Origin of the sequence: Mediterraneibacter catenae (genome assembly GCF_008691045.1) — a bacterium.
In the GTDB taxonomy this organism is placed as follows: domain Bacteria; phylum Bacillota; class Clostridia; order Lachnospirales; family Lachnospiraceae; genus Mediterraneibacter; species Mediterraneibacter ornithocaccae.
The window spans coordinates 1-115343 of record NZ_VMSO01000009.1; the positions used below are offsets into that span (position 1 = coordinate 1).

A 115343-nucleotide genomic window follows, 5' to 3' on the forward strand; every position below is an offset into this window, starting at 1 on the left:
AAGATGGATGATTGATTCTTTGTATGTAGTTTTGAAGGTATACTTCATTTAATTTAATATTCCTCCTTAGCTCAGTCGGTAGAGCATTCGGCTGTTAACCGAAGTGTCGTTGGTTCAAGTCCAACAGGGGGAGCTTGTAAAACCTCATGTTACATATGTGATATGGGGTTTTCTTTTTTATAAATCAGAAATAAATCACTAAATTTCTCTTATTGATCACAAGAGGAATTTGGGAGATTATTTCATGTTACTCGACAAACTGTTTCAAATTGGGAAAATGAGAAAAGCGATCCTGACCTGCAGGTACTGGACTTGTTATATCTTGTCTGTTTTCCCCCAATTCAATAATAAGAACGGTAATAATTTTTGTTGGACTTTTAATGATAGGCATTGGGTGGTATAAAAAATCAAAATGTGATAAAAAGGTATTTGAATATATGGAAGAGCACGACAAAGCTGTATTTTAAAAATTACACAAAATTGTTATAGTATTATTGTATAAAATAGAGAAAGTAAAAGAAGATTATGCGAAATATAAAAATACGCTGATATTGTGATATTATACTCATGTAATGTTCAATGGAGTATGTAATTAGAAGGGAATATTAATATGAAACGAAAACTATCAATTTTGTCAGCTGTAATATGTGTTTTGGGTTTGATGTTAACTGGATGTGCAAAGGAAACAGAGAAAGCGGATAATGGAACATCCGGATACTATAACAGTTCATTGCCGGAAACATTCTCTTATGACGTTACGATTGAACAAATAGGGGAAGACATTGATCAATACATAGATGAACATGATATGGGCATAAAACGGGATACTGAAGAATATGCAGAATTTTTAAATGAGTTTTGCTTTTCTGATTTTTCTGACTTAACAGATACTACAAAGCGTTTTTATGAAGCGTATGCTTCGGTTTACCTTTCAGATCCAACAGTTCAGTCGACGGATGATGCCTTTGCCGATAGAACAATAGGCGAAATAAGACAAGAAAATCAAGAGGCGTCAAACAAAATAATTGAAGCGGCGGAAGATAAATAATTATAATGGGCATTTAAGAGAAAATCCTCCGTTCTACTTGTAAAATATTGTGCAGTATGATAAAATTTATATAATTGAAAAGCGATAGCTGAGACGGGAGAGCAACGGGACAACAGAAATGTTGTTTTTCGTTTGCTCTCTTTTTATTGCAAAATTTATTGGTAAGTGAGGACTATAATGGATCAGAGATTTTATGACATGTTTGAAAGTAACCCGGTGATTGCAGCGGTTAAAGATCTGGATGGACTGGAAAAATGCTGTCACTTAGAAGACATTAAAGTTGTATTTATCCTTTTTGGCGACATCTGTACTATACCGGATATTGTCAGCAGGGTGAAATCGGCAGGACAGATGGCAGTTGTCCATGTCGATCTTATCGGCGGACTCAATTCCAGGGAGATTGCGGTCGACTTCATTAAAAATAACACAGAAGCTGACGGTATTATCTCAACAAAACCGGCTCTGATCAGGAGAGGCAGAGAGCTGTCTTTGTTTACCGTAATGAGATATTTTCTGATTGATTCTATGGCGCTGGAAAACGTGAGGTCACAGCAGAGCGGTGTAAGACCGGACGTGATAGAGATTCTTCCGGGTCTTATGCCCGAGATCATCAGAAAGATATCTCAGACTTCAAGAATACCGATTATTGCAGGCGGGCTGATCACAGATAAGAAATCCGTGATGGCAGCACTTTCGGCCGGTGCAATTTGTGTATCATCTACAAATCAGGATGTATGGGTGATGTGAAAAATATATGGTCTGTGTATGGAGCAGACGCTGATATATTAAAATGAGGCAAACGCGAAGGAGGAAGTTATTATGGCAAAGTATGTGATGGCTCTGGATGCAGGGACAACGAGCAACCGTTGTATCCTGTTCAATGAAAAGGGGGAAATGTGCAGCGTAGCTCAGCGGGAGTTCAAGCAGCATTTTCCGAAACCGGGCTGGGTAGAGCATGATGCCGACGAGATCTGGGCAAGTCAGCTCGGTGTGGCTGTGGAAGCTATGAACATGATTTCGGCTACTGCGGAAGATATCGCGGCGATCGGGATTACGAATCAGAGAGAAACAGCAATCGTATGGGATAAAAATACTGGCGAACCGGTCTACAACGCTATTGTCTGGCAGTGCCGCAGGACATCAGAATACTGCGACTCACTGATAGAAAAGGGGCTGACAGAAAAATTCAGGGCGAAAACAGGACTTGTGATCGACGCTTATTTTTCAGCTACAAAAATAAAATGGATCCTCGATAACGTGCCGGGCGCACGGGAAAAAGCAGAAAACGGAGATCTTCTGTTCGGAACAGTCGAGACATGGCTGATCTGGAAGCTTACCAAAGGTGAGGTACACGTAACAGACTATTCTAATGCTTCCAGAACCATGCTGTTTAATATTAATACACTGGAATGGGATGACGAGATCCTGAAGGAACTTAATATTCCGAAATGCATGCTGCCGGAGCCAAAACCGTCCAGCTGTATATACGGTGAAGCAGATCCTTCATTTCTGGGCGGACCAATCCCTATTGCCGGTGCGGCGGGAGATCAGCAGGCAGCACTTTTCGGACAGACATGTTTTATGCCGGGGGAGGCAAAGAATACATACGGTACGGGATGCTTCCTTCTTATGAACACAGGTGAAACGCCGGTATTCTCCAAGAACGGACTTGTCACTACCATTGCCTGGGGGCTGGACGGAAAAGTTAATTATGCACTGGAAGGGTCTATATTTGTGGCAGGCGCTGCCGTACAGTGGCTGCGGGATGAGATGAGGCTGATCGACTCGGCTGCAGATTCCGAGTATATGGCAAAGAAGGAAAAGGATACAAACGGATGTTATGTTGTCCCTGCGTTTACCGGACTTGGCGCTCCGCACTGGGATCAGTATGCGAGGGGAACAATAGTAGGAATCACAAGAGGCGTTAATAAATACCATATTATCCGTGCAACGCTTGAGTCTATAGCGTACCAGGTGAACGACGTTCTGGAAGCGATGAAAGCAGATTCGGGGATTAGGCTGTCATCACTTAAGGTTGACGGAGGAGCAAGTGCAAATGACTTCCTGATGCAGACACAGGCTGATATTATCAACGCGCCGGTGAACCGGCCTCAATGTGTTGAAACAACTGCAATGGGCGCTGCTTATCTGGCGGGACTTGCAGTGGGATACTGGGCGGATAAACAGGATGTGATCAGGAACTGGAAGATTGACCGGACATTCAGCCCGTCTATCAGTGAGGAAGAGAGACTGCGCAAGATCAAAGGATGGAACAAAGCGGTAAAATATGCTTACGGATGGGCAAAAGAGGACTGAAAACTGCTGTGAGAAGATAATGAAGGGAGAAATGACTGATATGTATGATGTGATCATAATCGGCGGAGGAGTATCCGGTGCTGCATCGGCCCGAGAACTGTCCCGATATAAAGTCAGGGCATGCGTACTGGAAAAAGAGGAGGATGTCTGCTGCGGAACATCCAAGGCAAACAGCGCGATCGCGCATGCAGGATATGATGCGGAACCGGGCTCCCTGATGGCAAAGCTCAATGTACGGGGCAATGAGATGATGGAACAGCTGTCCAAAGATCTGGATTTCCCATTTCAGAGGATCGGATCGCTTGTTATCTGTCTGAGCGAGGAGGAGATGCCGGGACTGCAGAAGCTCTATGACAAGGGGATCGCAAATGGCGTGAAAGGCCTGAAGATATTAAACAGGGAAGAAGTTCTGGAGATGGAGCCCAATATTACCGACAATGTGTATGCGGCACTGTATGCTCCGACTGCCGGAATTGTATGTCCATTTAACCTGAATATCGCACTGGCGGAAAATGCATATACAAACGGGATTGAATTCCGGTTTAACACTGAGGTTCAGAATATACGGAAAATCGACGGGGGATATGAGCTTTGTACAAATCAGGGAACCTTCCGCACAAAATATGTAGTTAATGCGGCCGGCGTCTATGCGGACAAATTTCACAATATGGTAAGCGAAAAGAAGATCCATATTACACCCAGAAGGGGGGATTACTGTCTGCTGGATAAAAGTGCGGGAACGCATGTCAGCAGAACTATCTTTTCTCTTCCTACAAAGTATGGAAAAGGTGTGCTGGTTACCCCTACTGTACACGGCAATCTTCTGGTCGGACCAACGGCTATTGATATTGAAAATAAAGAGGGGACAAATACGACCCGAGAGGGACTGGATGAAGTTATTACAAAGGCGGGACAGAATGTAAAAAATCTTCCCATGCGTCAGGTTATTACATCGTTTGCCGGACTGCGGGCCCATGAGGACGGTACGGAGTTTATCATTGGAGAGCCGGAGGATGCAAGAGGTTTTATCGACTGTGCAGGAATTGAATCGCCGGGACTTACAAGCTGTCCGGCGATCGGGGAGATGGTTGCCGGGATTTTACAGGAAAAGCTGGGGCTCGAGAAGAAAGATAATTTTATCGCAACAAGAAAAGGAATTCTTGATCCGGATACGCTGACCAGAGAAGAACGTGCTGAATTGATTCAACGGGAACCGGCCTATGGCAATATCATCTGCCGGTGCGAGATGATCACTGAGGGTGAAATTCTGGATGCAATACGCCGCCCGCTGGGCGCACGGTCTCTGGACGGGGTAAAACGGAGAACGAGGGCGGGAATGGGACGCTGCCAGTCGGGATTCTGTTCCCCGAGAACAATGGAAATCCTGGCCCGTGAGCTACATGTGAGTATGGCTGATATCACGAAATCCGGCGGAAAGTCCAGACTTGTTGTCGGCACTAATAAAGACACATTATAGAAAGGAAGGCTTCGGACATGAAAAACTATGATATTGTCATCATCGGAGGCGGTCCGGCAGGTCTTGCGGCTGCTGTCTCGGCGAAAAGGAACGGGATAGAGAGTATTCTGATACTGGAGAGAGACAAGGAACTGGGCGGGATTCTGAATCAGTGTATTCACAACGGGTTCGGACTTCATACTTTCAAAGAGGAACTGACCGGCCCGGAATACGCACAGAGATTTATTGATCAGGCAAAAGAACTTGAGATTGAATACAGATTAAATACAATGGTAATGGATATCAGCCGGAAGAAAGTAGTCACTGCCATGAACCGTGAGGAAGGACTTTTTGAAATCCGGGCAAAGGCTGTTATCCTTGCAATGGGATGCCGGGAGCGGTCCAGAGGCGCCCTGAATATTCCGGGGTACCGCCCGGCAGGTATCTATTCCGCGGGCACGGCCCAGAGACTAGTTAATATGGAAGGGCTTATGCCGGGACGGGAGGTTGTTATTCTGGGCTCCGGAGATATCGGACTGATCATGGCACGGCGAATGACACTGGAAGGAGCAAAGGTCAAGGTTGTCGCCGAGCTGATGCCATATTCCGGTGGATTGAAGAGGAATATCGTCCAGTGTCTGGACGATTATGGAATTCCGCTCAAGCTCAGCCATACTGTTGTGGATATCAAAGGAAAAGAACGGCTTGAGGGAGTGACTCTTGCCGAGGTTGATAAGACGGGAAAACCGATACCGGGAACCGAGGAGGAATATTCATGCGATACCCTGCTCCTCTCGGTAGGGCTTATTCCGGAAAATGAGCTTTCCAGAGGCATGGGAGTGGAGATGAGCGGGGTGACATCGGGACCGGTCGTGAATGAGAGCCTGGAAACAAATATTGAAGGCGTTTTTGCCTGCGGTAATGTATTACATGTACATGATCTGGTGGATTTCGTTTCCGAAGAGGCAGGAACAGCAGGAAAGAATGCGGTAGCGTATGTCAAGGGAGAACGGCAAACGGATGGCGGGCAGGAAATACGGCTGAATCCGGCGGACGGAGTACGCTACACTGTTCCGGTGTCGATCAACACCGCGCGAATGGATGAGAATCTGACCGTACGTTTCCGCGTTGGAGCAGTATTTAAAAACTGCTATGTGAGCGCTTATTTTGATGATGAGCGTGTTATTCACAGAAAACGTCAGATCGTGGCGCCGGGAGAGATGGAAGAGATTAAACTGACGAAGGAACAGCTTCTAAAATACCCTGATCTTAAGACGGTCACAGTGAAGATAGAGGAGGCATAAAGATGGAAATCAGAAATTTGACGTGTATCAGCTGCCCGATGGGATGTCAGATCACTGTGGAGATGGACGGGAGTGAAGTCTTGAGCGTGACAGGTAATACCTGCAAGAAGGGGGACGTATATGCCCGCAAGGAAGTGACAAATCCTACGAGAATCGTAACATCTACGGTAAAGGTGATCGGTGGAAAAGCTGATATGGTTTCAGTAAAGACGAGGGAGGATATTCCGAAAGAAAAGATATTTGACTGTATAAAATCATTGAAAGGCGTGGAAGTGGAAGCACCCGTACATATCGGAGATGTGATCTTACCGGACGCCGCCGGCACAGGCGTTGATATTGTTGCTACCAAGAATGTTGAGAGAAAATGAACGGATGAAGTCTCTTGCTTTTAAGAAACAGGATGATATATTGGAAAATTGTTTAAAGCTGTAAATGGAAAGGTTTGCAGCTTTAAACCGTTTAGAGAGTTATACTCAAGGATATACTTGTTTCATGCAAATAATGCTTGCAAAATAGCTGCTCTTATGCTATGATATAAAGCGCTGCTAGAAGTGGCAGCGTATTGTTTGATATATTTTGGCCCCGTGGTCAAGCGGTTAAGACATCGCCCTTTCACGGCGGTAACACGGGTTCGATTCCCGTCGGGGTCATTTGAGCAGATATGATTACAAATCAGCTGCTCGGTAAGTAAATATGCCGATGTGGCTCAATTCATTAAGATTGACCACGTCAATCGCAGGCAGAGCGCTGATTACAAATCAGCTGCTCGGTAAGTAAATATGCCGATGTGGCTCAATTGGCAGAGCAGCTGATTTGTAATCAGCAGGTTATCGGTTCGAGTCCGATCATCGGCTTTGTTCCTTCGGGAACAGATTATTTTTGGACCTTTAGCTCAGTTGGTTAGAGCAACCGGCTCATAACCGGTCGGTCCTGGGTTCGAGTCCCCGAAGGTCCATTTTATGGCCCAGTGGCTCAGTTGGTTAGAGCGCCGCCCTGTCACGGCGGAGGTCGAGAGTTCGAGTCTCTTCTGGGTCGTTTCTCTTATCGGAACAATATCTGTTAAGAGATGACAATTTTATAGCTGCCGCAGTGGCGGAATTGGCAGACGCCCGGGACTTAAAATCCCGTGGGTAGTAATACCCGTGCCGGTTCGACCCCGGCCTGCGGCATTGGAAAAAGACTGAAGCAATCTGTTTCGGTCTTTCCTTTTTTCTGGAAAATCGGGCTGATGGGAATAATTTCAATGGATAACTGACATGGAACAGAACACACGGAAATTGCTTTTTCTGTCTGTTTGGTATATGATGTAGCTGTGGGTAATTTAAGATACATATTTGTTTTGAAAGGAGACAGAAAAGATGAGTACAGGAATGATTTGTAATTGCAAGCAGGTATCTTATGCAGATGTGGAGAATGCACTGCATCAGATGGATAAATTCGATGATGTTCTCTCTGCGTTTGACGAAGTACAGAAAATCACACATTGTTCTACTGGATGCGGCGGATGTCATGACAAGATCATGGACGCTATTTCAGAGATCATGATGGGATAATCAGCCGGATATGAGTATCAGACATATATTATTTGATCTCGACGGGACCCTGCTACCTATGGTGCAGGATGAATTTGTAAAATATTATATGCCGCTGCTCGCCCAGTCCTATATAAACGAGGGCGTATCTGTCGATCCGAAGAAATTTATCGGCGCTGTGTGGGCTGGCTATGAGGCAATGGTGAAAAATGACGGGAGCCGGACGAACCGGGAAGCTTTCTGGAGTTATATGGAGCCGGAGCTGCCATTGTCGGCGGAAGAGTCGGAAAGTATTGCGCTGAAGTTTTATGAAAACGAGTTTAACAAGGCAGTGTGCACGACGAAGCCGACCCCCGTATCAGATCAGATTGTAAAAAGAGCGAAAGAGCGAGGATTCGAGACGTATCTTGCCACCAACCCGGTATTTCCGCGGTGTGCTACGCTCAATCGTATCCGGTGGGCAGGATTGGACGCACAGGATTTTAAAGTGATCACCACATATGAGACATGTACATACTGTAAGCCTAATCCTGAGTATTTCAGGAATATTCTCGAACAATTCCGGCTCGATCCGTCGGAGTGTCTGATGGTGGGCAATGATGTGGGAGAGGATCTTTCTGTCAGAACGCTCGGCGTCAAGACATATCTTGTGACCGATACGATGGAAAATAAAAAGAATCTTCCGATTGACTCGGAATACACAGGAACTCTGAATGAGCTGCTTGAATTTATCGAAACATTATAGAGTATGGAAAACGGGAAGCCTAATCAACAGGCTTTCCGTATTTTTTGCAGAGATCTATAAATGACTTCATATTATCTGTCAGAAATTTGCTCTTGTGATAGATGATGTTCAGATCACGCTCAATCGGCTGTTCAAGAGGAATCTGCCGGACAGTTCCTTCCTCGATGTCCTTTTTAACAAGCAGGCAGGGAAGAACTGCCACACCGAGCCCCTCAGCGACGGCTTTTACGATTGCCTGTGTGCTTGTGCTCTCCCACCTCGGACGGACAGAAATCTGGTGCAGGGAGAAGCCGGCATCGAGGAGTTCACGTCCGGCGCTGCCCTTTTCCCGCATAAGGAAAGGAAAACGGGCAAGTTCGGCGAGAGATACTGACTCTGAAGAGATGAGCGGGTGATCGGGCGGAACGATAGCGCACATGCTGTCTTTCATAAACGGAACGGCACGCAGATCCGGATGTGAAGGCTGTGTCTCAATCAGTCCAAGATCAATAGAGCTGTGAATGAGATCATCTTCTACCGAGGATGACTTGCTGACTTTGACTTCAATCGTGAGATTTTGGAATTTCTCCTGATATCTGTGGATCAGGACCGGCAGAATATGGGTGCCGATGGTTATGCTGGCGCCGACGCGGAGCGTGCCGAAAGCGTCCCAGTTGCGCATCTTTTTTTCTATCTCATCAAAGAGAGAGACGATGTGGACGGCATATTCATAGAATTCTTCTCCGCATTCCGTCGGGGCGATATGCCTGCCGATCCGGTCGAACAGGCGTATTCCGTAATATTCTTCCAGTTCCTTTATGGCAAGGCTGACCGAGGGCTGGGCAAGATGCAGTTCCTGCGCGGCTTTTGTAATGCTGTTTTTCTGAAATACGGATACAAAAATCCGCATGTGCCGGAGTGTCATAATGGATTTCCTTTCAATAAAACAAGGTGTTAAAAGTAAGTCGGAAACATAAATTTCAAGTTTATGATTATATATATTAAAAATATTATATATTTTATAGAATAATACTATTTTACATATGAATCAAGCGCGAATATACTTAAAAGCGGAGAGAAAACTTCTATAATAATATTTCGGATAAAATGTACTTAGGAAGTCCGGGAACAGAGACGAAGGAGAGAGTATGAGAAGCAAAAAAGAAGTCTTACTGAAATTGTTTGTGTCGACCTTGTATCTGAGCGCATTTACATTCGGCGGGGGATATGTGATTGTGACGCTGATGAAGAAAAAATTTGTGGATGAGTGTCACTGGATCGAAGAGGACGAGATGCTGGATCTGGTGGCCATCGCTCAGTCTTCTCCGGGGGCGATTGCGGTAAACGGTGCGATCGTGGTGGGATATAAACTTGCAGGGGTGATCGGCGCGCTTGTCGCTATTGTGGGGACGGTCATTCCGCCATTCCTTATTATCTCGCTGATCTCGGTGTTTTATAATGCATTCCGGGAAAATTACATTATCGCACAGCTCCTGGAAGGAATGCAGGCAGGTGTGGGAGCGGTCATTGCGGCGGTTGTTTTTGAGATGGGGGAAGGAATCGTAAAAGGGAAAAATACAGGTTCCATTATCATTATGATCGGAGCATTTATCGCATCCTGTATTTTAGGAATTAATGTTGTCTATATTGTAATCGTATGTCTGCTGATCGGCGTTGTGAGAACTTTGGTAAATGAGAGGAGGAGTAAATAATGATCTATCTGGAACTGTTCTGGAGTTTTTTGAAGATCGGACTTTTCAGCTTCGGGGGCGGATATGCGGCAATGCCGCTTATTCAGGAACAGGTAGTCTCCTCCCACAGCTGGCTGAGTATGGCGGAGTTTACGGATCTGATCACAATATCACAGATGACCCCGGGACCGATCGCAATCAATTCTGCAACATTTGTAGGAATTAAGATTGCGGGAATCCCGGGAGCGCTTGTGTCCACAGTGGGATGTATACTGCCTTCATGCATTATTGTTATGCTTATTGCCAAACTGTATCTCAAGTACCGCAATATGAGCATGCTGCAGGGGGTGCTCAATTCTCTTCGTCCCGCGGTAGTGGCAATGATCGCTTCGGCAGGAATTTCAGTGCTGATCACCGCGTTCTGGGGGAGTGCAGAGCTGATTTCACTTGCGGGGATAAACTGGACGCTGGTTATTATTTTCATTGTATGTGTTGTTCTGCTTCGAAAGTTCAAGATGAATCCTATCCTTGTCATGGTGCTTGCGGGCGTGGCAAAAGCGGGAGTATCTTTACTGCCGCTGTAAGCGCGCGGTACTGCTTATCGGCGGCAGTTAAGCCTGCTTTTCTGAGCGGGTTTGACTGCCGTTAATTGTTACGTATTTATTACGAAAATATATTGACAAATGATATCAGTGTGATATACTTTGAGAGTCAAAGTATTTAAGACTCAAAGTAAATTTGAGAGATTTGGAGAATAGAAATGGTTGGAAAAATATGTGGAACCGGCTCTTACGTACCTCCGCACGTGATGGACAATGACGATCTGTCTAAAATCGTGGATACGAACGACGAGTGGATACGGGAGAGAACCGGGATCGGAAAACGTCACATTATCGGCGAAGAGACAACCTCCTACATGGCGGGGCAGGCTGCGCTGCGTGCCGTGGAACAGAGCGGGATCGATCCGGAGGAGATTGATATGATCCTTGTAGCGACTTCATCATCTGAGACAGTTTTTCCATGTGCTGCATGTGAAGTGCAGAAGATGATCGGTGCATCGCGCGCGGTCGGATATGATCTGAACGCGGCATGTACGGGATTTGTCCTTGCTTTTAATACTGCACAGGCTTACATAAGCGCGGGACTGTGCCGGACGGTTATGGTGATCGGCGCGGACAGTATGAGCAATATGATCGACTGGACAGACAGAAGTACATGCATTCTGTTCGGCGACGGAGCAGGAGCAGCTCTTCTGAGAGCGGAAGAAGGAAGCCCGGTACATATGGCGGCGCATTCGGACGGTGTGAAAGGCCCGGCGCTGACAGGGTTAAGCAGACATCGGAAGAACTGGGAAAAAGAGCTGGAGCCCGGCGCAGTGAAAGAATCTTATATCCATATGGACGGTCAGGGCGTGTTTAAGTTCGCTGTCCGTAAAGTACCTGAAATTATAGAAGAGGTTCTGGAAGAATCGGGAAAGTCACTTGATGAGATTGATTATTTTGTTCTCCATCAGGCGAACCGAAGAATCATCGAGGCAGTCGCAAAGAGATTAAAGACAGATATATCGAAATTCCCGATGAATCTCGAGGAGTATGCAAATACATCGGCGGCGACTGTACCTATCCTCATCGATGAGATGAACCGAAAAGGAATGTTCAGAAAAGGCCAGAAGATTATGATGGCAGGATTCGGCGCAGGACTTACCTGGGCGGCCAGCCTGTTTGAGTGGTAATTTCCGGCAATGCCGGATTACAATACATTCTCTCCGCATGGCGGGGCGATACAATTTCCAAAGGGAAAAATATTTTCAAAAAAGAAAGGAAAAGAGAAACCATGTTAGAGAAGATCAAAGAAATCGTAGCAGAGTCATTAAATGCAGACGTTGACACACTTACAGAGGAGACATCTTTCAAAGATGATCTTGGAGCGGATTCCCTGGATCTGTTTGAAATGGTAATGGCATTCGAGGAAGAGTTCGAAGTTGAGATCCCGTCTGAGGATCTGGAGCAGATCAACACGATCGGCGATGTGGTAAAATATCTTGAGGCACACAAATAAGACTTAATTTTTTAGAGAAAGAAAGGTTGTAGAGTATGAAAACAAAAGTAACCGAATTATTAGGAATTGAATATCCGATCATTCAGGGAGGAATGGCCTGGGTTGCTGAGTATCATCTTGCAGCCGCCGTATCCGAAGCCGGCGGCTTGGGACTGATCGGTGCTGCGAGTGCGCCGGCTGACTGGGTGCGTGAACAGGTCAGAGAGGCGAAGAAACTCACTGACAAGCCATTTGGAGTGAACATCATGCTTATGAGTCCGTATGCGGACGATGTGGCAAAAGTTATCGTGGAGGAAGGCGTGAAAGTTGTTACGACAGGCGCGGGTTCTCCGGAGAAATACATGAAGATGTGGAAAGAAGCCGGAGTCAAGGTGATCCCGGTTATCGCATCTGTTGCGCTTGCAAAGCGTATGGAGAGATGCGGAGCCGACGCACTTGTTGCAGAGGGAACCGAGGCGGGCGGACACATCGGTGAGAATACGACAATGGTACTTGTACCGCAGGTCGTAGATGCAGTGAATATCCCGGTCATCGCAGCGGGCGGTATTGCCGACGGAAGAGGAATCGCGGCGGCATTTATGCTTGGCGCCCAGGGTGTACAGATGGGAACTCACTTCGTGGTTACGAATGAATCTCAGGTTCATGAAAATTATAAAGATATGATCATCAAGGCAAGAGATATCGACTCAAGAGTGACAGGACGTTCGACAGGACATCCGGTACGTGCCCTGAGAAACCAGATGACAAAAGAATACTTACAGAAAGAGCAGGAAGGCGCTTCATTTGAAGAGCTTGAGCATCTGACTCTCGGAGGCTTAAGACGTGCTGTCGTAGACGGTGATGTGAAGACGGGAAGCGTGATGGCAGGACAGATAGCAGGTATGGTCAAAGAGAAGATGTCATGTCATGACCTGATCCAGAAACTTGTAAAAGAGACAGATGACCTGATCGGAGGCAAAGGTTTCTATGAGTAAGATCGCATTTATGTTCCCGGGACAGGGAGCACAGAAAGCCGGAATGGGCAAAGATTTTTATGAACAGAGTGAAACAGCAAGGAAAGTCATCGATAAGGCGACGGAACTGCTGGATATAGATATGAAAGCATTATGCTTTGAAGAGAATGACAAACTGGACCAGACAGAGTATACCCAGGCGGCGCTCGTGACTGTCTGTATGGCAATGGAACACGTATTGAGAGAACGCGGACTGAAAGCTGACGTGACAGCAGGATTAAGCCTCGGCGAGTACTGCGCGATCGCATCTGCAGGAGGTATGAGCACAGAGGACGCCATCACCACAGTGAGAAAGCGAGGTATCCTTATGCAGAATGCAGTGCCGGGCGGAAAAGGTACGATGGCGGCAGTGCTGGGCATGAAAGGCGAGGATATCGAGAAAGTCGTTGATCCGATCGAAGGCGTTACGATCGCCAATTACAACTGCCCGGGACAGATCGTTATCACTGGATGGAAAGAGAGCGTTGAGAAGGCTTCGGAAGAGCTGAAAGCTGCCGGGGCAAAGCGGGTTATGCCGTTGAATGTAAGCGGACCGTTCCACTCTCCGATGCTGGAAGAAGCAGGAAGAGAACTGGGACAGGTGCTCGCAGGTGTACAGCTCTCCGAGCTTGAGATCCCTTATGTGACAAATGTAACGGCAGAGTATGTAACAGACATCTCTGAGACAAAAGCGCTTCTGGCAAAACAGGTGGCATCATCTGTGCGCTGGCAGCAAAGCGTGGAAAATATGATCGCTGACGGAGTGGATACATTCGTAGAGATCGGGCCGGGCAGAACACTGGCAGGATTTATGCGCAAGATCAGCCGTGACGTGAAAGTGTACAATGTCGGTACATGGGAAGATGTAGACAAGGTGGTAAGTGAATTATGTTAAATGGAAAAGTTGCTGTAGTAACAGGCGCTTCCAGAGGAATCGGAAGAGCAATCGCCATAAAACTTGCATCCGAGGGCGCTGCAGTTGTGATCAATTACAATGGATCGAAAGAGCGCGCTGAGGAAGTGAAAAAGGAGATTGAGGAGAACGGCGGAACGGCCGACATCAGACAGTGCAATGTGTCTGATTTTCATGCCTGCGAAGAAATGTTCAAAGAGATCATCGCAACATTCGGCAGAGTAGATATCCTCGTAAATAATGCAGGTATCACGAGAGACGGGCTGCTCATGAAGATGACGGAGGAAGATTATGACGCAGTTCTCGATACAAACCTGAAAGGAACATTCAACTGTATCCGTTTCGTAGCGCGCCAGATGATCAAACAGCGCGGCGGACGTATCATCAATATGGCGTCTGTATCCGGAGTGCTCGGAAATGCGGGACAGGCAAACTACTCTGCGTCAAAGGCGGGCGTGATCGGACTTACAAAGTCTGCGGCAAGAGAACTTGCAAGCCGCGGGATCACAGTAAACGCGATCGCACCGGGATTCATCAATACAGAGATGACAGAAGTGCTCTCCGATAAAGTAAAAGAGGGCGCTGTGGCACAGATTCCGCTGGGTAAATTCGGCGAGACAGAAGATATTGCAAATGCGGCAGCATTTCTGGCAGGCGACGGGGCACGGTATATAACAGGACAGGTGCTTAATGTAGACGGCGGAATGGCTATCTAAAACCAACTCCTTTTATCGACATATACGGTTACCTGCTAAACAGTCGAAAAAGGGAACTTGATTTTAGTTGAAGGTGATGCAGAAAGAGGCGCATGATTCTGAGAAAAGCAGGAGTGTGTCAAACAGTTTTGTATGGATGAGGCAGACACAGTGTTTGTCTCGGAAAGGGATAGATTTAGATATGGAGAAGAGAAGAGTTGTAGTGACTGGTCTGGGGGCTGTTACGCCGATCGGAAATACGGTGGATGAGTTTTGGGCCGGTATTAAGGAAGGCAGAGTCGGGATCGGACCGATCACGAAGTTTGATGCTTCTGAATTCAAGGTGCAGATTGCGGCTGAGGTGAAGGATTTCGTTGCGAAGGAGCGCATGGACTTTAAGGCTGCAAAGAGAATGGAACCTTTTTCCCAGTATGCGGTCGCAGCTGCAAAAGAGGCATTTGAGGATTCCGGCATTGATATGGAGAAGGAAGATCCGTACAGAGTGGGAGTGATCGTAGGCTCCGGTATCGGAAGTCTGCAGTGCGTAGAAACCAATTATGAAAAGATCATGACAAAAGGACCGAACAAAGTGAATCCGCTTATGGTTCCTCTTATGATTTCCAACATGGCGGCAGGTAACATTTCCATCCAGCTCGGACTGAAAGGAAAATGTACAAATGTTGTGACAGCGTGCGCGTCAGGTACACACTGCATCGGAGACGCACTCCGCGCGATCCAGTACGGGGATGCAGACGTGATGGTTGCAGGAGGCACAGAGGCTTCGGTGTGCCCGACAGGAATTGCCGGATTTACAGCGCTGACCGCACTGTCTACAACTAACGATCCGGAGCATGCGTCACGCCCGTTCGATAAAGACAGAGACGGATTTGTCCTTGGAGAGGGCTCCGGAATTGTAGTGCTGGAGGAACTGGAGCACGCAAAGGCAAGAGGAGCAAAGATCTACGCTGAGCTTGTCGGCTATGGTGCGACAGGCGACGCATATCACATCACTTCTCCGGCTGAGGACGGCGAAGGCGCGGGAATGGCAATGAAGCTTGCAATGCAGGAAGCAGGCGTGGCGCCGGAGCAGATTGACTACATCAACGCTCACGGAACAAGCACACATCATAACGACCTGTTTGAGACGAAAGCGATTAAATTCGCGCTCGGCGACGCTGCAAAAAATGTTTCCATCAACTCTACAAAATCTATGATCGGACATTTGCTCGGCGCGGCAGGCGGCGTAGAGTTCGTAGTCTGCGTAAAGAGTATTCTGGACGGATTTATTCATCAGACAGTGGGAACAGAAAATGTAGATCCGGAGTGTGATCTTGACTATACGGTAGGCGCTCCGGTAGAGAAAGATGTAAATTATGTGCTGACGAATTCACTCGGATTTGGAGGACATAACGCGACACTGCTGTTGAAAAAATATGAAGGGTAAGAGGTGCGTGTAATGAAAGTTGAACAGGTATTGGAATTAGTAAAAGCTGTTTCAGATTCTGAGCTTACAGAGTTTAAATACGAGGAAGACGGAGTGAAGCTTTCCCTTAAGAAAACGAGCGATAAGATTGTCCAGGTTCCGGCTCCGGCCGCACCGGTGGCAGCGCCGGTGATCGCGCCGGCAATGATGCCTCCGGCACCGGTACAGGCTGCAGCTCCGGCTGCTAATGTAACTGCACCGGCAGAGACTCCGGCAGTAGCACAGGAAACAGGAGAAAGCGTACCGGAAGGTAATGTGGTGAAATCACCTCTTGTAGGAACATTCTATGCGGCACCGGCAGAGGACGCAGAGCCTTATGTAAAAGTTGGCGACAGCGTAAAAGAAGGTCAGGTGCTCGCCATCGTAGAGGCGATGAAACTTATGAATGAGATTGAGAGCGATTTCACAGGAACTGTAAAAGAAATCCTTGTAGAAAACGGCCAGGGCGTAGAATTCGGCCAGCCGCTCTTTGTAATAAGCTAGTCCGCAATGCGCTATGAAATATTATTCTGCTGTGCAGGCTTGCCTGCAAAAAGCAGAATATATTTCATAGCATATGGCGGCAGCCATACAGCGAGAAGAAGCTGCGAAGCAGCGGAATCGAGCTGTAGCATGCGGACGAAAGAAGAGCCGCAATGCGTCGCGAGCGAAGCGCGCGGCATATGGCGATAGCCACACAGCGAGAAGAAGCTGCGGAGCGGCGGAATCGAGCTGTGGTATGCGAACGTAAGAAGAGGCGCAATGCGTCGCGAGCGAAGCGCGCGGCATATGGCGGCAGCCATATGGTATGCGAACGGAAGAAAGGAAGCAGATATTATGAACAGTTTAACAGTTGAACAGATCCAGGAGATTATCCCGCACAGACATCCGTTCCTCCTCCTTGACAGGATCGAGGATTATGAACCGGGACAATACGCGGTAGGATATAAAGCAGTAACATACAGAGAAGACTTTTTCCGCGGACATTTTCCGCAGAAAGCGGTAATGCCGGGAGTACTGATTCTTGAGGCGCTGGCTCAGACAGGAGCAGTCGCTATCTTAAGCATGCCGGAGAACCAGGGGAAGATTGCATTTTTCGGCGGGGTTCAGAAATGCCGTTTCAAGGGTATGGTAATGCCGGGAGATACACTGAAGCTTGAGACAAAGATCATAAAAAGCAAAGGACCTGTCGGAGTCGGACAGGCGACCGCTTATGTAAACGGAAAGGTAGTTGTCAGTGCGGAACTGACATTTATGGTAGGGGAGTAAATAAGAGATGATTGGAAAAGTATTGATCGCAAACCGCGGTGAGATCGCTGTGCGTATCATCCGCGCGTGCCGTGAGATGGGGATTGAGACAGTCGCCGTATACTCGGAGGCAGACCGCGACGCGCTGCATACACAGCTTGCCGATGAGGCGGTATGTATCGGGCCGGCCCCCTCTTCGGAGAGTTACCTGAATATGCAGAATATCATCAGCGCCACGGTGATCTCCGGGGCGGACGCCATTCATCCGGGATTCGGATTCCTCTCGGAGAACAGCAGGTTCGCAGAGCTGTGCGAACAGTGCAACATTACATTTATCGGGCCGAAATCCCAGGTTATTCAGAGTCTGGGAAATAAATCCGAGGCAAGGAATACGATGATAAACGCCGGTGTTCCGGTCATTCCGGGAAGTAAAGATCCAATCTATAACGCTGAAGAGGGCGCAAAGATCGCAGATGAGATCGGCTATCCGGTCATTGTAAAAGCGGCGCTTGGCGGCGGCGGAAAAGGCATGCGTGTGGCACAGACTCCGGAAGAGTTTGTAAGCAGCTTTAATACAGCCCAGAAGGAAGCCCAGATGGCATTCGGCGATAATACGATGTACATTGAACATTTTGTACAGCATCCTCGCCATATCGAATTTCAGATACTTGCCGATGAGCATGGAAATGTGATCCATCTCGGAGAACGTGACTGTTCGATTCAGAGAAATCATCAGAAGATGATCGAAGAATCACCGTCTATCGCTCTTACTCCGGAGCTTCGCGAGAAAATGGGAGATGCAGCGGTGAAAGCGGCAAAAGCTGCACATTATACAAATGCAGGAACGATTGAATTTCTGCTCGAGAAGAATAACAATTTCTACTTTATGGAGATGAACACAAGAATCCAGGTAGAACATCCTGTCACAGAGTGGGTGACGGGAATTGACCTGATCAAAGAGCAGATCCGCATCGCGGACGGAAGACCTCTGAGCTATAAACAGGAGGACGTGCATATTACGGGACATGCCATTGAATGCCGTATCAACGCGGAGAATCCGGCGAAGAACTTCCGCCCGTCACCGGGAACGATCACAGATATGTATCTGCCCGGAGGAAAGGGCGTACGTATTGACGCTGCCATTTACAGCGGCTATACTGTTCCGCCATATTATGATTCCATGCTGGCGAAGCTGATCGTACATGCCAAGAACAGAAATGAGGCAATCCGCAAGATGCGCAGCGCTCTCGGAGAAGTGATCATTGAGGGGATCGACACGAATGTAGATTATCAGTATGAGATACTGAATCACCCGGATTTTATATCAGGAAATATTGATATCGAGTTTATTGAGAATTTGGGATAACAGTTCAGCCATCTGATGTCAGTCAACGGATTTATGCTTGCATAAGAATCCGTCGACTGACAATCAGATGAGTTGAGCGCCAGTTCATGAGCAAAGAAGCGGCGCAGCCGCAGTAAGCACGTTAGTGCGGCTTTGCGAATGGCGCGGCTGAACTGCAACTATTTGTCAGAATATCAGGAGGTAATCTCAGATGAATCTGAAAGATATGTTTAAGAAAACAAGCGGCAGATCCCACTATATCTCCCTGCGCAATTCGCGTCCGGAAGTACCGACAGGCCTTCTGCGCAAATGTAATAAGTGCGGGGCGGCTATCATTGCCGAGGATGTGAAGAACGGATACTATATTTGTCCGAAATGCCACGGATATTTCCGGGTACACGCATACAGACGGATCGAGATGATCGCGGACGAGGGCTCTTTTGAAGAGTGGGATAAAGAGATGGATTTTGTCAATCCTCTGGACTTCAGAGGGTATGAGGAGAAAATCCATCATCTGAAGGAGCGTACGAATCTGAATGAGGCAGTCGTGACGGGAAAGGTGCTGATAAACGGAAATCCCGCAGTAGTGGGAGTATGCGACGGACGGTTTATGATGGCAAGCATGGGCTGGATCGTTGGCGAAAAAATCGCCCGGGCTGTAGAACGTGCGACACAGGAGAAGCTTCCGGTAATTATCTTTACATGTTCCGGAGGCGCGCGCATGCAGGAGGGAATCGTGTCTCTGATGCAGATGGCGAAGACGTCGGCGGCTCTTAAGAAACACAGTGATGCAGGACAGCTCTATGTCTCTGTGCTGACAGACCCTACGACAGGCGGTGTAACAGCAAGTTTTGCCATGCTGGGAGATATTATTCTGGCAGAACCGAAGGCACTGATCGGGTTCGCAGGCCCCCGTGTCATTGAGCAGACTATCGGCCAGAAACTGCCGAAAGGCTTTCAGCGTTCTGAGTTCCTTCTGGATCACGGTTTCGTAGACAGGATCGTGGAGAGAGAAGAATTAAAAGACGTACTGTCCCAGATCCTTGAGATGCACCATTCGGCTGGCGCGGCGGAAGTGAAAGCAGCTTTTAAGAAAGACGAAAAAACAGAAGATAAAAGTGACGCAATAACCGGATTTGAGAATAATGGTCAGGCAGAGAATATGGCAGAGCAGATCAAGGATTCATTGAGCGCATGGGACCGTGTACAGATTTCCAGAAAGAAAGACCGTCCGGTCGGAACAGACTATATTGATGCTCTGTTTACAGACTTTATGGAATTCCACGGAGACCGTTATTATAAGGACGATCATGCCATTGTAGGTGGAATCGCATATTTCCATGGTATTCCTGTAACTGTGATCGCACAGGCAAAAGGAAAGACCACGAAAGAGAATCTGGACCGCAATTTCTCTATGCCATCTCCGGACGGATACAGGAAGGCTCTGCGCCTTATGAAACAGGCTGAGAAGTTCGGACGCCCGGTCATCTGTTTTGTGGATACTCCGGGAGCGTTCTGCGGACTTGAGGCAGAGGAGAGAGGACAGGGCGAAGCAATCGCGAGAAATCTGTTTGAACTTTCCGGACTGAAAGTGCCGGTACTCTCGGTTGTGATCGGCGAGGGAGGAAGCGGCGGCGCGCTCGCTATGGCGGTTGCAGATGAGGTGTGGATGCTTGAAAATGCAGTTTATTCTGTACTTTCACCCGAAGGATTTGCAAGTATCCTCTGGAAAGACAGCAAGAGAGCAAGCGAAGCGGCAGAGGTTATGAAGCTGACGGCAGGAGACTTGAAACGTCTCGGGATCATAGAGCAGGTCATCAGCGAGCCGGAAGATTTTGATGCAGAAAACATGGAAGCCGTCTGTGAAGAGCTGGAGGGACGTATCAGTTCATTCCTGGCAGACTATACAGCGTACAGTTCAGAGGAACTGACAGCAAGGCGTTACGACAGATTCCGTAAGATGTGAGTAACAGTTCAGCCATCTGATGTCAGTCTCCGGATTTATGCTTGCATAATAATCCGGAGACTGACTATCAGATGAACTGAGCGCCAGTTCATGAGCAAAGAAGCGGTGTGGCCGCGGTAAGCACGTTAGTGCGGCTTTGCGAATGGCGCGGGCTGAACTGTCACAGATATGAAGCATAAGAGGTTTAATATGAAAAATCTGAAGATTGGCGACAAACTTACCCGGATACCTCTGATCCAGGGCGGCATGGGAGTAGGAATAAGCCTGGGAAGGCTGGCAGGATCAGTTGCAAAAGAAGGCGGTATCGGAATTATTTCAACTGCGCAGATCGGCTACCGGGAAGCGGATTTTGATGCAGATCCGGAGAAGGCAAATTTGAGAGCAATCGACAGCGAGATGAAGAAAGCCCGCGCAATCTCTCCGGACGGAATCATAGGTTATAATGTGATGACTGCGCTGAAAGAACATGCGGCCCATGTAAAAGCTGCCGTAAAAGCAGGGGCGGACATTATCATATCCGGGGCAGGACTTCCGACGGATCTCCCGGCGCTTACAGAGGGAAGTCGGACAAAGATCGCACCTATTGTGTCGACAGACAAATCGGCGAATGTAATCCTCAAGTACTGGGACAGAAAGTACAAGAGAACTGCGGATCTTGTCGTGATCGAGGGCCCGGAAGCCGGCGGACATCTGGGATTTAAGAAAGAGGAGATCTCCGAGTATACACCGGAGACCTACGGAGAGGAAATCCGGCGTATCATACAGACTGTAAAGAAATACGGAGAGAAATACGGTGTTGAGATTCCGGTTGTGGTCGCAGGCGGTATTTATGACAGCAGTGATGTAAAGCGCGTGCTGGATCTGGGAGCCGACGGCGTGCAGGTGGCGACGCGTTTTGTCACTACAGAAGAGTGTGACGCTGATATCAAATACAAAGAAGCATATATCAATGCGTCGCAGGAAGACATCCGGATTGTGAAAAGCCCTGTGGGAATGCCGGGGCGCGCAATCCTCAATCCGCTGATGAAGCGGGTGGCGGACGGTGTGAAAATTCCCCACACTCCCTGCCACAGATGTCTGGCGAAGTGCAGCCCGGCCGACATCCCGTACTGCATTACAGACGGCCTGATCAATGCGGTAAAAGGGAATGTTGAAGAAGGACTGTTGTTCTGCGGAGCAAAAGCATGGAAAGCGCAGAAAATCGATACTGTAAGAGAAGCGGTTCAGGAATTGTTTGCCTGACAGAAAGGAGTAACCCGATGAACCCGCATGATACCATTAATGATATCCTGGTAAATCTGTTCAATGAAATATTGAAGCTGGAAGAAGAGGCGATCATTACTGATGAATTCAAGGACATCACCAATAATGATATGCATATCATAGAGGCGGTCGGGCTCTCCGGTGAAAATACCATGTCTGTGGTGGCAAAGAAACTGGGAATCACTGCAGGTTCTCTGACAACTTCTGTCAACAGCCTTGTCAACAAGAAATATGTGATACGACAGAGGAGCGAAGAGGACAGGCGTGTCGTGTTTCTGAAACTGACAGAAAAAGGAAAACGTGCATATGAACATCATCGTGAATATCACCGTCAGATGACGGAGGCGGTGATCAGTCGTCTGGATGAAGCTGAAGTTCCGATTTTAATAAAGACGCTTACCGGATTGTCAGAATTTTTCAGAGGATATAACGATCAGATGAATAATTAACGTAAAAGAAACAAAAAAATTTGACCTTTTTCAAAAAATGATGTACAATCCCCTATGGAACTTGAGGATTGAGTTGACTATGAATGGACACGGCGGAAAACGCCGGAGTCGGAAATACTTGGTGTGTTATATTTAGGAGGGACAAGTATTATGGCAGTAAAGAAAACAACAGGGGCAGCGAAGACAACAACGAAAGCTGCAAAGGCTGAACCGGCTAAGACAGCTGCAAAAGCAGTGAAGGAAGAGCCTGTAAAAGCTGAATCTGCAAAGACAGCCGCTAAAGAAACAAAGGCTGAGGCAGCAAAAGCAATCGAGACTAAGAAAGATACGACAAAGAAGCTTGAGACAAAAGCGGCAGTTTTAGTAGATACACCGGCAGCAAAGGAAGAAGAGACAAAAGCAGCTGCAAAGACGACAGCAGCTAAGAAGACAACTGCGAAGAAGACTACAGCAGCAAAGAAAACAACAGCCAAGAAGGCTGCAACAACAAAGAAAGCAGCAGCTAAGAAAGCTGAGATCAAGACAGAGCTGTATCTGCAGTTTGCAGGAAAGGAATACTCTCAGGAAGAGATCCTTCAAAAAGTAAAAGATATCTGGACATATGATCTGAATCAGAATGTAGATGATATCAAAGACGTTCAGCTTTATCTGAAGCCTGAAGAGTCAGCTGCATACTATGTTGTAAACGGCGTAGAGAGTGGAAAGGTAGTGCTGTAATCGGGGCGTTTCCGACAGCGAAGTATTTAAAAATGTAAAAAAGGTAAAGAGCTGTTACAGGGGCAGGTATTTAAAGAAATATCAGCTGCTGTGGCCGCTCTTTTTTCTTATTGTGTGATTTTCTTTTTAATCGTGCTACAATAGAAGACAGATAAAGAGAATGGAGATGACCGGGATGGAAACAAAACAGAATGACGTACAAAAGGAGAGACTGGAACAGCAGATCAGATTTATCATTGAAGTGGATAAAGTGAAGAATATCTTCCGCCAGACATATCTGGCGGACGGGCAGCGCAAAGAGAATGACGCGGAGCATTCGTGGCATCTTGCACTGTCTGCCGTGCTCCTGAAAGAGCATATGAAGGAAGACGTGGATCTGGCAAAAGTGATGGTCATGGTGCTGATCCATGATCTTGTTGAGATTGATGCGGGGGATACTTATGCGTACGATACGGCAGGAGCAGCGACAAAGAGAGAGCGGGAAGTGAAAGCGGCCGACCGTATTTTCGGGCTTCTTCCCGAAGATCAGGGAACATATTTCCGCGGGCTGTGGGACGAGTTTGAGGAGTATGAGACTGCAGATGCGAAGTTTGCTCATCTGCTCGACAACTTCCAGCCGCTTCTTTTAAATGATGCATCGGACGGGAAAAGCTGGACAGAGCACGATGTACACAAGTCGCAGGTATGCAGGCGGAACCAAAGGATTCCGGAGACATCTGAGATCGTGTGGGAGAAAATGGTTGAGATCATGGACAAACATATTGAAAAAGGACATCTCAAGGCAGATTAAGGATGTCCGCTTTACGAAGGGAAGGATGAGTACACATGTACGAAAAAGAGATTGCACAGCTTCAGGCCATTATTGATGACAGCAGCAGGATTGTATTTTTCGGCGGTGCCGGAGTATCCACGGAGAGCGGTATCCCGGACTTCAGGAGCGCGGACGGCATTTACCATCAAAAGTATAAGTATTCACCGGAGCAGGTGGTAAGCCACAGTTTCTTTATGAAATATCCGGAAGCTTTTTATGATTTCTATAAGGAGAAAATGATGGCGCTGGATGCAGAGCCGAATCCGGCGCACAAAAAGCTGGCCGAACTGGAAAAATCCGGAAGGCTGACCGCGGTGGTGACTCAGAATATCGACGGGCTGCATCAGGCGGCGGGCAGCAGGACGGTCTATGAACTGCACGGGAGCATTCACCGGAATTACTGTATGGAATGCGGAAAATTTTATGATGCAAAATATGTGAAAGAATCGGACGGAATCCCCCGCTGTGAGTGCGGCGGGATCATCAAGCCGGATGTCGTCCTTTACGAGGAAGGCCTTGACCAGACCGTGATACAGGGAGCGGTAGAGGCGATCGCATCGGCTGACACGCTCATCATCGGCGGTACATCACTTGTGGTATATCCGGCAGCAGGGTTCATTGACTATTTCCACGGCAAACATCTGGTGGTTATCAACAAGTCGTCAACCGGAAGAGCTGTCCGGGCAGAACTTTCCATCGCTGCACCGATCGGAGAGATCATGAGCAGGATCAAGGTGAAATGAAGAGCAAAAAGATGATCAGACAGTAAGCAGTATAAGAAAACCCGGCGGGGGCATAAGCCCTTCGCCGGGGTGATTGCTAAAAGCAGTATGTATAAATGATATCAGCGATAAACAGGATCAGTAAGATCAGGCTGACAGTGTAAAGCATTTTGTCGGACATTTTGCCGGTCAGTTTCCTGAATAAGGGCTGAAGCAGATATAGGAAGACCATGCCGCCGATTCCGAAGCGGATGCTCGGATTCAGGGCGATCCGCCCCTCGAAATTGAAAGAAAACCGGGTATAGTCCCACAGCCATTCACCCTGAGTAAATTCCATGATATAGCTGGCGATAAGTTCCAGGACAGTAGTGATGACTACAATACCGATAAAAACAAGCACCGGTGTGATCAGTACTTTTCCCAGATAGATCCGTTTCTTCTGCAGTCCGCTCAGACATAAGATAAGGATGAGCGCTCCGGTTCCGTAGATAATACAGTACGGCCCGAAGAGAACGCCGCGGTTCGAAAATCCCCAGCGGTATACAACCACTTCAAGAAACACTTCGTAGATCCATCCAAGGATGGAGTACATCATAAAATAGAGATAGTATTCTGCGAATTTCTTACGTATATTTAGATTCATAATTCCCCCTTGCCATGATTCATGCCTGTCAGAACTATCAGCGCTCCCATCTTCCGGATGCACCACAGGGGAGCACCAGCCCAGATTCCGTGACGGGAAGACCGATTTCCTGTGACTCCACATGCCCGTTCCAGGCTTTTAATTCCGTGCCCAGCATATAAGTCAGCACTGCAGGAGCAAGCCCGGTCGTGTATGAGTTGACCAGGAAGAACAGCGCATCTTTTGACAGGATCTTTGTGCACAGTTTTATAAGCGGATGGATCATATCCTCGATCTTCCAGATCTCACCTTTCGGACCCCGTCCATAAGACGGCGGATCCATGATAACAGCATCGTATGTATTCCCCCGGCGTATCTCCCTTTCTACAAACTTTACACAGTCATCTACCAGCCAGCGGATAGGGGCGTCTTTCAGTCCGGAAGACACGGCATTCTCTTTGGCCCATGTTACCATTCCTTTAGAAGCATCCACATGTGTGACCTGTGCTCCGGCAGCCGCCGCGGCCAATGTAGCTCCGCCGGTGTATGCAAAGAGGTTCAGGACTTTGACCGGACGTCCGGCATGCCGGATCTTTTCGGAGAACCAGTCCCAGTTTGTCGCCTGCTCGGGAAACAGCCCCGTGTGTTTGAAACTGAACGGTTTCAGATTAAAAGTCAGAGAACCGTAGTGGATCTGCCACTGTTTCGGCAGACTGAAAAATTCCCACTCACCTCCGCCTTTTTTGCTGCGGTGATAATGTCCGTTCATATGTTTCCATCCCCGGTTATTTTTCGGAGTATCCCAGATAACCTGGGGATCAGGGCGTACAAGGATGTACTCTCCCCAGCGCTCCAGCTTTTCTCCTTTAGAGCAGTCTATAACTTCATAATCCTTCCAGTTATCAGCAATCCACATATAATGATTCCTTTCATAGCATTTCCCGCGTACGGGCACGGGAGATGTTTCTGTATATTATGTTACAGCATATGCATACTGTAACTCCCAGTGATTATAGCACAGGTGAGACAGAAAGGGCAATGGACGAGCCGAAAAGTGTGTGCTATACTTTCTAAAGAAGTATCGGAAAACGATGAGATTGTAAAATAATTAAGATAAAAGGAGCGTGACAATGATGATCACAGTAAATGCAATGGGCGATATATGTCCGATTCCGGTAGTAAAGACGAAGAAAGCTCTCGGTGAGCTGAACGGTCCGGGAGAGATCGAAGTCCTGGTGGACAATGAGACTGCGGTAAAGAACGTGACAAAGATGGCCAGAAGTTCAGGAGCTGAGGCTGAGTCAGAGCAGCTCGGGGATAAGCAGTACAGAGTGCTGATCACAGTGGGCGAGGACGCGGCAGAGAAGCTTAAGAGCGCCAAGAGCCCTGCTGTACAGCCGCAGGGACAGACTCAGCAGGAAGCGGCAGCAGGCTGCCGGACTTGTGTCGGCACGGTCGTGGCAGTCGGTTCAGACAGGATGGGAGAAGGCAGCGAAGAGCTGGGGCATATCCTCATAAAGAGTTTTATTTTCGCGCTGACACAGCTTGATGATCTTCCGGACAAAATACTTTTCTATAACGGCGGGGCGAAGCTGACAGTCGAGGGATCGGAGAGCCTGGAGGATCTCAGGACTCTTGAAGAGCAGGGCGTGGAGATCATGACATGCGGGACATGCCTGGATTATTACGGGATCAAGGATAAACTTGCAATCGGCGGTGTGACAAATATGTACAGCATCGTGGAGACGCTCCAGAGCGCCATGAGCGTGATTCGTCCATAATGAGGCAGGAAGCAGGAGGTGCAGGAATATGCAGGAAAAGATCCGTTTGACACAGTTTGCCAGGCATGGCGGGTGCGCGGCAAAGATCGGGCCGGATACACTCTCACGTGTGCTCGGACGCCTGCCGAAATTCAGTGATCCGGATCTGATCGTGGGATTTGAGACGTCAGACGATGCTGCGGTGTATAAGATCACTGACGATGTGGCTGTGATACAGACTCTTGATTTCTTTACACCGGTGGTAGATGATCCCTATACTTTCGGACAGGTGGCGGCGACTAATGCCCTGAGTGATGTATACGCTATGGGCGGAGAGCCGAAGATCGCACTGAATATCGTATGCTTTCCGGGGGATCTTGACCCGGATATATTAGGAGAGATCTTAAGAGGCGGAGCGGACAAGGTAAGAGAAGCAGGTGCCGTTCTTGTAGGAGGACACTCTATCCAGGATGACGTACCGAAATACGGCCTCTCTGTCGCCGGAATCGTCCATCCGGACCGGGTGTACAAGAATTTCGGATGTAAGAAAGGCGATGTACTGATCCTCACAAAACAGTTGGGCAGCGGTATTGTAAATACTGCGGTAAAGGCGCAGATGGCGTCAGCGGAGGCAGAGCAGGAAGTAATCCGCGTTATGACAACGCTGAACCGGAAAGCAAAAGAAGCAGCTGCAGATTTTACAGTCCATGCGTGTACCGATGTGACCGGATTCGGACTGTTGGGACACTGCTCGGAGATGGCGGACGCGAGCAGGGCAGTGATCGAGATCGGTGTAGAGGGCATTGCCTTTATGCATGGAGCAAAAGAATACGCAGAGATGGGGCTGATCCCGGGCGGGGCATACAGAAATCAGGAGCATGTAAGCGGACTCCTTGATGCCGGCGAAGTAGGAGAGGTGTATGTGGATCTGCTCAGCGATCCGCAGACTTCCGGAGGATTACTGTTTGCTGTTCCGGAGAACGAGGCGGCAGATATGCTCAGAGCTTTTGCCCGCGCAGATCTGGGAACAGAAGTCTCTGTTGTCGGGCGAGTGCTGGATGACAGCGCGGACAGACCGTGTATCCGGCTGCGGGATAAGGTGGAAGTGATATGAACCTGAAGCAGTTGGAAGCATTTGTGCGGGTGGCAGAGACTAAGAATTTTTCTACTGCCGCAAAGCAGCTTTATCTGACGCAGCCGACAGTCAGTGCGCATATTGCATCTCTGGAGCGGGAACTTGGGACATGCCTTCTGGTCAGGAGTACGAAAGGCGTTGCACTTTCGGAGTCGGGTAAAGAACTGTACGCTTATGCAGAGCAGATGCTGGAACTTGAACAGAAGATACGGGAAAGATTCGGACTTACGGGCAAACAGTCCGGCAGTGTACTGCGGATCGCGGCATCCACGATCCCTTCGCAGTATCTCCTTCCGGATATTATGGTGAAGTTCAGGAAAGAATATCCGGGAGAGCAGCTGAAACTTTTTGAGACTGACAGCGGAGGAGTCGTTGAGATGATCCTGTCGCATAAGGCGGATATAGGATTTACAGGAACGGTTCTCGAAAAAGGGAACTGTACGTATATTCCGTTCTATCAGGATGAGCTTGTGATCCTTACACCTGCGACAGAACGATTCAAAGCGCGAAAAGATGCAGATGTGTCATCGTGGATCCCGGAAGAACCGGTCATCCTAAGAGAAGAGGGATCAGGCACGAGGAAAGAAGCGCTCCGTCTGCTCTCCCAGATGGGAATTGATATTACAGAACTCAACGTAGCGGCGCTGATGGAGAATCAGGAGACGATCAAACGTTCAGTCGGGAGCGGCATGGGAGTGTGCATCCTCTCGAGACTGGCTGCCAGAGAAGAGATCGACAGCGGAAAGCTGCTGGCATTTCCACTTGGAGAGACGGGCGGAAAGAGAAATATTAATATGGTCTTTGATGCGGGATATCCAAGTCTTCCTGCGGCGGACAAATTTATAAAAACAGTAAAGCAGATGTATCTGCAGAAGTAAAGATTTCGGGGTCATTACATATAGATGCTTTCTATAAGTGATGACCTCTTATTTTTGTTTTCAATTAGACGTATTGTTGAAAGAAACCTATACTTAAAGTAAGCATCGCATAAAAAGGAGAGAAAACCTATGATTTATATGGACAATGCGGCTACCACATTACATAAACCGGATGTTGTCAAAGCGGCTGTCCTTGCTGCGTTTGATACTATGGGAAATGCAGGGAGAGGGGCGTCTGAACCGGCGCTGGATGCCTCACGGGTGATCTATGCGGCGAGGGAGAAGCTGGCGCATTTTTTTAATGCAGAATCGGCATCCAGGATCGTATTTACCGCAAACTCTACAGAAAGCCTTAACATTGCCATAAAAGGGCTGTTCTGTCCGGGAAATCATGTGATCACTACAGTGCTTGAACATAATTCGGTCTTAAGGCCCCTGTATGAATGTCAGGAGCAAGGTGTGGAGATTACAATCCTTGGATGCGATGAGAAGGGAAATATCTTATACGAAGAGATGGAGCGCGCGGTAAAGGACAATACGAAAGCTGTTGTCTGCACACATGCGTCGAATCTGACGGGAAATATGATCGATCTTAACAAGGTGGGAGAGATCACGAAAAGGCACGGGCTGCTGCTGGTCGTCGATGCCTCCCAGACTGCAGGCGTATGGCCTGTCGATGTGCAGGAACAGGGAATTGATGTGCTCTGTTTTACCGGGCACAAAGGGCTGCTGGGACCGCAGGGGACAGGCGGGATGTATGTGCGGACCGGCGTTGATATCCGTCCGTTACTCTCGGGCGGTAGTGGGATTGACACATATAATCCCCATCACCCGTCACAGATGCCTACGGCGCTGGAAGCCGGAACTCTGAACGGTCATGGGATCGCGGGGCTTGGGGCTGCTGTCACCTATCTTGAGGAGACAGGCCTGAATGTGATCCGCAAGAAAGAGCAGTCTCTGATGCGCCGCTTTTATGAAGGTATTTCCGCCATTCCCGGTATTAAAGTCTACGGAGATTTCAGCACGAATGACCGCGCTGCCATCGTATCATTTAATATCGGAGACTATGACTCTTCGGAAGTCAGTGACAAGCTGAACGTGGAATACGGGATCGTAACGCGTCCGGGAGCCCACTGTGCGCCGCTGATGCACAAGGCACTGGGAACGGTAGAGCAGGGAGCTGTAAGGTTCAGTTTTTCTCACTATAATACGGAAGAGGAAGTCGATACCGCCGTCCGGGCGGTGGAAGAACTGGCACGCGAGTGACAGCTGTGCCGGAAGATAAGCAGGAGGAAAAAGAAACATGAATTTATCTGATTCAAAGAAGAAACTTGCGCTGGCAGGTGTTGTATGCGGTTTGGTGGCGGCATGCCTGGCGTATTTCGGTAATCCGGCGAATATGGCGTTCTGTATCGCCTGTTTTATACGCGATACAGCAGGAGCTTTAGGTCTTCATTCTACAGAGACTGTCCAGTATGCAAGACCTGAGATAATCGGACTGGTACTGGGAGCGTTTATCATCTCTGTGGCGACAAAGGAATACCGCTCTACAGCGGGATCATCACCTGTGGTGCGTTTCGTGCTCGGCATGATCCTTGCCATCGGTTCACTTGTGTTCCTTGGATGCCCGCTGCGTATGATCATCCGTATGTCCGCCGGCGACCTGAATGCATGGGTGGCACTGATCGGATTTATCCTCGGAGTGGGAACAGGCGTTATTGCTCTGAAGAAAGGATTCAGCTTGGGACGGGCACATCTGACGAACCGGATGAGCGGCGGTGTGCTGCCGGTACTGATGCTGGGGATTCTTGTACTTGCCCTTGCGACGACGCTGTTAAAGAGCAGCGAGAGCGGACCGGGAAGCATGCATGCACCGATCATCCTTTCACTGATCGGAGGCCTGATATTCGGCGTATTTGCACAGAAGTCAAGAATGTGCTTTGCAGGCAGCATCCGTGACGTGATCCTGATGAAGAACTTCGATCTGCTGACGATCATCGGAAGTTTCTTCGTAGTCATGCTGATCTATAACATCGCGACAGGCAATTTCACTCTCGCATTTGATACTCCGGGGGTCATCGCGCATTCCGAACACCTGTGGAATATTCTCGGCATGTATGCGGTAGGATTTGCTGCAGTGCTTGCAGGAGGATGCCCGCTGCGACAGCTCATACTTGCGGGGCAGGGGGCATCGGATTCTGCCATGACAGTGATCGGCATGTTCGTCGGGGCGGCCCTTGCACATAACCTTGGTCTCGCAGCGAGCGCGACAGCATTGAACGCAGAGACACAGGAGGTTGTCGCCGGAAGCGTATCCCTGAACGGAAAAGTTGCAGTCATCATCTGTATTGTAGTATGCTTTATAGTAGGTTTTGCCAATAAGAGAACTGAAGGTAAATAATAAGAAGAAAGCAGAGGAAAAGTTATGAAAGAAGTAGATGCAAGAGGTCTTTCCTGCCCGGAGCCGATGATGCTCACAGAAGAGGCAGTCAAAAATGAGAAAGGTGCGATCAGAGTTCTTGTAACGGAACCGCATCAGAGAATGAATGTAGAGAAATGTGCGAGAGATCACGGGAGAAAATACACTTCGACGGAGATTGAGGATGGATTCGCCGTTGTGATTGAGTGACGGAAGAAGGATGCTATGAGGAAGAAAGAACTGAAACTTGTAGTTACATTTCACACCACAGCGGATGCGATGGCCATGGAGAAAACCTGCCGGGAACTGGAGGTTCCGGGCAGGCTGATTCCTGTACCACGGGAGATATCCGCAGGGTGCGGGCTTGCATGGTGCGCGCCGCTCACAGAGCGGGAGCACCTCGCTGCCGTGATGGCGGACCACGGGATCGAACAGGAAGACCTGCATGAATGTATGCTGTGACCATTTCTTTATCACATTTACAACACAAAACTTTCACACAAAGCTGTTACCCTTTTAACATGTTTAATAATGCGTTTAGGAGGGTAAGGCTTTGATCGAAGTGAGGAATCTGGTAAAAAAATACGGGACTCATCTGGCCGTAGACCACCTGGATTTTAAGATCGAATCCGGGCGGATCTACGGTTTTTTGGGTCCTAATGGAGCCGGTAAATCAACGACCATGAATATTATGACAGGATATCTCGGAGCCACGGAAGGCGAAGTGCTCATAGACGGGCAAGATATCCTGAAAGAACCGGAGGAGGCGAAGAAGCATATCGGTTATCTTCCGGAACAGCCGCCGCTTTATGTGGATATGACAGTGCGGGAGTATCTGGAATTCGTCGCGGAATTGAAAGGTATCGCGAGGGCGAAAAGAGAGGAAGAAATCACAGAGATAGAGAAGATGGTGAAGATCTGGGAAGTGGAGAACCGGCTCATCAAAAACCTTTCCAAAGGTTATCGGCAGCGTGTAGGACTTGCGCAGGCAATCCTCGGTTTTCCGGAGATCATCATACTGGATGAGCCCAGTGTGGGGCTCGATCCGAAACAGATCATCGAGATTCGTGACCTGATAAGGAAACTGGCAAAGAAACATACAGTGATCCTCAGCTCACATATTCTCGCGGAAGTAAGGGAAGTCTGCGATTACATCCTGATCATATCCAAAGGGAAACTGGTGGCGAGCGATACGCCGGAGAATCTGGAGAAGATGCTGGGTGAGAATAACGCCATAGAGATAGAGACAGGAGCTTCTCCGTCCGAGGTGCGTCTGATTCTGAAAAATGTGCCGGGAATCGAAGCAATCCAAACTCAGATAAACGGTGAAGGAATGACATGGGCAAAGATTACCGAGAAGAAAGGAGAAGACGCAAGAGAACGCGTATTTATGGCATTTGCTGCTGCGAAGACTCCGCTTCTGACATTGAAAACAACGGGAACGACTCTGGAAGATGTATTTATGGAACTGACCCAGAGCGATACTGTCCCGGAGGCATTTATCTCTAAAACAAAATGGGAGGAGGTCGGAAGAGATGCTGGCGATTTATAAGAGAGAGCTCAGATCATATTTCCAATCCATGGTAGGTCCTGTCTTTGTCGCATTCCTTATCGCGTTTACAGGCATCTATTTCATGGCTTACAATCTGGTGTCGGGATATCCGTATTTTTCTTATACACTGTCAGGGTCTCTGATCGTGTTTATCGTGGGAATCCCGCTGATCACAATGAGGAGTTTCTCAGAGGAGAGAAAAAATAAGACGGATCAGCTCCTGCTCACGGCGCCGGTCAGTCTCGGGAAAGTTGTGATGGGAAAATATCTTGCCATGGTAACGGTGATCGCGATCCCGAATGTGATCTTCTGCATTTTCCCGCTGATCATAAAATCACAGGGAACAGCGTATCTTACAGTGGACTATATCTCAATTGCGGTCTTCTTCTTGCTCGGCTGTGTCTATGCGGCGATCGGTATGTTCCTGTCATCTCTGACAGAGAGTCAGATCATTGCATTTATCAGTACATTCGGCGTCCTTCTCATTCTGTATCTGTGGGACGGGATCCTTTCTATGCTGCCTGGTTCCGCGATCAGCGGTCTTGTGGGAGTATTGATCATCGTAACGATCATAGCGTTCTATATCTGGCACATGACCGGAAATGCCGTGATATCCGGCGCGATAGAAGTGATCGGTGCGGCTGCGTCGATCATTGTATTTGTCGTAAAGCAGGAGCTTTATGAAAATCTGCTCACCAATCTGCTGGGCAGGCTGGCACTCGCAAATGTGTTCACGGATATCACGGAAAACAGCATTGTTGATGTGACCGGGATCGCACTGTATCTGTCGATCATAGCAGTATTCGTATTTCTGACGATACAGTCGATCCAGAAAAGACGCTGGAGTTAGGAGGGCCGGATGATGAATAAAATAAAATCATTGAAAAATATATTTCGAACGTCGGGCACAAAGCATGGCGCATACAGCGTGGGGATGACTGTGCTTGTACTTGCCGTTGTCATTGTGTTCAATCTGGTCGTGGGACAGATCCCGGAGGCCTACCGCAATCTGGACGTGAGCAGCACGAAGATTTATGACATCTCGGACACGACAACAGAACTGCTGGACAATCTGGACAGTGAAGTGGACATGAAAGTGCTGGCAGTAAAAGATGATACAGACGAGAGGATCACAACATTCCTCAGCAGGTATGCGTCCCTGTCAGATAAGATCAATGTAGAATGGATCGACCCGGTGCTCCATCCGTCTGCGCTGACGGATTATGACACGACGGAAAATACGATCGTTATATCCTGTGAAGATACCGGGAAGACAACGACGGTTTCCTTTAATGACATTCTTGTGATGGATCAGTATTCTTATTACTATTATGGAACGACATCGTATACGGAATTTGACGGAGAGGGACAGCTTACCGGAGCGGTGAATTACGTTACGAACGAAGCGGACCATACGATCTACCAGACTACCGGCCATGGAGAAAGCACCCTGTCCACCACGATCACAGACCTGATGGAGAAGAACAGTTATACGCTTTCAGAAGTAAACCTTCTGATGTCAACCTCGATCCCCGAGGATTGCGATCTGCTCCTGATGTATGCGCCGACAACGGATCTTTCTGAGGATGAGGCGCAGATGCTCCGGGATTATCTCGCAGGCGGCGGAAAAGCGATGATCCTGTTCGGAGACACCAGTTCTGCTGATCTTCCGAATCTTGCAGGAGTGCTGAGCGAGTACGGCATCGAGGCGGCAGACGGCTATATTGCAGACCCGACGAGATGCTATCAGGGAAATTATTACTATATCTTCCCAGAACTCTCTGTATCCGGAGATCTGGCAGACAATATCTCTTCGGAGATGGTACTGCTCACGAATGCACACGGCATGAACCTGACCGATCCGGAGCGGGATACGATCTCGACGACTTCATTTATGTCTTCATCGGATCAGGCGTATGCAGTAACAGAAGAAACACAGCAGCAGGGCAGTTATACACTCGGCGCAGTAGCGACAGAGACGATTGAGAGCACGGACGAAGAAGAGTCTGACAGCGGCGATGATGCAGAAACCGATACGGCTGAAGCAGAAGATACATCCGACAGTGCTGAGTCAGACAGCGAGGAAGCGATGGAGAGCCGGCTCACGGTGATCTCGGCGGGCAGTCTGATCGACCAGTCGATCACGGATACTTTCCCGCAGCTTGAGAACACGCAGATCTTTATGAATGCTGTGACAGCCAATTTCGAGGGCGTCCAGAATCTTTCTATCGAGGCAAAGAGCCTCGGTACAGAGTATAATACGATACAGCATACCGGAGTGCTCAGCCTGCTTGTAATATTCGGAATCCCGGCAGTGATACTGATCGGTGGATTTGTCGTATGGTTCAGGAGGAGAAGAGCATGAGAAAGAAAAACAGAGGCGTCCTGATCTTGGTCATTGTCCTTGTCCTGCTTCTTGCCGTGTACTTCGGCCTCAGGGCCTGGAACGCCAGCCAGGAAGAAAAAGCAGAGGCGGAGCAGGAAGCGGCCACCGTTCATGTGACAGATACAGCAGCCGAAGATATTGTATCCCTGAAGTTCAATGTGGGAAACGGAGACCTGGAGTTCAGCAAAGAAGATGACAAGTGGTATTACACACCGGATAAAGATTTCCCGCTTCAGCAGAGCTATCCGGAAGATATGGCTGAAGCAGCCGGCAGTATAACGGCGGACCGGGAACTTACGGACGGAGACTCGCTTGACGCATACGGCCTGGACGACCCGGCGTACACAGTAGAGTATACGGATGCGGAAGGCAATGTGACAGAACTCCTTTTCGGTGATATGACAGGGGACGACTATTATGTAATGATAAGCGGCAGCGATACCGTTTATACAGTGAGCAGCAGTGTGATAGATGCACTGAATTATTCGCTGGAGGATATGGCTCAGCTCGATGACTATCCGAGTATCGGCAGCGGAAATCTTGTAAAAGAAGTTATCACACAGAACGGAGAGACGACGACTTATGACAGTGAAGATGAAGATCAGGCGGAAGATATTGCGGCTGTGGCAGGCGGCCTGGGCGCAGTGACGCTTTCTGAAGCAGCGGATTATTCTGTGGAGGACGAGGATCTTGATATGTACGGACTGGATGAGGAGTCGAGGATCACAGTCGAGGCGACTTATACACAGGACGATGAAGAACAGCTTCTCACACTATATATCGGAAATGAAGACGGAAACGGAAATCGTTATGTGATGCTCAATGATTCGCGGATCGTGTATCTGATCTCAGATGAGATATGTGATAATATTCTAAATAATTGACAGTTCAGCCCGCGCCATTCGCAAAGCTGCACTGACGTGCTAATTGCGGCTGCGCCGCTTCTTTGCTCATTGACTGGCGCTCAGCACATCAGGAATGAGGCGGGATGATCCTTATACAAACATAAATCAATCCCGCCCATCCCTGATGGCTGAACTGTTATATAAAATTTATAGGATTTTAATTGACTTTGCCGGATAAACAGAGGAAAATATATTCCGTACCAGAATTCGGAAGCAGGCTGTTGTTCAGTCTGCTTCTGCTGAAACAGAATATATCCATTTAGATGAAAAAGGACGGGTGGAAATGAAAGAAAAAATTATACGTTTTATGCAGGGGAGATACGGAGTAGACCAGTTGTCGAAGTTCCTTCTTATTGTAGGACTGGTTGTTGTGCTTGTATCGGCATTTCTGGGGAATAACCCGATTGCATTGATCCTGTACCTTATAGGATGGATTTTTGTAATCTACTGCTATTTCAGAGTGTTTTCGAGAAATGTGAGTAAACGGTATTCAGAGAATCAGACATTTCTGGCGAAGACTTACGGAATCAGAAATTTCTTTCAGAAACAGAAAAATATATGGCAGCAGAGGAAGGTGTATCATATCTACACATGTCCGTCATGTAAACAGAAGATACGTATACCGAAAGGCAAGGGGAAAATCGAGGTGAGATGCCCCAAATGCGGCACCACATTCATTAAGAAAAGCTGATCGTGCGGTGGAGGAAGAGAAGAAATGACAGATCCATACAGCGTATTAGGTGTGGACAGAAATGCATCGGATGAAGAGATAAAAAAGGCATACCGCAGGCTGAGCCGGAAATATCATCCGGACGCCAATATCAATAACCCTCATAAGGATGAGGCTGAAGCGAAGTTCAAAGAAGTTCAGCAGGCTTATCAGCGGATCATGGATGAACGTGAGCGGGGATATACCTCCGGAGGATACGGGCAAAGCTGTTCCGGCAGCGGATACAGCGGCAATACTTACGGCGGAGGCTCGTACGATGATTATGACCCGTTCGGTGGTTTCGGCAATTTCGGCGGATACGGACCATTTGGCGGAGGAGATCCGTTTGGAAACTCCGGCTCATACGGCGGTGGGCAGCAGAATCGCAGTGAGAGTGAAGAGGATATCCATCTTCGCGCTGCTGCTAATTATATACGGAGCGGTCATTACAGAGAGGCGCTCAATGTGCTCGACGGGATAAAAGACAGAGGTGCGCTCTGGTATTTTTACAGCGCATCTGCAAATTCCGGACTGGGAAATAATGTGACAGCCCTGGAACAGGCAAAGGAAGCTGTCAGACTGGAGCCCGACAACGCTCAGTATCAGATGCTGCTCCAGAGGCTGCAGAACGGTGAGTCGTGGTATCAGCAGCGCCAGAGCCCGTTCAGCTATCCGGGGACATTTGATACGAGCTGCTGTGCAAAACTATGCGTGGCGAATCTGCTGTGCAATCTTTGCTGCGGCGGCAGCGGACTGTGCTGCGGAGGATATGGCGGCGGATATTATATTTAAGATGCAGATTTCCCTAAGCAGAAGAAATTGTTATTACTGGCGGAGATCTGCAATCTCTCCCATATCCGGCAGCCAGACTTCCGAGGCGTCTATCCTGTTTTCAGTATCTGCTTCCTGACCGGCAATAGTCGAAGGTATCGTTCCTTCCAACTGACCTCTTACACTTTCGGATCTGAGAAGACAGAATTTTGTAAATGTCTCCACACCGATCAGATAATCTTCATACGAACAGAACGCGGTGGGATCTTTTTCTACATACGGGGCGATCATTCTGGTCGTCTCGGCAACTTTTTTCTCGAAATATCCGTTTTCAAAGTATTTCTCCATGAAATAATTAAAATATTCGTGATACCGGGCAAAATACTCCTCTGTTTTCATCAGGTTATGATAGAGAGGCCGGTTTGTCATGATCTCTCCGGCAGCGGGGGTGTCTATCGGATAATTTACATAGAGTCCGGCATCGTTTACGGGATCCGGCATACCAAGAGAGTATGTGGCAAATGCCAGATTATAATCCCAGGGCAGAATGCTGATGACACCATCTTCTTCATAGAGAAAATAATTATGTCCGGTTTTTCCCAGATAGCTGTCCAGATTTACGACAAATACCTGAACTGTAAAATACCTGAGCACCTCGTCTACGTTAACGGCGGATTCGAGTTCTGTTCCTTGTCCTTCTGACAGGACCTTTAATGCCTGGATTAGACGCTGTTGGTCGGATTCTGTGCAGTCAAATTTTGCATGACGGAAGATATTATCGTATTCTTCAGGATTATCTGTAGTGTATTTCAGCGCGACATCATTATTAGCATCTTCAAGCGAACGGTAATCAGGCTTATACAGCATACCGTAATCCGCGCCGAAATTCCGGCGGGCAAATGCCTCCTCAGGCTCTTCCACAGCCAGAAATAATCCCCAGTCTTCTCCGTTTACTGTAACCCGGACATAGCTGCACAGAGGTGATGGGACGCCCATAAAACTCATCATGTCATAGGTCATATAATTTTTCAGATAAGAATTATCCTGAAAGGAAGAATCCAGAGACATTTTATCTAGTCCGTAGTATGTATTTCCTTCCTGAAAATGATCAAATTCTATTTTGAGGCTGTACCTGTCAAGGCCGTATTCTTCCACGAGCCTGCGTGAATTATTTCCCTTGGCTCTCAGCCCTATGGAAGTGAAAAGTTCGCCGTCGATCTCTACATCGCATTCGGTGTATTCTTCTTCCGGCGCCTCTTCAAGGAATTTGTCCCAGTCGTCGATCTGAATATCAATGTGGTGGACATAACTGTCGTCAAAAATTCTCACAGAATATTCGGGCACCGATGAAACCGGTGTGATTCCCAGCTTATCTCCTGACAGGAATAATGCAGCTATAATACATGCGGCGGCCGCGATGATTATGCAGATCCGGTCAGTATATTTGTGCTTCAGCATACCGGTCACCCCATATAGTCTCCGTTATATGAGACTAAGACTACATTACTGATCCCTTCGATCTGGGACAGCGCATTGACAAATTCTGACTCCCCTTCTTTAAAACGAATTTCATAGTTCAGCTCAATACATCCGGGAGAGACTGCCTTGCTCTTTAAGGAAATTGCTTTTACCTGTCCTTTAATATATTCTTCTGCCTCTTTTTCCTTTTCGGCTGTTTCACAGTGAACTACGAGAATATAGGGGCGTTCTATACTCTTCCTGCCGGAAAAAATCAGGAGGACAAGGCCGATAAATACACTTCCGAAGACTGCAAGCGGTATGAAGCCGGCAGCCAGGACAATGCCTGCTGCAATACTCCAGAAAAGAAACGCGATATCCATAGGTTCCTTGATCGCTGTTCTGAAACGGACGATAGAGAGTGCGCCGACCATACCGAGCGAGAGCACTACATTGCTTGTAACGGCAAGGATAAGGAGTGTGGTTATCAGTGTCAGTGCGACAAGCGTAGCTCCGAAAGATGCAGAGTACATCAGTCCGCAGTAACTCTTCTTATAGATATAGAAGATGAAGAGTCCCATAGCAAAGGAAAGAATGAGGGCGACCGCCATATCCAGAACAGAGATCGCATTTACATTTTCTAAAAATCCTGATTTAAAAATATCCTGAAATGTCATAGTGTCCACCTTTTCTTCATGTAATCCTGTGAAGCCTGTTATCTTTACGGCTTCCTGAAATTTACACTGCTGTCAGCCAAAACGCCTGCAGACAGCATATTTTGAAAACGCACCGGTTTTTCTGTCAGGCACCTGTACTGCCATCCTGACAATGTCCGGCAGAAACGCGTCGTATTTTACTTCCAGAACCGTATTTCCGGGTTCTGGCTCAAGAAAATTGGAAAGTGTATTTAAAAAAACTGCTGAAGAAGTACATGTACAGACTTTCCTGTCAAGAGTAATGCGTACATTACCCGGCGCGAATATAAATGCTTCACGCTCGTAGCTGACGATCGTCCGGGGCATCAGAAGTTCGCCCCTCATTTTACTGTAGAGTTCAATCATAAGCGGATCTTTGCTTTCGAGAAGGAAAGCAATATCGCCTTTTAACAGTTTTTCTGCCTGTTTGTAAGAAAGACGGGCGCTGCGTTTGGAGCAAAGCCCGCCTTTTTTTATTTTTTTCTCGAGTCGGAGGAAATCCGGAGATTCGCCGTAATATCGAAGCCGGAACTTCTCCCGTTTATCTACCCCGGAAATCTTCTGGAGAAGGGCCTTATCTTCCGGAGTGTCAAAATAAAGGCTGTTTACCTGATATACGCCGCCTGGTCCGGCATGGCTGTCCCGAGGGAACAGCCTGCCGAGTCTGTCTGATATGATCCGGTCTTCGCCGGGGGTGATCAGATGTTTAAGCTCGTGACGGAAAGAAACAGGCGTTTTATTAATCATCATAGCCGGAATCTCCGCCGTCGTAACCGGAATCACCGCTGTCATAACCGGAATCCCCACTGTCATAACCGGAATCCCCACTGTTGTCGTAACCGGAATCGCTGCTGCCGTAATTGGAATTGCCGCTGTCATAACCGGAGTCTCCATTGCCGGCAGATCCTGAGTTAGACGGTTTGGAAGGTGTAGTAGTTGACGGCTTGGATGTTGACGGTTTGGATGTTGATGGCTTTGTAGTTGTTGTCTGTCCTGAGCTGTAGCCGGAATCTCCGTCGTCATAGTTTGTTGCGCCGTCGCTGTTTGAACCGTAATCTGTGTTTCCGTAGTTAGTATTTCCGTAGTTCGTGTTTCCGTAATTTGAGTTCCCGCTGTTTCCTGTATTTTTATTGCTGTTTGTGTTGTTTGAAGTACCGGATGTAGATGCCGGTTTGTCATCATAGTCTGTCACTCCGTCGCTGGTCGTACCATAGTCGGTATCATCGTAGTCAGTTACTCCATCGTTGTCCGGGCCATAGTCTGTATCGCCGTAATTGGTCCAGCCATAAGTACTCTCACCGTTTACTGCAACCGGAGTGTTGATTTTCTCTGTGCTTGTATATTTCTGGATTTCTGCCACGATAGAATTTAAAAAGTTTTCTGTCGGGAGAATGGATCCCTCTTCTATTTCCAGAGTGATCTGATGAGCTTCGCCCTCTGTTTCCTCTACAAAATATCCGGCTTCATTGATCAGGGCGATCAGTTCGCCGATAACAACGCGGCACTCTTTTCCTTCAAAACCGGTATAATCGGTTATTACTTTTTTGCCGTCGTCATTGCGGCTCTCGATTTTTGTAACGGCTCCGTTTTCATCATAGAATACTGCGATTTCAGGATTTACTTTGAGGGAAATGACACCTCCCTGTTCTTCTGCCTGAGTCTCGACTGCAGTACCGGTCTGTGTTGTAGCTGGCTCTGCCGGCTGTCTGCTTCCGCATCCGATGAGTCCTCCGAAGAGAGAAAGTGATAATACAGTTGCAAGTGTTACCATTAATCTTTTCTTTGTCATAATTCATTTACTCCTTTTTCTTATGAATCTTGTTTTTGGTTTTGATGTAGTATACGAAAGTCAAATTTGAAAAACGGGGTCAGAGAAAATTTTTTTCAAGATTTTTTTGAGACTCGGCTATTGCTGTTTAACATTATAATGTAGGTTTTCTTGCATATGTTTGCATTTACGTACATTTTACAAACATCTAACATGAATTTTATATTCAAGGTCTATACTAAACGCGCGATTTTTAGACTCAGACCCCGAAAATAATTACTCAGCTTCGTATACTATTAATAGGAGGAAATTTCGATGAACGCTGGGCATGAACTTGTGGAGCAGGTATATGCGGCCAAAACAGATACTGAAGCGGCTGACAGTCTTATACGTCGGTATATGGGATTCATACGGGCTGAAACGGCAAAGTATATCCACCGTGCTCCTGTAGAAGGACAGGACGAAGAACTTAGTATAGTACTCCTGGCTTTTTATGAAGCAATTCTCGGATATGAGAAAAACCGGGGGGCGTTTCTTTCCTATGCTTCCAGGGGAATCCGCAGCCGGATCATTGATTATTACCGCAAAGAAAAGAAACATGCGAAAGTAACCTCGCTGCATGAACCTGTTCAGGACGATGACAATGAAACCTGGAAGATTAATCAGTTGGAGAATCCGGAAAACGAAATTGAAAAGAGTCATCATACAAGTGCGACAAGAGATGAAATCCAGGAATATGAGAAAAAACTTCAGGAATTTGGGATTTCTTTTTCAGATGTAGCGGATAATTGTCCCAGACAGGAGCGCACTCTACAGGCGTGCAGGCGGGTACTTTCTGCAGCAAGAGAGAATCCCGGGCTGTTGGACGAACTGCTCCGCACAAAAAAACTCCCGATGGCTGCACTGTCAGAAATATCAAAAACTGATAAAAAGACGATGGAACGGCATAGAAAGTATCTGGTAGCTGTTTTGCTGGCATTTACAAACGGATATGAGATCATACGGGGGCATCTGTACCATCTCACAGGAAACCGGGAAAACTCTGATACATAGTAGAAACGGAGTCGAAAATGGAAAAAGAGACAAATTATCTGGTATTAGAAGTGCATAATGCATATGCGGTTGTCCTGGATAACAGCGGACGATTTATAAAGGCGGCGAACTGCGGATATGAGGTCGGAGATACCGTTGACAGTATCATTCCCATGATTTATCCGCAGGATAAAAAGAAGCGTACAAATAATATTATCCGCCTGGCTGCAAGTCTGGCGGCCTGTATATGCCTGTGTGTATTTGGAATTTATGAATACCAGTTTATGTATACGGAATATGGAAGTGTCCATATGCAGATCAATCCTGAGGTAGAGATTACTCTGAGCCGTTCGGGACGTGTCCTGGATATCGAGGGAGAAAATGCAGACGGAAAAGAACTGGTGAAAGATTATGAATATAAAGGAAAAGATAAAGAAACCGTAGTAGACGAGCTTGCGGATCTGGCTATAGAACAGCAGTATCTTGCTGATGCCGGACGGATTTCTATCGAGGTGGATGCGCGCAGTGATGAATGGGCGAAGAAGATGGAAACAGAAATAACAGACGAACTTAACGACCATCTGCAGAGACAGGGCATGGCAATAGAAATAACCATCGGTCCTGTGGAAGACGGAAACGATACAGAAGACAAAGAGATACTGAAGGAATCACAGTCTGTTACCATCCCGATTCCCGGGACGGCAGATAAGACGGACGATTCTGCAGCAGAAAGTGATGATGACAGTGATGACGGAGTAACAGACTATTCTGTACCGTCCAGCCCCTCTTCTGCACAGTCCTCTTCCTCAGCGCCTTCTTCTGCACCTGCACAGAGCGACTCAGGCTATGACAGCAGCGGAAACAGCCCATATGACAGCAGTGGGAACAGTTCATATGACAGTAACGGAAGCAGCTCTTATAGTGACAGCTCCTACAGCAGTACGGAAAGCAGTTCGGATGATAATGACGACGATGACTGAGATGTACGGTAATGAGGCGGGTACGGATTTTATCTGTACCGTACCGCGCCGATGCCCAGACCGCCGGGGCCTACATGGGTTCCGATACTCATCGTGAGTGGGAAATAGACGAGTTCCAGATCAGGGAAGGCGTTCTGGAGCTCGTTTTTAAATTGCTCAAGTCTTTCTTCGTCCATCATCGTGTTTGCTAAGCCGATCTTAAGACGATTTTCTTCTCTTAAGTGAGAAAATCTGGAGGAGATATCTGTTTTCAGAGCATCCAGCATAACGCGGAAAGCAGATTTCATTCCACGTGCCTTTGCAAATGAATCGAGTTTTCCTCCCTGTATTGTCAGAACAGGTTTTATCTTGAGAATTGTTCCGAGGGCTGCGGCTGCAGCAGTAATTCGGCCTCCTTTTTTCAGGTATTCAAGGGTGTCTGCTGCAATATAGATCGTAGCATCCATAGCCTCTCTCTCAAGAATATCTTTAATCTCAGAGCCGGTATGTCCCTCATCAGCCAGCACTTTCGCATCTAGTACGGATAATGCCTGTGTAACGGAGATTCGATGGTTGTCCACTACAAAGACTCTGCCCTCATAGGGTTCTTCCCCGGCGAGAAGAAGGGCTGTCTGACATGTATTGCTTAAGCCGGAGGACATGGGAATAAATACAATCCCGTCATAAACTTTAAGGAGGCGGTCCCACATGTCGGTCACATCCCCCGGGGATGGCTGAGAAGTGGTGATGACAGAACCGGATAACTGCTTCCGGTAAAATTCTTCGGCGCTGATGTCAATTCCTTCAAAATATGTTTTCCCGTCAATGATAATCGGCATAGGAAGAACATGTATTCCGTAATGCGATTCTTTGGCGGGCATAATCCCGCAGTTGCTGTCTGTCATGATTGCAATCCCTGACATACTAACCCTCCTAAAAATTTCTATTATCAATATTCTTTCTTAATTGACCGTTATTATAACAGGTGTTAAGATTATAGCAAAACGCGTAATTAATAACAATGAACAATAAACAAAAAATGTTAGTTAATTATACAAACGGAGGAAAGTGTCTGAAAATGGAAGACAGACGTATTGTAAAAACAAAACGCAGCCTGAAATCAGCTTTGATCAGTATGCTGGCAAAGGAAGACTTTGAGCATATTTCCATTACTGAATTGTGCCGAAGGGCAGAAATCAGCAGAATTACATTTTATTCTCATTATAATGATAAATATGCTCTTCTTGATGATATTTTTAATGATATGCTTCAGGTCGGTACGGAAGATTACTATCGTCGGCAGAAAGAAAATAATCCGGCAGGTAAGCTGGCAGCGGGGTATGTGAATATGCTCGATGCGATCCTGAAAATTTATTATGACAGATTTGATTTCTTTCAGCATACAAATCCTGAAAAAAATCCGTATCTGGCATCCCGGCTGTACAGTATTGTGCTGGAGACGGTAGAAATGCATACAATGCACGTCAAGAAAAAACTGCCTCTTAAATATTCACCTAAGAAAATCGCAGGTTTTGTATGTTTTGGGATGTTTGGGTTTGTTAATGAAGCACATGAGGAGAATACGCCGCTGGATCAGATCCGTGAAGAAGCGAGAGTACTGCTCAAAGACGTGATCAAATCAGGAATACTGACTTCAGAACCGAATCATTTTCCCGCCCGCCCGACTGCATGAGATAGGCATCCGGAATGCCAAGAGCGTGTTGGATTGAGGCATTATAGTGCCGCAGATCATGGAAACGGAAGTGGGGGAGTCCGGCGTGTTTCGGGACCGTTTTGAAACGGTTTGTAATGTCGTTCGGTGTCAGCCCCACAGTATTTCCGGATGCTTGCCGGCGAAAGTAAATACTAAGCTATGAAATAGCCGTTCCTAAACTTTGACGAGAGCAGGACGGCTATTTTTTATCCAGCTGGGTGGAACTCCGGCATCTCTTTAAGACCGCTGGGGCGTGATAGCTGCCTGTTCTATTTTTGGATAAAAATAAAATGGGTGCTGCTATAATAGTGGTTACCACATAGGCAACTTATGCTAAAAACTAACGCACACTATTATAGGCTTATGCACCCATCTAATTACAGTTTATGTTTTCTGTGCGAATATGATACCATATGAGTGCAAAAAAAACAATATTTTTCTTGAATTTGAGAAAAAATCTTATTTTCCAAAGTTTTTATATGGAAATCTCAAAGCGTTACGTATTTTAAATTTGAAACGATCGTAATAAATTTTATCATTATATTCATACCAACCATATAATGCATTAGCCACATAGTCAGCTGCCTGAACAGGATAAGCATTTCGATCATCAGAATCCATGTATATAATATTTAATTTGATATCATAATCTTTCTCGTAAATCAAATGAAGTTTAATATATTCTTCAAATGAATTTCCAGATGCAATCTTTGTAGTATGATTATCGCAAATAATATTTAAAATAGTGCTATTATCGCTCTCAGAAACTAAGCTGTCTATTAATATTTTCATGAGATAGTTGTATAAAATATTTTTATCTTCCAGAAGTGCAGGTTTTATATATTTTAAATCCGCAACAATGTAAGAGATAGATAATTCCTTACGGGCTATAGTTTCGAGGATATGGTACTTTATGCAAGGGTATGCATCTTTCGCTTTAATCTCATTGGAATGAAGGCAAGCCAACTCCTGAAAGAGTTGCTTAGCAACGCCTAGTTTTTTCTTCATGACATTATGAAGCGATTTATAGTTGAAAGTATCTCACCTTCTTTATTTTGTGAATACCCCAGTGGCTCTGGTGTGATGGGGTGAGCGAACCGGGGCGTTTTTAATTATAAGTATCTTTTAGCAACTTCTATCAGGCGATTTTTGTATTTATAGATATCATTTAATGAATCTATGTATATTCTCTCAAATTTTTTACTCTCGTCGGGGATGAGGAGCTGTTTGTTTTTAGTATCGAGATTGATTCGGCAAATAGGTTTCCTGTTATTATCCTTATACAGAATTCCGAAATAGCTTTCTGTATCTCGATGGACGATATCCTCAACAGGAATAGTGCCGGCGAGCAATCCTCTAATAATGTAGAATGCCTCGATTTCGTCATCTGTGGTTACAATCTTTGAAACCGGAATTTCAGTAGACTCATCAGGAGCTTCCTCTTCCTCAGTATCCTTTGCGAGGGCAGATGAAATCTTGTCATTTACGATTTCATTTACAAATGAAGAAAAGGCTCGCTTAACAAGAGGAGTAAATTTATCTATAACACGCTGATTTTTCTGACCATCATATATAGTTGTTAGAATAAAGCGCACAAAATCTTCTCTTTATCAAAGTTTGCCTTGCAGAACTTTTTAAGCTCATTGATCGATGAGTCTTTAAGATTTAACATGTCAATTTCTAAAAATGGAACAAGATCCATTTTGTATGATTCTTCTAGATCGGTATAGAAACGATATACTATACCAAATCCGCGCAGTCGATCGGAAATGAATGGATATCACATTTCCGGAATACTTCAATGGTTGCAGTAACTATTTTGTTGTAATCCAAATAAATCAGTCCTCTGCTAATCTATTTCGGACAAAAGTTTGATTAACCTCATTTTTTGCTCTGTCGAGAAGTCCTTCCCATTACGAGCAATAAGCTGTTCTACATCCTCATATGAGGGGGCTATAGTTTTTATGCGAGGTACATCGTCAAAATCATCTAATGTACATCCTAAAACACGAGCAATCGCTTTTAAGGTTTCAAGTTTTGGGTCTTTTGTGACACCGGACAATATCTTATCCAGAGTACCCTTTGGAATACCGGATTTTTCCGCCAGCGCTGCTGTTGTCATTCCAAGACGCCTCTTGTATTCCTCTATTTTCTCCAGGCCCATATTCTATTTCTCCTTATGAAATGAATATAGCACCGTTAATCGTTAAAGGAAAAGAAAGGAGTGGTTCAGAGCGCTTTGGGGAGAAATGGTTAAGGCTGATATTAGTATTCACGATTTGGCTTTAAAAATCGGAATCACTGAAAGAAGCCTTCGGAACAAGATTAACGGTGTAACCTCATTTACTTGGAACGAAGTGCTTGAAATAAGAGGAATAGTTTCTCCCACAATGTCTCTTGAGGAACTTTTTAAAGCAGCACAAACAAAACGTTTGTTCGATAAAATTACTATAGCATTTCCGCAAAGGGAAATCAACTGGTAATTATCGTAATGCAGAATAGGTGTCCTATAAAAATGACAGGGAGGTGTGCGCCAGTTCGGCGCCAGATATATAGTGGTGGGAATCCAGTCTGGTAAGGCCTAGCAAGTCGCCAATACCGAGTCTTTGGAGCGCCAAAGGCTAACAATGGTGTTTAAGCGTAGGACAGGGAACAGGAACGTCGTAATGCGAAAGCGTGAAGTGATTGAGCTTCGTTAGAGTTATCGATTGTGTGGGGGCTGGCACCTCCTTGGGTCACCAATAAGGAGTAGTCGTTAAAGCGAGACTATGAAAACGCACCGGAGTCCTAGAGCACGGCATACCTGATATCGTTATATCTAGCGTACCTGGGAGACCCGGATGGTTCTGGACATGAGCCAGTAGTGAGTATCGGCCAAGGCAATGGTGAGTACGAGCGAAGACCATCGAGGAGTCGGATTCGCCCATAGTACCGATGAAGGAAGTAATGTCTCTGGAGGAAAGGGGCGGACAATAAGTTGCTTTTGCTGACAAAATATAGAAAGCACAGGAAAACAGTCTGCAGAATTCAAACAGGGCAATATGGCCGCATTCATGTACGGCGGAAGCAGGCGGAAATATAAGAAACGGGTGAAAGGGAAATGAAGAATGGAGCAAGCAGATATGATGCGCAGTATGCCAGAATGGGAGAAAAGCCGGACATCAGGCGAGCCCTGCGGGTCTTCAATGTAATGTCGGATTATATGGTTTTCCATACAGTTCGCCATTAGATTATCCAGCGGCAGGGATAATCTTCTATGCCGATATACAGAAATGGCAAAACCTGTATGCTGCATTGCTTGTTAAAAGAATGAATCAGCAAAAATGCAGGCTATATGTCAAATCCGGATGGTGATGGGAGCGAGCCAAAAAGAAAGTAACGAAAGAATTGTGGGAGAAGTCGATCCTGTTCAAGAAGATTAACGAATCAGCCAATCAGGCTGCATAATAATTTACCCCGGAGCCATCAACTCCGGGGGGGAATATTGTATCATCTTCTGTTTTCGTGTTGCATATCATTCTAAAATGCAACACAGATTCTAATATTTCAGAATATTTCTAAAATAACTAACATCCCGCAAACCGCGTATTTACGCGGAAAAATCAAAAATCCCGTAACCACTTGGGTTACGGGATCTATGCGGAAGAAGAGACTTGAACTCTCACAGGATTAACTCCCACTAGAACCTGAATCTAGCGCGTCTGCCATTCCGCCACTTCCGCTCGACAAATGATATTCTATCATAACAAATCGCCTTTGTAAACCCCTATTTTTATTTTTTTGTAATAGTTCGTTCATTTCGGATGGCCGGGCAGTAAAAGGTATATTGACATATATCGATAACCTATATATAATGTTAACGTAATATATAGATTGCCGATATAAGGAGGGATTTAAATGAACGTTGATAAAAGTTTAATATCAGGGAGTACAACAATGCTTGTGCTGAAGCTGCTTGCAGAAAAGGACATGTACGGTTATGAGATGATCGAGTCGCTGCGCGAGCGCTCGGAGAATGTATTTGAACTCAAGGCGGGTACGCTTTATCCGCTTCTGCACAGTCTGGAAGCGAAAGGGCTGCTCAATGTATATGAGAAAGAAGCGGGAAACAAAGTGCGCAAGTATTACAGCATCACAAAGCACGGCAGGAAGATACTGGATGAAAAGAAAAATGAGTGGGAGATTTATTCCAGAGCTGTTGCAAATGTGCTCGGATTTAATCCGGCATAGGAAGGGAGGGAGAGTATGAATAAGGAAGAGTATATAAAGACACTGACGGACCAGATACGGTGTAAAATGGCGCGTCCGGAAGTGGCTCGGGAGATTGAGGACCATATTGAGGATCAGACAAGAGCTTTTATGAGTGAGGGGATGAACAGACAGGAAGCCGAGAGTGCTGCATTAAAGGACATGGGAAATCCAGTTGATGCAGGAGTGGAGCTGGACAAAGTGCATCGGCCGGCAATGCCATGGGGAATGATCGCGCTGATCATCGTTTTAAGTGTTGCAGGATATGTGTTTCAGTATATCCTGAATAGTAGAAACATAGAGGCTGGCGGAGATGGATTTTTCGTGTCTCAAAGACAGATCTGGTTCACGGTGTTTGGAATTCTGGTGATGATCGCTGTATGTTTTGCAGATTATACAAGGATTGCGGCACGGGCAAGAGAACTCATGATCGGGATAACTGTGCTAATTGTATTGGGCGGCCAGTTCTTCAGCCTTAACATTAATGGGTCGAGACAATGGATCGGTATTCCGGGAGGCTGGGTTGTAACTATACCGCTTGTACTGATGCTGACAGTTTACCGCAGATGGTATCGTTTGAGAAGAAAGGCGGTGCTCGCGGGAATCGGCGCTTTTGTTGTGGGGCTGCCATTAGTGACGGCATGCTATTACTGGTTTTTCGGTGCGGATTATCAGAGGGAACGGCTTCTCTTTTATCTCTCTCCGGCTGTCGGATGGGATAAACAGCCGCAAGAAGTGGTATCTAACGGGATAGAGTATGTCAGGGCAATACTTGGAAACAGCAGTCTGATCGGCCGGGGAAACGGCGTGCCGGACATTGCGGACATGCCGGAACTGTCTGAATATCTCCTTGCCGGCGTGGCAGGATACTACGGGATACTTGCGGCAGTACTCCTTGCAGGGCTTCTCCTGTTCCTGCTGTTCCGTTTCCTGAGGATATCCCTCAGACAGAGAAATCAGCTCGGAATGCTGATGGGAGCAGGGTGTTCGGCAGCATTTCTGATTGAGGTGGGAGGATATCTCCTGAATAATTTCGGGATTATGTATATGGGGAATTACTGTCCGTTCCTGACATACGGGGGAACCGGGACGATGGTGACTTACGTACTGATGGGAATCATGCTCAGTATATGCAGGTATCAAAATACCGCTCCAGAGCGAAGAACCACCGGATCCCTGTTCGGAATCCGGCGGCCGGCTGAGAAAATGAAAGATTAAAAATGAAATTTAATCCCGATATACGACGTCCCCTCTGCAGACGGTCATTTTGATTTTCCCGTACAGATCCCATCCCGTGAATGGGGAATTTGAGGAGAGGGAAGCGTAATCCTGCGGGATCCAGTGTTCTTCCGGAGCGAAGATCACGAGGTCAGCGGCAGCGCCTTTCTCGATCCTTCCTGCTGGAAGGTGGTACAGATCCGCCGGATTTACTGTCATCTTTTCAAGAAGCTGCATCAGCGTCAGGTGACCGGGGCGGACGAGGGAAGTGATCCCGAGTGCGAGAGAAGTCTCAAGCCCGATGATGCCGCTTGGAGCCGCGGTGATGGTGCGTTCTTTCTCTTCTCTGCTGTGCGGAGCGTGATCTGTCGCGATGAGATCGATCGTGCCATCCGCGAGCCCTCTGATAATCGCAAGCCGGTCTTCTTCTTTCCTGAGCGGCGGATTCATTTTGGCAAGTGTGCCGTATTTGAGCACTGCTTCATCCGTCAGGGTGAAATGATGGGGCGTTGCCTCAGCGTGGAGATTCGCGCCCAGGGCTTTGAACATGCGCACCAGTTCCACGGAACGTCCGGAGCTGATATGCTGGATCACAGTGTGTGCTCCGGAGCGCAGGGCGAGCAGGCAGTCACGCGCTACAAGAGATTCCTCCGCGATTGAAGGAGAACCATATATTCCGAGCTGTTCTGAGACAGTTCCATGATTGATCCCGTTGTTCTTAATGAATGCGGGATCTTCTTCGTGCAGGCTGATCGGAACATCCAGAGCTTTTGCAGTCTCCATCGCTTCGTATAGGAAAGCCGCATTTTTAAGCGGGATGCCGTCGTCTGTAAAACCGCAGGCGCCGGCTTCCTTCAGTGCGGTCATGTCTGTCATTTCTTCGCCTTTTAATGAGCGTGAGACGCTTGCGGCCTGATAGATCCGTATTGACTCGGATCTTGAGCGGGAAAGGATATCTTCGAGCACATCCGTATTATCCACAACAGGTGAAGTGTTAGCCATGCAGATAACGGAAGTAAAGCCGCCTTTCGCCGCGGCGAGAGAGCCTGTGTGAAGCGTTTCCTTGTAAGTGAAGCCGGGATCGCGGAAATGGACATGTGTATCGATCAGTCCGGGAGCAATGGTGAGCCCGCGGGCGTCTACTATGTTTTCATCATCAGTGGGACAGATATTCTCTGAAATTTCTTCAATCACACCGTCATTGATGCGAATGTCGGACACATACGATTCGCCGGAAGCGGGGTTTATGATAAAACCATTTTTAATAAGCATAAGACTCCTCCTTGAAGTAGTATTGATGTATTTATGATACAAGTATAGCTTAAGTGTAAAGGAGATTGCAAGACGGGCTTTTGTTCGCTGCCCGCGGAATGCAACAGTTCAGTCCGCGTCATTCGCAAAACCGCACTGCGTGCTTATTGAGGCTGTTTATGCAGAAATAAAAACCGGGAGAGCGTGCCTGCCTTTATGCAGGTGCTCTCCCGGATACATCCGGACGCTTGCAGTATCTTCTGCTTATTATAACTGACGGTAAAGATGACGCGGTATACCGTCTACCATTACAGGAGATACGTCGCCCTGGATGAGCGGGCGTACATAGTTGACGAATTCGTCGGTCACGTAGGAACCGTCCTCGGTTACCCACTCACGCGGAACGAGCTTTTCGTCATTTGCAATCTTGTGAACATCTTTTACTTCTGTGCCGCTCTGGTACGGATCGTCGGACAGACGCTGGAGAACAACCATTTTGCCGGAATCCCCTTCATCTGCAGCCTTGACGGCAGCACCGCCTACCTGATAAGCTTCCAGGATATCCACGCGGGATGCACAATGGGAAGCAGAGCGCTGAAGCGAACTCAGCTCAATTGCACGGGTCTTGCAGCCGATCTCGCCTGCAATATAACTTGCAAGATAATTTGCCGTTCCGGAGAGCTGTTTGTGTCCGAAAGCGTCTACGAAATCGATACTCTGGCCCAGCTCACATACATAACGTCCGTCAGCAAGGCGTATTCCCTCGGAAATCGCTACTACAACAGAAGATTTTTTAGAAAGAAGTTCTTTTACTTTGTTTCCGAATGCTTCGATGTCAAATGGCAGCTCAGGCAGATAGATCAGATCCGGGCCTGCGCAGTCCTCGCCTTTGGCAAGTGCAGCTGCACCGGTCAGCCAGCCGGCATTTCGTCCCATAATTTCAATGATAGAAACGAGGCCCTTTTCATATTCCAGACAGAAACTGTCGCGGATAATTTCTTTTACAGATGTACCGATGTATTTAGCAGCGCTTCCATATCCCGGTGTATGGTCTGTGAGTGCCAGGTCATTGTCGATCGTCTTAGGGCATCCGATGAAGCGTGTCGGGTGTCCGGTTATGATCGCATAGTCGGACAGCTTTTTAATCGTGTCCATGGAATCATTTCCGCCGATGTAAATAAATGCCTCGATGTTCAGCTTGTTGAGGATATCAAAGATTTTATCATATACTTCTCTGTCTTCGTGGATTTCCGGCAGCTTGTAGCGGCAGGATCCTAAAAATGCAGCAGGTGTCCTTTTGAGAAGCTCTGCATCCAGTTCATTTGTGATATATTCAGACAGATCGATATAGCGTTCCTGAAGAAGTCCCTGAATTCCGTGGAGCATTCCGTATACTTTAGCAGCACCGCGGTCCTTTGCGGTACGGTATACTCCGGCGAGACTTGAGTTGATCGCAGCAGTTGGGCCGCCTGATTGTCCGACAATTACATTTCCTTTCATTGTATGTTACCTCCGTTTTGCAAATTGTCATATTGAAAGTCATGCTTTCAAAGCACCTATATTACAGTTTAGTGCATAATTACCAATTTGTAAATGAAAAAATATAAAAAATAGACAAAATAACGAAAAAAGTTCACGCGCAGAGAAACAAAGAAGAAAAAATGTTATACTGATAAAAATACACAAAAACAGATGCTGCATACGTCCGTGAATATAATGGCGGACCGGCAGCAGAGCATAGGAGAGGTGACAGATGAAAAAATATGATTATCTGATCGTAGGAGCCGGGCTGTATGGTGCAGTTATGGCATATGAACTTGGAAAGAAAGGCAAAAGATGTCTTGTGATCGACCGCAGGGATCACATTGCAGGTAATATTTACTGTGAGGATATCGAAGGCATCCACGTGCACAAATACGGCGCACATATTTTCCATACATCAGATAAAAAGATATGGGATTATGTGAATCAGTTCGCAGAATTTAACAACTATATTAACTCGCCGGTAGCTGTCTACAAAGACGAACTCTATAATCTGCCGTTCAATATGAATACCTTCAGTAAGATGTGGGGAATCAGGACTCCCCGGGAGGCAAAGGATATTATAGAAAGACAGAGAAAAGAGACGGGGATTACCGAACCGGAGAATCTGGAGGAGCAGGCGCTGTGCCTTGTCGGAAAAGACATTTATGAGAAGCTGGTCAAGGGTTATACTGAGAAGCAGTGGGGCAGAAAGTGTACTGAGCTTCCGGCATTTATTATAAAGAGACTTCCGTGCCGCTTTATTTATGACAACAACTATTTCAATGACAGATATCAGGGAATCCCGATCGGTGGATATACGCCGATCATAGAGAAAATGCTCGCGGGTGCAGAAGTGTGCACAGGCGTTGATTTTTTTGAATTCAGAAAAGAGAATCCGGATATTGCGGAGAAGATAATTTTTACAGGCATGATCGATGAATACTTCGGTTATCAGCTCGGAGCTCTTGAGTACCGTTCTGTCCGGTTTGAAACAGAAGTGCTTGACTGTGAAAACTATCAGGGGAACGCAGTGGTCAACTACACAGAACGCGATGTGCCGTATACCAGAGTAATCGAGCACAAGCATTTCGAGTTTGGAACGCAGGAAAAAACAGTTATTTCCCGGGAATATTCTTCCGAGTGGAGCGTAGGAATGGAACCGTACTATCCGGTCAATGATGAGAAAAACAATGCTCTGTTCCGCCAGTATAAAGAACTGGCAGAAAAAGAGGAAAATGTTATCTTCGGCGGCAGGCTCGGGGATTATAAATATTATGACATGGACAAGGTGATCGCCGCGGCGCTCGACCGGCTGGCAGAGCTTGAGTGATAAAAAAACTGCTTGCATTTTCACTATGCATCAAGTATGATACTTATATTCGGATCGATCTGTTCCGATTCAAAGAATCTTTTTCATTATCAGTATCTGATAGGTTTCAACAGGAAAAAGGTTGTGTTGCGCCGGTGAGGCAGTTGGGGGACTGCCGCACCGGTGAATATATATACGGCCGGGAAAAATTGTATATGGAAAAAATGTATGAAGTTCTTAAGTTTATCGAACACGGTACACGCTGCAGGCAGAGTATGGATTGTGTACAGGGGACCATTTTGCTCAATTATCTGAAAAAAAATCCTCAGATAGAAAAGGTGAAGGTCCTGGGGTGGTTCCGGGATCTGGCAGTCTGTGTTGATCAATACCACAGAAGCCATGGAAGACAGGATTTTCGCTACCTGAACCCGTGCAGTATTGTCATCTCAGCAGAGGAGAAGATTTTCCTGCTGGATATGGATGCGCCGGATAACGCAGATGTCATGAAACATATGCAGAAGAGGGCTGTAAGGAGTCATTTTGTAAAACCGGTATATGAAATCGGTATTGGAAAAAATAATGAGGCTGATCTGTTTGCGTACGGTAAAACGATTCAATTTATTCTTGCGTATACAGACATCATCCCGTCCCTGAACCATCGGGAAGAAAGCAGGCTATTCAGACTGATCAGCCGGTGTACCGGAGAATCCAGAAAGAAATATGAGGATCTGAGTCAGGTGCTGAAAGATCTTCCTGCTGTTCCCAGGTGCGCAGAAGATGTATCAGAGGAAAAGAGGCGCACAGGACGGGGGCGGAAAGTAGTATTTTCCGCAGCGGCTGTGTGTCTGGTGATTTGTGTGCTGAGTGCTGCGGGCAGAGAAAAAGAAACTTATAGTTATGAGATACAGGAGAATAATGATATAGAAAGGAAGCAAACATATATCCAGGAAGCTGAAACAGAGATCGAAGAAGTGGATACGTCTGCAGTGAAGGAAGTGACAGAGAAGATAACAGCGGCAGGGGCAGATTTGTCGGAATCTTTTGAGAGACAGCGATTATTGGAGGAGACGATAAACGCATATGGAAGGCTGATGGAAGTAGAAGAGGATTCGGAGAGGATCAAGGCGGCGGGTTTGAGAAAGATGAAACTTGAGATGAAAAAAGGGAATTATGCCCGGGCACTGAAAACAGCAGAGCAAGTGACTGAAAAAACTGGCGTATCGAAGGAAGTAATAGCGCTGTCTGCAGAATGTGAAGGTGCAGAAGAGTAAAATACGTAAAAAAGCAGGCACCGAATTTATGGCGGTACCGGCATATATCCTGAAAAAAGGGAGGATGCCGGGCAACCGATCGGCTCGGTCCCCGGCATGTATTATGAAAAAGTTTATTCAAAATAACTTGTCAGCGTCTTATTTATGTGTTTTCTCTTTCGATGGTTTTAGTATATGGGAGAGAAATGAAGAAAACATGATGATATAATGAAAGATTTTTAAATGATAAATGAACAAAATATGAACGCGATAAACAGTAAAAGACCGATGGGGGAGCCATCGGTCTTTTGAGGGGAGTATAAATAATTAATAAGGGGTTGTAGAAAGCAACCTTTCTACATTGAACAGTATAATATACGAAATTGGAAAAAGCAAGAAAAAGTTTTGGAAAGTGAATAAAAAAGCATTAAGGACACATACTAATACCGAATTAAATAAACAGGAGGGATTACTCATGGCAAAGAACTATAGTAATACAAACAATTCAAACAAAAACGCAAAGAACAGCTCTTCTTCCTATGGAAATACACAGAGCAAGAACAAAAACTCAAATAAGAATACCAGCAATTCCTATTCAAACACTTCTGACAGCAGAAACTGCGGCAGAGATGCAGATGCTTATGACGAGTCTGACCGTTACTAAAGTCCTATAGAAACAATCAGAAAATGAAGGGCGGGGCAGGGAAAGTTCAACTTTACTCTGCCCCTGATTTATAGTAATATGTATACAGACAAAATATAAGGACGGAGAACTTAATGGATAAAATGGAATGGATCGCGCCTTGTCACTTTGGTCTCGAATCAGTTCTAAAACGTGAAATTCAGAATCTGGGATATGACATACTACAGGTCGAAGATGGCAGAGTCACTTTCAGCGGAGGAATGGATGCTGTGTGCAGGGCGAATATATTTCTGCGTACTGCAGAGCGTATTCTACTGAAAGTTGCGAGCTTTCGGGCGGAGACGTTTGATGAATTGTTTGAGAAGACAAAAGAAATCCGCTGGGAAGATTACATACCTGAAGACGGAAAGTTCTGGGTAACTAAAGCGGCATCGGTTAAGAGCAGGCTTTTCAGCCCGTCAGATATTCAGTCTATTATGAAAAAAGCGATGGTCGAAAGGCTGAAAGCGCGTTATCGTGTTCAGTGGTTTCCCGAAACGGGGGCCTCTTATCCGGTTCGTGTCTTTCTTATGAAAGATACCGTTACAGTAGGGCTTGACACCACCGGAACATCTCTCCATAAGCGGGGATACCGGCCGGTGGCGGGGAAAGCTCCGATTGCTGAGAATCTGGCTGCAGCTCTTATTATGCTGACGCCCTGGAAGAAGGACCGTATACTGGTGGATCCGTTTTGCGGCAGCGGTACATTTCCCATTGAGGCTGCGATGATGGCTGCCAATATTGCTCCGGGTATGAATCGATCTTTTACGGCTGAAACGTGGACGAATCTGATCGCTAAGAAAAGCTGGTATGAGGCTGTAAATGAAGCTCAGGATTTAATAGATGACGGGATTGATACAGATATACAGGGATATGATGTGGATGCAGAAGTACTGCGGACTGCCAGGAAAAATGCAGAGGAGGCAGGAGTTGCCCATCTGATTCATTTCCAGCAAAGGGAAGTAAAAGATTTAAGTCATCCGAAAAAATATGGATTTATCATTACTAATCCCCCTTACGGCGAAAGACTGGAAGAAAAAGTGACGCTGCCGCGTATCTACAGGGAGTTTGGTGAAGCGTTCCGCAGACTTGACAGCTGGTCTGCCTATATGATCACCAGCTATGAGGATGCGCAGCGGTATTTTGGCAGAAAGGCAGATAAGAACAGAAAAATATATAATGGGATGATACGGACTTATTTTTATCAGTTTTCGGGTCCGCGGCCGCCCAGACAGAAGAATTAGAAGGTACATAAAAAGATGAAGAAAAGAATTATATTTGCTACGGGCAATGAGAATAAGATGAAAGAAATACGCATGATCCTGAAAGATGTAGGCCTGGAGATACTTTCTATGAAAGAGGCAGGCGTTGACATTGATATCGTGGAGGATGGAATGAGTTTTGAGGAGAATGCGGAGATCAAGGCGCGTTCCGTTGCAAGAATCCTGACAAGTGATATAGTGCTGGCAGATGACTCGGGACTAGAGATTGATTATCTGGACAAAGCACCGGGAATTTATTCTGCAAGATTTGCCGGTGAGGATACATCTTATGATATCAAAAACCGGATTCTGCTGGACAGACTTGAGGGAGTGCCGGATGAAGAGCGGACCGGGCGTTTTGTATGCGCTGTAGCGGCAGTGTTTCCGGATGGGACTGTATCCACTGTAAGAAAGACAATAGAAGGAAGAATCGCTCATGAATCCGCCGGAAGCAATGGATTCGGGTATGATCCGATCTTCTATGTACCTGAGTACGGATGTACGACGGCAGAGATGAGTCCGGAACAGAAGAATCAATTGAGCCATAGAGGCAAGGCGCTGCGTGCAATGAGAGATATTTTAAAAGAGAAGATTAGTGAGGACATATGATGAGGGTATTGATTGTCAGTGATACACATGGCAGACACGGAAATTTTGACCGGGCGCTGGAAGAAGCAGGACAAATTGATGTGTTTATCCATCTCGGTGATGTTGAGGGCGGCGAGGACTATATGGATGCAGTGATTGACTGTGAGAAACATATGGTGCGCGGCAACAATGATTTCTTCTCTGACCTGCCGCGGGAAGAGGAGTTTTATCTGGGGAAGTATAAGGTATTTATTACCCATGGACATGCTTATTATGTGTCGCTTGATCCGGAATATATTTTTGAAGAAGGACAGGCAAGAAAAGCTGACATCGTAATGTACGGACATACGCACAGACCGTTTTTTGAGCAGAAAGACGGGATTACCGTGCTTAATCCGGGGAGCCTCTCGTTTCCACGTCAGGAAGGACGGAAAGGCAGCTATATGATCATGGAGATAGAGGCGGACGGTACGGCTACGTATGATCAGAGATATCTCGGATAAAGGCAGATCAGGCTGTTTATCCCGCGTATTTCAGAGGATTATCCGAATGTCTGAAATAAAAATAAAAAAAGTTGTTGACAATGGGGAAAGCTTATAATATAATAGTCAATGCGCTACGGGAAGACAGGAAACGTAGTAAAAAATACCGGGGTGTGGCTCAGCTTGGCTAGAGCGCCTGGTTTGGGACCAGGAGGTCGCAGGTTCGAATCCTGTCACCCCGATATGTGCGGGTGTAGTTCAATGGTAGAACACCAGCCTTCCAAGCTGGATACGTGAGTTCGATTCTCATCACCCGCTTTTCCTGTGAAACATCAGGAAAAGGCAAATGAATATTTGCATCAGAGTCTGTAGCTCAGCTGGATAGAGCAACGGCCTTCTAAGCCGTAGGTCGTGGGTTCGAATCCCCCCAGGCTCGTTATGGTGGGTATGGTGCAGTTGGTTAGCGCGCCAGATTGTGGTTCTGGATATCGTGGGTTCGAGTCCCACTACCCACCCTCTTTCTTTTATATTCATACTGGCATGCAGTGTCAGACATAAGTCTTTAATGGGCTATCGCCAAGCGGTAAGGCACAGGACTTTGACTCCTGCATTCGCTGGTTCGAATCCAGCTAGCCCAGTCAGCTTTACTTACGGGTGAGCGGGAAAGAAAATAAGGGCGTGTAGCTCAGGTGGTAGAGCACTTGACTTTTAATCAAGTTGTCCGGGGTTCGAATCCCCGCACGCTCACTGGAATAAGAAAGCGGAAACCATTAAAAGTTTCCGCTGTTTTTATTCTGTAATGCGGATATGGCGGAATTGGCAGACGCGCCAGATTTAGGATCTGGTGTCTACGACGTGCAGGTTCAAGTCCTGTTATCCGCACCAGACCATGATAATCCGAACCCGGTTCCAATCGGGGACGGATTCGGATTTTTAGTATATCTATGCTAAAGCAAAAGCGGCGGTATCATAACGATACCGCCGCTTTTGTTATACGCTTTTATGTTGTTCTGCTTCCTTTGCCCTCTGTGCTTTCCATTCTTCAAATTCTTTCTGCCCCTCCGGGCTGGCAAAGAATTTCTGAATTTCGGGAAGCAAGCACCGGGCAAGGGCATTTATCTCATGCTGTGGGGTTTTGTCCGAGTGCTTTTCTGCCATAGCTCGCCTTTCTTTATTCAGTTGTCAAGGTACAATGCCGCATAGGGGCGGCGTAAAAATCTGCTTATAATCAATCACCTTTCCTTTGTGTGTCGCTGTTGCCGTTTCAATTCCGCCAGCACTTCCGGCGGGATACGGTCAACAAATTTTTGAATGTTCTGTAGTTCACTTTCCAGCTTTGCCCGTTCCATACGGTCTTTCATCTTGCCGCTTTCACTGGCTCTGGCTCGTTCTTCCAGCTTTTCATTTTCAGCTAACAGGTCATTGATCGTGACCTTGTATTTTTTGAGCTGCCGGTCGAAATTCTCCATCTGGGGAAACCACTTTTTCAGTAGGGAGAGGGCTTCCTCTTTCTTCTTCCCTGCATTGAACGGGGTAATGCCGTCCAGCGTGGCTTCAATAGTTCTTGCCTGTTTGGAGAGATTGACCGCCTGTTTGAACAGCCGGGTAGGGATATGCTTCCTGCCTGTCTTGCTGGCACTTTCTCCACGCTCCAAGTCGGGATATTTCTCCACCATATAGGCGTGAAAATCGTCCTGCCACTTTGTGAGGTTGGCTCTGTTTCCGATAATCTCCTTTGCACACAGCCGGTTGTCCTGCGTCAGCGGAACAAAGACCAAATGCAGATGGGGTGTTTTTTCGTCCATGTGTACCACCGCAGACACAATATTTTCTTTCCCTACCCGCCCGATTAAGAAATCAGCCGCCCTCTGGAAAAATGCCTGTATCTCCTTTGGGGGCTTGCCCTTGAAAAACTCCGGGCTGGCGGTAATCAGCGTGTCCACAAACCGGGTGCTGTCCTTACGGGTACGGCAGCCAGCCTGTTCAATGCGGTTTTGAATGAAATGGTAGTATCTGCCCTCTGGCTTGACAATGTGGAAGTTGTACTTGCTCCTGCTGGTGTCAATGTCGGGATTGCTGGCGTACTGTTCCTTTTGCCGTTCGTGATGGGCTTCCAGCGGTTTTGCCGGATTGCCCTTGTGCTTTTCAAATCGTAAAATTGCGTGTTGTGCCATAAACTCCTTTCCTCGTTCCTTTCCCTTCCGTTCCGGGGTTTTCCACAGGGAAAATCCCCCTGAAAATAGCTCTGATAGGATTGGAATGGAATCGATATAAATAAATCATTTTAATCTCTGTATTTCTATATACCGTCCGATTTCGGTACTCCAAGAGGGCTGATTTTCGTACTCGTCAAGTACGGTTTTCAGCCCTCCGGCGTACCAAAACGGAAATTCAAGAAGTCAGGGATTGGAACTGCCCTCATAGGATTTTGGGTAAATGCGGTTGGGTTTTCCACAGCCTTGTTTCTTGATGTCGATCAGCTCTGCATACTGTAATTCCCGCAGGGTGTTGACCGCCTTTTGCCGCCCACAGTGAAGCAGCCCTACCACCTCGCAGATGGGATAGTACAGGTAAATCCGCCCGTACTCGTCCGCCCATCCGTTTTTGCGGGATAGGTCTGCCCGGCGCAGGATAAAGGCATACAGCAGCTTTGCTTCATTGGACAGCGGCTGATAGGTTGGTGCTTCAAACAGGAAATTGGGAAGCTGGGTGAAGCTCTGTGCCCGTTCCTGTTGGTAGTGATAGATAAACTTTGTCATAGTGTCTTATGGACAATTAGAAGCCCTGTTTTGAGGGTTAGCGATAAAGAATACCACCTGCCCCGGTTTGGTGTTCGGAAAGCCCCATAAATACAGGCTTTTTCGCCCCTAATTGTCCACGCTCGCCCTCCTTTTCCGTTCACTTTCTGCTTTCTGCCGCCTGTGAACGCTGGCGGCGCAGTCGGGACAGTATTTCGCCCGATTAGAGCCGGGAACAAAAGCTTTCCGACAGACAATACACCGTTTTGCGTCCTTATCCCGGAAAATCTCTGCTTCCAGCGTCCGATCCAGCGGCAGGACAGCCCAGCGGAAATGCTTGCAGCAGACCGAGAAAGAAATCGTCTGCGGACAGATACAGGTATCGCCATCATCCAGCACAATGCAGTTGCCGCTATCATAGCTGCAACATTCCCGGCGAATCAAGGCGTTTGCCCGTTTCCGCTGTGCTGGGGTCATGCGGTGCAGAGAGCCGTCCGGCTTGCGCTCCAACGGCGGCAGCTTTTTGAGATTGTTTTCCATGTGTGTCCTCCGCTTTGTCTGATTGCCGTTTTCCCCGAAAAGGTTTCCTGCCCCATTTCTGCGGCGTGTGTTCTCCGTTGGTACGCAAATGCGATACTTCGCCGGGAGAAATATTCCTTTTCGGACGGTCATTCTGTTTTCAAGGTGCAGCTCATCGATGAACTACCCTAAGTCTACACGAAAAAAATGCAATCCTCGGAATTTTGCGAGAATTGCATTTCTGTGAAGTTTACACTTTGAAAATTGCATTTTTGCAATTTTGGTGTATAATAGAGTTATACGGAGGAGGTGCGTATCTATGGCTTTACCCGGAACACCCGGACAGAGGATTTCCGATTTATGCAACGGAAACAAAATCAAACAAAAAGAACTTGCAGAGAAGATCGGCGTTTCCGCTTCCCAGTTGAGCCGCATTGTCAGCGGCGAAACAAGGACAGTCAGCAGCGATATTCTCATCGGTGTGGCAAAGGAATTTAAGGTGTCCACCGACTACATACTGGGGCTATCCAATATCAGCGTTCGCAAAAGCTATGATATATCCGAGCTGGGCTTGTCCGAGGGAGCAGTCAAAGGGCTTGTGACGGGTGCTGTGAATGTGCAGATCCTAAATCGCTTGCTGGAACACAGGAATTTCCCCAAGCTGATGGATTTGATACGGATTTATTTTCAGGACACAGCGGCAAAGGGCATTATGGCACGAAACCAGCTGATTGAAATGGCAACGGCTTCCCTGTCTGATCTGATGAAAGAACACCCGGAACACCGGGCAGAAGCAAGACAGGACTTGCAGTTCTTGAACGCACAGAAGATGGGCGACCATGAAGCAGAGATTGAAAAAATCAAAAATGTGTTCCTTACTATCCTGCGGGACATTAAGAAAGAGATGGACAGCAGCGAGCAGCCGGGAGAAACCATTACCGCCACCATGTTCCAAACTATGCAGGAAGCCATGAAAAACCACCAGCAGGAGCCGCTTTCTATGGATGATGTGACCGCTATGATCGCCGGACAGGTCGGGCAGCTTCTTCCGATGGACGAGGAAACTGCCGGGCAGTTCCAGCAGTTGGCGAAGAAAATGATTGAACTGGCAGGCAAGGAAACAAAGATAGATGGAGGAAATCATGATGTTACGACCAAAAGAAGTAGTATGTAAATGGGTAGATGCTTTTAACGACCACGATGTTGAGGCAATCGTGAGTCTGTACCATGATAACGCAATCAATCATCAGGTAACAAATGAACCGGTGATTGGGATAGAGGCAATCAGAGAAATGTTCACAACAGAATTTACCACAGCTGATATGACAGCCATTGTAGAAAATATATTTGAAGATGGGCAGTGGGCAATTTTAGAATGGAGAGACCCATTAGGATTAAGAGGCTGCGGATTTTTCCATGTTGTGAATGGGAAAATTTTATTTCAAAGAGGTTACTGGGATAAACTATCCTTTTTGAAACAACATAATTTGCCTATTGAATAGATAGAAAACTTCTAATTGAAGGAGGAACTATGCGGTACTCAAAAGAAGAAAGTAAAATGATATGGGATCAAAATGCTGAATTTTGGGATTATACAATGGGTGATGAATCAAATGATTTTCACAGAAACGTGGTTCGTCCAAAGGTCACAGAACTCCTAAATCCCAATCCTACAGATTATATTTTAGATATTGCGTGCGGAAACGGAAACTATTCGGCATATCTTGCAGAAAAAGGTGTTTCGGTTGTAGGTTTTGATTATAGTGAAAAAATGATTAAACTGGCAAAGAAACGACGAAAACGCAATATGGATAAAATTGAATTTTGTGTAGCAGATGCCACTAATGAAATCAGTCTGATGGCATTAAAAAGAAACAGAATGTTCACAAAAGCGGTTTCCAATATGGCAGTCATGGATATTACAAATATTAAGCCGCTTTTTACCTCAGTTTACGAACTGATTGAGGATAACGGAGTTTTCGTATTTGCAACACAGCATCCGTGCTTTGTTACACTGACAGATAAATACATGACACCACACAGCTACTATGATATTGCGATTGAAGGCCAACCACAAAAGCAATGTTACTATCATCGTTCTTTGCAGGATATTTTTAATATTTGTTTTGACACTGGTTTTGTAATTGACGGCTTTTATGAAGAATGCTATTTTAACAAGGAAATTCCAGATATTATAATTGTTAGGGCTAAAAAAGTAAGCGGAGCATGCCATTCCCTGCAGGTTCAAAGAAATTAAATTTTCAGTTATAACAAACCAATCCACTTCAAAAATTTTTCAAACTGATTGACAATCTATCTGTTATATGATATTCTGTCAATCAGTTTGAAGTTGAAAGGAGGCTTACGTGTGTTAATTTTTGTACGCTAATAAACAACAAAAAGTCGGTTTTTCATTCCATGTGATGGGCTTTTTTGTCGTGCGTACAGAGAAACACATAGGTCAATTCTTTATGACAATGATTGTCATAGAGGATTTCTTGTCGTGCCTTTTGTTATGCAGGTATATGCCCATAGTGGAGCATATACCTGCTTTTTGTTGCACAGGAAAGAGTATGTGACAAAAACAGGAGGTATTGATATGACAACAGAAACTAAATTTTGGAAAAAGAAGTATTTTACTATGCTGGCGGGACAGAGCGTTTCTCTCATTACAAGCGGGATTTTGCAAATGTCCATTATATTCTATCTCACAGCAAAAACAAATTCCGCTATGGTCTTATCCATTGCAACCTTGATGGGCTTTCTTCCTCAAGCTGTGATCGGCCCCTTTGCAGGGACTTTTGTGGACCGCCATAGCCGCAAAGGAGTGATGATTGGAGCAGACCTTATGATTGCCGCAACAGGAGGATTCCTGGCAGTCGTTTCGATATTTATGGAACTGCCCATATGGCTCATTATGCTGGTCTTATTTGTCAGAAGTATCGGCAACGCTTTTCATTCTCCTGCGTCCAGCGCAGTTACGCCGCTTATGGTTCCTCAAGACCAGCTAACAAAGTGTGCCGGTTATAATCAGACCATGCAGGCCGCCGTGTCCCTGATTAGCCCAGCCGCTGCCGCTTTCTTATATAGTGTCTGGTCATTAAGCACGATTATTCTATTGGATATTATCGGCGCAGTTCTGGCTTGCGGCGTTGTTGTGGTTCTGTCGATTCCAAATCCGCCAATATGCACAGGCGAAAGCCAAAACAGCTTTTTCCGGGATATGAAGGAGGGATATTTTGAGTTAAAGAAAAACAAGGGTTTGTTCGCATTACTTTGGATTGGAACGGCATATATGTTTTTCTTTATGCCTATCAGTGCATTGTACCCTTTGATGAGCATGGGATACTTTCGTGGAACACCTACCCATGCGTCCATAGCAGAAATTGCCTTTGCAGGCGGTATGCTTGCAGGGGGAATTTTGCTCAGCGTTTGGGGTGGATTCAAGAACCGGATTTTTTCAATCGGTCTATCGGTTCTTGTGATGGGGGTAAGCATTGCGATTTCCGGTTTGCTGCCCACCAATGCGTTTTTTATATTTGTAATTTGTTGTACGGTCATGGGGTTAACTTCTCCATTTTACGGAGTACAAAACGCCTTGTTTCAAGAGCAGCTTCCACCGGAATATCTGGGACGGGTTTTCTCATTGCTCGGAAGCGTGATGTCCTTTGCCATGCCGCTGGGTTTGCTGTGTTCCGGTATTTTTGCAGAACGAATTGGTGTAGAAAAATGGTTTTTACTTTGTGGAATAGGGATTATTGCGGTTGCCGTTTTGGTTTTCATATTGCCAGTTTTACGAAATGTTGATTGTCAATCCCCAAACAGTTTTGCTTGTAAAAGCGGCGATTGAAAAGAAAACGCATTTATTAAAGTGATGGGAAATTGCAAAGCCAGCCGAGCCGGCGGGCGGTCAAGATGAACGGCGCATAAATGCGCCGCCGTTGACAGTTTCGCCCACCTTTGCTGACAGGCAATCAAGGCGGGAAAGCCCTTAAAATGGCTTCCCGCCCATTTCAATTTTGAGAGAAAAACCCGACCGCTTTTTCGTGAGTGTGTCCACAAGTTCGGGACATTTTGTTCCGAAGTCCAACGCGGGAAGAGGGACGGGGGCTTTCCTATACGCCCTGTCTGCTGATGAAACCAGCCCTGCGCTTGCGGCTCCACGCCACGCAATCACAGCCCTGTTTTCCTGCTGCTTCAAATGTACTTGCCCTCCCCCGGCAACTTCATTTTCGTAGCAACGCCGACAGAGCGTATAACACACTACACTTTGCAAGCAAAGTCGTGTGCCAAAGGGATACCCTTTGGAAACCCTGTTTTGCGGTCATGTGTACCCATATTCCCCGCAAAACGCAAAATAATCGGTTTCAGTCTGCTGTAACATCACAGTCAGATTGACCGCTTATTTTCTTTCTGCTGTCCCTGTTTTCTCTGTTCTCTATACGAATAATTTTCATAATTGTTATGCTTGATACGGGTTGAAAACCAAACGTATAAATGTTATAATAAGCACAGAGAAAACAGGGAGGTCGCTGCTATGAAAGAATTGGGAGAACGCCTGCGGATATTGCGGGAGAGCGTGAAGCTGTCACAGGTAAAGATGGCGGATTTGCTGGGAGTAAAACAGTCCAGCATTAACCGCTATGAACAGGGACAATCTGCTCCGTCTTTGGAAACGCTTGTGAAGTATGCAGATTATTTTGATGTGTCTATGGATTACCTGTTTGCCCGGACGGATAAGCCCCAAGGCAAGCTGTACGAATACCGCCCTAAGATTGCAACGGGCAGTGAGGAAATGCGGCAGTTTATTGAAATGTGTTTTGACCCGCAATCGCCAATGAGTGAGAAGTTAAAGCAGACGCTTCTTCAAATGATGGAGGTGGACAAATGAAAGGTGTGATCTATGCCCGCTATTCTTCCGATAATCAACGAGAAGAAAGTATTGAGGGGCAGTTGCGAGAATGTAAGGATTATGCAGAACGAAACGGTATCACGATTTTAGGAACTTACATTGATCGGGCACTATCAGCCAAAACGGACAACCGACCTGAATTTCAGAAGATGATTAAAGACAGCGCAAAGGGCTTGTTTGATGTTGTCCTTGTGTGGAAGTTAGACCGCTTTGCACGAAACCGTTATGATAGCGCACGCTACAAAAATCTCTTGAAAAAGAACGGTGTGAAAGTCATTTCCGCAAGGGAAAATATCTCCGAGGGCAGCGAGGGAATTATTTTGGAAGCTATGCTGGAGGGGTATGCAGAATACTATTCTGCGGAGCTTTCTGAAAAGGTTATCCGAGGTCTGACCGACAATGCGCTGAAATGTAAATACAACGGCGGTACTGTCCCGATGGGATACTACATTGACGAACAGCAGTATTATCAAATCGACCCCAAGACCGCCCCGGTGGTACTGGAAATGTTTACAAAGTACAGCGAGGGTGCGACCATGCAGGAACTTGTCAATCTGTTAAATAGCCGGGGTATGCGTTCTATTCGTGGTGGGAAAATCACATTGAATATTATGAACCATCTTTTGAAGAACCGCCGTTACATAGGAGAATACAGCTATCGTGATGTAGTCAAGGAGGACGGTATTCCAGCGATTGTCCCGAAAGAGTTGTTTGAACGAGTGCAGGAACGGCTGGCGAAAAACAAAAAGGCTCCCGCTCGTCACAAAGCCGAGGACGATTATCTGTTGACAACGAAGCTGTATTGCGGGAAGTGCGGCTCTTTCATGGTAGGGGAAAGCGGCACAAGCCATACCATGAAAGTGCACCGTTATTATCGTTGTGTGAATACCAAGAAAAAGAAACTCTGTGACAAGAAAGCGGTCAAGAAAGACTTGATTGAAGATTTAGTTGTCAGCTACACCATGAAAGCGATAATGAATGATGAAGTCATGGAACGGCTGATTGATACGCTGATGGAATTGCAGAAAAGAGAAAGCACCGACCTACCACTTTTGAAAAAACAGCTTGCAGAAACGGAAAAAGGTATTAACAATATGCTCAACGCTATTCAAGCAGGGATTTTTACCCCGTCCACCAAGCAAAGACTGGACGAGTTGGAAGAAACAAAAAGCCAGCTTGAAGTCAGCATTTTGCAGGAGGAGATGCACAAGCCTTTGCTTACCAGAGAGCAGATTGCATTTTTCATTTACCGTTTCCGCAAGTTTGATGTAACAAAGCGGGAACAGCGGCAAAGACTGATTGACAGCTTTGTAAATGCAGTGTATCTTTACGAGGACAAGATAATCCTTACTTTCAACTATAAGGACGGTTCTAAGACCATCACACTGGCGGAGGTTGAGGGTTCGGATTTATCCGTACTCGGTGCACTGAAAGAATCCCGGAAATACCTTAAATGCGGTATATCCGGGATTTTTTAGTTAATGATATTTCCGTATAGGGGAACTGTTTCTTGTCCTTTGCCTTCTCTTATGCCATAATTCTTATCAGAACAACAGAATACTGTGAACGATAAGGAGATTACTATGGAAAATATCAGTAAAGTCACTCATATCGAGAGCGTTCGTCTCAGTGACGACGGCACATGTGTAGTAATCATTGACCAGACTCAGCTCCCGAACCGTACGGAATATCTTGAATTATCTTCGGCGGAAGATATTTGGGACGCTATCTATACACTTAAAGTGCGCGGAGCTCCGGCAATCGGCATTTGCGCTGCATACGGTATCTACTGTCTTGCGCTGCAGATCAGAGAGACAGACTACGACAGATTTCTCTGTGAATTCAGGAAGAAGAAGGCGTATCTGGATTCTTCCAGACCTACGGCTGTGAATCTGAGCTGGGCGCTGAATCGTATGGAGAGAGCTGTGCTTGCAGACAGAAGTAAGGACGTAGGTGAGATATTGGAACTGCTCAAAGCAGAAAGCCTGAAGATACATCGGGAAGACATTGATATGTGCAAAGCAATTTCTGAGTATGGACTTTCGCTGATAAAAGACGGTGACGGCATCCTGACTCACTGCAATGCAGGTCCGCTGGCCACATCCCGTTACGGCACCGGGCAGGGACCTCTCTTTCTGGGGAAAGAGCGCGGGATGAATTTCCGGGTCTATGCAGATGAGACAAGACCGCTTCTTCGGGGGGCGCGGCTGACTTCATATGAACTACAGAAAGCAGGGATCGACGTTACGCTGATCTGTGACAATATGGCGAGTATCGTGATGAAAAACGGATGGGTACAGGCATGTATGGTGGGATGCGACCGTGTGGCCGCCAACGGAGATACTGCAAATAAAATCGGGACGAGCGGCGTTGCCATACTGGCAAAGTATTACGGAATCCCGTTCTATGTGCTTGGACCGACTTCCACGATCGATATGAACTGTAAAAGTGGAGAAGATATTCATATCGAGTTGAGAGAGCCGGAAGAGATCAAAGAAAAATTTTATCAGGAGCCTGTGGCTCTAAAGGATGTAAAATGTTATAATCCTTCATTCGATGTGACAGATCACAGTCTGATCACAGCCATCGTGACTGAAAAAGGAGTATGTTATCCGCCGTACACTGAGAGTCTTGCGAAGCTGTTCTGAGCGCCAGACAAGTAACAGTTCAGCACGCGCCATTCGTAAAACCGCACTTCGTGCTTATTGCGGCTGTCGCCGCTGTTTTACGCATTGACGGGCGCTCGGCTCATCAGGAATAGAGCGGGCCGATTCTTATGAAAGCATAAATCGAACCCGCTCATGCCTGATGGCTGAACTGTTACCCAGAATATGAAAAAGATTTTATTTTTTGCTTGCTGAATTCCTGCAATTGGTTTATACTACCAGAGGTGTAAAACAGGAGGTCAGAGAAATGGTCGAGAAGAAGATTAAATTTATAACATCAGGTCAGTTGATGAGCTTTTGCGACACATGCCAGAAAATGAAATCAGATATCGATGTAACAGATATGTCTAACAGGAATTTCCGGATTGACGGGAAATCAATCCTCGGGCTGATGTCGATCAAACTGGGATTGCCTATGCGGCTGGTCGTAGATGGAGAGGATGAAGAACTGGCTCATGAGTATTTTATGAAATATGAATTTGAATGATGGCGGGGACAAAAGGCAAGCGTTTCACACTTCATAGTTGACATCATTTGAATAAGTAAAAGGAGCATTCACAGCTTAGAATGGTGTGAATGCTCCTTCTTTGTATGTTCTGAGGAGGAAGAATGCGGCAATGGCAGCGCACAGCTCCCCTGCAGGAAAAGCGATCCAGACTCCGACAGGACCAAGAAAGCGTGACAGTACAAAGCTCAACGGCAGAGTTACGGCAAATTGTCTGAGCAGTGATATGATGAGAGAATTGCGCCCGTTTCCCAGTGCTTCAAATGTCCCGGCATAGATTACCCCGATGGAGGAAACAAGGAATCCCAGACTGATGATGCGAAGAGCTGTCACACCGGCTGACATCAGTTCTGCATCTGCGTCGAATAAAGCGAAAATCTGTGCGGGAAAGATAAGCGATAGCAGCGTTCCCAGTAGCATGATGACTACAGCGCAGACAAGACTGTAGCGGATTGCGCTGCGGACTCTTTTGGGTTCTCCGGCTCCATAATTGTACCCTACTATCGGACGCATCCCCTGTACGATTCCGTTTGCCGGCATGTAGATAAATGTCTGGAGCTTAAAATAAACACCGAGCACGGCCACATACAGGCTGGAAAAAGCGGTGAGGATCCTGTTCAGCAGGCTGATCAGGACAGAAGGCAGAAGCATCATGATACTGGAAGGGATGCCCACACTGTAAATCTGCTTAATGATCTTCCAATCCGGCTTCATATATTTGATACGGATGCGGACGGCGTACGGTTTCCTCAGGTATACCACGATGTATAGCAGAAAAGCGCAGATCTGTCCAATGACTGTGGCGATAGCGGCTCCGGTCACGCCAAGCGCCGGGAATCCGAGCAGACCGAAAATAAGGACCGGATCAAGGATAATATTGATCACGCATCCGGCAATGAGAAGATACATTGTGACCTTCATCCTGCCTATGCTCTGAAATATCTTCTCAAAAGCAATCTGCAGGAGTGAGCCGAAAGACAGGCACAGTACAATATAAGTATAATTGCAGGCATCTTTTAAAATGACCGGATTTTCCGTGAACAGACGGAGAAACGGGCGGGTGGTAAAGATACCTGCCAGAACGAAAAGGATGCAGTGAAAGACTGTAAGAACAATGCCGAGTGATGCTGCCCGGTCAGCCTTTTCCTGATCTCCTGATCCGAGATGGATGGAGATGGCGGAGGATATACCTACGCCAATCCCGACTCCGACAGAGACGATTGCATTCTGCAGGGGATAGGCAAGCGAGACGGCAGTCAGTGCATCGGTACCCAGCCTGGATACATAGATACTGTCTACTATATTATAGAGGGACTGGATCAGCATGGACAGCATCATCGGGACGGACATGGAGACGAGCAGAGAAAACACCGGTTTCGTCCGCATAAATGAATTTACTTTTTCCATAATGATTAAGCTACTCCTTTCAAAACAATAAAAAAAGTCATATGCCTGTTTGAATTCTGAAACAGGAAAACCATATGACTTGATAAAATATATTCTCTTTTACGCACTGCTCATGATAGCACAGGTCCTGTCGGCAAGTCAACGAAAATCTGGTATGTATCGCATTACTTACAGTATCCCGAGATGCTCGAGCAGGATCTTGATGCCCAGAAGGATCAGTATGGCTCCCCCGGCAAACTCAGCCTTTGACTTATACTTTGTGCCGAATACATTACCGATCTTTACCCCGATGGCAGAGATGATGAATGTAGTGACTCCGATAAATGAAACAGCTGCAACGATATGTACGTCGAGGAATGCGAAAGTGATGCCGACCGCAAGGGCATCGATGCTGGTTGCTACGGCGAGGAGGAACATGGTTTTGATATCCAGTGAGTCGTCCTCTTTCTCGCAGTCGCCTGAACAGGCTTCCTTGATCATATTAGCACCAATGAGTCCCAGGAGGATGAAAGCAACCCAGTGATCAATTGCGGTAATCTTATCACGAAACTGATAACCAAGTATATAGCCGATTGCGGGCATCAGCGCCTGGAATCCTCCGAACCATAATCCTACGATACCGGATTTTTTTATAGAAATCCTGGGCATGGCCAGCCCTTTACAGATGGAGACGGCAAAAGCGTCCATCGATAAACCTACAGCGAGTATAAATAATTCTAATAATCCCATTTTTTTCTCCTTAGCAGTTAGATTAGAGCGTCTGCAGAGCACTCCGGTTATCAGTTGCATAAAAAAAGCAGGCACATGCTGTACCTGTCATAAAAACATGTACAGCAAATACACTGTACATGAGTCTCATTATTTAAGATAAGCCAGGTCTCAAAAAGACCAGTATGTTGACTTACCGCGCAGTAATACGCCAATTACTCCCTCACGAACTGATAATATATTATCATCAGGACACGGTCTTTGCAAGAGAAAATTTACGTTCACAGGATTGACATATTTTTTTGATAAACTTACACTGTTTATAAAATCGAGGGAGCAGAAAATGCGGAACAATCCGCATGAGGATAAGGAGAAAAAATAATGGAAAATATGAATATAAAAATCCTGGTTGTAGATGATGAGAGCAGAATGAGGAAGCTGGTAAAAGATTTTCTTGCCCGCGAAGGGTATACAGTGCTTGAAGCAGGCGATGGGATGGAAGCAATGGATATTTTTTATGAAGATAAAGATATTGCCCTTGTTATCCTTGACGTGATGATGCCGAAGATGGATGGGTGGCAGACGTGCAGGGAAATCAGGGAGTCTTCGAAAGTGCCAATCATCATGCTGACAGCCAGAGCAGAAGAGCGGGATGAACTGCAGGGATTTGAACTGGGGGTGGATGAGTACATTTCTAAACCATTCAGCCCGAAGATCCTGGTTGCCAGAGTGAATGCAATCCTTCGCAGAACGCTCGGCAATGCCGGCGGTGATGTGATCGAAGCAGGAGGAATCGTGGTCGATAAAGCGGCGCATATCGTAAAGATTGACGGGAAGCCCGTGGAATTGAGTTATAAAGAGTTCGAGCTGCTTTCGTATTTTATGGAGAACCAGGGGATTGCACTCTCAAGGGAGAAGATTCTTAACAATGTATGGAATTATGATTATTTTGGTGATGCCAGAACGATCGACACCCACGTTAAGAAGCTGAGAAGCAAACTGGGAGATAAAGGGGAATATATCCGGACAATCTGGGGCATGGGTTACAAATTTGAGACCGACTGATACACCGTAACAGTGCCGGTATCGCCGGATCATTACATATGATACGATTGAGGTGACTTATATGAAACATTCGATCAGACGTCAGATGACGGCGATCTTTATCGGTTTGTTTGTCTGTATACTTGGAGCAGTGCTTATTATCAACAACGGATTTCTCGGCACATATTATCTGTCGCATAAGGCGAAAGATCTGGTGCGCACTTACCATGAAGTGGATCAGACGCTGCAGGAAGGCAGCCTGACTGACTTGTCAGTAATGAAAGAAATATTGGTGCGTACGGAGCGTGGAAATATAGATATTGTCGTTGCGAACAGCAGGGGAAAAGCAGTATTCTCTACTATGCCCGAGAATGATCCGCGCATGAGTCAGATGATCGGGGAGGTCCTCGGACAGAACATCGATCCGGATACGGTAATTGAGCAGAGCGATAATTTTACGATCTATCGCACAGCGGCAGAAAGCGGTGTGAGCGATGTGGAATATCTGAAGATGTGGGGAATATTTTCTGACGGATCCTGGTTTGTGATGCAGAGCCCGCTGGCAAGCATCAGGGAGAGCGCGGCACTGGCAAATCAGTTCCTGATCTATCTGGGCACTGTGGGTATCGTTATCGGCGGCCTGCTTGTGTGGCTTCTGTCGAGAAGGATCACACAACCGATTATGGAACTGGCGCGTCTGTCCCAGGAGATGGCAAATCTGAATTTCGATGCAAAGTATACGAGTGAAGAGAGTGATGAAATCGGAATCCTGGGAAGTAATTTCAACAGGATGTCCGAACAGCTCGAGAAGACTATTTCCGAGCTTAAACGGGCGAATAATCAGCTCCAGAAAGATATCGAGCAGAAAGAGAAGATGGAAGAGATGCGAAATGAATTCCTTGGCAATGTATCCCATGAACTTAAGACACCGATCGCATTGATCCAGGGGTATGCAGAAGGGCTGAAAGAAGGGGTGAATGATGATCCTGAAAGCCGGGAATTCTACTGCGAGGTTATTATGGATGAAGCTGACAAGATGAACAGGATGGTGAAGAATCTGCTGACTCTGAATCAGCTTGAGTTCGGTTCAGATGAAGTACAATTTGAGCGTTTTGATATTGTGGGACTGGTGCGCGGGGTTATCGCAAGCTGCGATATCCTGATCCAGCAGGCGGAAGCAACAGTGGACTTTGTGGCGGATGAGAAGCTGGATGTATGGGCGGATGAGTTCAAGACCGAGCAGGTGGTGCGCAATTATCTGACGAATGCGATCCATCATGTGGAAAATGAAAAGCGGATAGAGGTGCGGATACGTCAGATCGGGGATACAGCTCATATCAGTGTATTTAACAGCGGGAAACCGATACCGGACGAGGATGTACCAAAGCTGTGGGATAAGTTCTATAAAGTGGATAAAGCGCATACAAGAGAATATGGAGGAAATGGAATCGGTCTTTCAATCGTAAAGGCTATTATGGAGTCGTTCCACCAGAAATACGGAGTACGTAATTTCGATAACGGCGTAGAGTTCTGGTTCGAGCTGGATGCAAAAACAGAAAATACTTCTTTACATTAAAGTGAAAGTGCGATAAAATATTAACGTTACAGAGTGGTTTAAGGCATACGGCATGCCGGCTGTCAGCAGTGGGCATGGGTATGCCTTATATCATTTTAGGTAACAGTTCAGCCATATGACAATCATGACTGAACTGTAACTATTTTAAAGAATGAGGAGGAATTTGCAGTGTATGACAAGATTTACAGTGCCGTACAGTCAGTAGACGACTTTGTGTGGGGGTGGTGGATGATCATTCTTCTTTTGGGAACCCACGTTTTTCTGACGTTGAGGACCGGATTCATACAGAGAAAGACAATTATGAAGGGAATCCCTCTCTCTGTATCAAAAGAGGAGGGAGCTGACGGCGAAGTCAGCCAGTTTGGTGCTCTGGCAACAGCGCTGGCATCTACGATCGGAACAGGCAATATTATCGGTGTGGGGACTGCAATCGCATTAGGCGGACCGGGAGCGGTACTCTGGTGCTGGCTGACCGGCGTGTTTGGCATTGCAACGAAATATGCAGAGTCTCTCATCGCGGTTAAATATCGAGTGAAGACTCCTGACGGACGTATGCAGGGTGGAGCTATGTATGCACTGGAACGAGGCCTTAATCTGAAATGGCTGGGGATGATCTTCTCGGTATTTGCCGGATGTGCATCTTTCGGTATCGGATGTGCGACTCAGGTTAATGCTATCGCAGAAGTCTGTAATACTAATCTGGGGATTGATCCATGGATTGTTGGTGTAGTGATTGCGGTGCTGACGGCATTTGTTATTTTCGGCGGAATAAAGAGTATAGCAAGCGTATGCGAGAAACTGGTTCCTTTCATGGCGCTTTTTTATGTGATCGGATGTATCATTATACTGGGAATCAATCATGAGTATATCATTCCTACGGTCACCACGATCTGCCGGCTTGCATTTGCAGATCAGGGGGCGGTAATCGGTGGCCTTGTGGGCGGCGGTCTCCGCTATGCAATCCAGTACGGAGTTGCAAGAGGACTCTTCTCTAATGAATCCGGTATGGGCTCCGCGCCGATCGCGGCGGCTGCGGCAAGGACGAAAAATCCGGTGCGTCAGGCGCTCGTTTCTTCAACGGGAACTTTCTGGGACACAGTTGTTGTCTGCCTGATGACGGGACTTGTGCTTGTATCGACTATGCTGAAAAATCCGGATCTGCTTTCAACAGTTGATAACGGAGGTCAGCTTACGACAATGGCATTTTCACAGATTCCGTATTTCGGACCGTTTATCCTTGTTGTCGGTATCATTACATTTGCATATTCCACGATTCTCGGATGGGCATATTACGGGGAGCGGTGTGTGGAATATTTTGCCGGAAAGTTCGGGCTTATCCCGTACAGGGTACTTTATATAGCTGTCGCACTGATTGCGCCTGTCCTGGCACTGGATCTTGTATGGCTGATCGCGGATATCCTTAACGCGCTTATGGCAATCCCGAACCTCATAGCAGTCCTTCTGCTCTCGCCCGTTATTGTCAAAGAGACGAAAAAATATGTAAACAATCTGGACGCAGTGGATGATACGCCGATCCCGGTGGTCGAGACCGGTATCGGAAACAGTAAAAAATAAGCTGTTAAATTCTCGTATACAGAAGCGGAGGAAAAAGGATGATAGCGATTATTGACTATGATGCAGGTAATATAAAGAGTGTGGAAAAAGCCCTTCTCCTTCTCGGGCAGGAAGTAAAAGTGACCGGAGATAAAGAGACGATCCTGTCAGCTGATAAGGTGATCCTGCCTGGTGTAGGCGCTTTTGGAGATGCGATGGCTACAATACGTGAAAGAGGGCTGGAGAGCGTGATCTGTCAGGTTGTAGACAAGGGGACACCGTTTCTCGGGATTTGTCTTGGACTTCAGCTTCTCTTTGAGCGCAGCGACGAGGCCCCAGGTGTGAAAGGTCTTGGGATTCTGAAAGGAGAGATCCTGAAAATTCCGGAAAAGGAAGGAATGAAAATTCCGCATATGGGATGGAATTCACTTCACCTGGAGAATGATGGCAGGCTGTTCCGCGGAGTGGCGGAAGGTGCCTATGTTTATTTTGTTCATTCCTATTATCTTAAGGCGGCTGACGCGCGGATTGTGAAAGCATCTACGGATTACTGCACACATATCCATGCTTCCGTGGAGAAAGACAATGTGTTTGCATGCCAGTTCCATCCAGAGAAGAGCAGTGATGTGGGGTTTCAGATACTGAAGAACTTTGTGGAATTATAGGAGAAAAACGATATGTTTACAAAGAGAATCATTCCCTGCCTTGATGTAAACGGGGGAAGAGTAGTAAAAGGAGTCAATTTTGTTGATCTTAAAGATGCAGGTGATCCGGTGGAGATTGCTAAAGCATATGATAAGGCGGGAGCAGACGAACTTGTATTTCTCGATATAACGGCATCGTCCGACAACAGGGGAACTGTCATAGATATGGTGAGGAAAGTGGCAGAATGTGTGTTTATCCCGTTTACTGTAGGCGGCGGTATCCGTACGGTAGATGACTTTCGGGCGATTCTCCGGGAAGGTGCGGACAAAATTTCGATTAATTCTTCTGCGATCAATACGCCGGAGCTGGTCAGCGATGCAGCTGATAAGTTCGGAAGCCAGTGTGTTGTTGTGGCGATTGATGCCAAGAAAAGAGCGGACGGTTCAGGATGGAATATTTACAAGAACGGTGGACGCATTGATGTAGGTATTGACGCGGTAGAGTGGGCGATGAAAGTGGAGAAGCTCGGGGCAGGGGAGATACTGCTGACCAGCATGGACTGCGACGGCACGAAAGCCGGTTATGATCTGGAGCTGACACGCACGATCGCTGAAAGTGTATCCATTCCGGTCATAGCCTCCGGCGGGGCAGGAACGTTAGAACATTTTAAAGAAGCACTGTCAGTCGGAAAAGCAGACGCAGCGCTGGCTGCTTCTCTGTTCCACTATAAAGAGCTGGAGATCCGGCAGGTGAAAGAATACCTTCAGGGTGAGGGCGTGCCGGTGAGGCTGTAAATATAACAGCTCATCCATTGCAATGCATCCGGTATGATGATAAAATTATCTGGAATATTCAGAAAGAAAAGAGGAACAGGAGCATGGCAGGCCTGAACGGAGACTGGTACGAAGCACTGAAGGGGGAATTCTCAAAGCCCTACTACAAAAAACTATTTGAGACAGTAAACATGGAATACAGGACGCATCTGATCTTCCCTCCGGCGGAGGACATTTTCAATGCGTTCCATCTGACGCCACTGAAAGATGTTAAGGTCGTGATCCTCGGACAAGATCCGTATCACAATAACGGGCAGGCGCACGGCCTGTGCTTTTCTGTGAAGAAGGGCGTGGACATTCCCCCGTCTCTTGTGAATATATATCAGGAGCTCCACGATGATCTGGGATGCGCGATTCCGAATCATGGCTGCCTGACGAAATGGGCAGAGCAGGGAGTGCTCATGCTGAACACGGTGCTCACGGTTCGTGCACATCAGGCTAATTCTCACCGGGGAATTGGCTGGGAGGAGTTTACAGATGCGGCGATCATGGCGCTGAACGGTCAGGACAGACCGATTGTATTTATCCTGTGGGGCAGCCCGGCTCAGAGGAAGAAAGTGATGCTCAACAACCCGAAGCATCTGATCCTGACGGCGCCTCATCCAAGTCCGCTGTCTGCTTTCCGCGGATTCTTTGGCAGCAGGCCGTTCAGCAAGACAAATGCATTTCTGGAGAGTCACGGGATTGCCCCCATCGACTGGCAGATAGACTGAGAAAAGTCTTGCAATTTCAATAAAAGCGCGCTATAATTCATAACGTGTTGATGCAGATGTAGTTCATCGGTAGAATACCAGCTTCCCAAGCTGGGGAGGCGGGTTCGATTCCCGTCATCTGCTGTAAATAAGCCGTGATTGTTAAGAATATAGCGATTACGGCTCTTTTTGATTGGAGGAGATATAAGTATGATAGAAAGAGCGAAGATAGAGAATGGAATTCTTGGGCTTGATTTGAGTAAAATCATTATTTTTGGAGATTCATTTACTGAAGGATATTCTCCGGACGGAAATGTTATTTCATGGGGGAACCGCCTGATTCCATATCTGGAGTGTGAGAAATCCCATGTATATGGGGAAGGAGGAGTTGGGTTTACCCATATGTCTTCATCCAGTAGAAGAACAGCGATTCAGGCATGGAACAATCATAAAGGTGAGATTAGCTGGCTGGATGAAGCAACAACTGTTTTTGTCATGTTGGGATGGAATGACAATGATCAGGATTACGGAGATTCATTTATGGATGCGGTAGAAACATTTTTTAATCAGGTTTTGTCTGATTGTCCGAATGCATCCGTTGTTTATCTGTTTAATCCCGGATTGGTGCCGCCGAAGAAACAGATAATAAGAAAAATTTATGATGCCGTTATGATTTATGCAAAGCAGAAGGTTGTTTTTTGGGATTCCTGGAGCTGGATGGTATTCAATGAGAGTTGTTTTTCAAGTGATAATGTTCATCCGAATAGCAGTGGCCAGACAACAATTGCAAGAAATGTATACCGAAAATTGCTTGGAGGAGATATCGAAACAAGCGCAGTATGTAATATATCAGATGTAAATGGGTTTACATTTAACCTTGAGAGAAACGGAAAAATGGTAAATATCTATGCTTCAGGGACAGTAAATGCAATACGTGCAAATGCGATAGGACATTTTCCGGGCTATTTTACTCCATGGAAAAAATCAGCGGGACCAGTTTTGAGATGGAGTTTTCCGGTTATGCTGGGAACCGGCAAAATCGGGCTGCTGGATATGGGAGGGTCTAATGGGAATAGTGTGTATATTCTCCAGACAGATGATTATATTAGCGATAGTTTTCAGATCACAAGCTCTGTGGATTTATTGGAATTTCTGGGGTAATACTGAAGAGGGGAATTTTAGATAATACTCTTATTCAATTTAAAAGTGTTTTTTAAAGAGAGGACGAGCAAAGAATATTAGGAAATTCATTTGCGTGTGATGTCTTATTTTACAGAGAAGGAGTTTTTTTATTATGATTGCGTTACTGTCGGTATTTCTACCTCCTTTTATATTGATCTGTGTACGTAACAGGATTTTTGATACACAGCTGTCTGATAGAAAAAGGATTATGCATTATCTGATAGCTGTGATAGGACTCAATTGGGTTATGATGATGATTCTTTATTTTGGATTTGATAGTACAGGATCATTGTCGGATAATCTAAATAATCATAATGGCTTTGCCTGCAAATATATCAGCCTGGCAGTTCTTATCGCTTTAGCAGAACCGCTGACAGAATGTTATATACGCCGACATATGACATTGAAAGTTGCAAGACCATCGGGTACAACTTTTAAATTCTGTTATTGGAAATTATGTGCGTGGGTTTATTCGGCTGTATTGTTTGCGCTGAACTTTATTCGTATCTTTGATAACTGTTTTTGGGGAGATGAAGGCTTTACCATAGACCTTGCTCAAAAAAGTATACCGGGGATTATTTCGGGAACGGCTGCAGATGTGCATCCGCCGCTTTACTATCTTCTAGTCAAAATTGCTTATGAGATTTTCGGAAAACAGGGGTGGGTTTTCCATTTGGTATCGCTGATTCCGTGTGTTGTCATTATTATTTTTTCCATGACAACTATATGGAAAAAATTTGGCGGAAGTGCTTCGGTAATTTTGATTACCCTTGCATGCCTTTCTGCTAATGCGGTGCGAAATAATGTTGAAGTCAGGATGTATTCCTGGGGAGCGCTTTTTGTCCTTTTGAGTTTTTATTCTTTATACGGTATCTTGGAGAAAAACCGTGTGAAGGATTATCTTCTGTTTGGTTTGTTTTCACTTGCGGCGGCATATACTCATTATTATTGTCTGATATCAGTGGCTTTCTTTTATCTGGTGCTGCTTGTTCGTGCTCTGGTCAGCAGGAAGGAGAATTTAAAAAAGACGCTGATTACATGTGTTCTGACAGTCATTGGATATCTGCCGTGGTTTTTTATTATGTTACGCACCCTGACGGAGAAAACGGAGAGCTATTGGATTGAAGAAATACCGACTTTTCAGGAAAGTATACAGGAGCTGTTTTCCGGACAGTTTCCTCTATGGCTATGGTGCCTGATAGCGGTCGCTTTTATTTTTGCACTGCTTTATGAGACTAGAATTATAAAGATCGAGAAAACAAACAAGGAACAATACGGAATACGTGTCGATATATCTGCTTTTCATATCACAGACAGGGTAGTATTTTTAATAGCTGGAATCATAAGTGTTATTGGTACTATTGGATTCGGTATTACTATTTCAGAGCTTATCAGACCGTTTTACCTGGTGAGATATATTTATCCTGTGTCAGTTGTAGCATGGGTGGTATTATGTGTGGTCATATCCAGATTGAAAGGCAGAAAAATATATTCTGTTCTTCTCATTTTGGTGATGTGTATATTATTTATTCCGTCTTACAAAAAGGTTTATCTGCATGATAAAAGCGCTGATAAAATGCTTACTGAAACAATGGAACTGACATCGGATATTAAAACAGATGATGTAATTCTTACCGACCAGGTTCATATCGATTGGTCGCTTGCGGCATATTATTATCCGGGAGTAGAAACGGAGCTGGTCAATTTGTCTGATGTTCCGAAGTTGGATACGGGAAGAATCTATTGGCTGATATTAAATAATATAAAGAAAGCCGAAGATACGCTTGGTCAGATCGAGAGCCAGGGGTTTGAATGTGAAACAATCGCGGAAAAAGGTAAAGTTGGTACTTTTACAGTTAATATTTATAAACTGACATATGAGCAGTGAGTTGGTGAAAAGATGAAGAAAATATCCCTTATTATTCCCTGCTACAATGAAGAAGAGTCAATTCCTTTATTCTACAGGGAGACAACAAATGTTTTGAAAAAATTGGAAGAATATTCTTATGAAATGGTCTTTGTAAATGATGGGTCAACTGATAATACTTTGGATGTACTGACGGGACTGGCGGAAATGGATGACCATGTGAAATATCTTCATTTTTCCAGAAATTTTGGCAAAGAAGCAGCAATGTATGCCGGATTCTGCAATGTTTCCGGCGATTATGTCGCTGTTATGGATGCGGATCTGCAGGATCCGCCATCCCTTCTTCCACAGATGTTGAATATATTGGAAACAAAGGAATATGATAGCGTGGCGACCAGAAGAGTCAGCAGAGATGGCGAACCGCCCATACGCAGCTTTTTTGCCAGAAAATTCTATCAGATCATTAACAGAATTTCAGATGCAGATATCGTAGATGGTGCAAGAGACTTCCGGTTGATGAAAAGGGAGATGGTAAATGTTATCGTTGCGATGAAAGAGGCAAATCGTTTTTCTAAAGGGATTTTTGGCTGGATCGGTTTTAAAACATATTGGCTTCCCTATAAAAACGTAGAGCGGGTTGCCGGCGAGACGAAGTGGAGTTTCTGGAAACTGTTTCGCTATGCTGTCGACGGGATTATTAATTTTTCACAGACGCCTCTGTCTATTGCATCCTGGGGAGGGATTCTTCTGACATTTTGCTCTTTTATTATCCTGATTCTGATTATTATAAGAAAGTTGATGTTTGGTGATGCAGTTGATGGATGGGCGTCTCTGGTCTGTATTATTATTTTTATCGGAGGAATCCAACTTTTTTGTCTTGGTATTATAGGTCAATATATTGCCAAAATTTATCTGGAAACAAAGCGGCGTCCTCATTATATTATTGCAAAAACCAATATCGATGATGCGAAAAGGGCAGAGTAAAAATGAAAAAAGGAATTCGAAATTTGGCAGAGAAGAACAAAGAAATTCTGTTATATTTATTCTGGGGAATTATGACAACGCTTGTCAGTTGGGCGACATACGGCTTTTTTGTGAAAGTCCTGCCTCCCGGAAGTAATGCTATCCCGATGTCAAATGCTTTTTCGTGGATATGTGCAGTTCTCTTTGCATTTGTGACGAATAAGCTGTGGGTCTTTCGAAGCAGGAACTTATCATTTCATGTTGTATTTGCGGAATTCTGGAAATTTACAGCTTCACGGCTTGCTACAGGGGCACTGGAAATGATTGGAGTTCCACTGCTTGTGTCATTCGGACTGGATCAGAAGATTTTCGGTATTGATGGAATGTTTGCAAAAGTAATTATTAGTATAGTTGTGGTTATATTAAATTATATATTCAGTAAATTTATTGCTTTTAAAAGATAGTTTTTGATGAAGAAGAAATGCCTAAAATAATGGAATATCTGATAGAAAATCTTGATATGTCCAATATTGCAATTTTGCTTATGTTTGTTACCGGGGTGAGAATTGGAGAAGTTGTTACGCTAAAGCATACAGATTTTGATGGATTTACATTTAAAATCCGACGCACCGAGACACGATATAGAAAAGGCGATAAGTATGTGTGCGAAGTGAAAGAATTTCCGAAGTCACAGGCAGGAGTTAGAACAGTTATAATTCCAAATGAGTATGAGTGGCTTGTGAAGAAAATTAGAATGCTTAATCCATTTTCTGATTATATTTTTGTTAAGAATGGTGAGCGGATACATACACATTCTATCAGAATGCGGTTGCGAAGAGTGTGCGACAAAGTTGGAATTTACAGAAAGTCTCCACACAAAATAAGAAAAACTTACGGGTCTATTCTACTTGACAACAATATTGATCAAAGAATAGTTATAGGTCAGATGGGGCATACCAATATTCTTTGTACGGAAAACCATTACCACAGAAATCGAAGAAGTATTGAAACGAAAAGTGCAATCCTTAGCTCTATTCCAGAGTTTAAGGCTGACTTGATTACCAAGTAATCAAAGGTAATCAAATAAAAATCGAAAAAACCTTGATTTTTAAAGGAAAACAGGACTTGTAAGGTCTATTCGATTCCCGTCATCTGCTTAGAAAAAGCCGGAAACGTTGAAAGTGCAGCGTTTTCGGCTTTTTGCGCGATACGCCCGGAGGGCGACCGCCGTGCTTGCACGAGCGGGCATCCGACGGGCAACGGTCATCGAGCGGCAATGCCGTGAGATGAGCGAGGTATCGCGGTGATCTGGTAGGGGAAGAAAGCTTTCCCTATCCGATTACATCCATATTATGTAAATGAACAGGCGCAGAATAAAGTTACTCCTCGATCACCTGTATCTCCAGATAATCAAAATCTATCGAGTCCACAAAGTTATCCTGATAAAATCTTGCCTTTGCATGACGTTTAAACTCAGCGATCGTGGAATCCAGCCAGATTGGCTTGCTCAGGTCAAATTCGTAGCAGATCTGATCAAGTGCGTTGAAGATCTTATGCGTGCGTGTATCGTCTGTCTCGTCGCAGATGACGGTGTCTTTCAGCATTCGGTTGTCTTTGAATTCTTTTCCCCATAAACGGAACATAATATACCGCTCCTTTCATAAATGCTATTCTAGCATAAGAAAGTCGAAAAGTCATTCAGAAAAAATCGCAGGTGTACAGTTGTGTGCGCCTGCGGTTTTTGATATATTAATAAAAGGGCAAAATAACAGGGGGATGAACTCGTATGACTGTAGAGATGGTGCTGGAAAAAGTAAAAGAGCTCTGTATAAAACATCAGGCAGCAGAGGTTATTCTGTTCGGATCAAGGGCAAAGGGGACTGCGCTTGAGAGAAGTGATATAGATATCGCAGTATCCGGCGCAGATGATATTGATGCTCTCGAGGAAGAAATTGAAGAAATTCCCACTTTATTGACTGTTGATCTTTTGGATATGGATACATGCAGGAATGAACTGATACTGGAGGACATCAGAAAATATGGACGTAAAATTTGAAAAACGATGGAAATCATTTAAAAATTCGCTGGATTCACTGGCGGAAGCAAGGCAAAGGGATCTGTCGGATTCGTTTGTCTTAAGCGGGACAAGTGCAAAGTTCAGCATTACTTTTGACCTGTCGTGGAAAGTCATGAAAGATATACTGATCCAGCATTTTGCTATTACGAACTTTGTATCCGGATCGCCAAGGGAGGTGCTTCGGGCTGCATATAAAGCGGAACTGATCAACGACGATATCTGGATGGAAATGCTTAAGATCAGAAATCAGCTCGCTCATGACTATGACGGTGTTATCGTGAAGGAGTATTGTCAGAGGATTATCCATGAGTATATTGACCGGCTGTATGAATTCAGGAGTCATGCAGCGGCGGTCCTGACGCGGGAGCAGGCGGCTTTAGAACAGGATTGAGGAATTTAACGGGGAGAGCAGATGCTTCTGCCCTGCGGAAAGGGGACACATATGAAGAAACTTCTTGACAGGATATTTATAGACGGGCTCACCGGCATGGCGCAGGGACTGTTTGCCACGCTGATCATTGGAACAATCATCCAGCAGATCGGCACGTACTGCGGAGGAAATATCGGGGATCTGATCTTTACTTTGGGAAAGGTGGCGGCAGGTCTGACAGGTGCGGGTATAGGAGCCGGCGTGGCAAGAAAACTGGATGCAGGGCACCTGGTCATCGTATCGGCCGCGGTAGTCGGTATGATCGGAGCATTTGCGGGTGATGTTATGTCCGGAGATATTGTGAATGACGGCAGTCTCGTACTTTCAGGACCGGGAGAACCTCTGGGGGCATTTGTTGCAGCTTATATTGCCATTGAGATCGGCATACTGATCTCCGGTAAGACGAAGCTGGATATCATCCTGACGCCGCTTGTCTGTATTGGTGTGGGTTCTGCGGTCGGGCTTCTTGTCGGGCCGCCGATCTCAGGATTTATGTCCTGGCTCGGATCGCTGATCAACTGGGGGACAGAGCAGCAGCCTTTTGTTATGGGAATCGTGGTATCTGTGCTGATGGGAATGATACTGACTCTTCCGATCAGTTCAGCGGCTCTTGGTGTGATCCTGAATCTGTCCGGTCTGGCAGCGGGCGCGGCGACAGTCGGATGCTGCTGTAATATGATCGGATTTGCAGTGGCAAGCTTCCGGGAAAATAAATTCGGCGGACTGCTTTCCCAGGGAATAGGAACATCGATGCTGCAGGTGCCGAATATCGTGCGCCATCCGCAGATATGGATCCCTCCAATTCTGTCCAGCGCCATACTCGGACCGGTATCGACGATGGTATTTCATATGACCAATAACGCTACGGGATCGGGAATGGGAACTGCCGGGCTAGTAGGGCCTCTGATGACATGGCAGGTGATGACGCAGACAGAACCGGAGATGATCGTACTTGTCAAGATCATAGTGATCCAGTTTGTTCTTCCGGCGGTGATCACACTGCTTATTTCAGAGTTTATGAGGAAGAAGAAGTGGATACATCCGGGAGATATGAAGCTAAACTGAATCATAAAAAGATAATAAAAAAAGAGTGAACTCGATTAACAGTGACCACAAAATATGGTATACTTATAAACAGTAAAATAACCAATGGGGGATATCCGCGATGAGAGGTGAACAACAGGTCGAGGCTGCACTGAAGAGCTACGAGGATGTCGACAGTTGGAAGACGGTGATATTTCTTTACAATGCAGCTTTGAAGGAAGTAGGCACAAAGCTGGAGATTTTAAACGACGAGTTTCAGCATGTACACAAGTATAACCCGATCGAGCATATCAAAACCAGGATCAAGACCCCGGAGAGTATCGTTAAGAAATTAAAACGCTATGGTTATGAGACGTCCATTGAAAATATGGTACGCTATATCAATGACATAGCAGGGGTGAGATTGATCTGTTCTTTTACGTCAGATATTTACCGCCTTGCCGAGATGATCGGAAATCAGAGCGATCTCAAGGTGCTTTCGATCAAAGATTACATAAAGAATCCGAAAGAGAGCGGTTACAAGAGTTACCATATGCTTGTATCGGTTCCGATTTTTCTGTCGGACAGTGTGGTAGACACCAAAGTAGAGATACAGATTCGTACAATTGCGATGGATTTCTGGGCAAGTCTGGAACATAAGATATATTATAAGTTCGAGGGTAATGCTCCGGAGTATATCAGCAGAGACCTTCGCGAGTGCGCGAAGATGGTTTCGGAGCTGGATGAAAAGATGCTCTCTTTAAATGAGGCGATTCAGGAATGTATCCTTCAGGAGGAAACGAGGGATAATATGGACGATGTGCTGGAACATGTGATAGGAACAAGAAAAAGCCAGCCTAAGCTCAGAGCAAAGGCTTGAGGTGTCTAAAAGAAAAAGACGGGATACAGAAGTGAAAAACTGTATCCCGTCTTTTTGCGCGATATGCCCGGAGGACGACCGCCGTGCTTGCCCGGGAAATTGGCGGCCGTTTATTTCTGTTCGCTGTCAGAAGCAACTTCAGTGATGGATTTTACAAGTCCTGCAATTCCCTGTATCTCGGAGGGGATAATGATCTTAGTTGCTTTTCCGTCTGCGGCTTTTTCAAAAGCTTCGAGACTTCTGAGCGTCAGGACTGCATCATCGGCGCCGGCCTCCTTAAGGAATCTCAGACCATCGGCAGTAGCCTGTTGAACTTTCATGATAGCTTCTGCTTCACCTTCTGCCTCGCGGATCATTTTCTCTTTCTCGGCCTCGGCCCTGAGGATTGCTGCCTGCTTTGCAGCTTCAGCTTCAAGAATTACGGACTCTTTGTGTCCTTCCGCTACGAGAACAGTTGATTTCTTCTCACCTTCTGCACGGAGGATGGCTTCACGCCTCTCACGCTCGGCCTTCATCTGTTTCTCCATTGCGTCACGGATTGCAGTCGGCGGGATAATATTTTTAAGTTCTACGCGGTTCACCTTGATCCCCCATGGATCTGTTGCCAGGTCAAGTTCGGCCCGCATTTTAGTGTTGATCGTCTCGCGGGATGTCAGCGTCTGGTCCAGTTCCAGGTCACCAATGATATTTCTGAGCGTGGTTGCCGTCAGATTCTCGATAGCAACAATCGGATTTGCCACCCCGTAACAGAACATCTTCGGATCTGTGATCTGATAAAAGATGACGGTGTCAATCTGCATGGTAACATTATCTTTTGTGATTACGGGCTGCGGCGGGAAATCCACAACCTGTTCTTTAAGATCGATCCGTCTTGCAACGCGGTCGATGATAGGTACCTTAAAGTGAAGGCCCGTATTCCATGTCGTAAGATAAGCACCGAGACGTTCAACCACGACGGCCTGTGCCTGATGTACGATCTTGACACATGAGATCAGGATAAGTACTATGATGATCAGGATGATCAGGAAAAGAATAGTTCCTATGCTTATAAATGAATTCATAATGTTTCCTCCTCATATTTTTCTACGATTAATTTTACCCCTGAAATAGCAACAATCTTTGCCAGATCACCTGTTTCCAGTATTTCACTGTCTTTGTGCGAACGCACAGTCCATTCCTGTCCATCGACAACGCTTTTTCCGGACTGATTTAAATTGTCTACTTTTTCAGTAATCCGTATGATTTCTCCGATCTTGCTTTCGTAGTTGGTCCTGATGCGATTACGGTTTAGATGCTTTGCGGCCCAGGGACGAGTGAAAATCAGCAGAATGACGGACACAGCCAGGAAAACGATGACCTGGATAATGAGATTGGCACCCAGTGTGTTTGCAGCGGCGGCAGCCAGTGAACCTATGGCAAACCAGATTGTTGTCAGTCCTACCGTGAATATTTCGATAAGGATCAGTATAATGAACAGTCCGATCCAGATCAGATTTATGAAGGACGGGGAAAGTGCCAGAATATCTGTTTCTATTTCCATAATGTCTCCTTTCTATATAATATTTGCGAGTATTTATTCCGATGTGTATTGAGTATAGTCCACATCATAGTAACCTTTGCCAGGCATAAGTGTGACGCTCCCATATTCAACAGTTATCTCAGTTCCGTCTGTAATGACAATATTCTTTGCTGAGATATCTGTGTATTCATCCGTTACGGGTGCGTAATCCGAACTATCTATCCATAAATATTCGGAGGAACCGTTCGGATATGTCAGGGTGACACTGGAATAACCATATTCGTCTGTTAGCGTGTCAAGAGCGGTGATATCATATATACCCTGCGGGATTTGCGGTGTCATATCGCTTCCGGCAGTATAGTTCCCTGCCTCAAGGCTGACTGGTTCTTTTAGCGGGTTTTCTTGTATTTCCTGTACCGGCGGCTGTGCATTTTCTGTAACAAACCGAAGTATGACCCCACTGTCTACGAGCAGATCAGCACCGTTATAGAGCCGGATGTCCTCTTCTTCAGTGACCTGGTCATATTCTGTATCGGTACCGAACGTAACATAGTGGTAGATCCCGTTCTCTTCATCTTTGATCTGGATAGAACCGGTCCCCTCTGATAATTCGGCGCGATAGATGCCCTCAGGAACATGTACGCCGATGCGGTATATACCGTTTCCAAGTACAGTCTCATAGGTTTCTCCGGTCTCCGGGATCTCTCTGGTCACATATTCGTAAGGATCATAGTCTGAGTAGTCATATGTATCATATTCATCAGACCAGACATAACCCTCGTCAGACCAGATATGATCGTCATCTCCATTCTGCAGGGACAAGATAAATGATAATACAATCAGTGAAACGGTGATCACAATAGTCAAAAGGACTATCCGTGACGAATACTTGCTTTTCTTGTCCTGCGGCTGCATATTCTGCACCTGTATACGTCGGGGCGGCTGGATGCTGCCGGGCTGCCGGGGCATGTGCTGCGCCTGCTTTTTTTGAGAGGCACTTTTGGTGCCGGAAGATGAAGCGGAAGATGGGTTGGGTTTGGGTGTCTGCACACGGTGTGCCGGTTCCATTGTGCTTTGTCTGACCGGTCTGCGCTGTTCATAGATGGAGTTATCCAGACCGCACAGGGTACACCGGTTATTTTCGAGACGGCCTCCGCATAAACTACATTTCTTTTTAAACATGATCCACCCCCTCTTGTTTCTGTGAAACGTTAATGCTAATGATCATGAATTTTAATTTATTCTATCACAAGAGAAGTATGTTTTGTGTAAAATAATAAATAATGGCGAAAAATGTAAAAAATCCTTAAGATTTTACCATGCTTTATAAAATATGTTGATGCACACGAACATTTTCGCTATACTGTATATTTGAAGGAAAAGTTTATGAAAGTCAAAGGTGCAAAGTGATGACAGATGAGGCGAGGAAAAAGGGGATTGAGATCGGCGCAGGTCTTCTGATCTATCTCATCGCATGGTCGATCGTGTCGTACTGGACAGTTTCGTCTATGGGAGAGACGGTACTGTTTTTGGCAGCATATGCAGTTTTGTCGCTGACTACGTATTTGGACCAGATCAGGAAGATTAAGAAGAAGCAGTTTTTGGATGAAAATCTGCTCATGATCCTGGCAACGGCAGGTGCTTTTGCTGTAGGCAGACATAAAGAGGCTGTTGCTGCGATGCTGTTTTACCAGGTGTCGAAGCTTGTAGAAGAATTGTCTCTGGGCAGGACAAAGAAATCAATAGCGGAGTTTATTGATATACGGCCTGAATATGCCAATCTGAAAGTGGGGAATAAAGAGAAAGTAGTGCCTCCCCAGCAGCTGGAATTAAAACAGATCATTGTTCTCAGACCGGGTGAGAAGATCCCGGTAGATTCGGTTGTGATTTCGGGGACGGGAGCTGTCGATATGAAAGCCCTGACAGGAGAGTCAGAGCCCCGGGCTGTAAAAATCGGCGACCGTCTGTACAGCGGGTGCATCAATCTTAACGGAGTGCTTGAGGCGAGAGTTACCCGGCTGTACAATGATTCAGCTGCGGCCAGAATAATGAGACTGGTCGAAAACGCTAACGACAAGAAATCGGAGAGCGTACGCTTTGCAGACAAATTTACAAAGTATTATACACCGATAGTGATTCTGATAGCTTTGCTTACAATGATACTGCCGCCAATGATATTTGACGAATCGAAAGCAGAGTGGATTTACCGCGGACTGGTCATACTGGTAGCAGCATGTCCGTGCGGTCTGATGGTATCGATACCGCTGGCGTTTCTGGGGGGAATAGGAGCTGCTTCAAAACAGGGAATATTGATAAAGAGTGGCGCCTTTCTGGAAGACCTTACGGAAGCAGATACATTTGTCTTCGACAAAACAGGCACACTGACGGAGGGCGTCTTTTATGTGCGGGATGTTGTCCCCTGGAAAATGGATAAAGAACAGCTGCTGGAAATAGCTGCTCTTGCTGAGTCTTATTCAAATCATCCTATCGCACTGTCACTGAGAGAAGCTTATGGAAAAGACGTGGACAAGACAAGAGTGTCAGATATAGAAGAACAGCCGGGATACGGTGTCCGGGCTACAGTGGACGGAAAAGAGGTCTATGTAGGTAATACACGGCTTATGAACCGGCAGGGAATCTTCTATCAGCTGGCTGCAGAAGCGGGAACGGTTGTCTATATAGCAGTCAATGGCCAATATGGCGGATACATACTTATCTCCGACGTTATACGGAAAGATGCGGGGAAACTGATCCGATGGATGCATAAAAAGGATCTGGCGACTGTAATGCTTACGGGGGATAATGAGCATGCAGCCGAGGCAGTGGCGTCAAAACTTCACATCGAGAGTGTATATTCGGAACTGATGCCGGAGGATAAGGTGTCTCTGCTGGAGGAATTCTGTGAAAATCAGATGGAGGGAGAAAAGCTGGTGTTCGTGGGAGACGGCATCAACGACGCTCCGGTATTGACGCTGGCGGACATTGGAATTGCGATGGGCGGTCTGGGAGCAGATGCGGCACTTGAAGCGGCCGATATTATTCTGATGGAGGACGAGCCCTCGGGAATTATCAAAGCAATCCGGATTGCAAAGGCAACACTGAGGTCTGTGAAGCAGAATATGATATTTGCTGTCGGTATGAAAATAATACTGATCATTCTGGCTTTTTTTGGTTTTGTGACGATGCAGAATGCCATTATAGCCGATATGGCAGTCATGCTGATCAATATATTAAATTCATTCTGGATGATGCATTATCCGGAACGGGGAGTGTGAATAAGAAATGAAAAAAAGATGGATAATTATATTGGCTGCTGTTGCTGCAGCAGGTGTGATCGGAGGGTGCTCAAACCCTCAGAAATCGGGTGTGTCGGCACTTGAAAAGGGAGATTATGAAGAGGCGCTGGCTGATTTTGAGGAGATGACACAGAGCGGCGATGCGGCGGAAGGATATCGCGGGCTCGGGATGACGTATTATGAGATGGAGGATTATGAAAATGCTCTTGAGTCATTCCGGCAGGCAGCAGAAAACGGTGCAAAGCAGACCATTCAAATGTACAATCTGATGGGAATCTGCGCTATGCAGACGGAGGATTATAAGTCGGCGCTGGACTATATACAGTCTGGACTGGCGCTTATGAGCATATCGGATGGAGCGGACAAGGCGGACGAAGATCTGGTGCAGGAGATGAAGTATAATGAGATCATCTGTTATGAGAAGCAGGCTGACTGGGAGAATGCGAAGGAGAAAGTGACAGAGTATCTGGAAGCTTACCCTGATGATGAAACTGTTCAGAAAGAAGCAGAATTCTTAGAGACACGATAGGGTGTGCTGGCAGAGGGGAAAATCAGCTGTATATAAGTAGCAGGAAGATACAGGTACCGGGCAATTCTGTGGGATTGCCCGGTACTTTTGGAGAGACTATGAGTATAAGAGCAAAATATCAGATTACGGAATATTGCCATCGCTTTCTCCAAGACTATATACATGAAGGCGATCACTGTATCGATGCGACCTGCGGCAAAGGGCATGATACAGAATTTCTCTGCCGTCTGGCCGGAAAGACAGGCCGGGTATATGGTTTTGATATTCAGATGGAAGCGGTGGAGCAGACAAGGATCCATCTGGCAGAAGCAGGGTGCGCAGAGCAGGCGGTGCTGATCTGCGACGGACATGAGAATATGGGAAAATATGTGGAGGAACAGGTGTCAGCCATTATGTTCAATTTCGGCTATCTGCCGGGCGGAGATCACTCGATCGCCACAAATGCCCGGACGAGTCTCCAGGCTGTGGAACAGGGAATGAAGCTTCTGAAGACGGGCGGTGTTATGAGTCTGTGTATCTACAGCGGCGGTGATACGGGATACGAAGAGCGTGATGCCCTGCTGGCTTACCTGAAAGGGTTAGACGCCAGAAAGTGGCTGGTGATCGTCCACAGTTATTACAACAGGAAAAATGATCCGCCCCTGCCTGTGTTTGTGGTCCGGCTCGCGTAGGCTGTTTGATAATAAGGAGATAAGATTTATGCATGAGACAGAACATATCAACGAGAAAGTTATCCTCGTGGGTCTTGATACAGGTAATCAGGAGATGGCAGAACGCTCTCTTGACGAGCTCGCGGAGCTCGCAAAGACTGCGGGGGCAAATGTCTCGGGGCGCCTGATCCAGGCACGGGAGAGTGCGCATCCGGCAACTTATATCGGGAAAGGCAAATTAGAAGAGTTGAAAGATCTGATCTGGGAGACGGAGGCCACCGGGATCATATGTGACGATGAGCTGACCAGTGCCCAGCTTGGCAGTCTGGAAGCCGAACTCTCCTGCAAGATCATTGACCGGACGCTCCTTATCCTAGATATCTTTGCAGCCCGCGCTGTATCGGGGGAAGGCAAGATACAGGTAGAGCTGGCCCAGCTTCGGTACCGGGCTTCACGCCTTACCGGACTAGGCAGATCGCTCTCCAGGCTGGGCGGCGGTATCGGGACGAGAGGACCGGGAGAGAAGAAGCTGGAAATGGACCGACGGCTGATAAGAGAGAGGATCAGCAGACTCAAGCGCGATCTGAGAGATGTGGAAAAACACAGGGAATTGATCCGTTCACAGCGCAGGCAGTCGGGAGTGAAAGTGGCGGCGCTGGTAGGATATACTTCCGCAGGCAAGAGCAGTATTGAGAATGCGCTGACAGGTGCGGGGATATTGGAGGATGCTATGCTGTTCTCCACGCTTGATACAACGACGCGTGCCCTGACACTTGACAATACCCAGGAAATTCTGATCACGGATACGGTCGGGTTTATCCGAAAACTTCCGCATCATCTGGTGGAGGCGTTCAAGAGCACGCTCGAGGAGGCAAAGTATGCGGATATCATCATTCATGTGGTGGATGCGTCAAATCCGCAGATGGATGAACAGATGTATGTAGTATACGATACGCTGCGGCAGCTGGGCGTGGAGGACCGCCCGGTAGTGACGCTGTTTAATAAGCAGGATAAACTGGAGAGTCCGGTGCGGCAGAGAGACTTCCGGGCCGAATACTCCATACCTGTGTCGGCGAAGACTGGGCTGGGACTGGAAGAACTGAAAAAAGCGCTTCTTGAAATATTAAGAAGAGACCAGATATATATTGAACGACTTTATGATTTTTCGGAAGCGGGGAAGATCCAGCTTATCCGCAGCCGCGGGCAGCTTATATCGGAGGAGTATGTCCCTGAAGGGATTGAGGTGAAAGCATACGTACCGAAAGACGTGTACGGAAAGATATAGGTGTGACGGATATTCAGAAAGGACGGTATTTATGGTAGTCGTAGAAAGGGAAAAATGTATCGGGTGCGGTCTGTGTGTGAAAGACTGTCCGGCGGGAAAACTGAAACTGGAAGAAAAAAAGGCTGTATACACACCGGAGTGTATACAGTGCGGACATTGTGTTGCTGTCTGTCCACAGGCAGCGGTATCGATTCCGGAATATGATATGGGTGATGTCGAGGAGTTCGATAAGGAAACGTTTGCTGTAGATCCGGAACATTTCCTGCGTGCGGTGAAGTTCCGGCGCAGTGTGCGCTCATACAGAGAGAAGCCCGTCGAGAGAGAGAAACTTGAGCGGATACTGCAGGCGGGGAGATATACACCGACTGCGAAGAACAGCCAGTCATGCCGGTTTATCGTACTGCAGGATGAACTGGATGAATTTAAGCGGCTTCTGTGGGAAGAGGTTCCAAAACTGGCCGAACAGATGAAAAAAGAGATGCCCCAGTATGCCATGCTGTTTAAATTTATGTACCGTAGATGGAAGAAAGATCCGGCGGATGATCAGTTGTTTTTCAATGCGCCGTCGTGTATCCTCATCGCGTCAGAGAATCCGCTCGACGGAGGTCTGGCGGCTGCGAATATGGAAACCATGGCCGTGGCAGAGGGGGCAGGAGTGCTTTACAGCGGCTATCTGCAGCGGATAATAGAGGCGTCCTCCACGTTGAAAGAATGGCTCCAAATAGCGGAAAGGCATCTTACGTGCTGTATGCTCATCGGATATCCTGCTATTACATATAAACGGACAGCCCCGAGAAAAAAGGCAGATATCATATGGAGATAACTGCCTTTGGCTACATATATTCAGAATCAGAGAAATGGCTTTGACGGTGTCTCGGGAAAGCTTCCCATGGATACCAGAAGCCTTAAACCGGTCTCTCTTGCCGTCAGAACGGCGTCCTTTACAGCGGAAGCATCGCCTGTTACTGCAACGATCACCTCGTTGGAATGACTCGTTCCTTTATCCGGCGTCATATAGCGGATTATTTCCACCGGTGATGCTTTGACCGCCAGGTCTGCCATGACAAGTCCGATCGCTGCGGGTGAACCGCAGAAGAAGCCGAACGGCCTGCCGACCGGCGCGTCAAAAGCTATATTGAGCGCCAGGTCCGCACAGGCAGAGTAGGTGAATTCCAGATGACCGGCCTGGCTGATGTACAGCTCACCGGCGTATTTCTCAATATATTCCAGGGAAATCTCAACTGCGCGCCTTACATCAGACACGTTTTCGCCGCCCAGGATGATGAAGCATCCATGACCGCCCCATCCCTTTGTATCTCGGGGAAGTTCAATAGAGACTACCTCTGTGTTGGTGGACTTTACTGCCTCGTCAACTGCATTGATCTGGCCGGCAGCTCCGGTCCGGGAGCTGATGAGTCCGAGACTCTTATATGGCTTTTTCAGATTCATTTGTTCGAGAAGAGACGAGTCAATTCCGGGAATGACGAGCCCAATCGTATCGAGCACAGTTGTACCGACGAACTCTGTCAGCGAACAGTCAGTCGGGATTTTTGTCAGATCATTTACATCTATCATCGGATCAATCTCCTGTTTTTATAATAGAATAATTCAGATCATTCCGCCGTCCAGACCAATGATCTGTCCGGTCAGATAGGCCGGGGCTTCCGCGAGCATCAGCACTGCCTCTGCAGCTTCCGCAGGAGTACCGTAGCGGCCTGCCGGTATCTCCTCTTCCAGTGCGGCGCGTTCCTCTGCATCGAGCCGGCCGTTCATTTCAGTATCGATTACACCGCAGGCAAGAGCATTTACCTGTATGTTGCTGGGCGCAAGCTCTTTTGCCAGTGCTTTTGTCAGCCCGTGCAGTCCTGATTTGGCGGCGGAATAGGCGACTTCACAGGAAGCGCCGGCGGTTCCCCACATTGAGGAAATGTTGACGATCTTTCCCTGCTTGCGGGATACCATGAATGGGATCGCCGCACGGCAGCAGTAGAAAGCAGAGGAAAGATCCGTGTCGATCACAGTTCGCCAGTCTTCGTCGGACATATCGCTCAGCAGCCCGAAATACGCGCACCCTGCATTGTTGACAAGTACGTCGAGCCCGCCGCAGGATGCGGAAATCTTATCGAACATTGCACGCACCTCATCGGGGTTGGCGATATCGCCCAGGAGCATAGTGCAGTTTCCGCCCGCTGATAATATTTCTTTTTCTGTCTCTCCCAGCTGTTTGAGAGAACTTTTGCAGTTTATAAATACATGGTAACCGTTTTTCGCAAAAGAAAGTGCGCAAGCGCGCCCGATCCCGCGCGAGGAACCGGTCACCAGGACGTTTTTCTTATTCATATGATTACTCTCCACTATTACAGTATAACATAGCCGCAGAGTCGGTGGAATATTAAAACTGAAATAAGTTGGGAGACTTTTCATTGTACTTGCTACTGCCTTGTGTTAAAATTTACATGACAACTGATAGAGTAAAGTGTTCATCCCGGCGGGCCCCGGGTATCGGGAGGAGCCGGTCTTGGCGGAGGTATGACATGATAGATGACGCGATGGATTTTGCGACGAAAGCACACGAAGGACAGTTTCGGAAAGGGACAAGACGGCCCTATATCGTCCATCCCATCGAGGTGGCGGATATTGTGTCGACAATGACGAAAGACGAGGAAGTGATCTGTGCAGCAGTGCTACACGATACGATAGAAGACTGCAGCGGTATTACATGGGATATATTAAAGCTCAGGTTTGGCGGGCGCGTGGCGGACATGGTAGCCCAGGAGAGCGAGGACAAGTCTCTGAGCTGGGAAGAGCGTAAAGGAGCCACGATCAAACGGCTCAGGACGGCACCGATTGAAGTGCAGATGATCGGTCTGGCTGACAAGCTGTCCAATATGCGTGATATTGACCGGGACTATCCGGTTCTGGGGGATGAACTCTGGGGCAGGTTCCGGATGCAGAGTAAATCTGCACTGGCATGGTATTATAAAGGGATACGTGATGCGCTGGAGGAGAATTTTAAGGGTGTGGACGCGTACGAGGAATATTGCCGGCTGATCGATAAAAATTTCGGCCTGGGGCCGGCCCACACTGAATGGCGGAAAGGAGACGGACAGCATGGCGGCGAAGACGAAAGTGATCTGTTTTGCAAATAATAAAGGAGGGAGCGGAAAGTCGACTACATGTTCCAACGTGGGATACGGCCTGACACAGCTCGGGCGGAAAGTCCTGCTGATCGATGGGGATATGCAGCTGAATCTTTCCCTCTCTCTTTTTGACGAGGATACAGTGCTCAGATTTGCCCAGGGAGATAAAAATCTTTATGAAGGAATCCGCCGGCAGGATGATCTGAAGGATTACATTGTGCATACAGCTTATGAGAATCTCGATCTGATCCCGTCATCTACGCTGATGAGCTCTATTGAATATGAACTGTTTACCAAATGGCAGAGAGAATATATTCTAAAAAAAGGGATCGCGGGTATTGTAGATTCAGGAGAATATGACTACATACTCATTGATGCGCCGCCTACACTCGGCGGATGGGTGATGAATATTCTCTGTGCGTCGAACGAGGTTATTATTCCCGTAGAGGCGTCGCCGTGGGGCCTGTTCGGACTGGGGAATATGTTTGAATTTCTCGATCAGGTAAAGCAGATAGCGCCGGACCTGGGACTGGGCGGTATTGTCATCACGAAAGTAGATACGAGGAAGAATTATTTCCGGCAGACGCTTGAGAGCCTGAAAGAGCTTGATGATGTAAAAGTGTTTGATACATATATCCGCGTGGACAGCGGCGTGGAGTGGTCGCAGGACAACAATGTACCGGTCATGGCCTATAAAAAGAGCAGCCGGAGTGCAAAAGAGTATATGGAGCTGACGAAAGAGATAGACTCAGCGAAATAACGGCGTTTTCTGTAAAATGAGATATGCGGATGCCCGGGTGTGGAAAGAGTGGGATAAACATGCATGAAGAACTGCTGAGAGAACTGTCGGTCATCACCGAAGAAGAACAGAGGATACTTGACGGACGCAGGGAGATCGACCAGCAGATATATACAGAGAAAAAGGATATGGTCATTGACAGTAAAAAGCTTCTCCAGAAGGGGAAGCTTATTCAAGTGCGGCCCCATACAAGATTTGTACATTTTCCGAAGCATACACATAATTATATTGAAATGATCTACATGTGTCAGGGCAGTACAACGCACATTCTCAACGGAAATGAGATCGTACTGGAACAGGGGGACCTCCTTTTCCTGAATCAGAATGCAGTTCAGGAGATCCTGCCTGCGGGAGAGGATGATATTGCGGTAAATTTTATTGTATTGCCGGAGTTTCTCGACACAGCATTCTCCATGATGGGGGATGAAGAGAATCAGCTCAGAGATTTTCTTGTCGGCGCGTTGTGCGGCAGGGACGGAGAGACTTCCTGGATGTATTTTCATGTGGCGGATATCCTTCCGATCCAGAATCTTATAGAAAATATGGTGTGGACGATCTTTTACGATTCGTCAAATAAGAGAAGCTGCACTCAGATCACCATGGGACTTCTCTTCCTCCAGCTTCTCAATTATATGGATAAGATGGAGACCGGAGGCTCGAAGTATGACTCGGAGATCACGGCCGCAGTCCTGAGTTATATCAACGGACATTACAAGAATGGGACGCTTTCCGAACTTTCTGAGCAGATGGGATATGATGTATACTGGCTGAGCCGTGAGATACGCCGCAGGACCGGCAGGACATACAAGGAACTGCTTCAGGAAAAGAGGATGCAGCAGGCGGTCTACCTGCTCGCAAACAGTGAAATCCCGGTGACGGATATCATTGAATCCATCGGATATGACAATACGAGCTACTTTTATCGGAAGTTCCGGGAGAAGTACGGGATGAGCCCGAAAGAATACCGGAAGAATTATGTATAAGTGCGTATGGAATTTGGGTTTCTGAAAGAATATGCCCGCCGGGGAGAAAATCCCCGGCGGGCATATTCTGTGGAATGCTGTATGGCATCAGCATTCTCTCTGGGAAAGTGGGTTTATATAAATTATAACGACATCAGATTATCTCTGGACACGACCGGAACCGTCTCCGCCAGCCAGCTTGAGTACTTCGTCCATGGATACCATGTTGAAGTCTCCTTCGATGGAATGTTTCAGGCAGGAAGCTGCAACTGCAAATTCGATGGTTGCCTGAGAGTCGTATCCGTTCAGGCATGCACAGATCAGACCGCCGCCGAAGCTGTCGCCTCCGCCTACACGGTCAACGATGTGCATTGTATATTTCTTGCTGAAATAATAGTCGTTTCCGTCATAGAGCATAGCGGACCATTTATTGTCATTTGCAGAAATGGACTCGCGCAGTGTGATGGCAACTTTGGAGAATCCGAATCTGTCTGCAAGCTGTTTTGCAACATCTTTGTATCCTTCGTGGTTTACTTCACCTTTTGTGACATCTGTATCGGCAGCTTTGATGCCGAATACATCAGATGCGTCTTCTTCGTTGGCGATACATACATCAACGTATTTGCAAAGCTCGCCCATTACCTGACCTGCTTTCTCTTTGGACCACAGTTTGTTTCTGTAGTTCAGGTCGCAGGAAACTGTAACACCAGCTTCTTTTGCTGCTTTGCATGCTTCGAGACAGATGGCTGCAACATCATCGTTCAGAGCCGGTGTGATGCCTGTGAAGTGGAACCATTCTGCACCGTCAAAGATCTCCTTCCAGTTGAAGTCTGCTGTAGTAGCAGTTGCAATGGAAGAACCGGCACGGTCATAAATAACCTTGGACGGACGCTGGGAAGCGCCTTTCTCAAGGAAGTAAATGCCTACTCTGTCACCGCCGCGTGCGATGTAAGAAGTGTCAACACCGTATTTTCTCAGGGAATTTACGGCTGCCTGTCCGATCTCGTGTGTCGGGAGCTTTGTGACAAACTTTGCGTCAAATCCATAGTTTGCAAGAGAGACAGCAACGTTAGCCTCGCCGCCGCCGTACGTAGCTCCAAAGGAGTCAGCCTGAACGAAACGATAATATCCTTCCGGAGCGAGTCTCAGCATAATTTCACCAAATGTGATTACTTTTTTCGCCATCTTTATTTACCTCTGCTTTCTTTTACGATCTCTACTGCTTCTTTTACCAGATCTTTGATTTTGTCGAATTCACCGGCTTTGACAAGGTCGCCTTTGACCATCCAGCTTCCGCCGCATGCCAGGATCCTGTCGTATGCAAGATAATCCCTTACATTTTTCGGATTGATTCCGCCGGTGGACATAAATTTCATTCCCACATAAGGGGCAGCGATTGCTTTGATATAAGCAAGTCCGCCTGCCTGTTCAGCAGGGAAGAATTTTACAACTTCAAGTCCGTTCTCGATCGCCTGTTCAACATCGCTTGGATTTGCGCATCCCGGTGTGATGAGGATACCCTTGTCCACACAATATTTCACGACTTTCGGATTTAATCCTGGGCTGACAATGAACTTTGCGCCTGCTGCAACTGCGCGGTCAACTTGCTCTGTCGTCAGGACCGTGCCGGCTCCGACAAGCATATTTGGGAATTTTTCACTCATGATCCTTATGGATTCTTCGGCGGCATCAGTACGGAAAGTAACCTCTGCACACGGAAGCCCGCCTTCACAGAGTGCCTCAGCAAGCGGCTCTGCATCCTTTGCATCATTGAGCACAACAACAGGAACGATTCCGATCTCTTCGATCTGTTTTAATACTTCGTTCATTTTTGTTCCTCCTTGGTTCCGTAATATGAAAATGAGTTCTGTAATATGATCTTGTTACAAGTATACTATCTCATTTAAAAAAGTCAAGAGGAATATAAGAGAAAATTTGACGTATTATTTTGGCATTGCGGGAAGAGGAATGAGAATAAAAAGTGAGTTGGAAATAGTTTTGTATTATGAAACATAATCAAGGAGGATGTGTTGCTGCCAATGAGAAATATAAGTAGCAATTTGTACAAAATGATAGGTTTAAATTTGTATAAATCGCAAAAAAGAACCCTAAAATGCATAATAAATCGCAAATAAGGACGCTGTTTTATATAAATAGCGTCCTTTTTTTGTGCTCTTTTGCCAATTATAATTAGATTTAAAGAAAAAGAGAAGGAGGCAGCGGAAGGTGGAAAAGTACTATTTAGCCATTGATATCGGAGCATCCAGCGGACGTCATATGCTTGCCGGCATGAAGGACGGAAAAATGCAGCTTGAGGAGGTGTACCGGTTCCCGAACGGGATGGACAATAAAAACGGTACACTGTGCTGGGATGTGGAACGGCTTTTCACGGAGATCAAAAACGGCCTGAAGAAATGCAAAGAGATCGGGAAGATTCCGGTTTCTATGGGAATTGACACATGGGGCGTGGACTATGTTCTCCTTGACAAGGACGACAACATTTTAGGAGACACAGTCGGATACCGGGACAGCCGCACGGAGGGCATGGACGAGAAGGTATACGAAGTGATCCCGCAGGACGACCTGTATGCGAGAACGGGTATCCAGAAGCAGATTTTTAATACGATCTATCAGCTTATGGCTGTGAAAGAGTCGCATCCGGAATATCTGGAGCAGGCGGAGACGATCCTTATGATCCCGGATTACTTTAACTTCCTGCTTACGGGCGTAAAGAAAAACGAGTATACGGAGGCGACGACAGGACAGCTCATCAGCCCGAAGACAAATGACTGGGACTATGAGCTCATCGATATGCTCGGGTACAATTCAGGGATGTTCCTTCCTGTATCCATGCCGGGGACAGTAGTAGGGGGATTTACCGAAGAAGTACAGAAAGAAGTGGGATTCAACTGTACGGTCGTTCTCCCTGCGACACATGATACGGGAAGCGCGGTCCTCGCAGTGCCGACAAATGACGACGATGCGGTATATATCAGTTCCGGCACATGGTCGCTGATGGGAATCGAGCGAAAAGAAGCGGACTGCTCCATGGAGAGTATGAAGGCAAACTTTACAAATGAGGGCGGATACGATCACAGATTCCGTTATCTGAAAAATATAATGGGATTGTGGATGATCCAGTCGGTGAAGAAGGAGTTTACGGAGGATCTGTCGTTTGCGCAGATTTGCGAGATGGCGTCAAAAGAGACGATTTCTTCTATTGTAGACTGCAATGACGACTGCTTTCTGGCCCCGAAGAGCATGATCGAAGCGGTGCAGAAGTTCTGCCGTGATACGAATCAGCAGGTGCCGGAGACGGTGGGAGAGATATCATCTGTCATTTATAACAGTCTCGCAAAGTGCTACGGTGATACGGTTGAAGAAATTGAGGCGATCACAGGAAAGAAATACAGTACGATCTATGTTGTGGGCGGCGGTTCCAATGCAGGGTATTTAAACGAACTCACGGCGGAATATACCGGAAGAAAAGTTTCCGCCGGACCGTCAGAGGCGACAGCGATCGGCAATGTTATCGTGCAGATGCTTCATGACGGCGTATTTGCGAGCCTGCCGGAGGCAAGGACGTGCGTGAAAGAGTCATTTGACGTGAAGATTTATGAATAAGAATAAACGGAAGTTTATGAAATGATATAAGTTTATAGGAGGATTTAAAATGTTAGTTGATACAAAAGCAAGAATTGGTGTATTTTCCATCGCATTAGGAGCATATCTGCCGCAGTTTCCGTCTCTGGTGCCTGAATTTGAGTCCCAGTATGAGGCTTTCAAGAAAATGATCCCGGACACGGTAGAACTTATCGACGGGGGTATGGTGACGACAAAAGAACAGTCACAGGAAGCGGGAGACAAGTTCCGTGCAGCGGATGTAGATCTGGTCATCATGCAGCTTCTGACTTATGCTACATCTTATAATATGCTTCCGGCAGTAAAAGATCTGGATGTGCCGGTCGTACTTGTCAATATCCAGAAATTAAAAGCACTTGACTATGACAACACGGATATTGCAACATGGCTCGGAGAAGGATATGCATGCGGAGCTGTCGGAGAGATGGTAGCTGACCTTGAGAGATACGGTAAGAGACATGCGGTCATCACGGGAGTTGTAGAAGGCGGAGATCCGGCTGTTCAGGCTGAAATTGAGGACTGGTGCCGTGCGGCTCAGGTGAGAAGAAGATTCCGCGATACAAATATTGCCCAGATCGGAAGACCATATCCGGGTATGATGGACCTCTATATCGACGAATCAAATCTGTACAGAAGAATGCACCTGTACACAAAACAGTTCGACTGGGAGAAGATGTGGGCGATCGCCGACAATATTACAGACGAGGAGGCAATCCGTGCGAAGGCACAGGATATCCTGGACACATTTGATATCGAGGGCGGCGGAAGCATCGAAGAAGTATGGGAGATGGCAAAATACGTTGTTGCGTTCGAGCAGTGGGTAAAAGACGAGAAGCTGGGGCTTATCGCTTCCCACTATGACGGATATGCACAGGGCAAGGCAGGCGTACTTGACAGTATGCTTATCCCGGCATTTTCTATGCTGATCAAACAGGGCACGGCGTGCGCGGTAGAGGGCGATATGAAGGTTGCCATGGCGATGAGTATCCTGAAGACGATCTCCGGAACCGGTCAGCTCGCAGAGATGTACTCCATCGACTTCAACGATGATATCGCGATCATCGGACACAGCGGATCAGGCGACGCAGATATTTCTGACAAGAAACCGACAATGAAGATCGTGAAAGTCTTCCACGGCAAGACAGGCGGCGGATATCTGACACAGTTCTATCCATATACAGGACCGGTCACATACCTGGCGATCACACAGGACGGCGACGGACACTTCAAATTTATTGCAGCAGAAGGTGTAAATGAAGAGGGACCGATCCTCTCATTTGGTGATACGAACATGAGGACGCGCTTCACATGCGGAGCAAGAGAGTTCGTGAACCGCTGGAGCGAATGCGGACCGACACACCACTTTGCGGCAGCAACAGGAAGGCACATTGATACGATCCTCAAAGTTGCGAAAATCTTCAATGTGCCGGTTGATATCGTGACAAGATAGTAATCTGGATTTGCCGGGAAGGAAAGAGTACGCCGGCAGGTATATATTGTTAGCACACACGTTTTCACCCGGTCACCGCGCAGCGGTACGTAGGAGTGCAGAAGGACGCGCTCCAAGTGCCGGCGCGGTTCCAACGGTGTGTACACAATATATACCTGCCGGCTGTTTTTTCCTTTCCAGCAAGTTGAATTTCAAATGTAGAAGGGGTCAGTCAATTTTGTAGCAGGCCATCTGGTATGGTATGAAGTACCCCTGGTCATGCCGGCACACAGGGCACACCGGAGGCGCCTGATTCCCTTCGTGGATATAGCCGCAGTTTGTGCACATCCATTTTGAGGCGGTCTGCGGCTGATACCAGCTGCCGGATTCGAGCATTTCCGCAATTTTTCCAAATCTCTGTTCATGTATGTGTTCGATCTCGGCAATCTGGAAAAATGCTGAGGCGGCTTCGGAGAATCCTTCTTCTTTCGCAGTCTTTCCGAATGTCTGATAAACATCTGCAAATTCTTCGTGTTCGTTGTGTTCGGCGGCGCGGAGAAGTCCGGTCAGGGAGTCTTGCTGATCGACCGGGTAAGAACCATCGATATGGATCGTCTCTCCGGACAGGTCTTTGAGCAGGTCGTAGAACCGCTCTGCGTGTGCGCGTTCCTGATCAGCAGTGTAGCGGAAGATCTCCGCGATCGTGAGCATTCCTTCTTTCTCTGCGCGTTCCGCCGCAATTGTGTAGCGGTTGCGCGCCTGGCTTTCGCCGGCAAAAGCTCTCATCAGATTTTCTTTTGTCATACTTTCAGAAAAGTTAACAGCCATGGTACACACTCCTTTTTTACTGGAAAGTATGTGCCATGGCTGCAAAAAATATGCATGATTGATTTTAATTAAAGCGGATCAGAATTAATTGAATCCGATCAGGCGTCTCGCCACGCTGTACGCGAGAGAGGAGACTTTTCTTCCGGAGCGCCCGGGCAGGTTCATTGTCTGTCCGAGTATGCCGTACCTGATTTTTACATAGGTTTTGTAGTCTTTCCGTTTCAGGTAGTCCCAGAGCTCTTTCTTTTTGACGAGATTTTCCGGTTTCTTGGAACGAATGCAGAGGATCGAAGAAACGGTCATCATGATCGCCAGATAATTGACCATGTATTTCCGGAGCTTTTTGCTTGTGATCAAACGCAGTTCATACATTGCGATCATTGTTTTAGTGACAAATAGCTGCTGGTCGATTCTGCTGATCATGACCTTTTCATTGACAGACTGGTCTTCGCGTCCGATAAAATACCGGTAGAAGTCTACGTTCAGGTAGTACAGCGTGCGTACATGCGGCAGCGGATAATATACATAGATATTGTCCACATAAAACGTGTGTTTCGGCAGTTCCAGCTGGCAGAGTTTCAGCATTTCCGTGCGGTAGATGACAGAGTGCATCAGGATATACTGATCCAGACGGAAACGGCCGATATCATCCCAGCGGAAGATCTGGTTCTCGGGCAGGACGTTGTCGTAGCGGATCACTTTCTTGTGTTCCATGCCGACTTTTTCATACACGTAGTTGGCGATGACCATATCGACCTCGGAGTCCGCATCTACAAACCCTTTGATCGCATCGAGAATCTTTACAAGAGAATCTTTGTCTACCCAGTCATCACTGTCCACTACTTTAAAATATTTACCGGTGGCATGCTGGAGCCCGCAGTTGACGGCATCGCCGTGACCACCGTTCTCTTTTTTGATCGCTTTGACAATAGTAGGATATTTCTCCTGATAGCGCTCGGCGATCGCCTGTGTGCCATCGCTGGAACCATCATTGACTATAAGTATCTCCACGTCTTCTCCACCCCCGATGAGGATGGAGTTAATCGCTTTTTCCATATAAGCTTCCGAATTATAGCATGGTATAGCGAACGAGATATATTTCATATTTTCCCCTCCTATGATTCTACAGGATTGCTGCATGATATTTTCCTGTAATTTCGATTTATTATACCATTGATTGTTATATATTGTAAAATTTATTTTTTTCAGATATAGTAGAGGTATTGGTTTTGAATGGTATATGGAATATAAGGAGGAGACATATGAAGAAAAATGTAATCGTAGGACAGTCCGGCGGACCGACTGCCGTGATCAATGCAAGCCTGTATGGAGTCGTATATGAAGCGCTCAACAGGGAGGATACATGCGGAACAGTATATGGCATGATCAACGGCATCGAGGGATTTTTAAATGATCAGATCATGGATATGGAGCCGCTGGAGAGGTCGGGAGAGCTGGAGCTGATCAAAACCACTCCGGGATCTTATCTGGGATCGTGCAGGTACAAGCTTCCTGAAGATCTCAGGGATGAAGTCTACCCGAGGCTGTTTGAAAAATTTGAGCAGTACGGGATTGGATATTTCTTCTATATTGGTGGAAATGATTCCATGGATACGGTGAGCAAATTGTCCAGGTATGCAAAAAAAACAGGCAGTGCTATCCGATTTATGGGAATCCCCAAGACGATAGACAATGATCTTGTACGTACAGACCATACGCCGGGATTCGGCAGCGCGGCAAAATACGTTGCCTCGACAGTGAGGGAGATTGCGATCGATGCATCTGTGTATGATAATAAGAAGTCGGTTACGATCGTGGAGATCATGGGACGCCATGCGGGATGGCTGACTGCGGCCAGTGTTCTTGCACGCAAGTTCGAGGGAGATAATCCGGTGCTGATCTATCTGCCGGAGATGGCATTTGATCCGGACAAATTTATCGACGATGTCAATGAGGCTCTTGAGAAAGTCCCGAATCTGGTCGTATGCATATCCGAGGGAATCAACGATGGAAAAGGAACATTTATCTGCGAGCTCGCAAGTGATGTGGGCGTAGACAATTTCGGCCACAAGATGCTTACCGGTTCCGGAAAATATCTGGAGAACCTGGTGAAAGAGAAGATCGGAGTAAAAGTAAGATCCATCGAACTCAATGTATGCCAGAGATGTTCGTCCGCAATGCTCTCGGCTACAGATCAGAAAGAGGCAATTGCCTCCGGCGCATACGGAGTGAAATGTGCGGTCGAGGGAGAGACAGGAAAGATGATCGGATTCTCTCGTGTGCCCGGGGCGGAATATCGCATTGATTATGTGGCGGAGGACGTGAATCTAATCTGTAATCAGGAAAAAACCGTTCCTCTTGAATGGATCACGAAGAATGGTTCAGATATCGGACAAGAATTTATCGATTATGCACTTCCGCTGATTCAGGGCGAAGTTAAGGTTCCCTCAAAGGACGGACTGCCGCTCTTTGCCTATCGAAAATAAATGGGAAAGGACGTGGAACTGTTGCCTCATTGTGATGAAACAATATTGCAGAGCATGGCGAAGACATGCGGAGATTTCGACATTTTCTGTGTGTATCTTTTGAAAGATCATGTAAAGCTGTCAAAAAAGACCAGAAACATCGGACGGAAAGACTGCTTTACATTAAACGGGATGCTGCAGGTCAGGGAAGACTTCGAGAAACCAGGCAGGGATCAGGACAGGTATTATATAATCAATTATTTCTATTATGCTGCATTTAAATACCGTATTCTGGAAATAGATGAGAAAGGAACCGGTGCCGAGGAGGGAATACATTATGACTTGTTTCAGAATGCATCGATTCCGGAAAAATATCTGCTGCTTATTGCCTGTTTTCTGTTGGACAGGAGTTTTTTGAAATATGACGTGGATATAAGCTGGACACTTGGTGAAGTGATGGAATGGGCAGTATCGGTAAAGGACGGAGAAAAAGAGGTTTATGACCTTCCATCAGAAATAAACGCCGGATATGATGGAAGCTCTCTTCGTATTCTTTTCAGGTATCTGGAAGAACTGGGTGCTGCACGCATTAAGGATGCAGAAGAGCTTGAAAGTAAACGCGGAAGGACGAAGTGGAAATGGCAGGTAGAAACCGGACCGATTCTTCCGTTGTTATGCGATCTCTGGCAGTATGCCCCGCGTTATCCGGAGCCGGGGGGAGTCGAAGAACTGGCAGACTTTATATTTGGCGATTATGTAAAGAATATTTCCGGGGATCTGTTTACCGGAAATATTTTGAAACTGTTTGAAGAACCGGATAAGAAGGAATATAGTGATCAGCTGATCGAATTGGAGATAAAAGTCAGGTACGGTAGCTGTGTCCGGTGCGTGTGTATGAATATGACAGATACGCTTTATGATCTGCACTGGATGATCCAGAAAGTATTTGAGTTCGACAACAATCATCTGTTTGCGTTCTATATCGGTCATGGAATGATGCGCGAGACTTACACGATTGAAGAAGCGGTGACAAACGGGGAAGAATTGTCAGTGAAAGACACCGAGCTCGGGATGCTTGAATTAAGAAAAGGACAGAGCTTTTCCTATCTGTTTGATTTTGGAGACATGTGGTGGTTTGATATTAAGGTTTTGGGGATAAAGGAAGGAAACGTTCCGTTCCCACAGCTTACCAAAGCAGTAAATCCGGCGCCGGAACAATATCCGGTATGGGAGTGAGCGCATGATGGAATTATTAAAACAGGTGGCAGCATAAAATAGATACGGAGATTTCGATGTCAGGAAGAAAAACAGAATATGAGTCAGAAAGTGGAAAACATCCTTAATCTTGCTCTTGAGGCAACCCCGGAAGAGCGGGCACGTTCCGGAGAGCTGGACGTTGGGTATGACCCGGAAGAAAGGGAGTGGGAGCTGATCGTAAAATATTCCGGCAGTCTGGAACCTGTAAGAGAGATAGCGTCGTCTGTTACGGAGCTGATGAACGGCTATGCGGTCATTGTGATCCAGGAAGACCGGATCGAAGAGCTTGCCTCATTTCCAGAAGTGGAGTTCATCGAGAAGCCGAAAAGCCTTTATTTTCAGGCAGATGTGGGGCGGCAGGTCTCCTGCATAGATACAGTTCAGACAGCGCCTTATAACTTAAGCGGGCGGGGCGTCCTTGTAGGAATTGTTGACAGCGGAATTGATTATGAGAATCCTGATTTCAGGAATGATGACGGTACAACAAGGATTGCAGCTATGTGGGATCAGTCCATATCGGGAAATCCGCCGGCAGGGTATGCTGTGGGAAGTGAATTTACAAGGGAAGATATCAATGCAGTGCTGGCAGAGAGCGGTTTCGGCGGATTTCCGTCGGGAAGCCCGGGGCCGGTACTGAGCCGTGACACGAGCGGTCATGGAACCGCGGTGGCAGGGATTGCAGCGGGAAATGGACGCGGAAGCGAGGGGCGGCAGTATCGGGGTGCGGCGCCGGAGGCAGAGCTTATTATCGTGAAAATGGGAACTCCGCGTCCGGACGGATTTCCGCGTACGACTGAACTGATGATGGGGGCAGACTATGTGATACGGAAAGCTCTCGATATGAGAAAGCCGGTTGCGCTAAATATCAGCTTCGGGAATACGTATGGCTCTCATGACGGTACCTCTCTGGTAGAACGCTTCCTCAATGGTATTGCGGACACATGGAAGAACGTGATCTGCATCGGGAGTGGAAATGAGGGCAATGCAGCCGGGCATGCGGCAGGGCAGGTAAGGGACGATGAAGAGTCTGTGCAGGAACTGGCTGTCCAGGCGCGTGAACCGGCACTGAATCTGCAGATCTGGAAATCATACGTCGATGAGATGGACATTTCCGTAGTGAATCCTTCCGGTGAGCGTGCGGGACCGTTCCGGGAGATTCTCGGCCCGCAGCGCTTCCTGCTGGGCGGCACGGAGCTTTTGATCTATTACGGAGAGCCGCAGCCTTACAGCGTCAGACAGGAGATCTACATTTCCTTTCTTCCGGTGCAATCCTATGTGGACAGCGGCGTGTGGCGCATTGTTCTGACTCCCCGCCGTATTGTGGATGGAATGTATCAGATGTGGCTTCCATCGCTGACGGCTCTGAATGTGGGAACCTCATTCCTCACTCCGAACAGTTCCACAACACTGACTATTCCGTCTACGGCTTCTTTGGCGGTAACAGTGGCGGCGTATGACGCGAGGACATTTTCCTATGCTGACTTTTCCGGAAGGGGACCGGCGGCAGTCTATGAAGGGAGTAATGTACTGAAACCTGATCTTGCGGCTCCAGGCGTCCTGATCAATGCACCTGTTCCCGGAGGCGGTTACCGGGCTTTTTCCGGCACCTCGTTTGCCGCGCCTTTTGTCACGGGAAGCGCGGCCCTTCTGATGGAATGGGGAATCGTACAGGGAAACGATCCGTATCTTTACGGGGAAAAAGTGAAAGCATATCTGAGGCGAGGGGCAAGAGAACTGTCGGGATACAATGAGTGGCCGAATTCGCTGCTGGGGTTCGGGGCATTGTGTGTGAAAGACAGCCTGCCATTATAAGTCTACTCGTTCCGTATGATCTGGAACGATCCGCGTCTGCATAAGGAACATATCATCCTGTTCCGGACATCCGGATTACTTCTTTGGTTAAGGTTTGTAAGCCTGTGATTATTATGGTATAATCATTTGTGAATAAAGTCTGTATAAAAGAAGGAAAAACAGGAGATACAAATGAAATCGCTTCTTATATATCTGAAAAACTACAAAAAGGAATCTGTACTGGCGCCTCTTTTTAAAATGCTGGAGGCGTCTTTTGAATTGCTCGTACCGCTTGTTATGGCGGCGGTTATTGATGTCGGAATCGCGGACAAAAATGAGCCGTACATCATAAAGATGTGTCTGGTGCTCATCGCACTGGGGCTGATCGGGCTTGTGTGTTCTATCACAGCGCAGTATTTCTCGGCAAAGGCTGCTTCCGGATTCGGCACAGGGGTAAGACGTGCCTTATTTGAACATATACAGAATCTCACTTTTACAGAAATGGATACGATCGGAAGTTCCACGCTGATCACAAGACTGACCAGTGATATCAATCAGGCACAGGCCGGAGTGAATCTGGTGCTGCGGCTTTTCCTTCGGTCGCCGTTTATTGTATTCGGCGCCATGATCATGGCTTTTACCGTAGATGTGCAGGCTGCGCTGATCTTTGTCGTGGTCATACCTGTCCTGTCAGTGATCGTATTCGGCGTCATGCTCGTGACCATGCCTCTGTACAGGAAAGTACAGTCCCATCTTGACAGCGTCCTGCTCACGACAAGAGAGAATCTGGCAGGAGCCCGTGTTATTCGAGCTTTCAATAAAGAAGAGGAAGAGCGGGAGAGGTTTGAAGAAGAAAACCAGACACTGACAGATGCCCAGAAATTTGTGGGGAGGATATCGGGACTTATGAATCCTCTGACCTATATTGTCGTAAACGGCGGGATCATCGCGCTGATCTATGCGGGGGCGGTGCGGGTCAATGTGGGTGATCTGACTCAGGGAGAGGTTGTGGCTCTAGTTAATTATATGTCACAGATCCTTGTGGAGCTCGTAAAGCTCGCAAATCTCATAATCACAGTCACAAAAGCGGTTGCCTGTGGCAACAGGATTGGCGGTGTACTGAAAATACAGCCGGATATGCAGGATGGAGACAGTATATTCCGGCCGGCTGATGCCATATCCAAAGATGCGGCGCAGCGTCGTGAAGATATTCCGGCAGTGGAGTTTGATCATGTCTCTCTTACTTATAAGGGCGCAGCGGGAGAATCACTGACAGATATTACATTCCGTGCTATGAGGGGGCAGACGATCGGTATTATCGGAGGAACGGGTTCGGGAAAATCTTCGCTTGTGAATATGATCCCGAGGTTCTATGATGCTACATGCGGCATGATCAGGATATTCGGAAATGATATCAGGGACTACAAAACAGAAAGCCTGAGGTCACACATCGGCGTTGTCCTGCAGAAGGCGGTCCTCTTCAAAGGGACGATCGCAGAGAACCTGCGCTGGGGTAATGAGAAAGCATCGGACGAAGAGCTGGAAGAGGCATTGGAAATCTCTCAGGCAAAAGAGTTTGTCGACCAGAAACCGGGCAGGCTTGAATTTCAGATCGAGCAGGGCGGACGGAATCTGTCCGGCGGCCAGAAGCAGAGACTTACAATAGCAAGGGCACTCGTAAGAAAGCCGGAGATTCTGATCCTGGATGACAGTGCATCAGCACTTGACTTTGCTACAGATGCGGCGCTGCGGGCTGCGATACGTTCTATGAAAGATGATCCCACTGTATTTATTGTCTCCCAGAGGGCGTCCTCCGTACAGTATGCTGACCAGATCATCGTGCTGGATGACGGCAGAGCGGCCGGGATAGGGACACATGATGAACTGCTTGTGTCATGTCCGGCTTATCAGGAGATTTACTATTCCCAGTTCCCGAAGGAGGCAGTGTCTAATGGCTGACAGTAAGAAAACAGTACATCAGGTGTCTGATGAGAAGAGAAAGCCCGGGCAGGGAGAGACATTGAAGAAAGTGTTCCGTCATCTCGGAAAATACAGGATCTTCGTTGTGTTTTCCATATTACTTGCAACGATCTCCGTGGCGCTGACGCTCTATGTGCCGAAGCTGACCGGATATGCGGTGGACTATATCATTGCTGCGGGCAAAGTGGATTTTCCCGGTGTGTTCCGGGTTATGATACAGATTGGTGTCTGCACACTCATCACGGCGCTGGCGCAGTGGCTGATGAATGTATGCAATAACAAGATGACGTATCAGGTAGTACAGGATATCCGTAACGAGGCATTTCGTAAAATCGAGATCCTTCCGTTGAAATATATTGACGGTCATCCATATGGTGAGGTGGTCAGCCGTGTGATCGCAGATGTGGATCAGTTTGCGGACGGGCTTCTGATGGGATTTACTCAGCTTTTTACGGGGGTCGCCACGATCGTAGGAACATTCTGTTTTATGCTGTCGGTAAATGTGACGATCACGTTTGTTGTAGTACTGATCACGCCGGTCTCGTTCCTGGTGGCGAATTTTATCGCGAAGCGGACATTCTCTATGTTCCGTCTGCAGTCTGAGATCAGAGGTGAACAGACAGGGCTGATCGATGAGATGGTCGGAAACCAGAAAGTTGTGCAGGCGTTCGGCCGGGGGAAAGATGTGACGGAACAGTTTGATGAGATAAACGAACGCCTTGGCAAAGCATATCTGAAAGCAATATTTTTTTCCTCTATCACAAATCCTTCTACACGGTTTGTAAACAGCCTTGTCTATACCGGCGTAGGGATTACGGGAGCTTTTGCCGTTGTAAGAGGATCGCTTTCCGTAGGACAGCTCTCGAGTTTCTTAAGCTATGCCAACCAGTATACAAAGCCGTTCAACGAGATATCCGGTGTTGTGACAGAGTTCCAGAACGCGGTGGCGTGTGCGCAGCGGATCTTTGATCTTATAGAAGAAGAACCGCAGACACCGGAACCGGAGGGGGCTGCGGAGCTGAAAGATATTGCCGGATATGTCAAGGCGGAACATGTTGATTTTTCCTATGTGGAGGAGCAGGAACTGATCCGTGATTTTAATCTTACCGTTAAGCCCGGACAGAGGATCGCGATCGTCGGACCTACGGGATGCGGCAAGACGACGATTATCAACCTGCTCATGCGTTTCTATGATGTGAATTCGGGTGTGATATCAGTGGAAGGCATCGATATCCGTGAGATGACCCGAAAAAGTCTGCGGGCCGGATACGGCATGGTGCTTCAGGATACGTGGCTTAAGACCGGTACGATCCGGGATAATATCATTATGGGACGTCCGGATGCAACAGAGGAGGAAATCATTGAGGCGGCGAAAGCATCACACATACACAGCTTTATCAGACGTCTGCCAAACGGGTATGATACCTGGATCACGGAAGACGGGGGAGGGCTCTCCCAGGGACAGAAGCAGCTCCTCTGTATTGCCAGGGTTATGCTGTGCAGACCTCCGATGCTGATACTGGACGAGGCAACCTCATCCATTGATACAAGGACAGAGATGAAGATACAGGACGCCTTCGCGGCACTGATGGAAGGCAGGACGACATTCATCGTAGCACACAGACTGTCCACAATCCGGGAGGCGGACGTAATCCTTGTAATGAAGGACGGACAGATCATCGAACAGGGAAATCACGAGAGCCTGCTCGCAGAAGGAGGATTCTACAAACATCTGTATGAAAGCCAGTTTGAACACAGAACGGGCGAAGCCCGTGTCAGCGGCTAGGCGCTGACGAGCTGCAGAGCAGCGTTGTGTTCACGAGAAAGAAGCGGAGCGGATTTCGAGTGTCCGCGAAGATACAGAACGGGCGAAGCCCGTGTCAGCGGCTAGGCGCTGACGAGCTGCGGAGCAGCGCTGTGTTCACGAGAAAGGAGCGAAGCGGATTTATGGAAAGACTGAGCACACTGTGCTATATCGAGCAGAACGGCAAGTATCTGATGCTCCACCGTACGGTGAAGGAAAATGATGTAAATAAGGATAAATGGATCGGTGTGGGCGGGCATTTTGAATATGGCGAGAGTCCGGAAGAATGTCTCTTGCGCGAAGTGAAGGAGGAGACAGGGTATACACTGACTTCCTGGCAGTACCGGGGGATCGTGACCTTTGTGTACGGGGAGGATACGGTAGAATACATGTCGCTCTACACAGCAGACGGTTTTGAAGGTGAACCGGTCGAATGTGACGAGGGAGAGCTCGAATG

119 protein-coding genes, 15 tRNA genes and 2 pseudogenes (1 of these 136 running past the window's edge) are annotated in these 115343 nt (G+C 46.8%); 105 read left to right on the top strand and 31 right to left on the bottom strand.

From position 1 onward, the window contains the following. Positions 1-60: 60 nt before the first annotated feature. The 15 genes and pseudogenes from FNY66_RS08185 to FNY66_RS08255 all read left to right on the top strand — a co-directional run bounded on the left by FNY66_RS08185 (position 61) and on the right by FNY66_RS08255 (position 8401). Positions 61-133: transfer RNA gene (locus tag FNY66_RS08185), tRNA-Asn, on the top strand. A 95-nt stretch (positions 134-228) separates the two neighbouring features. Beyond that, positions 229-348, top strand: a pseudogene (locus tag FNY66_RS16145) (helix-turn-helix domain-containing protein); the annotation flags it as partial. 262 nt (positions 349-610) lie between these two features. Further along, entirely contained in the window at positions 611-1048 is a 438-nt protein-coding gene (locus FNY66_RS08195; protein WP_150310812.1) for a hypothetical protein, read from the top strand. A 177-nt stretch (positions 1049-1225) separates the two neighbouring features. Further along, positions 1226-1795, top strand: a complete 570-nt coding sequence (locus tag FNY66_RS08200; RefSeq protein ID WP_150310813.1) for a glycerol-3-phosphate responsive antiterminator — start codon at positions 1226-1228, stop codon at positions 1793-1795. A gap of 72 nt (positions 1796-1867) precedes the next feature. Next, the gene (gene glpK / locus FNY66_RS08205; RefSeq protein WP_150310814.1) at positions 1868-3364 is read left to right on the top strand and encodes a glycerol kinase GlpK; all 1497 of its coding nucleotides are present in this window, start codon (positions 1868-1870) and stop codon (positions 3362-3364) included. 40 nt (positions 3365-3404) lie between these two features. Then, positions 3405-4841, top strand: coding sequence for an NAD(P)/FAD-dependent oxidoreductase (locus tag FNY66_RS08210; protein ID WP_150310881.1), 1437 nt, complete (start codon positions 3405-3407; stop codon positions 4839-4841). 17 nt (positions 4842-4858) lie between these two features. Beyond that, the gene (locus FNY66_RS08215) at positions 4859-6124 is read left to right on the top strand and encodes an NAD(P)/FAD-dependent oxidoreductase (protein WP_150310815.1); all 1266 of its coding nucleotides are present in this window, start codon (positions 4859-4861) and stop codon (positions 6122-6124) included. Positions 6125-6126: 2 nt separating this feature from the next. Then, the gene (locus FNY66_RS08220) at positions 6127-6492 is read left to right on the top strand and encodes a DUF1667 domain-containing protein (RefSeq protein WP_150310816.1); all 366 of its coding nucleotides are present in this window, start codon (positions 6127-6129) and stop codon (positions 6490-6492) included. Between the two features lie 210 nt (positions 6493-6702). Next, positions 6703-6774, top strand: a tRNA-Glu gene (locus FNY66_RS08225). 131 nt (positions 6775-6905) lie between these two features. Then, a tRNA-Thr gene (locus FNY66_RS08230) sits at positions 6906-6978 on the top strand. 27 nt (positions 6979-7005) lie between these two features. Next, positions 7006-7079 (top strand) — tRNA-Ile (locus tag FNY66_RS08235). Between the two features lie 6 nt (positions 7080-7085). Further along, positions 7086-7159: transfer RNA gene (locus FNY66_RS08240), tRNA-Asp, on the top strand. 48 nt (positions 7160-7207) lie between these two features. Beyond that, positions 7208-7293, top strand: a tRNA-Leu gene (locus FNY66_RS08245). 189 nt (positions 7294-7482) lie between these two features. Then, a complete protein-coding gene (locus tag FNY66_RS08250) occupies positions 7483-7677 on the top strand; it encodes a (2Fe-2S)-binding protein (protein ID WP_150310817.1) in 195 nt (64 codons plus the stop codon). Between the two features lie 10 nt (positions 7678-7687). Continuing rightward, positions 7688-8401 (top strand): HAD family hydrolase, encoded by a 714-nt coding sequence (locus FNY66_RS08255; protein WP_150310818.1) that lies wholly within the window; start codon positions 7688-7690, stop codon positions 8399-8401. Between the two features lie 19 nt (positions 8402-8420). Here the strand turns inward: FNY66_RS08255 and FNY66_RS08260 are convergent, their stop codons facing one another. Further along, positions 8421-9305, bottom strand: a complete 885-nt coding sequence (locus FNY66_RS08260) for a LysR family transcriptional regulator (RefSeq protein WP_150310819.1) — start codon at positions 9303-9305, stop codon at positions 8421-8423. Between the two features lie 223 nt (positions 9306-9528). Between FNY66_RS08260 and FNY66_RS08265 the strand changes: the two genes are divergently transcribed. The 17 genes from FNY66_RS08265 to FNY66_RS08345 all read left to right on the top strand — a co-directional run bounded on the left by FNY66_RS08265 (position 9529) and on the right by FNY66_RS08345 (position 24733). Beyond that, positions 9529-10092 (top strand): chromate transporter, encoded by a 564-nt coding sequence (locus FNY66_RS08265; protein WP_150310820.1) that lies wholly within the window; start codon positions 9529-9531, stop codon positions 10090-10092. Further along, complete coding sequence (locus FNY66_RS08270; RefSeq protein ID WP_150310821.1) at positions 10092-10655, top strand: chromate transporter; 564 nt, start codon at positions 10092-10094, stop codon at positions 10653-10655. Before FNY66_RS08265 ends, FNY66_RS08270 begins: the two co-directional genes overlap by 1 nt. A gap of 176 nt (positions 10656-10831) precedes the next feature. Further along, positions 10832-11803 carry a beta-ketoacyl-ACP synthase III gene (locus tag FNY66_RS08275; protein WP_150310822.1) on the top strand — a complete coding sequence of 324 codons (972 nt, stop codon included), beginning with the start codon at positions 10832-10834 and terminating at the stop codon, positions 11801-11803. 101 nt (positions 11804-11904) lie between these two features. Next, a complete protein-coding gene (locus tag FNY66_RS08280) occupies positions 11905-12129 on the top strand; it encodes an acyl carrier protein (RefSeq protein ID WP_150310823.1) in 225 nt (74 codons plus the stop codon). Positions 12130-12164: 35 nt separating this feature from the next. After that, positions 12165-13103 carry an enoyl-[acyl-carrier-protein] reductase FabK gene (gene fabK, locus FNY66_RS08285; RefSeq protein WP_087149941.1) on the top strand — a complete coding sequence of 313 codons (939 nt, stop codon included), beginning with the start codon at positions 12165-12167 and terminating at the stop codon, positions 13101-13103. Further along, positions 13096-14016, top strand: a complete 921-nt coding sequence (gene fabD, locus FNY66_RS08290) for an ACP S-malonyltransferase (RefSeq protein WP_150310824.1) — start codon at positions 13096-13098, stop codon at positions 14014-14016. The genes fabK and fabD overlap by 8 nt, the downstream gene beginning before the upstream one ends. Next, positions 14010-14750, top strand: a complete 741-nt coding sequence (gene fabG / locus FNY66_RS08295) for a 3-oxoacyl-[acyl-carrier-protein] reductase (protein WP_150310825.1) — start codon at positions 14010-14012, stop codon at positions 14748-14750. The genes fabD and fabG overlap by 7 nt, the downstream gene beginning before the upstream one ends. A 181-nt stretch (positions 14751-14931) precedes the next feature. Next, entirely contained in the window at positions 14932-16173 is a 1242-nt protein-coding gene (fabF, locus tag FNY66_RS08300) for a beta-ketoacyl-ACP synthase II (protein WP_150310826.1), read from the top strand. 12 nt (positions 16174-16185) lie between these two features. After that, positions 16186-16695, top strand: a complete 510-nt coding sequence (gene accB, locus FNY66_RS08305; RefSeq protein ID WP_150310827.1) for an acetyl-CoA carboxylase biotin carboxyl carrier protein — start codon at positions 16186-16188, stop codon at positions 16693-16695. A 333-nt stretch (positions 16696-17028) separates the two neighbouring features. Further along, positions 17029-17460 carry a 3-hydroxyacyl-ACP dehydratase FabZ gene (gene fabZ / locus FNY66_RS08310; RefSeq protein WP_150310828.1) on the top strand — a complete coding sequence of 144 codons (432 nt, stop codon included), beginning with the start codon at positions 17029-17031 and terminating at the stop codon, positions 17458-17460. A 7-nt stretch (positions 17461-17467) separates the two neighbouring features. Then, positions 17468-18805 carry an acetyl-CoA carboxylase biotin carboxylase subunit gene (locus FNY66_RS08315; RefSeq protein WP_087149947.1) on the top strand — a complete coding sequence of 446 codons (1338 nt, stop codon included), beginning with the start codon at positions 17468-17470 and terminating at the stop codon, positions 18803-18805. 190 nt (positions 18806-18995) lie between these two features. Further along, the gene (locus FNY66_RS08320; protein WP_087149948.1) at positions 18996-20750 is read left to right on the top strand and encodes an acetyl-CoA carboxylase carboxyltransferase subunit alpha; all 1755 of its coding nucleotides are present in this window, start codon (positions 18996-18998) and stop codon (positions 20748-20750) included. A gap of 189 nt (positions 20751-20939) precedes the next feature. After that, positions 20940-21992, top strand: coding sequence for an NAD(P)H-dependent flavin oxidoreductase (locus tag FNY66_RS08325; protein WP_150310829.1), 1053 nt, complete (start codon positions 20940-20942; stop codon positions 21990-21992). Between the two features lie 17 nt (positions 21993-22009). Then, entirely contained in the window at positions 22010-22462 is a 453-nt protein-coding gene (locus FNY66_RS08330) for a MarR family winged helix-turn-helix transcriptional regulator (RefSeq protein WP_087149950.1), read from the top strand. A gap of 150 nt (positions 22463-22612) precedes the next feature. Beyond that, the gene (locus FNY66_RS08335; RefSeq protein WP_087149951.1) at positions 22613-23179 is read left to right on the top strand and encodes a DUF6465 family protein; all 567 of its coding nucleotides are present in this window, start codon (positions 22613-22615) and stop codon (positions 23177-23179) included. A 175-nt stretch (positions 23180-23354) separates the two neighbouring features. Next, positions 23355-23969 carry an HD domain-containing protein gene (locus FNY66_RS08340; RefSeq protein ID WP_150310830.1) on the top strand — a complete coding sequence of 205 codons (615 nt, stop codon included), beginning with the start codon at positions 23355-23357 and terminating at the stop codon, positions 23967-23969. Between the two features lie 35 nt (positions 23970-24004). Further along, a complete protein-coding gene (locus tag FNY66_RS08345; RefSeq protein ID WP_150310831.1) occupies positions 24005-24733 on the top strand; it encodes an NAD-dependent protein deacylase in 729 nt (242 codons plus the stop codon). A gap of 76 nt (positions 24734-24809) precedes the next feature. Here the strand turns inward: FNY66_RS08345 and FNY66_RS08350 are convergent, their stop codons facing one another. Further along, positions 24810-25355, bottom strand: a complete 546-nt coding sequence (locus tag FNY66_RS08350; RefSeq protein WP_150310832.1) for a putative ABC transporter permease — start codon at positions 25353-25355, stop codon at positions 24810-24812. Between the two features lie 37 nt (positions 25356-25392). Further along, positions 25393-26250 carry a class I SAM-dependent methyltransferase gene (locus tag FNY66_RS08355; protein ID WP_087149954.1) on the bottom strand — a complete coding sequence of 286 codons (858 nt, stop codon included), beginning with the start codon at positions 26248-26250 and terminating at the stop codon, positions 25393-25395. A gap of 217 nt (positions 26251-26467) precedes the next feature. On the opposite strand from FNY66_RS08355, the gene yedF reads away from it, so the two are divergent. From yedF to FNY66_RS08420, 13 genes are all read left to right on the top strand, one after another. Then, entirely contained in the window at positions 26468-27115 is a 648-nt protein-coding gene (yedF, locus tag FNY66_RS08360; protein WP_150310882.1) for a sulfurtransferase-like selenium metabolism protein YedF, read from the top strand. A gap of 28 nt (positions 27116-27143) precedes the next feature. Further along, positions 27144-28208, top strand: a complete 1065-nt coding sequence (gene selD / locus FNY66_RS08365; protein WP_150310833.1) for a selenide, water dikinase SelD — start codon at positions 27144-27146, stop codon at positions 28206-28208. Then, complete coding sequence (locus FNY66_RS08370) at positions 28205-29107, top strand: selenium metabolism-associated LysR family transcriptional regulator (RefSeq protein ID WP_150310834.1); 903 nt, start codon at positions 28205-28207, stop codon at positions 29105-29107. Before selD ends, FNY66_RS08370 begins: the two co-directional genes overlap by 4 nt. Positions 29108-29236: 129 nt before the next feature. Next, entirely contained in the window at positions 29237-30373 is a 1137-nt protein-coding gene (locus FNY66_RS08375; RefSeq protein WP_150310835.1) for an aminotransferase class V-fold PLP-dependent enzyme, read from the top strand. Positions 30374-30410: 37 nt separating this feature from the next. Further along, positions 30411-31508 (top strand): YedE family putative selenium transporter, encoded by a 1098-nt coding sequence (gene yedE / locus FNY66_RS08380; protein ID WP_150310836.1) that lies wholly within the window; start codon positions 30411-30413, stop codon positions 31506-31508. A gap of 24 nt (positions 31509-31532) precedes the next feature. Further along, positions 31533-31736, top strand: coding sequence for a sulfurtransferase TusA family protein (locus FNY66_RS08385; protein WP_087149959.1), 204 nt, complete (start codon positions 31533-31535; stop codon positions 31734-31736). Between the two features lie 15 nt (positions 31737-31751). Continuing rightward, on the top strand, positions 31752-31988 hold the full coding sequence (locus FNY66_RS08390; RefSeq protein WP_087149960.1) for a DUF3343 domain-containing protein: 237 nt from the start codon (positions 31752-31754) through the stop codon (positions 31986-31988). Between the two features lie 91 nt (positions 31989-32079). Beyond that, complete coding sequence (locus FNY66_RS08395) at positions 32080-33078, top strand: ABC transporter ATP-binding protein (RefSeq protein WP_150310837.1); 999 nt, start codon at positions 32080-32082, stop codon at positions 33076-33078. Further along, positions 33062-33928, top strand: coding sequence for an ABC transporter permease subunit (locus tag FNY66_RS08400; RefSeq protein WP_087149962.1), 867 nt, complete (start codon positions 33062-33064; stop codon positions 33926-33928). The genes FNY66_RS08395 and FNY66_RS08400 overlap by 17 nt, the downstream gene beginning before the upstream one ends. A 12-nt stretch (positions 33929-33940) precedes the next feature. Next, on the top strand, positions 33941-35443 hold the full coding sequence (locus tag FNY66_RS08405; RefSeq protein WP_150310883.1) for a Gldg family protein: 1503 nt from the start codon (positions 33941-33943) through the stop codon (positions 35441-35443). Next, entirely contained in the window at positions 35440-36348 is a 909-nt protein-coding gene (locus FNY66_RS08410; protein ID WP_150310838.1) for a DUF4340 domain-containing protein, read from the top strand. Before FNY66_RS08405 ends, FNY66_RS08410 begins: the two co-directional genes overlap by 4 nt. A gap of 304 nt (positions 36349-36652) precedes the next feature. Next, on the top strand, positions 36653-37060 hold the full coding sequence (locus tag FNY66_RS08415; protein WP_150310839.1) for a zinc ribbon domain-containing protein: 408 nt from the start codon (positions 36653-36655) through the stop codon (positions 37058-37060). Between the two features lie 24 nt (positions 37061-37084). Continuing rightward, positions 37085-37870: a DnaJ domain-containing protein gene (locus FNY66_RS08420; protein ID WP_150310840.1), complete on the top strand. Its 786-nt coding sequence runs from the start codon at positions 37085-37087 to the stop codon at positions 37868-37870. Positions 37871-37903: 33 nt separating this feature from the next. On the opposite strand, the gene FNY66_RS08425 is transcribed toward FNY66_RS08420, so the two are convergent. The 4 genes from FNY66_RS08425 to FNY66_RS15490 all read right to left on the bottom strand — a co-directional run bounded on the left by FNY66_RS08425 (position 37904) and on the right by FNY66_RS15490 (position 41791). Next, positions 37904-39307, bottom strand: coding sequence for a CotH kinase family protein (locus FNY66_RS08425; RefSeq protein WP_150310841.1), 1404 nt, complete (start codon positions 39305-39307; stop codon positions 37904-37906). A gap of 5 nt (positions 39308-39312) precedes the next feature. Then, a complete protein-coding gene (locus tag FNY66_RS08430; RefSeq protein ID WP_087149968.1) occupies positions 39313-39984 on the bottom strand; it encodes a DUF4956 domain-containing protein in 672 nt (223 codons plus the stop codon). Positions 39985-40056: 72 nt separating this feature from the next. After that, on the bottom strand, positions 40057-40752 hold the full coding sequence (locus FNY66_RS15485) for a polyphosphate polymerase domain-containing protein (RefSeq protein WP_162607855.1): 696 nt from the start codon (positions 40750-40752) through the stop codon (positions 40057-40059). Continuing rightward, the gene (locus FNY66_RS15490) at positions 40742-41791 is read right to left on the bottom strand and encodes an anti-sigma-I factor RsgI family protein (protein ID WP_190324810.1); all 1050 of its coding nucleotides are present in this window, start codon (positions 41789-41791) and stop codon (positions 40742-40744) included. Before FNY66_RS15490 ends, FNY66_RS15485 begins: the two co-directional genes overlap by 11 nt. 294 nt (positions 41792-42085) lie before the next feature. On the opposite strand from FNY66_RS15490, the gene FNY66_RS08440 reads away from it, so the two are divergent. Together FNY66_RS08440 and FNY66_RS08445 are read left to right on the top strand one after the other, a co-directional pair. Continuing rightward, positions 42086-42823 (top strand): sigma factor, encoded by a 738-nt coding sequence (locus tag FNY66_RS08440; RefSeq protein ID WP_087149971.1) that lies wholly within the window; start codon positions 42086-42088, stop codon positions 42821-42823. Positions 42824-42840: 17 nt separating this feature from the next. Further along, complete coding sequence (locus FNY66_RS08445; RefSeq protein ID WP_087149972.1) at positions 42841-43782, top strand: anti-sigma factor domain-containing protein; 942 nt, start codon at positions 42841-42843, stop codon at positions 43780-43782. 29 nt (positions 43783-43811) lie between these two features. Here the strand turns inward: FNY66_RS08445 and FNY66_RS08450 are convergent, their stop codons facing one another. After that, on the bottom strand, positions 43812-44684 hold the full coding sequence (locus tag FNY66_RS08450) for a DegV family protein (protein ID WP_150310843.1): 873 nt from the start codon (positions 44682-44684) through the stop codon (positions 43812-43814). 155 nt (positions 44685-44839) lie between these two features. On the opposite strand from FNY66_RS08450, the gene FNY66_RS08455 reads away from it, so the two are divergent. Continuing rightward, positions 44840-45454, top strand: a complete 615-nt coding sequence (locus FNY66_RS08455) for a TetR/AcrR family transcriptional regulator (protein ID WP_087149974.1) — start codon at positions 44840-44842, stop codon at positions 45452-45454. Between the two features lie 480 nt (positions 45455-45934). Here FNY66_RS08455 and FNY66_RS08460 read toward each other — a convergent pair whose 3' ends face one another. From FNY66_RS08460 to FNY66_RS08470, 3 genes are all read right to left on the bottom strand, one after another. Next, on the bottom strand, positions 45935-46483 hold the full coding sequence (locus tag FNY66_RS08460; protein ID WP_087149975.1) for a DUF3800 domain-containing protein: 549 nt from the start codon (positions 46481-46483) through the stop codon (positions 45935-45937). A 104-nt stretch (positions 46484-46587) separates the two neighbouring features. Then, positions 46588-47070, bottom strand: coding sequence for a hypothetical protein (locus FNY66_RS08465; protein ID WP_087149976.1), 483 nt, complete (start codon positions 47068-47070; stop codon positions 46588-46590). 254 nt (positions 47071-47324) lie between these two features. After that, complete coding sequence (locus FNY66_RS08470) at positions 47325-47639, bottom strand: helix-turn-helix domain-containing protein (protein ID WP_150310844.1); 315 nt, start codon at positions 47637-47639, stop codon at positions 47325-47327. Between the two features lie 85 nt (positions 47640-47724). On the opposite strand from FNY66_RS08470, the gene FNY66_RS08475 reads away from it, so the two are divergent. Then, positions 47725-47958: a hypothetical protein gene (locus FNY66_RS08475; RefSeq protein ID WP_190324811.1), complete on the top strand. Its 234-nt coding sequence runs from the start codon at positions 47725-47727 to the stop codon at positions 47956-47958. A gap of 617 nt (positions 47959-48575) precedes the next feature. Next, complete coding sequence (locus FNY66_RS15920) at positions 48576-48704, top strand: hypothetical protein (protein WP_267872928.1); 129 nt, start codon at positions 48576-48578, stop codon at positions 48702-48704. 409 nt (positions 48705-49113) lie between these two features. Here FNY66_RS15920 and FNY66_RS08480 read toward each other — a convergent pair. After that, positions 49114-49197, bottom strand: a tRNA-Leu gene (locus tag FNY66_RS08480). 175 nt (positions 49198-49372) lie between these two features. On the opposite strand from FNY66_RS08480, the gene FNY66_RS08485 reads away from it, so the two are divergent. Both FNY66_RS08485 and FNY66_RS08490 read left to right on the top strand, forming a co-directional pair. Then, on the top strand, positions 49373-49705 hold the full coding sequence (locus tag FNY66_RS08485; RefSeq protein WP_150310845.1) for a PadR family transcriptional regulator: 333 nt from the start codon (positions 49373-49375) through the stop codon (positions 49703-49705). A gap of 15 nt (positions 49706-49720) precedes the next feature. Then, positions 49721-50941, top strand: a complete 1221-nt coding sequence (locus FNY66_RS08490; RefSeq protein WP_150310846.1) for an FtsW/RodA/SpoVE family cell cycle protein — start codon at positions 49721-49723, stop codon at positions 50939-50941. A 9-nt stretch (positions 50942-50950) separates the two neighbouring features. On the opposite strand, the gene FNY66_RS08495 is transcribed toward FNY66_RS08490, so the two are convergent. Continuing rightward, positions 50951-52213 (bottom strand): dihydroorotase, encoded by a 1263-nt coding sequence (locus FNY66_RS08495; protein ID WP_150310847.1) that lies wholly within the window; start codon positions 52211-52213, stop codon positions 50951-50953. 246 nt (positions 52214-52459) lie between these two features. Then, positions 52460-53692, bottom strand: a complete 1233-nt coding sequence (locus tag FNY66_RS08500) for a 6-phosphofructokinase (protein ID WP_087150025.1) — start codon at positions 53690-53692, stop codon at positions 52460-52462. A gap of 253 nt (positions 53693-53945) precedes the next feature. Here FNY66_RS08500 and glf point away from each other — a divergent pair, with 253 nt between their 5' ends. The 13 genes from glf (at position 53946) to FNY66_RS08565 (ending at position 60174) form a co-directional block, all read left to right on the top strand. Beyond that, the gene (gene glf, locus FNY66_RS08505; RefSeq protein WP_150310848.1) at positions 53946-55046 is read left to right on the top strand and encodes a UDP-galactopyranose mutase; all 1101 of its coding nucleotides are present in this window, start codon (positions 53946-53948) and stop codon (positions 55044-55046) included. A 194-nt stretch (positions 55047-55240) separates the two neighbouring features. Beyond that, the gene (locus FNY66_RS08510; protein ID WP_150310849.1) at positions 55241-56296 is read left to right on the top strand and encodes a hypothetical protein; all 1056 of its coding nucleotides are present in this window, start codon (positions 55241-55243) and stop codon (positions 56294-56296) included. A 454-nt stretch (positions 56297-56750) separates the two neighbouring features. Beyond that, positions 56751-56939, top strand: a complete 189-nt coding sequence (locus tag FNY66_RS08515; RefSeq protein WP_087150029.1) for a hypothetical protein — start codon at positions 56751-56753, stop codon at positions 56937-56939. Between the two features lie 113 nt (positions 56940-57052). Next, on the top strand, positions 57053-58201 hold the full coding sequence (locus FNY66_RS08520) for a THUMP domain-containing class I SAM-dependent RNA methyltransferase (protein ID WP_150310850.1): 1149 nt from the start codon (positions 57053-57055) through the stop codon (positions 58199-58201). A gap of 15 nt (positions 58202-58216) precedes the next feature. Further along, positions 58217-58828 carry an XTP/dITP diphosphatase gene (locus FNY66_RS08525; protein ID WP_087150031.1) on the top strand — a complete coding sequence of 204 codons (612 nt, stop codon included), beginning with the start codon at positions 58217-58219 and terminating at the stop codon, positions 58826-58828. After that, entirely contained in the window at positions 58828-59310 is a 483-nt protein-coding gene (locus FNY66_RS08530) for a metallophosphoesterase family protein (RefSeq protein ID WP_150310884.1), read from the top strand. Before FNY66_RS08525 ends, FNY66_RS08530 begins: the two co-directional genes overlap by 1 nt. Positions 59311-59456: 146 nt before the next feature. Next, positions 59457-59531, top strand: a tRNA-Pro gene (locus FNY66_RS08535). Positions 59532-59536: 5 nt separating this feature from the next. Next, positions 59537-59607 (top strand) — tRNA-Gly (locus FNY66_RS08540). Between the two features lie 44 nt (positions 59608-59651). After that, positions 59652-59725, top strand: a tRNA-Arg gene (locus FNY66_RS08545). Positions 59726-59730: 5 nt separating this feature from the next. After that, positions 59731-59804: transfer RNA gene (locus FNY66_RS08550), tRNA-His, on the top strand. 51 nt (positions 59805-59855) lie between these two features. Then, positions 59856-59927, top strand: a tRNA-Gln gene (locus FNY66_RS08555). A 36-nt stretch (positions 59928-59963) separates the two neighbouring features. Beyond that, positions 59964-60036, top strand: a tRNA-Lys gene (locus FNY66_RS08560). 54 nt (positions 60037-60090) lie between these two features. After that, positions 60091-60174 (top strand) — tRNA-Leu (locus FNY66_RS08565). A 105-nt stretch (positions 60175-60279) separates the two neighbouring features. Here FNY66_RS08565 and FNY66_RS15495 read toward each other — a convergent pair. The 4 genes and pseudogenes from FNY66_RS15495 to FNY66_RS08585 all read right to left on the bottom strand — a co-directional run bounded on the left by FNY66_RS15495 (position 60280) and on the right by FNY66_RS08585 (position 62567). After that, positions 60280-60447 carry a hypothetical protein gene (locus tag FNY66_RS15495; RefSeq protein WP_190324812.1) on the bottom strand — a complete coding sequence of 56 codons (168 nt, stop codon included), beginning with the start codon at positions 60445-60447 and terminating at the stop codon, positions 60280-60282. Positions 60448-60521: 74 nt separating this feature from the next. Then, on the bottom strand, positions 60522-61463 hold the full coding sequence (gene mobV / locus FNY66_RS08570) for a MobV family relaxase (protein WP_033124602.1): 942 nt from the start codon (positions 61461-61463) through the stop codon (positions 60522-60524). Between the two features lie 188 nt (positions 61464-61651). Further along, a pseudogene (locus FNY66_RS08580) lies at positions 61652-62048 on the bottom strand (replication initiator protein A). A gap of 108 nt (positions 62049-62156) precedes the next feature. Next, positions 62157-62567: a cysteine-rich VLP domain-containing protein gene (locus FNY66_RS08585; protein ID WP_033124601.1), complete on the bottom strand. Its 411-nt coding sequence runs from the start codon at positions 62565-62567 to the stop codon at positions 62157-62159. 298 nt (positions 62568-62865) lie between these two features. On the opposite strand from FNY66_RS08585, the gene FNY66_RS08590 reads away from it, so the two are divergent. The 4 genes from FNY66_RS08590 (at position 62866) to FNY66_RS08605 (ending at position 66396) form a co-directional block, all read left to right on the top strand. Beyond that, positions 62866-63720 (top strand): helix-turn-helix domain-containing protein, encoded by an 855-nt coding sequence (locus FNY66_RS08590; protein ID WP_052083805.1) that lies wholly within the window; start codon positions 62866-62868, stop codon positions 63718-63720. Further along, on the top strand, positions 63677-64048 hold the full coding sequence (locus tag FNY66_RS08595) for a nuclear transport factor 2 family protein (RefSeq protein ID WP_330581309.1): 372 nt from the start codon (positions 63677-63679) through the stop codon (positions 64046-64048). The genes FNY66_RS08590 and FNY66_RS08595 overlap by 44 nt, the downstream gene beginning before the upstream one ends. Positions 64049-64077: 29 nt before the next feature. Beyond that, positions 64078-64803: a class I SAM-dependent methyltransferase gene (locus FNY66_RS08600; protein WP_052083803.1), complete on the top strand. Its 726-nt coding sequence runs from the start codon at positions 64078-64080 to the stop codon at positions 64801-64803. Between the two features lie 342 nt (positions 64804-65145). Then, on the top strand, positions 65146-66396 hold the full coding sequence (locus tag FNY66_RS08605; protein ID WP_033124598.1) for an MFS transporter: 1251 nt from the start codon (positions 65146-65148) through the stop codon (positions 66394-66396). A 141-nt stretch (positions 66397-66537) separates the two neighbouring features. Here FNY66_RS08605 and FNY66_RS15500 read toward each other — a convergent pair whose 3' ends face one another. After that, the gene (locus FNY66_RS15500) at positions 66538-66747 is read right to left on the bottom strand and encodes a hypothetical protein (RefSeq protein WP_033124597.1); all 210 of its coding nucleotides are present in this window, start codon (positions 66745-66747) and stop codon (positions 66538-66540) included. 336 nt (positions 66748-67083) lie between these two features. Here FNY66_RS15500 and FNY66_RS08615 point away from each other — a divergent pair, with 336 nt between their 5' ends. The 4 genes from FNY66_RS08615 (at position 67084) to FNY66_RS08630 (ending at position 70611) form a co-directional block, all read left to right on the top strand. After that, positions 67084-67437, top strand: a complete 354-nt coding sequence (locus FNY66_RS08615) for a helix-turn-helix domain-containing protein (protein ID WP_033124596.1) — start codon at positions 67084-67086, stop codon at positions 67435-67437. Then, positions 67434-68936 (top strand): recombinase family protein, encoded by a 1503-nt coding sequence (locus FNY66_RS08620; RefSeq protein WP_150310851.1) that lies wholly within the window; start codon positions 67434-67436, stop codon positions 68934-68936. The genes FNY66_RS08615 and FNY66_RS08620 overlap by 4 nt, the downstream gene beginning before the upstream one ends. A 105-nt stretch (positions 68937-69041) precedes the next feature. After that, a complete protein-coding gene (mtnA, locus tag FNY66_RS08625; RefSeq protein ID WP_150310852.1) occupies positions 69042-70106 on the top strand; it encodes an S-methyl-5-thioribose-1-phosphate isomerase in 1065 nt (354 codons plus the stop codon). Positions 70107-70371: 265 nt separating this feature from the next. Beyond that, positions 70372-70611, top strand: coding sequence for an HPr family phosphocarrier protein (locus FNY66_RS08630; RefSeq protein WP_087150047.1), 240 nt, complete (start codon positions 70372-70374; stop codon positions 70609-70611). A gap of 75 nt (positions 70612-70686) precedes the next feature. On the opposite strand, the gene FNY66_RS08635 is transcribed toward FNY66_RS08630, so the two are convergent. Both FNY66_RS08635 and FNY66_RS08640 read right to left on the bottom strand, forming a co-directional pair. Continuing rightward, entirely contained in the window at positions 70687-72036 is a 1350-nt protein-coding gene (locus tag FNY66_RS08635; RefSeq protein WP_150310853.1) for an MATE family efflux transporter, read from the bottom strand. Positions 72037-72204: 168 nt separating this feature from the next. Further along, entirely contained in the window at positions 72205-72765 is a 561-nt protein-coding gene (locus FNY66_RS08640) for a manganese efflux pump MntP (protein WP_150310854.1), read from the bottom strand. A 360-nt stretch (positions 72766-73125) separates the two neighbouring features. Here FNY66_RS08640 and FNY66_RS08645 point away from each other — a divergent pair, with 360 nt between their 5' ends. From FNY66_RS08645 to FNY66_RS08700, 12 genes are all read left to right on the top strand, one after another. Beyond that, positions 73126-73809, top strand: coding sequence for a response regulator transcription factor (locus FNY66_RS08645; RefSeq protein WP_087150138.1), 684 nt, complete (start codon positions 73126-73128; stop codon positions 73807-73809). A 61-nt stretch (positions 73810-73870) separates the two neighbouring features. Continuing rightward, the gene (locus FNY66_RS08650) at positions 73871-75364 is read left to right on the top strand and encodes a sensor histidine kinase (protein ID WP_087150050.1); all 1494 of its coding nucleotides are present in this window, start codon (positions 73871-73873) and stop codon (positions 75362-75364) included. A 228-nt stretch (positions 75365-75592) separates the two neighbouring features. Next, positions 75593-76939 carry an alanine/glycine:cation symporter family protein gene (locus FNY66_RS08655; protein WP_456299297.1) on the top strand — a complete coding sequence of 449 codons (1347 nt, stop codon included), beginning with the start codon at positions 75593-75595 and terminating at the stop codon, positions 76937-76939. A 38-nt stretch (positions 76940-76977) separates the two neighbouring features. Further along, a complete protein-coding gene (gene hisH / locus FNY66_RS08660) occupies positions 76978-77583 on the top strand; it encodes an imidazole glycerol phosphate synthase subunit HisH (protein ID WP_150310856.1) in 606 nt (201 codons plus the stop codon). Between the two features lie 12 nt (positions 77584-77595). Then, a complete protein-coding gene (gene hisF / locus FNY66_RS08665; RefSeq protein WP_150310857.1) occupies positions 77596-78357 on the top strand; it encodes an imidazole glycerol phosphate synthase subunit HisF in 762 nt (253 codons plus the stop codon). A gap of 83 nt (positions 78358-78440) precedes the next feature. Next, on the top strand, positions 78441-79109 hold the full coding sequence (gene ung / locus FNY66_RS08670; RefSeq protein ID WP_087150054.1) for a uracil-DNA glycosylase: 669 nt from the start codon (positions 78441-78443) through the stop codon (positions 79107-79109). 52 nt (positions 79110-79161) lie between these two features. After that, positions 79162-79232, top strand: a tRNA-Gly gene (locus tag FNY66_RS08675). A gap of 45 nt (positions 79233-79277) precedes the next feature. Then, positions 79278-80249: an SGNH/GDSL hydrolase family protein gene (locus FNY66_RS08680; RefSeq protein WP_150310858.1), complete on the top strand. Its 972-nt coding sequence runs from the start codon at positions 79278-79280 to the stop codon at positions 80247-80249. Between the two features lie 133 nt (positions 80250-80382). Further along, positions 80383-82158 carry a glycosyltransferase family 39 protein gene (locus FNY66_RS08685; protein ID WP_150310859.1) on the top strand — a complete coding sequence of 592 codons (1776 nt, stop codon included), beginning with the start codon at positions 80383-80385 and terminating at the stop codon, positions 82156-82158. 12 nt (positions 82159-82170) lie between these two features. Then, positions 82171-83121: a glycosyltransferase family 2 protein gene (locus tag FNY66_RS08690; RefSeq protein ID WP_087150057.1), complete on the top strand. Its 951-nt coding sequence runs from the start codon at positions 82171-82173 to the stop codon at positions 83119-83121. A 2-nt stretch (positions 83122-83123) separates the two neighbouring features. Further along, positions 83124-83564, top strand: coding sequence for a GtrA family protein (locus FNY66_RS08695; RefSeq protein ID WP_087150058.1), 441 nt, complete (start codon positions 83124-83126; stop codon positions 83562-83564). After that, the gene (locus FNY66_RS08700) at positions 83561-84169 is read left to right on the top strand and encodes a site-specific integrase (protein ID WP_267872929.1); all 609 of its coding nucleotides are present in this window, start codon (positions 83561-83563) and stop codon (positions 84167-84169) included. Before FNY66_RS08695 ends, FNY66_RS08700 begins: the two co-directional genes overlap by 4 nt. A gap of 310 nt (positions 84170-84479) precedes the next feature. Here FNY66_RS08700 and FNY66_RS08705 read toward each other — a convergent pair whose 3' ends face one another. After that, on the bottom strand, positions 84480-84743 hold the full coding sequence (locus FNY66_RS08705; RefSeq protein WP_087150060.1) for a hypothetical protein: 264 nt from the start codon (positions 84741-84743) through the stop codon (positions 84480-84482). Between the two features lie 143 nt (positions 84744-84886). Between FNY66_RS08705 and FNY66_RS08710 the strand changes: the two genes are divergently transcribed. From FNY66_RS08710 to FNY66_RS08725, 4 genes are all read left to right on the top strand, one after another. Further along, a complete protein-coding gene (locus FNY66_RS08710; RefSeq protein WP_087150061.1) occupies positions 84887-85156 on the top strand; it encodes a nucleotidyltransferase family protein in 270 nt (89 codons plus the stop codon). After that, the gene (locus tag FNY66_RS08715) at positions 85140-85568 is read left to right on the top strand and encodes an HI0074 family nucleotidyltransferase substrate-binding subunit (protein ID WP_150310860.1); all 429 of its coding nucleotides are present in this window, start codon (positions 85140-85142) and stop codon (positions 85566-85568) included. The genes FNY66_RS08710 and FNY66_RS08715 overlap by 17 nt, the downstream gene beginning before the upstream one ends. 51 nt (positions 85569-85619) lie before the next feature. Beyond that, on the top strand, positions 85620-86672 hold the full coding sequence (locus tag FNY66_RS08720) for a PTS transporter subunit IIC (RefSeq protein WP_087150139.1): 1053 nt from the start codon (positions 85620-85622) through the stop codon (positions 86670-86672). Positions 86673-86772: 100 nt separating this feature from the next. Beyond that, positions 86773-87510, top strand: a complete 738-nt coding sequence (locus FNY66_RS08725) for a GTP pyrophosphokinase (protein WP_087150063.1) — start codon at positions 86773-86775, stop codon at positions 87508-87510. Between the two features lie 110 nt (positions 87511-87620). Here FNY66_RS08725 and FNY66_RS08730 read toward each other — a convergent pair whose 3' ends face one another. From FNY66_RS08730 to FNY66_RS08740, 3 genes are read right to left on the bottom strand one after another with little or no spacing between them, the layout of a single operon-like run. Next, positions 87621-88571 (bottom strand): SPFH domain-containing protein, encoded by a 951-nt coding sequence (locus tag FNY66_RS08730; protein ID WP_087150064.1) that lies wholly within the window; start codon positions 88569-88571, stop codon positions 87621-87623. After that, positions 88568-89050, bottom strand: a complete 483-nt coding sequence (locus tag FNY66_RS08735; protein ID WP_164488309.1) for an NfeD family protein — start codon at positions 89048-89050, stop codon at positions 88568-88570. Before FNY66_RS08735 ends, FNY66_RS08730 begins: the two co-directional genes overlap by 4 nt. Before the next feature lie 33 nt (positions 89051-89083). Next, entirely contained in the window at positions 89084-90211 is a 1128-nt protein-coding gene (locus tag FNY66_RS08740; protein ID WP_150310861.1) for a hypothetical protein, read from the bottom strand. A gap of 227 nt (positions 90212-90438) precedes the next feature. Between FNY66_RS08740 and FNY66_RS08745 the strand changes: the two genes are divergently transcribed. The 5 genes from FNY66_RS08745 to FNY66_RS08765 all read left to right on the top strand — a co-directional run bounded on the left by FNY66_RS08745 (position 90439) and on the right by FNY66_RS08765 (position 95612). Then, positions 90439-92304: a heavy metal translocating P-type ATPase gene (locus FNY66_RS08745; RefSeq protein WP_087150066.1), complete on the top strand. Its 1866-nt coding sequence runs from the start codon at positions 90439-90441 to the stop codon at positions 92302-92304. Between the two features lie 7 nt (positions 92305-92311). Then, positions 92312-92854 (top strand): tetratricopeptide repeat protein, encoded by a 543-nt coding sequence (locus tag FNY66_RS08750; protein ID WP_150310862.1) that lies wholly within the window; start codon positions 92312-92314, stop codon positions 92852-92854. Between the two features lie 98 nt (positions 92855-92952). Beyond that, positions 92953-93525, top strand: a complete 573-nt coding sequence (locus FNY66_RS08755; RefSeq protein WP_150310863.1) for a class I SAM-dependent methyltransferase — start codon at positions 92953-92955, stop codon at positions 93523-93525. Positions 93526-93553: 28 nt separating this feature from the next. Further along, positions 93554-94789: a GTPase HflX gene (hflX, locus tag FNY66_RS08760; protein ID WP_150310864.1), complete on the top strand. Its 1236-nt coding sequence runs from the start codon at positions 93554-93556 to the stop codon at positions 94787-94789. Positions 94790-94820: 31 nt separating this feature from the next. After that, positions 94821-95612 carry a nitroreductase family protein gene (locus FNY66_RS08765; RefSeq protein WP_150310865.1) on the top strand — a complete coding sequence of 264 codons (792 nt, stop codon included), beginning with the start codon at positions 94821-94823 and terminating at the stop codon, positions 95610-95612. 26 nt (positions 95613-95638) lie between these two features. Here FNY66_RS08765 and pduB read toward each other — a convergent pair whose 3' ends face one another. Further along, positions 95639-96364: a microcompartment protein PduB gene (gene pduB / locus FNY66_RS08770; protein ID WP_150310866.1), complete on the bottom strand. Its 726-nt coding sequence runs from the start codon at positions 96362-96364 to the stop codon at positions 95639-95641. Between the two features lie 33 nt (positions 96365-96397). After that, entirely contained in the window at positions 96398-97129 is a 732-nt protein-coding gene (gene ymfI / locus FNY66_RS08775; protein ID WP_150310867.1) for an elongation factor P 5-aminopentanone reductase, read from the bottom strand. 194 nt (positions 97130-97323) lie between these two features. Here ymfI and FNY66_RS08780 point away from each other — a divergent pair, with 194 nt between their 5' ends. From FNY66_RS08780 to FNY66_RS08790, 3 genes are read left to right on the top strand one after another with little or no spacing between them, the layout of a single operon-like run. Next, positions 97324-97938, top strand: a complete 615-nt coding sequence (locus tag FNY66_RS08780; RefSeq protein ID WP_150310868.1) for an HD domain-containing protein — start codon at positions 97324-97326, stop codon at positions 97936-97938. Beyond that, complete coding sequence (locus FNY66_RS08785) at positions 97901-98689, top strand: ParA family protein (protein WP_150310869.1); 789 nt, start codon at positions 97901-97903, stop codon at positions 98687-98689. Before FNY66_RS08780 ends, FNY66_RS08785 begins: the two co-directional genes overlap by 38 nt. A 59-nt stretch (positions 98690-98748) precedes the next feature. Continuing rightward, complete coding sequence (locus FNY66_RS08790) at positions 98749-99711, top strand: AraC family transcriptional regulator (protein ID WP_087150074.1); 963 nt, start codon at positions 98749-98751, stop codon at positions 99709-99711. Between the two features lie 138 nt (positions 99712-99849). Here FNY66_RS08790 and FNY66_RS08795 read toward each other — a convergent pair whose 3' ends face one another. Both FNY66_RS08795 and FNY66_RS08800 read right to left on the bottom strand, forming a co-directional pair. Next, positions 99850-100875 carry a sugar kinase gene (locus FNY66_RS08795; RefSeq protein ID WP_150310870.1) on the bottom strand — a complete coding sequence of 342 codons (1026 nt, stop codon included), beginning with the start codon at positions 100873-100875 and terminating at the stop codon, positions 99850-99852. 2 nt (positions 100876-100877) lie between these two features. Then, positions 100878-101519 (bottom strand): bifunctional 4-hydroxy-2-oxoglutarate aldolase/2-dehydro-3-deoxy-phosphogluconate aldolase, encoded by a 642-nt coding sequence (locus tag FNY66_RS08800; protein WP_087150076.1) that lies wholly within the window; start codon positions 101517-101519, stop codon positions 100878-100880. A gap of 397 nt (positions 101520-101916) precedes the next feature. On the opposite strand from FNY66_RS08800, the gene rhaB reads away from it, so the two are divergent. Continuing rightward, a complete protein-coding gene (rhaB, locus tag FNY66_RS08805) occupies positions 101917-103314 on the top strand; it encodes a rhamnulokinase (protein WP_150310871.1) in 1398 nt (465 codons plus the stop codon). A gap of 49 nt (positions 103315-103363) precedes the next feature. Then, complete coding sequence (locus FNY66_RS08810; protein ID WP_150310872.1) at positions 103364-104782, top strand: arabinose isomerase; 1419 nt, start codon at positions 103364-103366, stop codon at positions 104780-104782. 207 nt (positions 104783-104989) lie between these two features. Here the strand turns inward: FNY66_RS08810 and rbr are convergent, their stop codons facing one another. Both rbr and FNY66_RS08820 read right to left on the bottom strand, forming a co-directional pair. Continuing rightward, positions 104990-105589, bottom strand: coding sequence for a rubrerythrin (gene rbr, locus FNY66_RS08815; RefSeq protein WP_150310873.1), 600 nt, complete (start codon positions 105587-105589; stop codon positions 104990-104992). Positions 105590-105673: 84 nt separating this feature from the next. Continuing rightward, the gene (locus FNY66_RS08820; RefSeq protein WP_150310874.1) at positions 105674-106693 is read right to left on the bottom strand and encodes a glycosyltransferase family 2 protein; all 1020 of its coding nucleotides are present in this window, start codon (positions 106691-106693) and stop codon (positions 105674-105676) included. A 158-nt stretch (positions 106694-106851) separates the two neighbouring features. Here FNY66_RS08820 and FNY66_RS08825 point away from each other — a divergent pair, with 158 nt between their 5' ends. The 6 genes from FNY66_RS08825 to FNY66_RS08850 form a co-directional block, all read left to right on the top strand. Continuing rightward, a complete protein-coding gene (locus tag FNY66_RS08825; protein WP_150310875.1) occupies positions 106852-108075 on the top strand; it encodes a 6-phosphofructokinase in 1224 nt (407 codons plus the stop codon). A gap of 12 nt (positions 108076-108087) precedes the next feature. After that, entirely contained in the window at positions 108088-109290 is a 1203-nt protein-coding gene (locus tag FNY66_RS08830) for an IS1096 element passenger TnpR family protein (protein WP_190324813.1), read from the top strand. A 78-nt stretch (positions 109291-109368) separates the two neighbouring features. Further along, positions 109369-111123: a S8 family peptidase gene (locus FNY66_RS08835; protein WP_150310877.1), complete on the top strand. Its 1755-nt coding sequence runs from the start codon at positions 109369-109371 to the stop codon at positions 111121-111123. A gap of 171 nt (positions 111124-111294) precedes the next feature. Beyond that, a complete protein-coding gene (locus tag FNY66_RS08840; RefSeq protein WP_150310878.1) occupies positions 111295-113061 on the top strand; it encodes an ABC transporter ATP-binding protein in 1767 nt (588 codons plus the stop codon). After that, positions 113054-114868: an ABC transporter ATP-binding protein gene (locus tag FNY66_RS08845; protein ID WP_150310879.1), complete on the top strand. Its 1815-nt coding sequence runs from the start codon at positions 113054-113056 to the stop codon at positions 114866-114868. Before FNY66_RS08840 ends, FNY66_RS08845 begins: the two co-directional genes overlap by 8 nt. 161 nt (positions 114869-115029) lie before the next feature. Next, positions 115030-115343 carry the start of an NUDIX domain-containing protein gene (locus FNY66_RS08850; protein WP_150310885.1) on the top strand. The gene runs 727 nt beyond the window's last position, so the window shows 314 of its 1041 coding nt (coding positions 1-314); it begins with the start codon at positions 115030-115032; its stop codon lies off the right edge, out of view.

Coding starts and splice junctions, on each gene's coding strand:
- FNY66_RS08620 (WP_150310851.1), top strand. CDS start 67,434: ATGAAAGGTGTGATCTATGCCCGCTATTCTTCCGATAATCAACGAGAA.
- FNY66_RS08650 (WP_087150050.1), top strand. CDS start 73,871: ATGAAACATTCGATCAGACGTCAGATGACGGCGATCTTTATCGGTTTG.
- fabG (WP_150310825.1), top strand. CDS start 14,010: ATGTTAAATGGAAAAGTTGCTGTAGTAACAGGCGCTTCCAGAGGAATC.
- yedF (WP_150310882.1), top strand. CDS start 26,468: ATGATCACAGTAAATGCAATGGGCGATATATGTCCGATTCCGGTAGTA.
- FNY66_RS08710 (WP_087150061.1), top strand. CDS start 84,887: ATGACTGTAGAGATGGTGCTGGAAAAAGTAAAAGAGCTCTGTATAAAA.
- FNY66_RS08260 (WP_150310819.1), bottom strand. CDS start 9,305: ATGACACTCCGGCACATGCGGATTTTTGTATCCGTATTTCAGAAAAAC.
- FNY66_RS08800 (WP_087150076.1), bottom strand. CDS start 101,519: ATGAACGAAGTATTAAAACAGATCGAAGAGATCGGAATCGTTCCTGTT.
- FNY66_RS08210 (WP_150310881.1), top strand. CDS start 3,405: ATGTATGATGTGATCATAATCGGCGGAGGAGTATCCGGTGCTGCATCG.
- accB (WP_150310827.1), top strand. CDS start 16,186: ATGAAAGTTGAACAGGTATTGGAATTAGTAAAAGCTGTTTCAGATTCT.
- FNY66_RS08400 (WP_087149962.1), top strand. CDS start 33,062: ATGCTGGCGATTTATAAGAGAGAGCTCAGATCATATTTCCAATCCATG.
- FNY66_RS08725 (WP_087150063.1), top strand. CDS start 86,773: ATGAGAGGTGAACAACAGGTCGAGGCTGCACTGAAGAGCTACGAGGAT.
- FNY66_RS08425 (WP_150310841.1), bottom strand. CDS start 39,307: ATGCTGAAGCACAAATATACTGACCGGATCTGCATAATCATCGCGGCC.
- FNY66_RS08590 (WP_052083805.1), top strand. CDS start 62,866: ATGGCTTTACCCGGAACACCCGGACAGAGGATTTCCGATTTATGCAAC.
- FNY66_RS08220 (WP_150310816.1), top strand. CDS start 6,127: ATGGAAATCAGAAATTTGACGTGTATCAGCTGCCCGATGGGATGTCAG.
- FNY66_RS08385 (WP_087149959.1), top strand. CDS start 31,533: ATGAAAGAAGTAGATGCAAGAGGTCTTTCCTGCCCGGAGCCGATGATG.
- FNY66_RS08790 (WP_087150074.1), top strand. CDS start 98,749: ATGCATGAAGAACTGCTGAGAGAACTGTCGGTCATCACCGAAGAAGAA.
- glpK (WP_150310814.1), top strand. CDS start 1,868: ATGGCAAAGTATGTGATGGCTCTGGATGCAGGGACAACGAGCAACCGT.
- FNY66_RS08215 (WP_150310815.1), top strand. CDS start 4,859: ATGAAAAACTATGATATTGTCATCATCGGAGGCGGTCCGGCAGGTCTT.
- FNY66_RS08820 (WP_150310874.1), bottom strand. CDS start 106,693: ATGAAATATATCTCGTTCGCTATACCATGCTATAATTCGGAAGCTTAT.
- FNY66_RS08410 (WP_150310838.1), top strand. CDS start 35,440: ATGAGAAAGAAAAACAGAGGCGTCCTGATCTTGGTCATTGTCCTTGTC.
- FNY66_RS08730 (WP_087150064.1), bottom strand. CDS start 88,571: ATGAATTCATTTATAAGCATAGGAACTATTCTTTTCCTGATCATCCTG.
- hflX (WP_150310864.1), top strand. CDS start 93,554: ATGCATGAGACAGAACATATCAACGAGAAAGTTATCCTCGTGGGTCTT.
- FNY66_RS08270 (WP_150310821.1), top strand. CDS start 10,092: ATGATCTATCTGGAACTGTTCTGGAGTTTTTTGAAGATCGGACTTTTC.
- FNY66_RS08325 (WP_150310829.1), top strand. CDS start 20,940: ATGAAAAATCTGAAGATTGGCGACAAACTTACCCGGATACCTCTGATC.
- FNY66_RS08685 (WP_150310859.1), top strand. CDS start 80,383: ATGATTGCGTTACTGTCGGTATTTCTACCTCCTTTTATATTGATCTGT.
- FNY66_RS08645 (WP_087150138.1), top strand. CDS start 73,126: ATGGAAAATATGAATATAAAAATCCTGGTTGTAGATGATGAGAGCAGA.
- FNY66_RS08420 (WP_150310840.1), top strand. CDS start 37,085: ATGACAGATCCATACAGCGTATTAGGTGTGGACAGAAATGCATCGGAT.
- FNY66_RS08745 (WP_087150066.1), top strand. CDS start 90,439: ATGACAGATGAGGCGAGGAAAAAGGGGATTGAGATCGGCGCAGGTCTT.
- FNY66_RS08470 (WP_150310844.1), bottom strand. CDS start 47,639: ATGGGCCTGGAGAAAATAGAGGAATACAAGAGGCGTCTTGGAATGACA.
- FNY66_RS08200 (WP_150310813.1), top strand. CDS start 1,226: ATGGATCAGAGATTTTATGACATGTTTGAAAGTAACCCGGTGATTGCA.
- FNY66_RS08750 (WP_150310862.1), top strand. CDS start 92,312: ATGAAAAAAAGATGGATAATTATATTGGCTGCTGTTGCTGCAGCAGGT.
- FNY66_RS08375 (WP_150310835.1), top strand. CDS start 29,237: ATGATTTATATGGACAATGCGGCTACCACATTACATAAACCGGATGTT.
- FNY66_RS08445 (WP_087149972.1), top strand. CDS start 42,841: ATGGAAAAAGAGACAAATTATCTGGTATTAGAAGTGCATAATGCATAT.
- FNY66_RS08430 (WP_087149968.1), bottom strand. CDS start 39,984: ATGACATTTCAGGATATTTTTAAATCAGGATTTTTAGAAAATGTAAAT.
- FNY66_RS08515 (WP_087150029.1), top strand. CDS start 56,751: ATGGCAAAGAACTATAGTAATACAAACAATTCAAACAAAAACGCAAAG.
- FNY66_RS08740 (WP_150310861.1), bottom strand. CDS start 90,211: ATGTTTAAAAAGAAATGTAGTTTATGCGGAGGCCGTCTCGAAAATAAC.
- glf (WP_150310848.1), top strand. CDS start 53,946: ATGAAAAAATATGATTATCTGATCGTAGGAGCCGGGCTGTATGGTGCA.
- FNY66_RS08500 (WP_087150025.1), bottom strand. CDS start 53,692: ATGAAAGGAAATGTAATTGTCGGACAATCAGGCGGCCCAACTGCTGCG.
- FNY66_RS08825 (WP_150310875.1), top strand. CDS start 106,852: ATGAAGAAAAATGTAATCGTAGGACAGTCCGGCGGACCGACTGCCGTG.
- FNY66_RS08195 (WP_150310812.1), top strand. CDS start 611: ATGAAACGAAAACTATCAATTTTGTCAGCTGTAATATGTGTTTTGGGT.
- FNY66_RS08845 (WP_150310879.1), top strand. CDS start 113,054: ATGGCTGACAGTAAGAAAACAGTACATCAGGTGTCTGATGAGAAGAGA.
- FNY66_RS08530 (WP_150310884.1), top strand. CDS start 58,828: ATGAGGGTATTGATTGTCAGTGATACACATGGCAGACACGGAAATTTT.
- mtnA (WP_150310852.1), top strand. CDS start 69,042: ATGGAAAATATCAGTAAAGTCACTCATATCGAGAGCGTTCGTCTCAGT.
- FNY66_RS08655 (WP_456299297.1), top strand. CDS start 75,593: ATGATCATTCTTCTTTTGGGAACCCACGTTTTTCTGACGTTGAGGACC.
- FNY66_RS08510 (WP_150310849.1), top strand. CDS start 55,241: ATGGAAAAAATGTATGAAGTTCTTAAGTTTATCGAACACGGTACACGC.
- FNY66_RS08330 (WP_087149950.1), top strand. CDS start 22,010: ATGAACCCGCATGATACCATTAATGATATCCTGGTAAATCTGTTCAAT.
- FNY66_RS08335 (WP_087149951.1), top strand. CDS start 22,613: ATGGCAGTAAAGAAAACAACAGGGGCAGCGAAGACAACAACGAAAGCT.
- FNY66_RS08630 (WP_087150047.1), top strand. CDS start 70,372: ATGGTCGAGAAGAAGATTAAATTTATAACATCAGGTCAGTTGATGAGC.
- hisF (WP_150310857.1), top strand. CDS start 77,596: ATGTTTACAAAGAGAATCATTCCCTGCCTTGATGTAAACGGGGGAAGA.
- fabZ (WP_150310828.1), top strand. CDS start 17,029: ATGAACAGTTTAACAGTTGAACAGATCCAGGAGATTATCCCGCACAGA.
- FNY66_RS08255 (WP_150310818.1), top strand. CDS start 7,688: ATGAGTATCAGACATATATTATTTGATCTCGACGGGACCCTGCTACCT.
- fabD (WP_150310824.1), top strand. CDS start 13,096: ATGAGTAAGATCGCATTTATGTTCCCGGGACAGGGAGCACAGAAAGCC.
- fabK (WP_087149941.1), top strand. CDS start 12,165: ATGAAAACAAAAGTAACCGAATTATTAGGAATTGAATATCCGATCATT.
- ung (WP_087150054.1), top strand. CDS start 78,441: ATGGCAGGCCTGAACGGAGACTGGTACGAAGCACTGAAGGGGGAATTC.
- FNY66_RS08355 (WP_087149954.1), bottom strand. CDS start 26,250: ATGTGGATTGCTGATAACTGGAAGGATTATGAAGTTATAGACTGCTCT.
- FNY66_RS08275 (WP_150310822.1), top strand. CDS start 10,832: ATGGTTGGAAAAATATGTGGAACCGGCTCTTACGTACCTCCGCACGTG.
- FNY66_RS08795 (WP_150310870.1), bottom strand. CDS start 100,875: ATGGCGAAAAAAGTAATCACATTTGGTGAAATTATGCTGAGACTCGCT.
- FNY66_RS08810 (WP_150310872.1), top strand. CDS start 103,364: ATGTTAGTTGATACAAAAGCAAGAATTGGTGTATTTTCCATCGCATTA.
- FNY66_RS08315 (WP_087149947.1), top strand. CDS start 17,468: ATGATTGGAAAAGTATTGATCGCAAACCGCGGTGAGATCGCTGTGCGT.
- FNY66_RS08280 (WP_150310823.1), top strand. CDS start 11,905: ATGTTAGAGAAGATCAAAGAAATCGTAGCAGAGTCATTAAATGCAGAC.
- FNY66_RS08720 (WP_087150139.1), top strand. CDS start 85,620: ATGAAGAAACTTCTTGACAGGATATTTATAGACGGGCTCACCGGCATG.
- FNY66_RS08785 (WP_150310869.1), top strand. CDS start 97,901: ATGGCGGCGAAGACGAAAGTGATCTGTTTTGCAAATAATAAAGGAGGG.
- FNY66_RS08600 (WP_052083803.1), top strand. CDS start 64,078: ATGCGGTACTCAAAAGAAGAAAGTAAAATGATATGGGATCAAAATGCT.
- FNY66_RS08265 (WP_150310820.1), top strand. CDS start 9,529: ATGAGAAGCAAAAAAGAAGTCTTACTGAAATTGTTTGTGTCGACCTTG.
- FNY66_RS08405 (WP_150310883.1), top strand. CDS start 33,941: ATGAATAAAATAAAATCATTGAAAAATATATTTCGAACGTCGGGCACA.
- FNY66_RS08495 (WP_150310847.1), bottom strand. CDS start 52,213: ATGCTTATTAAAAATGGTTTTATCATAAACCCCGCTTCCGGCGAATCG.
- FNY66_RS08475 (WP_190324811.1), top strand. CDS start 47,725: ATGGTTAAGGCTGATATTAGTATTCACGATTTGGCTTTAAAAATCGGA.
- FNY66_RS08765 (WP_150310865.1), top strand. CDS start 94,821: ATGGTAGTCGTAGAAAGGGAAAAATGTATCGGGTGCGGTCTGTGTGTG.
- FNY66_RS08780 (WP_150310868.1), top strand. CDS start 97,324: ATGATAGATGACGCGATGGATTTTGCGACGAAAGCACACGAAGGACAG.
- FNY66_RS08615 (WP_033124596.1), top strand. CDS start 67,084: ATGAAAGAATTGGGAGAACGCCTGCGGATATTGCGGGAGAGCGTGAAG.
- selD (WP_150310833.1), top strand. CDS start 27,144: ATGCAGGAAAAGATCCGTTTGACACAGTTTGCCAGGCATGGCGGGTGC.
- FNY66_RS08415 (WP_150310839.1), top strand. CDS start 36,653: ATGAAAGAAAAAATTATACGTTTTATGCAGGGGAGATACGGAGTAGAC.
- FNY66_RS08840 (WP_150310878.1), top strand. CDS start 111,295: ATGAAATCGCTTCTTATATATCTGAAAAACTACAAAAAGGAATCTGTA.
- FNY66_RS08350 (WP_150310832.1), bottom strand. CDS start 25,355: ATGAATCTAAATATACGTAAGAAATTCGCAGAATACTATCTCTATTTT.
- FNY66_RS08585 (WP_033124601.1), bottom strand. CDS start 62,567: ATGGAAAACAATCTCAAAAAGCTGCCGCCGTTGGAGCGCAAGCCGGAC.
- fabF (WP_150310826.1), top strand. CDS start 14,932: ATGGAGAAGAGAAGAGTTGTAGTGACTGGTCTGGGGGCTGTTACGCCG.
- FNY66_RS08370 (WP_150310834.1), top strand. CDS start 28,205: ATGAACCTGAAGCAGTTGGAAGCATTTGTGCGGGTGGCAGAGACTAAG.
- FNY66_RS08735 (WP_164488309.1), bottom strand. CDS start 89,050: ATGGAAATAGAAACAGATATTCTGGCACTTTCCCCGTCCTTCATAAAT.
- FNY66_RS08450 (WP_150310843.1), bottom strand. CDS start 44,684: ATGTCAGGGATTGCAATCATGACAGACAGCAACTGCGGGATTATGCCC.
- rbr (WP_150310873.1), bottom strand. CDS start 105,589: ATGGCTGTTAACTTTTCTGAAAGTATGACAAAAGAAAATCTGATGAGA.
- FNY66_RS08520 (WP_150310850.1), top strand. CDS start 57,053: ATGGATAAAATGGAATGGATCGCGCCTTGTCACTTTGGTCTCGAATCA.
- FNY66_RS08340 (WP_150310830.1), top strand. CDS start 23,355: ATGGAAACAAAACAGAATGACGTACAAAAGGAGAGACTGGAACAGCAG.
- FNY66_RS15495 (WP_190324812.1), bottom strand. CDS start 60,447: ATGGCAGAAAAGCACTCGGACAAAACCCCACAGCATGAGATAAATGCC.
- FNY66_RS08390 (WP_087149960.1), top strand. CDS start 31,752: ATGAGGAAGAAAGAACTGAAACTTGTAGTTACATTTCACACCACAGCG.
- FNY66_RS08605 (WP_033124598.1), top strand. CDS start 65,146: ATGACAACAGAAACTAAATTTTGGAAAAAGAAGTATTTTACTATGCTG.
- FNY66_RS08715 (WP_150310860.1), top strand. CDS start 85,140: ATGGACGTAAAATTTGAAAAACGATGGAAATCATTTAAAAATTCGCTG.
- FNY66_RS08455 (WP_087149974.1), top strand. CDS start 44,840: ATGGAAGACAGACGTATTGTAAAAACAAAACGCAGCCTGAAATCAGCT.
- FNY66_RS08640 (WP_150310854.1), bottom strand. CDS start 72,765: ATGGGATTATTAGAATTATTTATACTCGCTGTAGGTTTATCGATGGAC.
- FNY66_RS08345 (WP_150310831.1), top strand. CDS start 24,005: ATGTACGAAAAAGAGATTGCACAGCTTCAGGCCATTATTGATGACAGC.
- FNY66_RS08755 (WP_150310863.1), top strand. CDS start 92,953: ATGAGTATAAGAGCAAAATATCAGATTACGGAATATTGCCATCGCTTT.
- FNY66_RS08695 (WP_087150058.1), top strand. CDS start 83,124: ATGAAAAAAGGAATTCGAAATTTGGCAGAGAAGAACAAAGAAATTCTG.
- FNY66_RS08635 (WP_150310853.1), bottom strand. CDS start 72,036: ATGGAAAAAGTAAATTCATTTATGCGGACGAAACCGGTGTTTTCTCTG.
- hisH (WP_150310856.1), top strand. CDS start 76,978: ATGATAGCGATTATTGACTATGATGCAGGTAATATAAAGAGTGTGGAA.
- FNY66_RS08320 (WP_087149948.1), top strand. CDS start 18,996: ATGAATCTGAAAGATATGTTTAAGAAAACAAGCGGCAGATCCCACTAT.
- FNY66_RS08250 (WP_150310817.1), top strand. CDS start 7,483: ATGAGTACAGGAATGATTTGTAATTGCAAGCAGGTATCTTATGCAGAT.
- FNY66_RS08690 (WP_087150057.1), top strand. CDS start 82,171: ATGAAGAAAATATCCCTTATTATTCCCTGCTACAATGAAGAAGAGTCA.
- pduB (WP_150310866.1), bottom strand. CDS start 96,364: ATGATAGATGTAAATGATCTGACAAAAATCCCGACTGACTGTTCGCTG.
- FNY66_RS15490 (WP_190324810.1), bottom strand. CDS start 41,791: ATGACAAAGAAAAGATTAATGGTAACACTTGCAACTGTATTATCACTT.
- FNY66_RS08705 (WP_087150060.1), bottom strand. CDS start 84,743: ATGTTCCGTTTATGGGGAAAAGAATTCAAAGACAACCGAATGCTGAAA.
- FNY66_RS08460 (WP_087149975.1), bottom strand. CDS start 46,483: ATGAAGAAAAAACTAGGCGTTGCTAAGCAACTCTTTCAGGAGTTGGCT.
- ymfI (WP_150310867.1), bottom strand. CDS start 97,129: ATGAATAAGAAAAACGTCCTGGTGACCGGTTCCTCGCGCGGGATCGGG.
- FNY66_RS08525 (WP_087150031.1), top strand. CDS start 58,217: ATGAAGAAAAGAATTATATTTGCTACGGGCAATGAGAATAAGATGAAA.
- FNY66_RS08835 (WP_150310877.1), top strand. CDS start 109,369: ATGAGTCAGAAAGTGGAAAACATCCTTAATCTTGCTCTTGAGGCAACC.
- FNY66_RS08595 (WP_330581309.1), top strand. CDS start 63,677: ATGGAGGAAATCATGATGTTACGACCAAAAGAAGTAGTATGTAAATGG.
- yedE (WP_150310836.1), top strand. CDS start 30,411: ATGAATTTATCTGATTCAAAGAAGAAACTTGCGCTGGCAGGTGTTGTA.
- FNY66_RS15485 (WP_162607855.1), bottom strand. CDS start 40,752: ATGATGATTAATAAAACGCCTGTTTCTTTCCGTCACGAGCTTAAACAT.
- FNY66_RS08485 (WP_150310845.1), top strand. CDS start 49,373: ATGAACGTTGATAAAAGTTTAATATCAGGGAGTACAACAATGCTTGTG.
- FNY66_RS15920 (WP_267872928.1), top strand. CDS start 48,576: ATGAAGAATGGAGCAAGCAGATATGATGCGCAGTATGCCAGAATGGGA.
- FNY66_RS08490 (WP_150310846.1), top strand. CDS start 49,721: ATGAATAAGGAAGAGTATATAAAGACACTGACGGACCAGATACGGTGT.
- mobV (WP_033124602.1), bottom strand. CDS start 61,463: ATGGCACAACACGCAATTTTACGATTTGAAAAGCACAAGGGCAATCCG.
- FNY66_RS08440 (WP_087149971.1), top strand. CDS start 42,086: ATGAACGCTGGGCATGAACTTGTGGAGCAGGTATATGCGGCCAAAACA.